This window comes from Mesobacillus sp. S13 (assembly GCF_020422885.1).
GTDB lineage: Bacteria > Bacillota > Bacilli > Bacillales > Cytobacillaceae > Mesobacillus > Mesobacillus selenatarsenatis_A.
This window is the reverse complement of the sequence record NZ_CP084622.1, coordinates 4,296,143-4,411,485: the sequence shown is the minus strand read 5'-3', so window position 1 is coordinate 4,411,485 and position 115,343 is coordinate 4,296,143. Positions and strand designations below refer to the sequence as shown.

At 42.0% G+C, this 115,343-nt stretch carries 78 protein-coding genes, 1 pseudogene and 2 riboswitches (2 of these 81 running past the window's edge); of the genes and pseudogenes, 54 read left to right on the top strand and 25 right to left on the bottom strand.

All coding sequences use genetic code 11. The features are described from left to right. Positions 1-483 carry the 5' end (the start) of a M14 family zinc carboxypeptidase gene (locus tag LGO15_RS22340; RefSeq protein WP_226086080.1) on the bottom strand. The gene continues 729 nt to the left of window position 1, outside the view, so the window shows 483 of its 1,212 coding nt (coding positions 1-483); it begins with the start codon at positions 481-483; its stop codon lies beyond the left edge, outside the window. 491 nt (positions 484-974) lie between these two features. Between LGO15_RS22340 and LGO15_RS22335 the strand changes: the two genes are divergently transcribed. The 6 genes from LGO15_RS22335 to LGO15_RS22310 all read left to right on the top strand — a co-directional run bounded on the left by LGO15_RS22335 (position 975) and on the right by LGO15_RS22310 (position 8,493). After that, positions 975-2,636: a sigma-54-dependent transcriptional regulator gene (locus tag LGO15_RS22335; RefSeq protein WP_226086079.1), complete on the top strand. Its 1,662-nt coding sequence runs from the start codon at positions 975-977 to the stop codon at positions 2,634-2,636. A 173-nt stretch (positions 2,637-2,809) separates the two neighbouring features. Then, complete coding sequence (locus LGO15_RS22330) at positions 2,810-3,802, top strand: 2-keto-3-deoxygluconate permease (RefSeq protein WP_167831262.1); 993 nt, start codon at positions 2,810-2,812, stop codon at positions 3,800-3,802. A gap of 12 nt (positions 3,803-3,814) precedes the next feature. Next, positions 3,815-5,113: a four-carbon acid sugar kinase family protein gene (locus LGO15_RS22325; protein ID WP_226086078.1), complete on the top strand. Its 1,299-nt coding sequence runs from the start codon at positions 3,815-3,817 to the stop codon at positions 5,111-5,113. Continuing rightward, positions 5,100-6,104: a 4-hydroxythreonine-4-phosphate dehydrogenase PdxA gene (pdxA, locus tag LGO15_RS22320; protein ID WP_226086077.1), complete on the top strand. Its 1,005-nt coding sequence runs from the start codon at positions 5,100-5,102 to the stop codon at positions 6,102-6,104. The genes LGO15_RS22325 and pdxA overlap by 14 nt, the downstream gene beginning before the upstream one ends. A gap of 271 nt (positions 6,105-6,375) precedes the next feature. Next, positions 6,376-7,365 carry a Gfo/Idh/MocA family protein gene (locus LGO15_RS22315; RefSeq protein ID WP_226086075.1) on the top strand — a complete coding sequence of 330 codons (990 nt, stop codon included), beginning with the start codon at positions 6,376-6,378 and terminating at the stop codon, positions 7,363-7,365. Between the two features lie 144 nt (positions 7,366-7,509). Next, entirely contained in the window at positions 7,510-8,493 is a 984-nt protein-coding gene (locus LGO15_RS22310; RefSeq protein ID WP_226086073.1) for a glycoside hydrolase family 43 protein, read from the top strand. 56 nt (positions 8,494-8,549) lie between these two features. Here the strand turns inward: LGO15_RS22310 and LGO15_RS22305 are convergent, their stop codons facing one another. Continuing rightward, positions 8,550-9,704 (bottom strand): ROK family transcriptional regulator, encoded by a 1,155-nt coding sequence (locus LGO15_RS22305; protein WP_226086071.1) that lies wholly within the window; start codon positions 9,702-9,704, stop codon positions 8,550-8,552. Positions 9,705-10,018: 314 nt separating this feature from the next. On the opposite strand from LGO15_RS22305, the gene xylA reads away from it, so the two are divergent. The 5 genes from xylA to LGO15_RS22280 all read left to right on the top strand — a co-directional run bounded on the left by xylA (position 10,019) and on the right by LGO15_RS22280 (position 16,278). Then, the gene (gene xylA / locus LGO15_RS22300) at positions 10,019-11,335 is read left to right on the top strand and encodes a xylose isomerase (RefSeq protein WP_226086069.1); all 1,317 of its coding nucleotides are present in this window, start codon (positions 10,019-10,021) and stop codon (positions 11,333-11,335) included. A gap of 120 nt (positions 11,336-11,455) precedes the next feature. Beyond that, positions 11,456-12,955, top strand: a complete 1,500-nt coding sequence (gene xylB / locus LGO15_RS22295) for a xylulokinase (RefSeq protein ID WP_226086067.1) — start codon at positions 11,456-11,458, stop codon at positions 12,953-12,955. A gap of 51 nt (positions 12,956-13,006) precedes the next feature. Beyond that, positions 13,007-14,041, top strand: coding sequence for an aldose epimerase family protein (locus LGO15_RS22290; RefSeq protein ID WP_226086065.1), 1,035 nt, complete (start codon positions 13,007-13,009; stop codon positions 14,039-14,041). Between the two features lie 12 nt (positions 14,042-14,053). Then, positions 14,054-15,037, top strand: coding sequence for an aldo/keto reductase (locus LGO15_RS22285; RefSeq protein ID WP_226086063.1), 984 nt, complete (start codon positions 14,054-14,056; stop codon positions 15,035-15,037). Positions 15,038-15,654: 617 nt separating this feature from the next. Beyond that, a complete protein-coding gene (locus LGO15_RS22280; RefSeq protein ID WP_226086061.1) occupies positions 15,655-16,278 on the top strand; it encodes a YesL family protein in 624 nt (207 codons plus the stop codon). 484 nt (positions 16,279-16,762) lie between these two features. On the opposite strand, the gene LGO15_RS22275 is transcribed toward LGO15_RS22280, so the two are convergent. The 5 genes from LGO15_RS22275 to LGO15_RS22255 all read right to left on the bottom strand — a co-directional run bounded on the left by LGO15_RS22275 (position 16,763) and on the right by LGO15_RS22255 (position 22,571). Then, the gene (locus LGO15_RS22275; RefSeq protein WP_167834332.1) at positions 16,763-17,656 is read right to left on the bottom strand and encodes a carbohydrate ABC transporter permease; all 894 of its coding nucleotides are present in this window, start codon (positions 17,654-17,656) and stop codon (positions 16,763-16,765) included. 14 nt (positions 17,657-17,670) lie between these two features. Then, positions 17,671-18,549, bottom strand: a complete 879-nt coding sequence (locus LGO15_RS22270) for a carbohydrate ABC transporter permease (protein ID WP_167834331.1) — start codon at positions 18,547-18,549, stop codon at positions 17,671-17,673. Positions 18,550-18,624: 75 nt separating this feature from the next. After that, positions 18,625-19,932: an extracellular solute-binding protein gene (locus LGO15_RS22265; protein ID WP_226087962.1), complete on the bottom strand. Its 1,308-nt coding sequence runs from the start codon at positions 19,930-19,932 to the stop codon at positions 18,625-18,627. A 109-nt stretch (positions 19,933-20,041) separates the two neighbouring features. Next, positions 20,042-20,827 (bottom strand): response regulator transcription factor, encoded by a 786-nt coding sequence (locus LGO15_RS22260; RefSeq protein WP_226086059.1) that lies wholly within the window; start codon positions 20,825-20,827, stop codon positions 20,042-20,044. Continuing rightward, positions 20,817-22,571, bottom strand: a complete 1,755-nt coding sequence (locus LGO15_RS22255; protein WP_226086057.1) for a sensor histidine kinase — start codon at positions 22,569-22,571, stop codon at positions 20,817-20,819. Before LGO15_RS22255 ends, LGO15_RS22260 begins: the two co-directional genes overlap by 11 nt. A gap of 346 nt (positions 22,572-22,917) precedes the next feature. Between LGO15_RS22255 and LGO15_RS22250 the strand changes: the two genes are divergently transcribed. Continuing rightward, positions 22,918-24,072, top strand: coding sequence for an endo-1,4-beta-xylanase (locus LGO15_RS22250; RefSeq protein WP_226086055.1), 1,155 nt, complete (start codon positions 22,918-22,920; stop codon positions 24,070-24,072). Between the two features lie 101 nt (positions 24,073-24,173). After that, positions 24,174-24,935: a polysaccharide deacetylase family protein gene (locus LGO15_RS22245; RefSeq protein WP_226086053.1), complete on the top strand. Its 762-nt coding sequence runs from the start codon at positions 24,174-24,176 to the stop codon at positions 24,933-24,935. 91 nt (positions 24,936-25,026) lie between these two features. Here LGO15_RS22245 and LGO15_RS22240 read toward each other — a convergent pair whose 3' ends face one another. Continuing rightward, positions 25,027-25,206: a hypothetical protein gene (locus LGO15_RS22240; RefSeq protein ID WP_318999806.1), complete on the bottom strand. Its 180-nt coding sequence runs from the start codon at positions 25,204-25,206 to the stop codon at positions 25,027-25,029. Between the two features lie 138 nt (positions 25,207-25,344). Between LGO15_RS22240 and LGO15_RS22235 the strand changes: the two genes are divergently transcribed. The 3 genes from LGO15_RS22235 to LGO15_RS22225 all read left to right on the top strand — a co-directional run bounded on the left by LGO15_RS22235 (position 25,345) and on the right by LGO15_RS22225 (position 27,097). Continuing rightward, positions 25,345-25,947: a hypothetical protein gene (locus tag LGO15_RS22235; protein WP_226086051.1), complete on the top strand. Its 603-nt coding sequence runs from the start codon at positions 25,345-25,347 to the stop codon at positions 25,945-25,947. A gap of 68 nt (positions 25,948-26,015) precedes the next feature. After that, positions 26,016-26,552 (top strand): DUF6241 domain-containing protein, encoded by a 537-nt coding sequence (locus tag LGO15_RS22230; RefSeq protein WP_226086049.1) that lies wholly within the window; start codon positions 26,016-26,018, stop codon positions 26,550-26,552. A gap of 83 nt (positions 26,553-26,635) precedes the next feature. Then, the gene (locus LGO15_RS22225) at positions 26,636-27,097 is read left to right on the top strand and encodes a VanZ family protein (protein ID WP_226086047.1); all 462 of its coding nucleotides are present in this window, start codon (positions 26,636-26,638) and stop codon (positions 27,095-27,097) included. A 159-nt stretch (positions 27,098-27,256) separates the two neighbouring features. On the opposite strand, the gene LGO15_RS22220 is transcribed toward LGO15_RS22225, so the two are convergent. Continuing rightward, positions 27,257-27,724 carry a hypothetical protein gene (locus LGO15_RS22220; protein ID WP_226086040.1) on the bottom strand — a complete coding sequence of 156 codons (468 nt, stop codon included), beginning with the start codon at positions 27,722-27,724 and terminating at the stop codon, positions 27,257-27,259. 452 nt (positions 27,725-28,176) lie between these two features. Between LGO15_RS22220 and LGO15_RS22215 the strand changes: the two genes are divergently transcribed. Next, positions 28,177-29,244 (top strand): acyltransferase, encoded by a 1,068-nt coding sequence (locus LGO15_RS22215; RefSeq protein ID WP_226086038.1) that lies wholly within the window; start codon positions 28,177-28,179, stop codon positions 29,242-29,244. A gap of 61 nt (positions 29,245-29,305) precedes the next feature. Here LGO15_RS22215 and LGO15_RS22210 read toward each other — a convergent pair whose 3' ends face one another. Next, positions 29,306-32,404, bottom strand: coding sequence for a cell wall-binding repeat-containing protein (locus LGO15_RS22210; protein ID WP_226086036.1), 3,099 nt, complete (start codon positions 32,402-32,404; stop codon positions 29,306-29,308). Between the two features lie 210 nt (positions 32,405-32,614). Continuing rightward, positions 32,615-34,990 (bottom strand): serine hydrolase, encoded by a 2,376-nt coding sequence (locus tag LGO15_RS22205; RefSeq protein ID WP_226086034.1) that lies wholly within the window; start codon positions 34,988-34,990, stop codon positions 32,615-32,617. A 206-nt stretch (positions 34,991-35,196) separates the two neighbouring features. Between LGO15_RS22205 and LGO15_RS22200 the strand changes: the two genes are divergently transcribed. Genes LGO15_RS22200 through LGO15_RS22190 form a run of 3 tightly spaced genes read left to right on the top strand, consistent with a single transcriptional unit; the run spans position 35,197 to position 40,883 of the window. Further along, entirely contained in the window at positions 35,197-35,865 is a 669-nt protein-coding gene (locus LGO15_RS22200; protein ID WP_226086033.1) for a hypothetical protein, read from the top strand. A 40-nt stretch (positions 35,866-35,905) separates the two neighbouring features. Beyond that, positions 35,906-40,264 (top strand): DEAD/DEAH box helicase, encoded by a 4,359-nt coding sequence (locus LGO15_RS22195; protein WP_226086032.1) that lies wholly within the window; start codon positions 35,906-35,908, stop codon positions 40,262-40,264. A gap of 34 nt (positions 40,265-40,298) precedes the next feature. Further along, positions 40,299-40,883 (top strand): ATP-dependent Clp protease proteolytic subunit, encoded by a 585-nt coding sequence (locus LGO15_RS22190; RefSeq protein ID WP_264163811.1) that lies wholly within the window; start codon positions 40,299-40,301, stop codon positions 40,881-40,883. 204 nt (positions 40,884-41,087) lie between these two features. Here the strand turns inward: LGO15_RS22190 and LGO15_RS22185 are convergent, their stop codons facing one another. After that, positions 41,088-42,077: an LCP family glycopolymer transferase gene (locus LGO15_RS22185; protein ID WP_226086030.1), complete on the bottom strand. Its 990-nt coding sequence runs from the start codon at positions 42,075-42,077 to the stop codon at positions 41,088-41,090. 595 nt (positions 42,078-42,672) lie between these two features. Here LGO15_RS22185 and LGO15_RS22180 point away from each other — a divergent pair. The 8 genes from LGO15_RS22180 to LGO15_RS22145 all read left to right on the top strand — a co-directional run bounded on the left by LGO15_RS22180 (position 42,673) and on the right by LGO15_RS22145 (position 52,096). Then, entirely contained in the window at positions 42,673-44,046 is a 1,374-nt protein-coding gene (locus tag LGO15_RS22180) for an NYN domain-containing protein (RefSeq protein WP_226086029.1), read from the top strand. 14 nt (positions 44,047-44,060) lie between these two features. Beyond that, entirely contained in the window at positions 44,061-46,007 is a 1,947-nt protein-coding gene (locus tag LGO15_RS22175; RefSeq protein ID WP_226086028.1) for a MotA/TolQ/ExbB proton channel family protein, read from the top strand. 14 nt (positions 46,008-46,021) lie between these two features. Further along, positions 46,022-46,753 (top strand): OmpA family protein, encoded by a 732-nt coding sequence (locus LGO15_RS22170; protein ID WP_226086027.1) that lies wholly within the window; start codon positions 46,022-46,024, stop codon positions 46,751-46,753. Positions 46,754-46,811: 58 nt separating this feature from the next. Beyond that, positions 46,812-48,377, top strand: coding sequence for a hypothetical protein (locus LGO15_RS22165; RefSeq protein ID WP_226086026.1), 1,566 nt, complete (start codon positions 46,812-46,814; stop codon positions 48,375-48,377). 12 nt (positions 48,378-48,389) lie between these two features. Continuing rightward, a complete protein-coding gene (locus LGO15_RS22160) occupies positions 48,390-49,676 on the top strand; it encodes a hypothetical protein (RefSeq protein WP_226086025.1) in 1,287 nt (428 codons plus the stop codon). An 81-nt stretch (positions 49,677-49,757) separates the two neighbouring features. After that, positions 49,758-50,552: a hypothetical protein gene (locus LGO15_RS22155; RefSeq protein WP_226086023.1), complete on the top strand. Its 795-nt coding sequence runs from the start codon at positions 49,758-49,760 to the stop codon at positions 50,550-50,552. Between the two features lie 195 nt (positions 50,553-50,747). Further along, entirely contained in the window at positions 50,748-51,194 is a 447-nt protein-coding gene (locus tag LGO15_RS22150; protein ID WP_226086021.1) for a VanZ family protein, read from the top strand. Between the two features lie 200 nt (positions 51,195-51,394). Continuing rightward, entirely contained in the window at positions 51,395-52,096 is a 702-nt protein-coding gene (locus LGO15_RS22145; RefSeq protein ID WP_226086019.1) for an N-acetylmuramoyl-L-alanine amidase, read from the top strand. 71 nt (positions 52,097-52,167) lie between these two features. Here the strand turns inward: LGO15_RS22145 and LGO15_RS22140 are convergent, their stop codons facing one another. Both LGO15_RS22140 and LGO15_RS22135 read right to left on the bottom strand, forming a co-directional pair. Further along, positions 52,168-53,280, bottom strand: a complete 1,113-nt coding sequence (locus LGO15_RS22140; protein ID WP_226086017.1) for a cell wall-binding repeat-containing protein — start codon at positions 53,278-53,280, stop codon at positions 52,168-52,170. 402 nt (positions 53,281-53,682) lie between these two features. Next, positions 53,683-54,351 carry a hypothetical protein gene (locus LGO15_RS22135; protein ID WP_226086015.1) on the bottom strand — a complete coding sequence of 223 codons (669 nt, stop codon included), beginning with the start codon at positions 54,349-54,351 and terminating at the stop codon, positions 53,683-53,685. A 243-nt stretch (positions 54,352-54,594) separates the two neighbouring features. Here LGO15_RS22135 and LGO15_RS22130 point away from each other — a divergent pair, with 243 nt between their 5' ends. Continuing rightward, complete coding sequence (locus LGO15_RS22130) at positions 54,595-54,759, top strand: hypothetical protein (RefSeq protein WP_226086012.1); 165 nt, start codon at positions 54,595-54,597, stop codon at positions 54,757-54,759. After that, positions 54,734-55,078, top strand: coding sequence for a hypothetical protein (locus LGO15_RS22125; protein WP_226086010.1), 345 nt, complete (start codon positions 54,734-54,736; stop codon positions 55,076-55,078). Before LGO15_RS22130 ends, LGO15_RS22125 begins: the two co-directional genes overlap by 26 nt. Positions 55,079-55,124: 46 nt before the next feature. Here LGO15_RS22125 and LGO15_RS22120 read toward each other — a convergent pair whose 3' ends face one another. Genes LGO15_RS22120 through LGO15_RS22105 form a run of 4 tightly spaced genes read right to left on the bottom strand, consistent with a single transcriptional unit; the run spans position 55,125 to position 59,603 of the window. After that, positions 55,125-56,651 (bottom strand): CehA/McbA family metallohydrolase, encoded by a 1,527-nt coding sequence (locus tag LGO15_RS22120; protein ID WP_226086008.1) that lies wholly within the window; start codon positions 56,649-56,651, stop codon positions 55,125-55,127. Next, positions 56,648-57,943: an ABC transporter substrate-binding protein gene (locus LGO15_RS22115; protein WP_167834305.1), complete on the bottom strand. Its 1,296-nt coding sequence runs from the start codon at positions 57,941-57,943 to the stop codon at positions 56,648-56,650. Before LGO15_RS22115 ends, LGO15_RS22120 begins: the two co-directional genes overlap by 4 nt. Positions 57,944-57,955: 12 nt before the next feature. Then, positions 57,956-58,789, bottom strand: a complete 834-nt coding sequence (locus LGO15_RS22110) for a carbohydrate ABC transporter permease (protein WP_226086000.1) — start codon at positions 58,787-58,789, stop codon at positions 57,956-57,958. Positions 58,790-58,811: 22 nt separating this feature from the next. Further along, positions 58,812-59,603, bottom strand: a complete 792-nt coding sequence (locus LGO15_RS22105; protein ID WP_226085999.1) for a carbohydrate ABC transporter permease — start codon at positions 59,601-59,603, stop codon at positions 58,812-58,814. 691 nt (positions 59,604-60,294) lie between these two features. On the opposite strand from LGO15_RS22105, the gene LGO15_RS22100 reads away from it, so the two are divergent. Both LGO15_RS22100 and LGO15_RS22095 read left to right on the top strand, forming a co-directional pair. After that, positions 60,295-60,852: a transposase gene (locus tag LGO15_RS22100; RefSeq protein WP_318999805.1), complete on the top strand. Its 558-nt coding sequence runs from the start codon at positions 60,295-60,297 to the stop codon at positions 60,850-60,852. A gap of 176 nt (positions 60,853-61,028) precedes the next feature. Beyond that, positions 61,029-61,298, top strand: a complete 270-nt coding sequence (locus LGO15_RS22095) for an IDEAL domain-containing protein (RefSeq protein WP_226085989.1) — start codon at positions 61,029-61,031, stop codon at positions 61,296-61,298. A gap of 76 nt (positions 61,299-61,374) precedes the next feature. Here LGO15_RS22095 and LGO15_RS22090 read toward each other — a convergent pair whose 3' ends face one another. Continuing rightward, a complete protein-coding gene (locus LGO15_RS22090) occupies positions 61,375-61,863 on the bottom strand; it encodes a sigma-70 family RNA polymerase sigma factor (RefSeq protein WP_226085984.1) in 489 nt (162 codons plus the stop codon). Positions 61,864-62,512: 649 nt separating this feature from the next. Here LGO15_RS22090 and LGO15_RS22085 point away from each other — a divergent pair. The 3 genes from LGO15_RS22085 to galE all read left to right on the top strand — a co-directional run bounded on the left by LGO15_RS22085 (position 62,513) and on the right by galE (position 65,932). After that, complete coding sequence (locus LGO15_RS22085) at positions 62,513-63,061, top strand: competence protein ComK (RefSeq protein WP_167834299.1); 549 nt, start codon at positions 62,513-62,515, stop codon at positions 63,059-63,061. Positions 63,062-63,347: 286 nt separating this feature from the next. Continuing rightward, a complete protein-coding gene (locus LGO15_RS22080) occupies positions 63,348-64,703 on the top strand; it encodes a L,D-transpeptidase family protein (RefSeq protein WP_226085978.1) in 1,356 nt (451 codons plus the stop codon). A 260-nt stretch (positions 64,704-64,963) separates the two neighbouring features. After that, positions 64,964-65,932, top strand: a complete 969-nt coding sequence (gene galE / locus LGO15_RS22075; RefSeq protein WP_226085976.1) for a UDP-glucose 4-epimerase GalE — start codon at positions 64,964-64,966, stop codon at positions 65,930-65,932. Positions 65,933-65,970: 38 nt separating this feature from the next. Here galE and LGO15_RS22070 read toward each other — a convergent pair whose 3' ends face one another. Both LGO15_RS22070 and LGO15_RS22065 read right to left on the bottom strand, forming a co-directional pair. Then, complete coding sequence (locus LGO15_RS22070) at positions 65,971-67,113, bottom strand: diguanylate cyclase (protein WP_226085975.1); 1,143 nt, start codon at positions 67,111-67,113, stop codon at positions 65,971-65,973. Between the two features lie 851 nt (positions 67,114-67,964). Next, a complete protein-coding gene (locus LGO15_RS22065) occupies positions 67,965-68,558 on the bottom strand; it encodes a DUF5317 domain-containing protein (RefSeq protein ID WP_167834296.1) in 594 nt (197 codons plus the stop codon). A gap of 375 nt (positions 68,559-68,933) precedes the next feature. Between LGO15_RS22065 and glpK the strand changes: the two genes are divergently transcribed. Then, positions 68,934-70,424: a glycerol kinase GlpK gene (gene glpK / locus LGO15_RS22060; protein ID WP_226085973.1), complete on the top strand. Its 1,491-nt coding sequence runs from the start codon at positions 68,934-68,936 to the stop codon at positions 70,422-70,424. A 246-nt stretch (positions 70,425-70,670) separates the two neighbouring features. Here the strand turns inward: glpK and LGO15_RS22055 are convergent, their stop codons facing one another. Further along, a complete protein-coding gene (locus LGO15_RS22055) occupies positions 70,671-71,510 on the bottom strand; it encodes a glycerophosphodiester phosphodiesterase (RefSeq protein WP_226085971.1) in 840 nt (279 codons plus the stop codon). A gap of 189 nt (positions 71,511-71,699) precedes the next feature. Here LGO15_RS22055 and LGO15_RS22050 point away from each other — a divergent pair, with 189 nt between their 5' ends. The 4 genes from LGO15_RS22050 to LGO15_RS22035 all read left to right on the top strand — a co-directional run bounded on the left by LGO15_RS22050 (position 71,700) and on the right by LGO15_RS22035 (position 75,976). Then, entirely contained in the window at positions 71,700-72,833 is a 1,134-nt protein-coding gene (locus tag LGO15_RS22050; RefSeq protein WP_226085970.1) for an ABC transporter ATP-binding protein, read from the top strand. Then, complete coding sequence (locus tag LGO15_RS22045) at positions 72,830-73,738, top strand: carbohydrate ABC transporter permease (RefSeq protein ID WP_226085968.1); 909 nt, start codon at positions 72,830-72,832, stop codon at positions 73,736-73,738. The genes LGO15_RS22050 and LGO15_RS22045 overlap by 4 nt, the downstream gene beginning before the upstream one ends. Before the next feature lie 2 nt (positions 73,739-73,740). After that, positions 73,741-74,553, top strand: a complete 813-nt coding sequence (locus LGO15_RS22040; RefSeq protein WP_226087961.1) for a carbohydrate ABC transporter permease — start codon at positions 73,741-73,743, stop codon at positions 74,551-74,553. A 61-nt stretch (positions 74,554-74,614) separates the two neighbouring features. Further along, the gene (locus tag LGO15_RS22035) at positions 74,615-75,976 is read left to right on the top strand and encodes an ABC transporter substrate-binding protein (RefSeq protein WP_226085967.1); all 1,362 of its coding nucleotides are present in this window, start codon (positions 74,615-74,617) and stop codon (positions 75,974-75,976) included. A gap of 668 nt (positions 75,977-76,644) precedes the next feature. Here LGO15_RS22035 and LGO15_RS22030 read toward each other — a convergent pair. Next, a complete protein-coding gene (locus tag LGO15_RS22030) occupies positions 76,645-78,561 on the bottom strand; it encodes an N-acetylmuramoyl-L-alanine amidase (RefSeq protein WP_226085965.1) in 1,917 nt (638 codons plus the stop codon). Positions 78,562-79,128: 567 nt separating this feature from the next. Between LGO15_RS22030 and galU the strand changes: the two genes are divergently transcribed. The 5 genes from galU to LGO15_RS22005 all read left to right on the top strand — a co-directional run bounded on the left by galU (position 79,129) and on the right by LGO15_RS22005 (position 85,491). After that, a complete protein-coding gene (gene galU / locus LGO15_RS22025) occupies positions 79,129-80,019 on the top strand; it encodes a UTP--glucose-1-phosphate uridylyltransferase GalU (RefSeq protein WP_167834559.1) in 891 nt (296 codons plus the stop codon). Positions 80,020-80,330: 311 nt separating this feature from the next. Then, on the top strand, positions 80,331-82,163 hold the full coding sequence (locus LGO15_RS22020) for an NTP transferase domain-containing protein (RefSeq protein WP_226085963.1): 1,833 nt from the start codon (positions 80,331-80,333) through the stop codon (positions 82,161-82,163). Then, on the top strand, positions 82,150-83,121 hold the full coding sequence (locus LGO15_RS22015; RefSeq protein ID WP_226085961.1) for a DMT family transporter: 972 nt from the start codon (positions 82,150-82,152) through the stop codon (positions 83,119-83,121). The genes LGO15_RS22020 and LGO15_RS22015 overlap by 14 nt, the downstream gene beginning before the upstream one ends. Then, the gene (locus tag LGO15_RS22010) at positions 83,121-83,813 is read left to right on the top strand and encodes a sugar phosphate nucleotidyltransferase (protein WP_226085959.1); all 693 of its coding nucleotides are present in this window, start codon (positions 83,121-83,123) and stop codon (positions 83,811-83,813) included. Before LGO15_RS22015 ends, LGO15_RS22010 begins: the two co-directional genes overlap by 1 nt. A gap of 319 nt (positions 83,814-84,132) precedes the next feature. Continuing rightward, positions 84,133-85,491, top strand: coding sequence for an IS1182 family transposase (locus LGO15_RS22005; protein WP_226085104.1), 1,359 nt, complete (start codon positions 84,133-84,135; stop codon positions 85,489-85,491). Between the two features lie 138 nt (positions 85,492-85,629). Here LGO15_RS22005 and LGO15_RS22000 read toward each other — a convergent pair whose 3' ends face one another. After that, positions 85,630-87,093 (bottom strand): SGNH/GDSL hydrolase family protein, encoded by a 1,464-nt coding sequence (locus tag LGO15_RS22000; RefSeq protein WP_167834563.1) that lies wholly within the window; start codon positions 87,091-87,093, stop codon positions 85,630-85,632. Positions 87,094-87,341: 248 nt separating this feature from the next. Between LGO15_RS22000 and LGO15_RS21995 the strand changes: the two genes are divergently transcribed. The 4 genes and pseudogenes from LGO15_RS21995 to LGO15_RS21980 all read left to right on the top strand — a co-directional run bounded on the left by LGO15_RS21995 (position 87,342) and on the right by LGO15_RS21980 (position 94,768). Then, a complete protein-coding gene (locus LGO15_RS21995; protein ID WP_226085957.1) occupies positions 87,342-91,613 on the top strand; it encodes a bifunctional 2',3'-cyclic-nucleotide 2'-phosphodiesterase/3'-nucleotidase in 4,272 nt (1,423 codons plus the stop codon). A 254-nt stretch (positions 91,614-91,867) separates the two neighbouring features. Then, a pseudogene (locus LGO15_RS21990) lies at positions 91,868-92,344 on the top strand (SMI1/KNR4 family protein); the annotation flags it as partial. A 604-nt stretch (positions 92,345-92,948) separates the two neighbouring features. Continuing rightward, on the top strand, positions 92,949-93,599 hold the full coding sequence (locus tag LGO15_RS21985) for a 5-bromo-4-chloroindolyl phosphate hydrolysis family protein (protein ID WP_226085956.1): 651 nt from the start codon (positions 92,949-92,951) through the stop codon (positions 93,597-93,599). Beyond that, positions 93,599-94,768, top strand: coding sequence for a toxic anion resistance protein (locus LGO15_RS21980; RefSeq protein ID WP_209438098.1), 1,170 nt, complete (start codon positions 93,599-93,601; stop codon positions 94,766-94,768). The genes LGO15_RS21985 and LGO15_RS21980 overlap by 1 nt, the downstream gene beginning before the upstream one ends. A gap of 189 nt (positions 94,769-94,957) precedes the next feature. Continuing rightward, positions 94,958-95,041, bottom strand: a riboswitch (cyclic di-GMP riboswitch). 128 nt (positions 95,042-95,169) lie between these two features. Here LGO15_RS21980 and LGO15_RS21975 read toward each other — a convergent pair. Next, positions 95,170-95,634 carry a hypothetical protein gene (locus LGO15_RS21975; protein ID WP_226085954.1) on the bottom strand — a complete coding sequence of 155 codons (465 nt, stop codon included), beginning with the start codon at positions 95,632-95,634 and terminating at the stop codon, positions 95,170-95,172. Positions 95,635-96,245: 611 nt separating this feature from the next. Here LGO15_RS21975 and LGO15_RS21970 point away from each other — a divergent pair. From LGO15_RS21970 to LGO15_RS21950, 5 genes are all read left to right on the top strand, one after another. Beyond that, positions 96,246-102,149 (top strand): 5'-nucleotidase C-terminal domain-containing protein, encoded by a 5,904-nt coding sequence (locus LGO15_RS21970; RefSeq protein ID WP_226087960.1) that lies wholly within the window; start codon positions 96,246-96,248, stop codon positions 102,147-102,149. A 312-nt stretch (positions 102,150-102,461) separates the two neighbouring features. Then, positions 102,462-106,793: a S8 family serine peptidase gene (locus LGO15_RS21965; protein WP_226085952.1), complete on the top strand. Its 4,332-nt coding sequence runs from the start codon at positions 102,462-102,464 to the stop codon at positions 106,791-106,793. 262 nt (positions 106,794-107,055) lie between these two features. Then, a riboswitch (cyclic di-GMP riboswitch) is annotated at positions 107,056-107,147 on the top strand. 606 nt (positions 107,148-107,753) lie between these two features. After that, positions 107,754-108,560 carry a C40 family peptidase gene (locus LGO15_RS21960; RefSeq protein WP_226085950.1) on the top strand — a complete coding sequence of 269 codons (807 nt, stop codon included), beginning with the start codon at positions 107,754-107,756 and terminating at the stop codon, positions 108,558-108,560. Positions 108,561-108,878: 318 nt separating this feature from the next. Continuing rightward, positions 108,879-113,096 carry a S8 family serine peptidase gene (locus tag LGO15_RS21955; protein WP_226085948.1) on the top strand — a complete coding sequence of 1,406 codons (4,218 nt, stop codon included), beginning with the start codon at positions 108,879-108,881 and terminating at the stop codon, positions 113,094-113,096. A 498-nt stretch (positions 113,097-113,594) separates the two neighbouring features. Beyond that, a protein-coding gene (locus tag LGO15_RS21950; protein ID WP_226085939.1) for a M14 family zinc carboxypeptidase crosses the window boundary here: on the top strand, positions 113,595-115,343 show its 5' portion. It continues 372 nt past the right edge of the window; only the first 1,749 of its 2,121 coding nucleotides appear in the window; the start codon lies at positions 113,595-113,597; its stop codon lies beyond the right edge, outside the window.

Below are 115,343 nucleotides of genomic sequence, written 5' to 3'. Positions count from 1 at the left end.
ATCCTCGACGACCTCTTCCCATGACATATCATTGCCGCGGCGGTCCAGCTCTGACGCATCAGGATTCATTTTTGGCAAAGTGACGAGAGTGATTTCCTCACGGATTTTTTGTGCTTCAGGTGAATTGCTGGATCCCAGGAATTGAAGCATGCTGAGCAGGGCTTCGGTTCCTGTGTTCTCATTTCCATGGATTTCACTTTCGATTAAGACGACTTTATCTCCAGTTCCTACTCTCGCCTGGTAAATATCCCTTCCCTGATTTGATTGACCGACAACCTCTAAAGCCACTTTTCCCTGGCTATTCGCTTCGATTTGCTGCAGTCGTTTGACCATTTCCGCATAATCGGTATATCCATTGACTGAATAAACCTGGTTTTCATTGTAGAGTTTCCCGTTTGGCGAGTTTGTTGCCAGGGTTGGCGAGGCAAGGGCAGTACATAATGCCAATACACTTAGTCCGGTGATTACTTTGTTTTTCTTCATCGACGATCACTCCTTAAACTAGTAAAAGTAATTTCCTAGCTATTTTAATAAGGTTAATAGGGAAATGTTGCTGCAATTTGTCGAATATTTCGGTTATCGAAATAAATGAGAGAAAGGGACTAGAATGCCTTGTTAGATTGGTAGTTTTGATTTAGGAATAGAAGAGAAGGAGGGTCTATCTAATTTCCTGAATTTTTGTATTGGAGCAACAAATTGAAGAGTAAAGCTTCCTTCCCTACACTGATCCCCCTGGAGCGATGATGTGGTGAGATGAGATGTTTTGCGCTATATAATTTAATTCTGCATTTTAAAAGTAGTTCTTTAATGAGAATTCTCCATGAGTGTTTCTTGATTATAGACCCTTCTGGTTAGGCTTGATGGCTTTGCTGTTGGACGACAATAAGTTTCGGATTTCGGACTACCTCTTTGTCGTTGCGCTTTTCTTACAGGTATGCTATTTATGAAGGTAAGGAAAGAACGGGTGATTATATATGATTAAGGTGTTGTTTATTGCGCCATATCCTGCGATGGCTGTATTGATAGATGAATGTAAGGCAGAGGCGGAAGATTTGGATGTTACTGTAAAGGTCGGCAACCTGGGCTCTGCAGTCCCGTTGGCTAAACGGGCGGAACAGGACGGTTTTGATGTAATCATAAGTCGCGGCGGAACGGCTAAGTCGATTGAAGAAGTGACCAATTTGCCGGTTATTGATATCCATGTTTCTGGTTATGATATGCTGCGTGTACTAACGCTCGCGAATGAGTTTCCCGGCAAGAAGGCGATCGTTGGTTTTTCGAATATCACATTGGGAGCAGAAACGATCACTGATATATTGGAATTTCCAATTGAAGTCTTTACAGTTGAGAGAGCTGAAGAAGTCGGACCGATTATAAAGGAACTCAAGGATCAAGGATACAGCGTCATTATGGGTGATGTCGTTACTGTCCATAATGCTGACCGGTACGGAATGGAAGGAATCCTGATTCAGTCAGGTCGAGAGGCGATTTTTGATGCATTCCAGCGAACCAGAACGATCTATTCCTTTTACCAGAAGAAACAGACAGAAATCGATTTGATGAAGGCCATGCTGGAAACAGAAGCAAATGACTTTGTCGTCCTTGATAATGAGGGTGAAATTGCTTACGAACAATGGAAATCAATCTCACCATCTTTAATAGATGTATCTGAACTTTCCAAAGACGGAGAGCTGAATTCCCAGGCGGTTATCAAGGTTGGCGATGAAGTATACAAGGTGAAGCCATCTGTGCTGACAAATGGGAGCAGGAAATACTATTTATATTCTTTTTCAAAGCTTGGACAACCAATTGATGAAACATTGATAAAAGTGGAGCATGTATCCCAGCTTCCTTTAATCATTCAGGAAAGCGAGCAAATGAGGAATTGTATTTCCTCGATAGGAGCAAATATTAAAAAGTCCAAATGGGCGTTGATTGGTGAAAATGGTACTGGAAAGGGTTTGATTGCAAGATACATCCATTATTTGAAGCTTGAGGGTGATGGACTTTTTGCAGTCGCGATGGCCAGGGACTTTCTAGAGAATTCAGAAGTTGATAAGGACATCAAGACGATTTACCTTCAGGGTATTGATACTTTGGACTTTTATGAACAACAGAGACTAGAGCAGGTGGCTGATTATTGCTGCAGCATCGGAATCAACATTATATATTCGGTTCTTACGGAAAATGAAGGGTTGTTTGATTCAGGTGTAGCACGAATCTATTTGCCGTCTTTGCGTAATCGGAATGGTGACATAAGGGCGCTGGCAGCTTATTTCATAGCCGATTCGAATCAGAGCTTTGGTACTTCGCCGATAAAGATTAAAGAGGAAGCTCTCGACCTTTTGGAAAAATACCATTGGCCGGGCAATGTAGCAGAGTTAAAAGCCGTCCTATATGACGCCGCTGCTGCGGAAAAGGGATATGTTTTAAGTACAGAAGTGATGGGCCCTTTGCTGGAATCTAAAGTTTCAAGTGGGTTTTCAATTAAAGATGATTTTTTACAGGGAACATTAGAAGAAATCGAGAAGAGAATCATCCTTGCTGTGATGGAACAAGAGGACGGGAATCAGACAAGAGTCGCAAATAGGCTGAATATCAATCGTTCCACATTATGGAGAAAGCTGAAGAATTAGTTCTTCAGCTTTTTATCTGTTTAAAAATGCAACAATTTGTTAGGCGTAATTATTTAATGTGAACATTTTGTGAAAAAACTATTGCAAAAATAAAACGTTTTCATTAAAATGAAACATGTAAGCGATTACTAAATCGTTTAAATTTGAAACAATATAAAAGGGGATGCTAGAATATGAGAATAAAGGCAGGTTTAGAAAGAATACCTGGTGGAATGATGGTTGTTCCGTTGCTTATTGCAGCAACATTGAACACGTTTGCACCAAACTTGCTTCGCATTGGTAACTTTACAGAGGCGCTGTTTGTAAATGGCGCAGGTACTTTGATTGCACTTTTCCTTTTGGCGACTGGTGCGCAAATAAATGTTAAATCTTTTGGTGTTTCGGTTGGTAAAGGCGCGACATTGCTTGGAATCAAATGGATTGTCGGTGCCGCAGTTGGACTTATTGCATACTTATTCGCTGGTGATAACGGATTATGGCTAGGTCTTGCGCCTATCGCGATCATCGCTGCAATGACAAATAGCAATGGCGGTTTGTTCGTTGCTCTTGTAGGTCAATACGGAAGTAAAGAAGACCGTGCTTCTTACTCATTGCTTGCTTTGAATGATGGTCCGTTCCTAACAATGGTGGCATTATCAATTTTCGGTGCAATGGGCTTTGTTGACGGAATGTTCTCCATTCAGTCATTCATCGCTGTATTGCTGCCAATCCTTGTTGGTATGGTTTTAGGTAATCTAGATGAAGACATGCGTGAATTCCTTGATAACGGAAGCTCCATGCTGATTCCATTCTTCGCTTTCGCGCTCGGTATGGGAATCGATTTCGGAGCGATCGTTGCAGGTGGATTAACAGGAATTCTATTAGGGGTAATGACAGTTCTATTCACAGGTACAGCAGGTTATTTTGTTTTCAAAGCTTTCAAATGGAATCCAATTGTCGGAGCTGCAGAAGGCTCGACAGCTGGTAATGCAGTTGCGACTCCTGCAGCGATTGCTGCGGCAAACGCTAGCTTCTCTCAATATGCTGAGCTGGCGACTGTCCAGGTAGCTGCGTCGACAGTTACAACAGCAATTCTACTGCCGTTGTTTATCGCTTTCCTTGTAAAACGACTTGAGAAAAAGGGGTACGCGTTCAAGCAAGGAAATGTCATAAAAGTGGATAGTTAAGGGTGTGTTCATATGGGTGAAAAAATCGGAATCATCGCAGACGATATAACAGGTGCCAATGATTCAGGTGTTCAATTGGCGAAAAGAGGATTTTCTTCAACCGTAGTGTTCAATCTAGAAGGTATTAAAGAAGCAGGCTCTACCCCTGATGTTCTAGTTGTCGATACTGACAGCCGGGCAGTTGCGGGGGAAAAAGCACATGAAGCAGTTGTTAAAGCTGCTTCTCTTCTTTTTCAGAATGGGTATTCACATGTTTATAAGAAAATCGATTCTACCTTACGGGGAAATGTAGCGGTCGAAATCGCGGCGGCGGTCAGTGTTTATAAGCCTTACGCAGTTGTGATCGTACCTGCGTTTCCAAAGGTGAACAGGACAACAGTCAAAGGTCTTCATTATGTAAATGGCAAACTGATTACGGAAACAGAGTTTGGGCGCGATCCGAAGACTCCAGTTACAGAAGGGTTTATCCCTGATTTGCTGAAAAAGTCTGTGGATGAAGATATTGCTTTGATTGACCTTGATCTGATTCGAGGATCCAAGGATCAGTTGAAAACATTCGTTGAGAAATCAATAGACGGCGGGCAATCCTGGTTTGTTTGTGACAGCGAGACAGAAGAGGACCTAAAGACAATCGCAGCATTTTTTGCGAAGGTTGGCAAAAAAATCGTTTGGGCAGGCTCTGGCGGTTTAATTGAGTATCTTCCCGCTGAATTGGAGATTTTTCCACAGTCAGGCCAAGATATGAAGAAAACTGCCATCGACCGGACTCTTACCGTATCCGGGAGTCTTTCTCAAGTGACGAAAAAGCAGCTTGAAAGCCTAAAAGGAATAAAAGAAGTCGAGTTTATAGAAATAAATCCAGTTCAATTGGTTGAAGATGCACTTGAGACAAGTAGCTTGGCAGTAAACAGAAAAGCCAATCATTATGTCCTTTATGTTGATTCTTCCGAAGCAAACAGAGTGGCTGCGCGTGAAGCGGGTGACAGATTAGGCTATAACAGCAACCAGGTGAGTGAGGCAATTGCTTCCGGACTGGCGAAAGCTGCAAAAGTTTTCCTTGAACAGGTCCAGGATATCGGCGGACTTGTTTTAACAGGTGGTGACACTGCAAAAGCCGTTTGCGGTGAATTAGGTGTGAATGAAATGGAACTCCACTCTGAGGTCGAATCCGGACTGCCGTTTGGCATGATCAGGAGCGGGGAAAAAAACTTCTGGGCAATTACAAAGGCCGGTGGCTTCGGAAACGAAGACTCGCTTGTAAAAGCAGTGGAATACATGACAGGAAAGGTTGGGCAATATGAAACAAACTAAACCAGTGGTCGGAATAACAATGGGTGACGCAGCAGGTGTCGGCCCAGAAATCATTTTAAAGACGCTTGGAAATGAAGAAATCTATAACATCAGCAATCCTTTTGTCATCGGTGACAGCAAGATTCTTGAACGGGCTAAAAGCTTTGTCGGCAGTGAGTTGGAGATTCAATCTGTTACTGCTGAAGGGTTAGAGGATATTGAATATAAGCTTGGCACTGTTCATTGTCTCGACTTGAATCTTCTGCCTGCTGACCTGTCAGTCGGAGAGGTTTCTCCTGATGCTGGACATGCAGCTTTTGAATACTTGCGTACAGCAATTGAGCTTGCGAATGAACAGAAGATCGATGCGATTTGTACGGCTCCTTTGAATAAAGAAGCATTGCAAAAGGGCGGACATAAATATCCTGGTCATACAGAAATTTTAGCTGATTTGACTGGCACTCAGGATTATTCCATGATGCTTTCTGCTCCTAACTTGCGCGTGATTCATGTTACGACGCATGTAGGAATCATCGATGCAGTTAAAATGATTAATCCAGAGCGCGTCTACCATGTCATCAAGCTTGCACATGATACATTGCGCAAAGCAGGAATTGAAGCTCCGAAAATCGCTGTTTGCGGCATCAATCCGCATGCTGGTGAAAACGGCTTATTCGGTTACGGTGAAGAAGATGAAAAGGTCGTTCCAGGTGTAGAAAAAGCACAGGGAGAAGGAATCGATGCAGTAGGACCACTGCCAGCTGATACACTTTTCTTCCGCGCGGTTCGCGGAGACTTTGATATTGTCGTTGCCATGTACCATGACCAGGGCCACGGTCCGGTAAAAGTATTAGGATTGGATGCAGGTGTCAACATTACAGTTGGATTGCCAATCATCCGCACAAGTGTAGATCATGGCACAGCCTTCGATATCGCTGGAAAAGGCATTGCTGATGAAAAGAGCTTGATAGAAGCAATGAGACAGGCGGTTGAGCTTGCGCCTAAAAGATAGAGTGACTTTTTGCGTATAAAGTCTATTAAAGGTATTTCCTTCAGGGGAAATGCCTTTTTTAGTAGGGTATAAAAGGAGATTTTCTGTTGGTAAGAGTGATTTAATAGAACCTTAGTCAATCGGATAGACAAACAGAAGCAACGATTGCTAAGATTAAGGTGAAATAAGGTATATCTAGAGTATTTACTTTTATACTGGTTTGGACTGGTGTTTGCCATTGAATTGGCTACACTTTGTTTATTGCAAGATTGTACTTTGGGAGGAACGCTTCATGAAAAAAATCAAATGGGGAATTTTAAGTAACGCAAACATTGCTCAGACACAAGTCATTCCTGCGATTCAAAGATCGGCTTTATCAGAGGTCGAGGCGATTGCCAGTTCTAGTGGCAAAGCTGCAGAAGTGGCGGCGAAGCTGAATATTCCAAGAGTATATGATACATACGAAGAGCTGCTGCAAGACCCGAAAATTGATGCAGTTTATATTCCTTTGCCTAACAGCCTTCACCACAAATGGGTTCTCGAAGCAGCCAAGGACGGGAAACACATTCTATGTGAAAAGCCGGCAGCATTAACCGCACAGGAAATGATTGAGATGGAAAGGTACTGCAAGGAGCAGCATGTCTTATTCATGGAAGCCTTTATGTACCAGTTTCATCCTCAGCATGTCCGTGTCAAGGAAATCATAGCGTCTGGAGAAATTGGCGAGGTAAAACTGATGCGAAGCAGTTTCTCCTATTACATGGAGGACCGTGAGACGAACATCCGCATGGATAAAAGCCTTGGCGGAGGCAGTATCTATGATGTTGGCAGCTATTGCATCCATAGCATGCGGAATATCTTAGGAGCTGAACCGGTGAAAGTCAAAGCACATGGAAAACTCGATCCAGAGACTGGTGTAGATGTTTCGGCAGTGGCCTATCTGGAATTCGAACGGGGCATTCAGGGCGTTTTTGATTGCAGCTTTGAAGCATCCTTCAGACAGGAATATGAGATAGTGGGAACTAGAGGAAGGATTCAGGTACCCAGAGCTTTCCGTCCGGACGTGAACGGCGGAAATGGACTGGTCACGGTTGAGACTAATGGCCAGCAAAGAACTGAGAAGGTGGAAGGGGATATCTATTTACTTGAAGTAGACCATCTTTCCGAAGCAATCCTCGAAAAGAAATCCCTGATTTATCCAGCAGAAGAGACCATCGCGAATATGCGTGTCATAGATGCCTGCTATTCCTCTTTAGAAAAGAAAGAGGAAGTTACAATTTAAGCAATCAAAACGTGAGCGTTACTTGAGGCAAGAGAACCGTCCCTTTGTCCCTACGTAACAAAAGTTAGTTTAATCGGTATACAAAGTAGGTGGACTTCGTTTATAATTTGAATAGATCATAATATGAACATGGAGGTTATCAGTGTGAAAAATTCTAAGCAGAATGAACCTTTGGTTACGCATATTTTTACGGCAGATCCTTCGGCGCATGTTTTTGAAGGGAAGCTTTATATTTATCCTTCGCATGACCTTGATCATGATGAGCCTTCCAATGATAATGGGGACCAGTATAAAATGGAGGATTATCATGTACTTTCGATGGAAGATGCTGATGCTCCATGTATTGACCATGGGGAAGTGCTTCATCTGAAAGATATCCCTTGGGCAAGCAAGCAGCTGTGGGCTCCAGATGCTGCTTATAAAAACAATACCTATTATTTATTTTTCCCTGCGCGGGATCATGATGGAATCTTTAGAATTGGTGTGGCGACGAGCGAAAGTCCTGCAGGGCCTTTCAAACCTGAGCCTAATTATATTCCTGGCAGCTTCAGTATTGACCCGGCGGTATTAGTGGATGAGGATGACAAAGCATATGTTTATTTTGGCGGCCTCTGGGGAGGACAGCTTGAAAAGTGGCAGACAGGCACTTTTCTTTCTGATGCTGAAGGCCCGGCAGCGACGGCACCTGCTTTAGGACCAATCGTTGCTGAACTAACCGATGATATGCTGAACTTCAAAGGGGAACCACAGGAAATCTCCATTGTCGATGAAGATGGCAATCCGATCCTAGCTGGTGATGAGGACCGCAGATATTTTGAGGGGCCATGGGTCCATAAGTACAATGGTCTTTACTACCTTTCTTATTCAACCGGCACGACTCATAAAATTGTATATGCTGTCAGTGAAAATCCACAGGGGCCATTTGTATATAAAGGCACGATCCTTACACCTGTCAGTGGCTGGACAACCCACCATTCGATTGTTGAATTCAAAGATAAGTGGTATTTGTTCTATCATGACTGCTCGATGTCTGGCGGCGTGAACCATAAGCGTTCTGTGAAGTTCACTGAGCTAAAATATAATGAAGATGGAACGATTCAAACGATCGATCCTTATGGTGATAAATAAATTTCAACAAAGTTAAACCCGATTCAAAGGCTGAATCGGGTTTTTGCTTTTTAAAATTATGCTTCTCCAGCTTTTATAAAATGGTCAACGACAAAAGCCGAAACACCTAAAGCAGTTGAATACTTCCCAAGCTTTGAAAACTCCAGCTTCATCTCCTTTTGGTGGTATACAAGTGTATGATTTTCAATCGTCGAAAGGATTGGCTCCTCGATCCATTCTCTTATCGATGCCAACCGGTTTCCGATAATCACCTGGTCAGGATTGAAGGTATTGATGATGTTATTGATCCCAAATCCTAAATATTGCCCAATCTTTTCAAAAAGCTCGATTGCTGTTTTTTCTCCGTTTTTAGCCTGCTCAATCAAGGACTCCAATGAGTCAATATTTTCTCCAGCCATCTCCAGAAGGGCGTTTTCAGAGGCATAGGCTTCCCAGCACCCTCTGCTGCCGCAGTTACAGCGTTTTCCGTTCAATTCAATAATCATATGGCCCATTTCGCCTGAAAATCCGCTTTTCCCCTGATACAGTTCTTTGTTTAAAATAATCCCTACACCAATCCCGATTCCTGCACTGACATAAAGGATATTTTCATAATCCTGGCCTGCCCCAAACTGCTGCTCGCCGACAGCGCCGGCATTTGCTTCATTTTCGATGATGATTGGCACGTTAAAAGTTTTTTCCAGGTCCTCTTTTAATTGAATGTTAGTCCAGCCTAGATTTGGAGCAAGCAGGACGGATCCCTCTTTGTTCACAATTCCAGGGACACCTACTCCAATTCCGACAATGCCATATCTGCTGTTTGGCATCTCATCCATCAATGATTGGATCATCGTTTGGACAGTACTGATAATGGAAGAATAGGAGGTCCGGTTCACATTTTGGCTTTTTTCAACGATAATCTTCCCTTTTAAATCCGTTAACACTGCCAGGACATAGTTGACACCGATATCAACACCAATCGCATAGCCAGTATTCCTGTTGAAATGAAGGATGACCGGTCGCCGGCCGCCGCTTGAGATCCCCGGGCCAGATTCGTAAATCAGTTCATCCTCTAGTAATTCTGTGACTAAAGAAGAAACGGTCGTCTTATTCAAGCCTGTTACATTGGCAATGTCTGCTCTGGAAATCGTCTCTTTTTCGATGATTAGGCTCAGGACAAGTGCTTTATTATTTTTCTTTACAACATGCTGATTCCACGTTAAGGTTCCCACTTATTTATAGCTCCTTATTCAATAGTAATTTTATTTTATCATAATCTTAGTTTGCCAAACATACAAACTTCGGAAGATAAGGTAAAAACCGTAGCTGATAAAACCGAAGTTTAAGTGCGTTATTTGGACTCCTACAGGAATAACCTCTATGATAACTTAAAGTTTTCTTAACAATATCTTAGTTTATCAGATAGACAAACTAAGTTTGTGGTGCTATAATTTGATTTGTAACAGGATAAAGATATTTTATAAAACATATTTTTGTAAGCATTTACATGAATAATACTTAAACAAAAACAGGGAGGAATTACGGCATGGCTTATTTTGAATCAGTGAACAAAATCCAATTTGAAGGTCCACGCTCCAACAATCCTTTTGCATTTAAATATTATAATCCGGAAGAAAAAATCAATGGAAAAACAATGGAGGAACTTCTTCGTTTTTCAGTAGCGTACTGGCATACATTCACAGCTGATGGCAGTGATCCATTTGGTGTTGGAACTGCGATTCGTTCATGGGATCGTTTCCAGGGCATGGATCTGGCAAAAGCACGTGTTGAGGCTGCATTTGAACTTTTTGAAAAGTTGAATGTTCCATTCTTTGCTTTTCACGATGTGGACATTGCTCCTGAAGGCAGCACTCTAAAAGAAACAAACGAAAACCAGGATGCGATTGTTTCCATGATTAAAGATTACATGAAAACAAGCAAGACGAAATTGCTTTGGAACACGGCAAATATGTTCACGAATCCAAGATATACTCATGGTGCCGCGACTTCTCCAAATGCTGATGTTTTTGCATACTCTGCTGCAAAGGTGAAAAAGGGCCTTGAAGTAGCGAAAGAACTTGGAGCAGAAAACTATGTATTCTGGGGTGGCCGTGAAGGCTATGAAACACTTCTGAATACGGACATGAAGCTTGAGCAGGACAACCTGGCGCGTTTCTTCCATATGGCAGTTGATTATGCGAAAGAAATCGGCCTGAATGTACCATTCCTGATTGAGCCAAAACCAAAAGAGCCTACTAAACACCAATACGACTTTGATGTTGCTACTGGTCTAGGATTCTTGCAGAAATACGATCTGACAGACTACTTCAAGTTCAATATTGAAGCAAACCACGCTACACTTGCCGGCCACACTTTTGAGCACGAACTTAGAACGGCACGCATTAACGGAATGCTTGGTTCAGTTGATGCGAACCAAGGCGATACACTGCTCGGCTGGGATACAGATGAATTCCCAACAGATTTGTATACTAATACTCTAGCAATGTATGAAATTCTGAAAAATGGCGGATTGGGAAGCGGCGGCTTGAACTTCGATGCTAAAGTAAGAAGAGGTTCTTTTGAGCCAGATGATCTTTTCCACGCACATATTGCGGGTATGGATGCATTTGCAATCGGCCTGAAAGTAGCAAACAAATTAATTGAAGATAAGGTTCTTGATAGCTTCGTAGAAGAACGCTACAGCAGCTATACAACTGGAATCGGCTTGAAAATCGCAGAGGGCAAGACAAACTTCCGCGAACTTGAAGAATACGCTTATCAGTTAACAGAGATTAAAAACCAGTCTGGCAGAACAGAACGCTTAAAAGGTGTAATCAATCAATACCTTTTGGAAACACTTTAATCCGTAAAAGTATAATACAAACATAAGTATTGGGGTTGTCTAAATAACGAAGTGGTAAATCCTCGCAGTGAGGACCAGCCCTGTTAGACAGCCCCATTTCTATAGAATAGGAGGATCTCGATGAAATACGTCATCGGTGTGGATCTTGGCACAAGTGCCGTTAAAATACTGCTGGTCAATCAAAATGGAGAAGTGTGTAAGGAGGTTTCTAAATCTTATCCGCTTATCATTGAGAAGTCAGGTTACAGTGAACAAAACCCTGAAGAATGGGTTGAAAAAACCACTGAGGGTCTTGCTGAACTATTAGAGCAATTTGATGGAGATGCCAATGAAATTGAAGGCATCAGTTTTTCCGGGCAAATGCACGGGCTTGTCTTATTGGACGAAAACCATCAAGTATTAAGGAATGCGATTTTATGGAATGATACAAGAACAACACAGCAATGTGAAGAGATTTACAGTGTTGTTGGCAAGGAGAGGCTATTAGAGGTAACGAAGAATCCTGCATTGGAAGGATTCACTTTGCCAAAGATCCTCTGGGTAAAAGAAAACGAACCGCAGTTATTCGAACGTGCCAGCACGTTTCTGCTGCCTAAGGATTATTTACGTTATCGAATTACCGGGGAAGTTCAAATGGAATACTCGGATGCTGCCGGGACTTTATTGTTAAATGTGGCTGAGCGCCAATGGAGCCAGGAAATTCTAGAGGCATTTGGTCTGTCTCTTGAGTTTTGTCCGCCATTGGTGGAATCCCATGAATTCGTTGGCACCATTGCGGCTGGGTTTGCTGAGGTGACTGGGCTGACGGAAGGAACAAAAGTGTTTGCTGGTGGTGCAGATAATGCATGCGGTGCGATTGGCTCCGGGATTTTAACGGAAGGAAAAAGCTTATGCAGCATCGGCACCTCTGGTGTTGTGCTATCTTATGAAGAAAGAAATGACCTCGACTTTGCAGGAAAGGTTCATTATTTTAACCATGGGGAAGAGAATGCGTACTACACGATGGGTGTGACACTGGCAGCTGGTTACAGCTTAAGCTGGTTCAAGGATACCTTTGCAAAACAGGAAGCTTTTGACCAGTTTTTAGCGGGAGTGGACGAGGTATCAGCGGGCAGCGATGGGCTGTTATTTACTCCTTATATCGTCGGAGAGAGAACGCCGCATGCAGACTCTGCGATCCGCGGAAGCTTTATTGGAATCGATGCTTCACATGAACGGAAGCACTTTGCACGAGCGGTGCTTGAGGGCATCACATTCTCCCTGAATGAGTCGATTGAGATTTTCAGAAGCAGCGGAAAGACGATTGATTCGATCATCTCCATCGGCGGCGGAGCCAAAAACGAAACATGGCTGCAAATGCAGGCAGATATCTTCAATGCAAAAATCGAAAAGCTGGCAAGTGAACAGGGACCTGGAATGGGAGCGGCAATGCTTGCTGCATATGGCTGCGGCTGGTTTTCATCACTGAAGGATTGCGCAAAGGCATTCATCCAAGTTTCTAAAACATATGAGCCTATCCCGGAAAATGTTGAACAATATAAGAAGCTCTTTTCAATCTATCAAAATGTATACACACAGACAAAGACGCTTAATGATCAGTTAAAGGAATTCAGGAAATAACATACCCCACTTTATGTGGGGCTTTCTTTTAAAAAAGAGAGGAGGATCTGCATGGAAGTATTGAAAGAGAAATTCGGCCAAATCGGCAGCCAGCCAGTGTGTTCCTTTACTTTGAGAAATGAGCAAGGCATGGAAGTGACGGCCATTAATTATGGCTGTATCATCACAAAAATAAATGTTCCCGATCGAGATGGGAAATTTGAAAATGTGGTTCTTGGCCATGACACACTTGATGAATATGTGAACGACCCGTACTTCCTCGGTGCTGTAGTGGGGAGGGTGGCAGGACGCCTCAAAGCCGGCAGTTTTGAACTGGATGGTAAGAATTTCACACTGGTTCAAAATGATAATAGCAACCATCTTCATGGCGGATTGAAGGGTTTTGACAAGGTAGTATGGGATGCGAAGGTCATTGACGACGGTGTTCTGTTTTCCTATTTGAGCAAGGATGGCGAGGAAGGCTATCCGGGAAATCTGTACATAGAGGTAACTTACAGGCTGAATAACGACAATGAACTTTCGATCCAGTATCGGTCGCAGACGGACCAAAAGACGCTGCTTACTGTTACCAATCACTCTTATTTCAATTTGAGCGGCAATTTGAAACGGGATGTTTTAGATCATTCCTTAAAGCTGAAAAGTTCGCGTTTTCTTGAGCTGGACAAGGAATTCCTGCCGACTGGCAGTATATTGGATGTCAAACATACACCATTTGATTTTACAAAAGGTGGTACTGTAAAAGCGGGAGCTGAATCGAATCACCCCCAAAATGTTCTCGTAGGAAATGGATATGACCATCCATTTCTATTAGATGAAAACCGTGACAATGAGATTGTTCTGAAGGATCCTGAAAGCGGACGTATCCTTACGGTCGAAACAGATGAACCTGCTGTTGTCGTGTACTCGGGGAATTCGCTAAAAGAGGATGGGAACTTCAGAGGCGTTCCTTCCAGAAAGCATTTGGGAATCTGTCTCGAAACACAAAACTATCCTGATAGCATTCATCACCCTCATTTTCCATCAATGGTTCTGGACAAAGGGGAGATGTACTCGTCTATCACAAAATATAAATTTGGAATGGAATAAGGAGATGATGAAATGAAGTACCGTGAATTGGGAAATACCGGAATAAAAATCAGTGAAGTGAGCTTTGGGACATGGGCAATCGGTGGATCATGGGGAAAGACCAATGATGAAGAAGCATTAAGGTCTCTCGAATACGCAATCGAACAGGGTGTCAATTTCTTCGATACAGCCGATGTGTATGGTGACGGCCATAGTGAAGAGTTGTTAGCGAAGGCGACCAAAGGCAAGGAAGACCAGGTTTATATTGCAACAAAGTTCTGCCGCCAGGGGGACATATTCGATCCGCAAAACTACAGCTATGAAACAGTCAGGTCTTATTGCGAAGATAGTCTCCGCCGTTTGAACCGGGAGGCAATTGATTTGTATCAAATTCATTGCCCGGCTACAGAGATTTTGAGGGATGGCAGTGTTTTTGAAGTGTTGGACCGCCTTCAGGAGGAAGGGAAAATCCGTCACTATGGAGTCAGCGTCGAAACGGTTGAAGAAGGGCTGATCAGTCTTGAGAATCCTAATGTCAAAAGCCTGCAGATCATCTTTAATATGTTCCGCCAAAAGCCGCTCGAAACATTAATCCCTCAAGCTTATCAAAAAGGGGTAGGGCTGCTGGTGAGACTGCCGCTTGCAAGCGGGCTGCTGACAGGAAAATTTACGGCAGGGCATGTGTTTGAAGAGGATGACCATCGCCACTTCAATGAAAATGGAGAGGCGTTTAATGTAGGAGAAACATTTGCCGGCCTTGGGTTCAAAAAGGGTGTTGAACTGGCCGATCAGCTGAAGTGGATTGCTGAAGAACGCCAATCAATGGCAAGTGCGGCATTGCGCTGGATTCTTGACCAAAAGGAGATCACTTGTATCATACCTGGCTTTAAAAACATTAATCAGGTGAAGGATAACCTCGGAACATTGGAAACAAAGCCATTCACCGAAGAAGAACTGCAGACAATCCAGCGTTTTTATCAGGAGAATGTGAAGGATTTTATCAGGGGACCTTACTGATAGAGCTAGCAAGCATAGGGGAATTTAGAGTAACCAGGCGAACGGTACCCTTATAAAGAAGAGAAGAGTCACATAAGGGTATCAAAGAGAGCGAATCGTATCCTTATGAGGAAGAGAAGAGCTGCATAAGGGTCTCTATGGGTATGAACGGCACCCTTATGAGGAGGAAAAGTGCTGCATAAGGGTCTCTATGGGTATGAACGGTACCCTTATGAGGAGAAAAAGTGCTGCATAAGGGTCTCTATGGGTATGAACGGTACCCTTATGAGGAGGAAAAGTGCTGCATAAGGGTCTCTAAGGGTTCAAACGGTACCCTTATGAAGAAAGTAATGACTACATAAGGGCATTTAGGAGCTTGATAGAATCTTTCCAAAATATATAGAAGAGTAGACGGATGCTGGTATAAGAAATCTGCAGCCCTTCTAGCAATAAATCCAAGCACAAAGGTAAAATTTGTGCTTTCTTTTTTGATTTTGTGCGGTGGACGCTTATTCAAACTGTTTTATAATAGTAGCAGGAAATTATTCCGGACAAAACAAGTAACCTGGTTTTACTTTTTCTAAATTGGTACCGTTTTGAAAAGAGATAGATGAATGGAATGTGGTTGGAGGGATTGGATGAATACATTGGCAAACCGGGCTTTTGCAGCTACGGAATGGATTACGAAATTTGCCTATATAAATCTTTTGTGGATCGGGTTCTCACTCGCTGGTCTCATTGTCTTGGGGTATTTCCCAGCGACGATTGCAATGTTCACGATCATTCGCAAATGGCTCAAAGGGGAAACGGAAATTCCGATTTTTCGTACCTTTTGGACAACCTGGAAATCGGAGTTTTTCCACAGCAATGGATTAGGATTGCTCGTAGCGGCAGTCGTCGGGCTTATTGTCTTTAACCTCGTCTTCGTAGAGAGGTCAGGAGACGGTTTTACAAGTGTCATTCAGATCCCAATCTATCTGTGTATGTTCGCTGCCATCATGACTATACTCTATCTATTCCCAGTCTATGTCCACTTTGAGTTAAAGTGGTTCCAGATGGTTAAAAACTCATTCCTGATGATGCTGATCAGCCCGATTGAAAATATAGTGATGATCGCAGGAATCGTAGCCGTGCTATTCGTCATAAAATTCATTCCCGCATTAGGCTTCTTCTTCGGCGGCAGCCTCATAGCAGCCATCATCATGTCCGCTGCCTATCTCGTTTTCGGCAAGATGGACAGGAAAAGAAGGGTAACTGAATAAAAAATAATAAAGAAAAAGGCCCAATGGGACTGTTTGCTGAATGTTTGTGAACAGTGTTATTGGGTTTAGTTATTACTTTGGCAATGAGAAGTTAGGGAACAGAATTTTTGCGTATATAAGTCTATTTATTAATGAGAATATATACTCCACCCCGAAAAGTTAAGAAGTCCTGTTGATTGGAGTGGAGGGCGCGAAGACTCCTCCGAAAATGCTTACGCATTTCCATCGTGCGTGTGCAAATTCGAGGAAGCTCAATCAAAGTCCTGCGGGCTCCAGCTGGACAGGTGAGACCCCGCAGACGCCAACGGCGGTGAGGAGGCTCACCGCCAGCCCCGCGGAAAGCGAAGCGCCTGGAACGGAAATCAACAGCCCCATTTACCCTCATACCCTCAATCCAAAATAAAGACTGTAGACAAGCTCAAGTTCATCGAGTGTGTCTACAGTCTATTTTACTTCTTATCAAGTATTCTACTGTTATCCCATATCAACCCTTAACAGATCCAGCAGCCATCCCCTCAACAATCTTGTCACTCAAGAACAAGAAAGCCAGCAGGATTGGAACAATACTGATTACTAGAGTTGCTCCGATCGCGCCCCAGTCTGTTAAATATTGTCCTACGAAGTTATTGATCCCAACCGTAAGCGTCTTCCAGTTGTCTGAACTGATGAAGGTGTTCACAAACACGAACTCATTCCAGTTGTAGATCATATTGATGATGGCGGTTGTTGATAGAACCGGGACGGTCATCGGCAGGGTGATCTGGAAGAAAATCCTGTGGACCGAGCATCCATCCATGACCGCGGCTTCTTCAATCTCCCTCGGGAAGGTTCGATAAAAACCTAATAGAATCATAATCGTTAATGGCAGGTTGAATGCCGTATACGATAAGACTATCGATACAGGGCTATCAATTAAGTTAGCGTTGTTATACATATTGAACAAAGGTATGATGGTCGAATGCAATGGAATCATATAAGCGACCAGGAATAATCCTAGAACAAGGCCGCTAAGCTTCCAGCTCATACGTGTAACAGCAAATGTCACGAAGCTCGCCAGGATGATCGTAAGGGCAACAGATAAAACGGTGATCCATACACTGTTGAAGAAATAGACTCCAATATTACCAGAAGTCCAGGCCTTGGTGTAGTTGCCCCATTGCGGATCTTGAGGCAGCGAGAAAGGTGACATCCCGAATACTTCCTGATTGGTTTTCAATGAAAAGAACAACAGCCATACCAATGGGTAAATTTGAATGACAGCAAATAACCCTAATATTAGATAAAGAAATCCAAATCCGATTTTGTTCAAGTAAGATTTCTTTGTTTTTTGGGGTGCGGAAAGGGTCGTTGCTGCTGGTTGTGTGCTAACCTCGCTCATTATGTTTCACTCCCTTAAAATTGAACATCGTCTTTAGATTTCGTCAGTTTCGAAATTAGCCAGGTCATGAATAGTGCAATCACCAATAGTCCAAAACCGATGGCACTGCCATAACCGAAATTATTCAATTTAAATGCTTCTTTATACATATAAGAAGCCATTACTTCACTGGCACCGTTAGGACCGCCGCCGGTCATGACATAAATCAAATCAAAATATTTCAGTGAACCAACTACTGCGAGCATGATTGTCACTTTAAAAATTCCAGAAATCAGAGGCAGTTTTATCTTATAGGCAATTTGGAAAGAGCTTGCTCCATCAATTTTTGCTGCTTCGATGATTTCATCTGGTACATTTTTTAATGCCGCATAATAAATCAAAATGTAAAATCCTGCAAATTGCCAAATAATCGGAATGAAAATTGCATATAATGCGATCTCTGGGTCTGCCAGCCAAATTGGTGTATTTTCCACACCGAACATTTCGAGTAATCTATTGGCCATTCCGTTCGTTGGATCGAAAATCTTCATCCAGAGCTGGGCAATGGCAACAGAGGATAATAGCATTGGAATTAAATAAATCTTCCTTAATAGATCAGAACCCTTGATTTTACTGGCTAAAATCAGGGAAATAACAAGGTACAGCAGCAAGCTCGCTGTAGAGAAAATGGCTAAAAGAAAAGAATGATAGGTACTTGTCCAGAACATTTTATCCTGTACGAGGGTGATATAGTTATCCAGCCCAATAAACGTCATCTCACCGATTCCGTCCCAGTCCATTAAACCGTAATAGCCTGATAAAGCGATGGGAATATAGATAAGGGTGAGGATGAGAAGTAGCGCTGGAAGCGTATAAAGGGCGATTACGTATTTATTCGACATAACATTTTTCATGTTGGTTAGCCGCCTTCCTTTCCTATAAAGAAGAGGGCATATTCATCAGCAATATGCCCTCTTTCTAAGCAAGTATTATTTCTCAGCAGCAAGTGCTTCTTCTTGGGTTTTTGCAAACTTTTCAGGAGTTGTTTGTCCGCCGAATAATGCTTGAATCTGGTTCAAGTGAACATCTGCTACGCCGGCAGACATCTGAACATCTGCATATAGAGTCAGGTTCGTCGCGTTTCCTAAGTCATTCAGGATGTCAATGTACATTGGGTGAAGTTCACCATTTGATGTATCAACGACTGTAGCCGGAATGACCCCAGCGTCAACAACAGAACGCTTGCCCCATTCTTCAACAAGGTAGGAGACAAATTCTTTCGCTTCGTCTTTCACCTTTGATTGTTCAGATACGAACAGTCCAACACCAGGTCCGCCTACATAGCTGTCGATATCGCCTTTTCCGCCTTCATAGGTAGGGAACTTGAAGTAACCGACTTTGTCCTTGAATTCCTGGGAAACATCAGGAGTTGTAGTATAGTTTGGAAGCTCCCATGTTGCCATCAAGTACATAGCAGCTTGTTCATTCATAAAGTAACCTTTTGCTTCATCGTTGGAAAGGCCGTTGTAGCCTTTGACGAATGCGTCCATCTTAACAAGCTTTTCAATTTCTTCAGCTGCCTGGACAAGAGCTGGATCTTCAAAGCTTCCAGAACGGTTGATTGCATTGTTTAAAGCTTCAGGTCCGCCAATGCGGTCAGCAAGGTACATATACCACATGGATCCAGTCCAGCGGTCTTTGTTTCCTAAAGTGATTGGAGTCACTCCGTTATCAGCAAGTGTTTCAACGACATTCAGGAACTCATCATATGTCTTTGGAGCTTCTAAGTTATATTTCTTGAAAATTTCTTTGTTGTAATATACCGGGGTGATGTTCAATTCAAGAGGTACAGCGTATGGCTTTTCGTCAACTGAGAAAGCATCAAGCGTACCAGCAACGAAATTGTCTTCTTTGGCAATGTCATCTAATGGAGCAAACATTTTACCATCAACGAAAGGCTTCATATACCCTGCTGCCCAGGTGATTCCAACATCAGGCAGTTCATTTGAAGCAGATAATACCTTGATCTTCTCTTTGTACTGCTCATTGCCTAGAATCTCGGTCTGGATGTCTACATCAGGATGTTCCTTTTCATATGCATTGATAATGTCATCCACAATTGTGTATTGTGCATTTGAACTTCCTTCTGGCCATAGATGCATCATTTTCACGACAGTTTTATCTCCGCTGGACGCCTTCTCATCGCCTGAAGAACCAGTAGAGGAAGAGCAGCCCCCTAAAATCAGTCCGCCTGCCAATGCTAAGGTCATCACAGAGGAAAACGCTTTCTTTTTCATCAATCCAAAACCCCCTCAATTGTTTGTTTGTCTATGCCTTACATTTAAAGTCTAACACCAGGGGGGAGACCAAAAAAGGCAACGATGATTAGGAAAAATACTACTATTTTTAGAAAGCCCTTTCATTTCCTGTTTTTCGATAAGCGCTTGGTGTCATACCCTCTATTTCTTTGAAAATCTTAATGAAGTACTTGGCGGTTTTATAGCCGACTTCCTCTGCTATTTCATTGATAGGGAGGGTAGTTGAAAGGACCAATTCCTTTGCGCGCTGGACCCTTCTTCTGGTTACGTATTCACTGAAATTCAGGTCGACTTGCTCCTTGAACAATACGCTAAAATAACTCGGGTTCAAATGGACATGGGCAGCAACATCTTTCAATGTGAATTCTTCCTTCAGATTTCGGTCTATGTAAATGATAGCCTTTCGGATAGTGTCCTTGGTTGAAGCCATCTTGTTGCTGGCAACAACTATTTTCTCGTCAACCACTTTTTCGATCAATCCTGCCCTTTCTTGTTTCTCCATGACCTTCACAGCATCTTCGACAGCTTCTATCAGCTTCTTTTTCCCAATGGGTTTTAAAAGATAATTGATGACACCGAGCTTTAAAGCCTGCTGTGCATACTCAAATTCGGAATAGGCCGATATGACAATCACTACTGGCTTCATTTTTTTTTCCTTCAGTGTCTTTAGTAACTGCAGCCCTGTCATTTCCGGCATCCGGATATCAGATAGTAAAATATGAATCTTCTTTTCCTGTGCAATGCGCAGGACATCCTCACCGCTTTCAGCAGTGAGGATGGTGTATTCACCGTTGTTCCAGCTTTCCAGTGTTCTTTGCAAGCCTTGTCTCGTTCTTGGCTCATCGTCCACAATCAAAATATTCTTAGACAACATTCTTTTCGCCTCCTTCAATCGGTAGTTCGAACGTAATTCGAGTTCCCTGGTCTAACTCACTCTCAATCAAAAGGTCTGTGTGTGAAATGCCCTGGTAATATAATTTTAAGCGCTTATAGACATTTGAAATGGCCATCCCTTTTCCGCTGGCAGAGGATGTGCCGCCATCTTCAATCGACTGGACAATCTGTGACAGCCGCTCTGGGTCCATCCCGGATCCATCATCTTTTACAGTGATACGAATCCGTTCTTTGTTTTCGTATATGACGGGTTCAACGATTACAGAAATCTGGGAGTTGCCTGTCTTATTTCCAGCTCCATGGAGGGCTGCATTTTCCACGAGAGGCTGTATGATTAGTTTAGGGATCCTGACATGCTCATATTTTTCCGGAAGTGAGACATGCCATTTCAGCCTGTTGCCAAAACGCATTTTCATGATTTCCATATAGTCGCTGATATGCTTGATTTCGTCTTTCAGGTACACCCAATCATCATCGGTTTCTTTTGTAATCGTATAACGGAATAAATCCGACATTGCTACAACTAGTTCAGCAAGCTCTTCTTCATCTTTTTCATCCAGTGACCAATGAAGCGCATCCAATGTATTGAATAGGAAATGTGGATTGATTTGCGCTTGAAGCGCTTTCAATTCACTTTGGCTTCTTAAAATCTCCTTTTGATAAACCATCTGCATCAAATGGTTCGTTTCTTTTACCAGCTGGTTATAGGTACTGTTCAATTCATTGATTTCATTGACGGAGTACACTTCCGGATTCAGTGTTAATGAACCGTCTCCGGCTCGCTGCATCGTTTTTGTCAATCTCAATATTGGGCTTGTAATTATAGTCGACAGGAAAAATGAACTGATAGAAAAAATAATGAGGCCGACCACCCCGGACAAAATGATGCCGTTCCGGATCCAGGACATGCCTTCTGTCAGTTCACTGACAGGGGTTAAAATGAAGACAGTCCATCCTGTAAGACTTGATGTTTGTTTTGATACGATATAATCCCGCTCATTGAGCTGTAATACGTTTTCATTGCTATCGATAATCCGATTGATATCACCGACATAATTTTGGATGATTGGATTTTGATCTTGATCCAAAAGAATCGAGTACTGGTCGTTCTCATACTTTTCATTCGCAAAGTGAAAATGATCCCGGTTAATGCTGATTAAAAGATAACCGCCACTTCTGAATTGTCGTTCCATTAGATTAACTCTCCGGATGGCAAGAAAGTAGTTTTTATCATTTGGGTCTTCACCGATCCAGACCATCCGTCCTTTTGCCTGATTCGCTTCCTCAATCCACTTTTTCCCGATGCGGTTTTTTAACTCATCCTCGTCGAGGGGGAGGACCCGCTGCCTCTTTTCAGAAAACAGCTGAAAGGAAAAAATGCCGTCCGTATTCCCGATGATCCTGTTGATATGTCCCATTAAGCGCTGTCTATCGTCAAAGGAAACTTGCTTACCGTCATGCACATCTGTCAAAATTCTTTGGACTTCTTCATCGGTGATGACAAGCTTTGAATTCATATTGATCTGCTCGTAAAGAGATTCCATTCGTCCATTGGCTTCAATCGCTACCTGCTGTATTTGCTTTTCTGCGTTGTTCTGTAGCAATGCCGAAACTTGTCCTAATGTTAAAAGACTGACAATCAATAACACGATGACCATGACAATCAAAAAGATAAATAGAATCTGGTTGCGTAATGTATTCCACTTTTTAAGTTGGTTCAGCACGGCGGTTCGCCTTTCTTATTCTAGTAGTATTTGTATTTATTATTATATCTCCTTTCTGACTAACTGGTGAGATGTCTATTTCAGGTAAGTTATGTGAAAAATCATTTCCATCTAGTCCTATTTTATCATTTTTAGAGAAAACTTTAAATTATTAGTTTATTAAGTGGATAAACAAAGTTTTGTGCTGATATAATCTTCTTACGTCAGGTAACAGCTGCCGATTTTTTTACACCTCTATGAAAGCCCTTTCTTTTTTTCCTGGCCAAGCAAACTGAATAAGGGGGGAGAATTCGTTAGAACTGTGTAAAGTGCAAAAAACAATTTTAGAAAGCGGGGAACTCCTAATATGTTAAAAGTATTGCGTAAACCATTTCTTACTGGATTGGCTTTGGCCCTATTTTTACCTGCCGGATTATCCAATGTTGCAGCAGCTGAACCGGTCAGTGCACTTGATGTCGAAGTGGAACTTGATGAAAGATATGCAGATTCATTCGATATTGGTGCAGCCGTCGAGCCTTATATGTTTGAAACCGAGGACGCTGAAGTACTAAAGCGCCATTTTAACAGCATTGTTGCCGAGAATGTCATGAAACCAATTAACATACAGCCAGAGGAAGGGAAATTCACCTTCGAGGAAGCAGATAAAATTGTTAAGTTTGCGAAAGAGAATGATATGGAGCTTCGTTTCCATACACTGATCTGGCACAGTCAAGTACCTGAATGGTTCTTCCTGGATAAAGAAGGAAACCCTATGGTCGATGAAACGGACCCTAAGCAGCGTGAAAAGAATAAAAAACTGTTGCTAAAGCGATTGGAGACCCATATTAAAACGATCGTCAAGCGTTATAAAAATGATGTGAGCTCATGGGATGTTGTCAATGAAGTAATCGATGAGTATGCATCTAATGATGAGGGCTTACGCGAATCCCCATGGTATCAAATTACAGGTAAAGATTATATCAAAGTTGCTTTTGAAACCGCGAATCGCTATGCCGCAAAGGACGCTAAGCTATACATCAATGACTACAATACCGAGGTAGAACCGAAGAGAACCCACCTGTACAACCTGGTGAAGGAACTGGTTGCAGAGGGAGTTCCGATCGATGGAGTTGGGCATCAGGCGCATATCCAAATTGGTTGGCCATCTCTTCAGGAAATGGAAGATTCCATCAACATGTTTGCAGATTTAGGCCTCGATAACCAAATTACCGAACTGGATGTAAGCCTCTATGGCTGGCCGCCAAGACCTGCTTATCCTTTTTATGATGAAATCCCAGCTTTCGAATTCGAGCGCCAGGCCGATCGCTATAATAAGTTATTCCAGCTATACGAAAAACTGGGAGATAAGATCAGCAGCGTGACATTCTGGGGTGTTGCCGATAACCATACTTGGCTGAATGACCGCGCAGAACAATACAATGGTGGAGTTGGAGTAGACGCGCCGTTTGTCTTCGATACTGAATACAATGCCAAGCCGGCTTATTGGGCTATTATTGACTAATTAAGTAGCTTAGTAGATTGAATTTCCTTGGATTTTCGCCAACACTTTGTTGTCCTGTTAAACAAAGTGTTGGCGGCCAATAATAGGAGGTAAATATGCTGATGAAAAAATGTAAAGGACTGTTTATGGCTTTGATCCTATTACTGATTGCCAGTACTCAATACCAGCTGCCAGCCAGCGCAAAACAAACTGAACAGGTTGAAATCCCGGTCCTGCTCTATCATGTCGTGAAACCTGATCCAGACCCGAATAATCCTTATCAATTCAGTCTTGAAGAATTTGAAAAACATATGGCATACCTTCATGAAAATGGCTACCGCACTTTGACAATGAAGCAATATTTCAACATTCTTGATAAAAAAGCAGCCATGCCAAAGAAGCCAATTCTCCTGACATTTGATGACAATTCAAATGATTTTTATCCTTATGTCTATCCAGTCTTGCAGAAATATGGAATGAAAGCCACTCAATTCACAGTGTCAGATTGGGTAGATGGCAGCTGGAATATGACTTCAACCGAACTTCTGACCGTAATGGAAAACGGAGTAGACATCCAGAACCATTCAGTCACCCACCCAGCCCTTGCCGGACTAAGCAGGGAGCAGCAATACACAGAAATCAACGAAGCAACAAAGGCCCTTAAAGACCTGACAGGCAGAACAACAACTACCTTCGCTTATCCTTATGGAAGCTATAATTCCGATACAGTCTCCGTTTTAGAGGAATTAGGGTTTAAAGGCGCATTCAAAGTAGGCGGCGGAATCAGTACAGATCAGAGTAACCGGTATGAACTGCCGAGGATTATGATTTTGCAGGAGCATACTTTATACGATTTCATTAGAATGGTAGAGACGGGGTATTAGGAGAGACACTTATTCCAGACAACCCAAAAACAACCATCCCCAAAAGGCGGATGGTTGTTTTTCGTATGTTAATCTTGTGAACCATAACTGATTAAATTCGTGAAAATCCTATACCCACAAGGCACCTGCCCTGGATCTGACGATAGAATACTAGGTTTGTATAAAGGTAGGTTCCTTTGCCGTAGTTGGCCATCAGGATGCCGCCGTCGAAGGCGTTTTCTCCTGTGTCAGCCATGCTGACGAAGGTCTGGTATTCTGGTCCCCATGCCATTGGATAGTAGAGTCCTCTAATTCGACAGGTGCCTGTCACCACCCGAAAATTGTCGGATGAAAATTTATTATACAATTAATATATAATTTAGAATAAAATGGAATTATATATTCGGATTTGTTTTTAGGGGGACTGGTATTGGGGAGAAGAGTGGTTATATTGCTGTTTTTGGTTCTGATTGTGGGTTGTATTCTGTATATAAGACATTATAAAAGTGAGCAGGATTATAATAGGAGGTATTATATAAAGATCGATGAGGCTTCCATTGAGGGGAATCTGAAGTTATGGTTGAATCGTGATGAGGGGATGGACCTGAATCCGAATATTTTTGATCTTCAAAGGCTGGGTGATTCTAGTACATATATGGTCTTGTTTACTCTTGGAAATAATGATTATGGGAATGCGCAACTGATTAAGGGCAAAAACGGTAAATTGAGAATTAAGCAGGCGAGTTATGGAGGCCTTTTAATCTATGATTATCAAGATATAAAAACGAATAAAGGCCGGTATTACCTAGTGATGGGGAAGAATCCTAATTTGATATTTGACCATATTGAAGTGAAAGTTGATTATAAAAAATCTTATAGCTTCTTTGTGGATGTATCTGGAGATGAATTTTTCTATCACTATGAGAATATACCTGAGGACCAGGAACTCGACGAACGTACTAAGATTATCTTTTATGATGAAGATAATAAACCATTTACTGATGACCAGTTACGGGTTATAGATTTTAATTGATGTATTCGGGACAAAAAGCTCACGGACTTTGGTATGATTAAGATAATTTTTAGTCAACGGAGGAACGGATGAAGAGAGTCAAGTTTCTATTAAAAAACCAAATTGTCCAAATCATTTTGGCTATTCTTTCACTTTCAATCGTTCTTAGTGCATTGGTTTACACTTTTATCGCACCGGTCTATTTTTCAGACGAGACGATTCAGCACAAAATAGTGAAGCAAGTACAAAAAGAGGAAAGGCAGAGGGCGAATCGAAAAATATCTTCACCGAATGGAGAAAAGCTGTTCAATGAAGAGATGACTGATGCCCAGGTGAAAAAAGCAATCCATCTGCTAAGCCACCAGAAAGTGAAGGCGGTTGAAAAGTGGGGCGCGGAAGAAATCACCCAGGAAAAGATCGATCTATTGCTCCAGGTAGTCGAGGGAAGTAGTTTTTATAATAGGGATTTATACCTTCGAATACTAACCGCCTGGGCCAAAGGCGATTTTTCCAGGGCCGACCTTGACCACAATGCTGTTTGGGAATTGCAAGAAGGGACAGTCGGAAGAGCAACAGGTCTATTGACCCCTGAAGAAGAAAATTTATTTATCGAAGAAAATTTTTGATGATACGTCATACATATTTATTGCGCCCTTGTCTGTATTCAGGCGAGGTTTTTTTTCACTATCGCTATGAAAAGGAGCTAAAAATGAATCGGATTTTATCTTGGAGTGCTGTGATCCTTTGGTGTGTGCTTATCTTCAGCATGTCGGCACAGCCGGCTGCGGTCTCGAATGGACTAAGCAAAGGAATGACCGAGGTCATTATCGAACATGCTGAGAAGGTTGTTCCGAACGAGGAGTTCAACTTGGGAAGTCTAAATCATATCGTCAGGAAGAACGCCCATTTCTTCCTGTATCTGATACTGGGGATTTTCGTGACCTACGCTTTGAGGCAGAGCGGCAGGGAGGGGAAAAGCGCTTACGGGCTGGCTTTGCTCATCTCGACACTCTACGCCATATCAGATGAATTTCACCAGCTCTACGTCCCAGGCCGGGGAGCGCAGATAAGTGATGTGCTGCTTGATAGTGCCGGGGCATTGGTTGGGATAGTAGCGTACATTATAATTCGACAGGTGCCTGTCACGCCCCGAAATTTGTCGAAAAAATAAACAGGGGTGGTTCGATGTTGTTCATCGGAACCGCTCCTGTTTTTGTGTTTTATAGTTTTTGAGCGTAGAATTGAAACGGCATTTCTCTAACAGGTTTATACCACCCTGCCTCCTAAGTACCCCTTCAAAATCTTATCTCATGGAAGTTGAGAATCTTCTTTACTCTTCAATTGGGACAAAAAAATCATATTCCGGTGTACCATATTTTGCAAACATTTTTTCTTTATAATCCTCAAATGATAGATGGAAGTTTTCTGGGGGATTGCCGAGTACGACGGTGAACTCGCCATCCTTGAATGTTACCAGGTAGCTTTTTTCACTATCCACATCATCATTAAAATATGCTTGCTGGAAGTTTTCCAGCTGCTCGTCAGTAAGGGGTGAGTCAAATAATGTCCTTTCCCGGCGTCCGTCCTTTTTTGCCAGAGTGAGAATTCCATGTCCCTTACTTGTAACTTCCTTATATTCTACGCTGTCTTTCGAAGAGCTTTCTATCGTTTTTTCATAATGATAGCCACAGCGTAAGCAGTAGGTGTATATTTCGCCTAATTTATAGTAGTGATCTTCAATTGCGGAACGTGCGCAATTCGGGCATTTTGTTGCATACATAATCGATGCGATTAGCAAAATTCTCCTTTGTTTAATGGATTTTAAGTTGGTTGCAGGGTGATTATTAATTGAAGTGAAAAAGGTGAAAGAGCAGATGCTTGAAGAAGGTGACGGGATTTCTTTAGAAGCAGTTTTCAAAGAGGAGTATGCACTTGATGATAGGGAGGGTGGTATAAGTCTAGTTTAAATTGTAATAGTATTTTGTCAATTGATTTTTTCAGCATTGGGACAAAGATTGTAATTTTAACTTTTTTCACAGTTTAAAATTTTTGCTGTGTTATGAGCATTAACACTTCGAACATCGGTCCGATGATTTCCACCCTTCCATTCCTATATTTGTATGATTCATCCAAAATGAGTTATTGAAGACTAATTAATAGTATTATAGAATAGCATTTGTCTGTTGTTTGTAAGTCGCATTTTAATTTACCTACTGCTGCCACCAAGTGTAAATTTAAGGAGTAAACATCATGAACTTATCTTCTAGAAATACAGGGATCGATTTAGTAAAGGCATTTGCTATTCTTTTTGTATTATCAGTACATTTCTTTTTGAAGACAGAGTATTATTCAACGCCTTTGGATGGAAAGAATATGTATATTCAAACGTTTTTACGAATGTCCTTTTTGATTTGCGTGCCACTTTTCATCATTTTGACGGGATATCTCCAGTCGAGTAAAAAACCAACTGTCGATTATTTTAAAAAGCTGATGCCTGTGCTCATCGTCTACATTTTCTATTCGATAGTGGCTATATTGGTAAGGGTTTATCATTTTGATGAACAGAAAACAGTGCTGGAATGGCTTGCTGAGGTTACTCACTTTAAGGCAAATAGTTATTCCTGGTATGTGAATATGTACATTGGATTATTTTTGATTAGCCCATTTCTAAATATTCTATATAAAGGACTAAATAGCAAGAGGCAAAAGCAGCTGTTAATCATAGTGTTGGTAGTTATGACATCACTTCCAGATATCCTGAATGGGAAGGCAAGGGGCGTTCTTTTCGTTCCGGATTTCTGGGATCAAATGTATCCATTGATGTATTATTTTATCGGTTCATATTTAAAAGAGTATCAATTTAGAATAAAGAAATGGATTGGAACCATTTTGCTGGCGACTGTTACTCTAGTGGAAGTGTGGATTGAGGTCCATTATGCAATGGGAGGTAAATTCCGTGGAATGGCAGGGTATTATAACTCAACCCTTATAGTTGTTCATTCCGTGATTTTCTTCTTACTATTTTATGATGTTCATATCAAAACAAGGATCTTATCAAAATTCATTACTTTCGTATCAATGCTATCCTTAGATATCTATTTGGCTTCAAACATCAGCGATAAAATCGTTTATCAATATGTTTTTGAAAACATCTATGTAAACCAGCAACAGATTATGTTCAAGGCTGTTCCAATAGTGCTTAGCACATTCACTATCGCCTTTATAATGGCTCTGCTGCGTTACCATATACTCCCGACCGAACGCTTGAGTACTGGAAAAATAAAAAAGAAAAACAATATGAAACTTGGTTATACGTAAAAAGAGGGTGTCTCAAAAGGTATTAACTTTTGAGCACCCTCTTTCTTTTAAAAATTAACTACTATCTAATCCATGCACCATCTGAACCAAGTTTGTATCCGCCAATAGTGGTGTTATAGGCCATAACACCGCTGCTGTAGAGATAATACCATTTGCCGCCTGTATACAGCCATCCGGTCTTCATGATGCCGCTTGTCTCCAGGTAGTACCATTTAGTGCCAGATTTCAGCCATCCGGTCTTCATCACTCCGCTTGGTTCCAGGTAATACCACTTAGATCCGGATTTGAGCCAGCCAGTTTTCATGGCGCCGCTTGATTCAAGGTAGTACCATTTCGTTCCAGATTTGAGCCAGCCAGTTTTCATGGCACCACTAGATTCAAGGAAATACCATTTTGTTCCGGACTTAACCCAGCCTGTTTTCATTACACCGCTCGATTCAAGGTAGTACCACTTTGTTCCGTCTTTCAGCCACCCGGTTTTCAGCACTCCCTTTGAATCCAGGTAGTACCATTTAGTGCCGGACTTTAGCCAGCCAGTCTGCATAATTCCTTCATCGTCAAAATAATGCCAATATCCATTGATTTTTTGCCAGCCAGTCTGCATTGCACCGTCACTATTAAAGAGGTACCAATCCCCGTCGATCTTCGTCAGCCCAGTCGCATAGTCATCAATCAGTGGATTGTAGTAATACCATTCTCCACCGTAGTAAACCCAGTTGGAAGCTGTGGTAAAATGAATGATCAAATCCTCTGCTAACGGGTTGCCGTCGTATCCTTCTATCGCCCCGCTATTGATTTTCAAAGTGTATTCTGTGTAACCTGCGAGAAGAGGCGGGATAACGTAAAGTGCATCCTCAAACTCGGCGCTCTCAACCTCTATCGTTCCATCAGGCCCAAGGATACTGATTCCTGAAGGGTCTTTCACCACAATCCCCTGATCAAAAAGAAGAGCAAAGAAACTGTTTATAGGCACATCCTCGACGCCGTCATAAAACGACGCGTAATCATAGTCTTCCTCTCCGTCATCATAATACGTAATCGAGACAGCTTCGAGATATTCTGTCGGTACTGGATCGGAAGGGGTACCAGGATCACCAGGATCACCAGGATCACCAGGATCGCCAGGGTCACCAGGATCACCAGGATCGCCAGGGTCACCAGGATTTGGATTATACTTTTCATCAGTATTCAGCTTGCTGATCTGGACATTGCCATTGCTATCAGTAAATACTGCTACTAAACCTTCTTTAAAATGAAGCTGTTCTGCTTTTACATCTTTTGCAACCGAATAAAGATATTCATTTGTATTGTAGGCATAGACGTCAATTCCGCCATCAAGTCTGGCTGCATAGGTTAATTGTTCATCTATATTGAACTCGTAATCTGTATAATTGCTGCCAAGATCAAATTTATATTTCATATCGCCAGATTGATACTTGGCAAGGCTGAAAACGATACCGCTTGTATTATACATACTTTGGCCATCAGGGGTTATTTTTGCCAAAGGGAATAAGTCGTAATTTCCATGGTATGGCGAGCCGTACTGATTTTTAACAATGCCATCCTTCACCTCAAAAGCTGTTACATCCCGAGGGTCCGTATCTGTGTCGATCGTATAGATTTTTGACATGGAAGGATTATAGTTGATATACGACCATGCCCGCATATTGATTTTTTCTTTATTGATTATCTCGCCGCCAGTGACTGAAGAATACACCTTCAGATCTTCCCACTGGTTGGAGCCAGGTGTGATATAGATATAACCTGATCCATCGATGGCAATATCATAAGGATCGGTATCTACTTCAATCAGTTTGACTGCTTCGAATGTTTCAGTATCGATCTCAGCAATTGCACCAACCAACAGATTATCAGTACTGTATTCATGATTCATTTCATGCTGCGTTACATACAATTTATTGTTATATAATTCTATTCTTTCTGCAGGGTATGGCAAAGCAAGTGCCTTGATTTCACCTGTTTCATAGTTTGCTGCATAAATTGTATAGCTTTCAGGTCTGGTCAAATAAACGACCGGTTTAACTGGATCGATCGCTGTATCTTTTGGTATGAATCCCAAGTTGTCTATTGTTCCTGCTGGGTCAGGTACTCCAGGTGTGTCGGGAAGTCCTGATGTTGGCGGTGTATCCGAACTCATCGTTTCAATAAAATACTGTCCGTTTCCATCTTTGTTGATTGTTACCAGCAACCCGTTTTGGAGATGAAGTTCCTGAACACGGAGGTCTTTTCTTAAAGCATACAAATACTTATTAGTGCCATATTCATACACATCAATCCCTCTGGTTTTGCTTGCACCAAAGGTCAATCCCAGCTCTGTGCTGAAAGCATAATCGTTATATCCTTTGCCAAAAGTAAAGTCGAATACCATGTCGCCAGATTGGTAAAGTGCCAGATTGAAGACATTGCCGCTATTGTCATACAAATTCAAGCCATCATGGGAAAATCTTGACATTCCTTGCATGTCATAATCCCCATGGTAAATAGAATCATAGTGATTCTTAATGACACCATCGACAACTTCAAAAGCTTCAATGTCTGTAGGACTTGATGCTTTATCCATGGCGTAAACCTTTGAGGTTGCAGGGTTGAAATGGATATAAGACTTGTAATATAGGCTTGTTTTATACGGATTCTGTTCTATTTCAGTTTTTTCCGTCATTGAGAATACTCTTAAATCTCCCCATTGATCTGAGCCTGGTGAAATATAGACAAAGCCATTTGAATCGACAGCTATATCATAAGGGTCTTCTTCGATATCGAGCACATTGCTAAGAGAGAAGGTTTCAGTATCCACTTCTGCTATCGCTCCAGTACGTATATCGGTACGATACTCATGGCTCATTTTATGCTGCGTGATAAAAAGCTTTCCTCCAAATAAATCCAATCTTTCAGCAGGATAGGGGAGAGTCAATGTCTCGATTTTCCCTGTTGAAAAATTGACAGCGTATAAAGTTTGGCTTCCGAGCTTTGTCATATAGAGAACTGGTTTGTTAGGGTCCATCACTGTATCATTTGGCTTAAAATCTAGATTGATCATTCCGTTGAATGATTCTGCTGCCACACTCTTTCCTTGAGTGTATGGAAGTGCTGCAGACAAAATTAAAATGAATGCAAATATTACTTTTAAAAATCTGATCAATAATCTCCCGCCTTTTTAGAAATTTTTAGCATTTCCTTTTTTTAGTATCGGTCCAAATTGTAGAAGTTTTATTAAATAAATTAAAATAGTCAAAAGGTGAGAGGTATCGTCTAGATGTGAATTGTAAGGTTGGGTGAAAGATTTAATTTGTTGAATATTAATTGAAGAAAATGGAAGCATAGGGTATGCCTGCCCTATGCTTCCATTTATTTACTTCATAACCTTCCAAAACTCCTCGGCGATTGCCTGGTAACCAAATAGATTCGGGTTGAATCTATTTTGGTTTGGAAGGTAATTAGTATAGTTTTGCTCATTGATGATTTGCGTTGTTGAAATAAATGTATCGTCATGCTGGTTGGCCTGATGTTGGATTTGGGCATTCAAGGCCAGGATTGCTTGATTGATCTGTTCTTTTTGCAGTGGATCAGTCCGGTATGGCATTGGGTTGTAATAGCCCATTACGAATACGTTCACTTCAGGGTTAAGTTCATCAATTGTTTCCAGGATGATGCTTATTTTTTCCGAAACTGACGGTATTTCTTCCAGTGCCTTGTCTGAATCGTTTTGTAATGAAAGATATATATCATTTATTCCGATATCGATTGAAATATGTGTAGCATTTTTAATTGCCTGCTGAACGTTTTCCTTTTCCAGATCGGCCAACAGATCATCCGTTTTATGACCGGAAGCGGCATAGTTGTTAAAGCTCATCAGCTCATGAGCTTTTGAAAAATTCCTGGCAATGTAGTTCGGGTAGCCCCAATCAGGATCCACGCCATTTTCCGTTGGGCGGTCCTGGCCTTCAGGAGTCATACCTGATGCAAGTGAATCTCCTAAAGCAACATAGTTTATCTGGATCCAAGCACCGTCGGGACCTAATTTAAATCCTTGGATCGTCGTATTGGCGGCCATCAGTCCCTTTGAATTGAAATAGTACCACTTGCCGTCAATTTTTTGCCAGTCAGTAACCATAGCGCCGCCAGCATCGAGGTAATATTTCTTTCCGGCCAGGTCAATCCATCCGGTCTCCATTTTACCAGTAGCTCCATTGAGGTAGTACCAATCGTTTTTATAGAAGGTCCAGCCAGTCAGCAATTCACCGCTTGTACGGAGTGAGTACCATTCCCCATTGATTTTTTGCCAGCCAGTCAGCATCTCGCCGCTATCTTTAAGGTAATATTTTTTTCCTGATAGATTGATCCAACCCGTTTCCATTTTTCCGGAAGTTGAATTCAAGTAATACCATTTATTTTTATACAGCGTCCATCCGGTGAGCATTTCACCATTTGGCTGAAGGAAAAACCATTCATTATTGACTTTTTGCCATCCAATTGCCATCTCACCGCTATTTTTAAGGAGATATTTTTTGCCGGATAGATTAATCCAGCCTGTTGCCATATCTCCCGAGTTTTTCAGGTAATACCATTTATTTTTGTAAAAGGTCCATCCAGTGAGCATTTCACCATTCGTTTTGAGATAGTACCATTTACCTTCGACCTGCTCCCAGCCAGTTGCCATTTTTCCATCAGAATCGAGGTAATACCATTTTTCCGCTGATTTAACCCAGCCAGTCTTCATAACACCTGTGTGGTCAAGGAAGTACCATGCACCGTTGTATGAGAGCCATCCTGTTTTCATAGCCCCGTCGCTGTTTAAGTAGTACCAGGAGTCACCGGATTTTAACCAGCCTGTCCGCATGGTTCCGGTGGTCTGGTCCAGGTAGTACCAGCGATTATTATAGTTTAGCCAGCCCTTGTATTTCCCGTCCTTTGTGTAAAAGAACCATTTGCCGCCTGATGATACCCAGCCAAGGCCCGGTATTTCGTTCCAGACCATTTTTGAGATGGTGTTGATTGTGTCGACCCCGTAAGAGAAGGATTTATTATTAGTAGTTAGAACGGCAATAACATAGCTTTTGCCTTGTCCATTTACAAACCCAACACTATTTACGTATTGGCCATTCGTGTACCAGCCGTTTTTCAGCGCCACACTCACTCCGGCTGGAAGCCCATATCCCGTACCCCAGCGCTGGTCTGCCTGGACGTTCCTCATCAGGTTAAGGCCATAAGCTCTCTGGGAATCCGTTAAAAACGAGTTGGGATAGGCGAATAGCTTCATCATGGTCAACTGGTCTGTCGCATTTGTGGTTGTGCGTCCCCACCATCCGCCAGTGCCAGCTTTTGTATTATTCATCCCGACCATATTAAAAAATGACTGCGCCCCTGATTCGCTGCCGGTGCGCCGCCACATCGTACTCGCAGCACTGTTATCGCTGCTGACGATCATCTTCGTAAGCAGAGAATTCTCGTAAGATGTAATCGGAATTTGCTTATAGAGCACATTGGCCAATATCGACATCTTTACAATACTAAGAGTATTGTAGGACTTGGATGAATTGTAAGTATAAGTCTCGCCGGTATTGGCATCATATACACCGACAGACACCGTATTGCTCCTTGAATTAAGAAAGTTCGTGACATCCCGCCCCAGAACCATGTTTGCTGAGGCATCTCCAGGCATTTCCAAAGCCACCATCATTAAAAGCCCAGCCAAAACCCCTGCAATAATCTTATTAATAAAACTCATCTCTTCCCCCTAAAAAATTGGTAATCTATGTATCTAGTACTATGATACTGCATCGACAGGCACCTGTCACCGCCATAATTTCATTTCGACAGGTGCCTTCGACAGGTGCCTGTCACCACCCGGAATTTGTCGAATGGTGCTTTGTGCTCATATATTTTTTGCAGGATGCATATAAAGAAAGACAAGTATTTTTTAGGAGGGTGGTTATGGATTTCATTATTGATAATAAGGTGGTTCCTGAATTGGGGACTACTTTTTGGTTGGTTGAGGATGGTGGTACTGGGGAGAGGTTTATGGGTTATACGAGTTTGTCGGAAGATATGGTCTTCCCTGTGTACCATACTTTGCTTTTGCTTGAGCAGCTTGTTTATAAGAAGGTCCGGATTATTGGGCGTTACCCAGGAATATCTGGTGTTATAAGGGATCCGCTTATTGCCAGTAAGGTGGCTGAGCTGCAAAATGAAGGTTTCGAAATTGATATAGTTCCGATGGGGAAGCAATCAGTGCCGAAATTGGCTAAACTTTATCATGAACTCAGAAATGAAAGATTAGCAGGAATGAAGGTGCACTTTTCTTCATCGAACAGCAAGTTGCATTTTTCATCACTTGATTTGAATGAAGCAGAAAATAGAAGAGTAATAGAGGCGAAGAGGGTCAGAAACATTAATAACCTCAAAGAAGATAGGGAGCATCATTTTAAAAAAATTAAGAGTCAGATAGCGGATATAAGGGAGCGGAACATAGGCAGTGTGATGGTTAAGGAAAAAAGGTATCGGCAACTGCGTGACTACGTAGAAAGATTCATAGAGTGTGATAACGCCTTGGAAGAAATGATGATTAAGGATAAGTTTTCAAGTGAACAGATGAAGTTTTAATTTGACCAGATCTGCATTTTTACAAAGGAGTTATCCTAGTATGAAATATATTTTTGGGAAGGCAATGCTATCCGAATTAGCTGGTGATGGCTGTACGAAGAAAGTCATTCACCAGCTTCATGAAAAATGGCCAGTGATGGAAGATGAAGAGACGACCGATTCCTACATAGAAAAACAACTTAAGACTGCTATTCCAGTAAAAGATAAGCCGCCACTAGAACAAATCATGGAGCTGGGCGATCTGGCAGAACTCTTAAAAGTAGAGGAGTTATCCAACAGCACTATAGTGAAAACTGAAATTGTAGAGGACTTTAGGGATTCGTCTTTTTTCCTTGAGAAAGACGGCAAGGGGATTCTTTTTAACAGTGATAATCGGGGTTTGTTGAAAAAGCTTATTGAGGATGGCGATATAGAGGGGAAGCATTTTAAAATCGCCCTGTCTGAATACGAAGACCATACAAGAGACGAATTCAAGCGGATTTTTGACCCGAATATCTCTGAATATGTATACCAGGTTGAGCTCCCGGCGAATATAGCCTTCGTCAGGCACTTTCTTGATGACGAAGAGAAATATAGGGAGTTTATTTCTAAAAACATCACATTCACATCGATGCGTCCTGACTTGATTCGTCTCATCAAGCCTGGAGGTCCTGGTGTGAGTGAGGTTTTAAGCAAGAAAAATCAGGTAGTCCCAACATCGGGCGATAAAATAATTCTGCAAATTTGCGATGTGAAAATGTCAGATTTCCGAAGTGGCTATTTCATTGAATTAGCGCTTTACATGTCCGTGCTGAATGAGTATATCCATTCGAACGGTCTGGAAAATGAATATGAAGTGGCTGCTACAGGACAGATTTTTCAGCAGAAGTTTTACGAGACTCCTGGGGAAAGGGAAGCAAGAATCAACGAGGGAGAGTCACAAGAAATATGGGAATGCGATTATAAAACATTGCGCACTAGATTGAAGGCATTGTTCAATGAGAAAGTTTTTTCAATAATTGACATAATTGAAAAGGGCGAGAGGTTCCTTTATGAAGAAGTTGTTGTCACTCCAATGTGCCAGACCTGTGATTACTATGGTGGCCAATTCTCCGACAGCCTAAGGAATCATTTGAAGAAAATCAACAAGCGGGACGATATTGACAATTCGGAACTGACTTCCTACCAGAAAGAAAACAACTATTGCCGTTACCAATTGATAAATAAGAATAGCATCAATACGATTCCTATTTTAAAAAGAGGCGAAAGACGGCTGCTCATCTCGGAAAATGTCCAAAGCCTAGAGCAGCTTGGAGAGGAATTAAAAACAAATGCAAAAGGTATTTTTGATAGAAGTTTAAGTCTAAAGGCTGGTAAAGAGGAACTTCAGCAGTTTCTGGATCTGCAAGAGTCGGATGAAGCGTTTAGAAAAGTAAAAGACCAAACCTTGTTTCTGCCTGATTTTACGAATTTATTGATTTTCATCGACATCCAGCATGACCCGCAGGATCGGACTTTTTCATATGCAATGGAATACTTTTACCGTAATGGAGGGGAATCGGAGGACAGCGGGGAAGACCCATACCTTCAAATTGTTGAGACAAGCAGTGTAATCGAAGAGCGGCGGGAATTCCTCGATTTTCTCCTTGCGATCAACAGTCTTTTGAAAAGGTTCGAAGACAGCAGGAACGAAGAAGGAGACCCTGTAACATTTGCCATTGTTTACTGGGGAGCAAATGTCATCAAATTTATGGAAAGACAATTTTTAAGACTAGTAGAGCGATATCCTGCAAGCTCAGACCGGTTGGATGATTTTTTAAGTGATATTTATCCGGGCTTGTCCGAAAAGGAACTACTGCAAAAGAAGCAGGACATACAGGAGTTGTTCAATCGATTCGGTACCTTTTTTAAAAATGAGAGAGAATTAGAGCATTATAAAGTAATCAAACACACCCCCTTTTACAACCTCAAACAGGCAATAGAGGATGTTTACAGGTTGAATGTAAACTATGAAGTTACCTTGATAAAGGCGGCAAATCTTTTACTCGGCAAAGATGCTGATGAGAATCTGTACAAACCTGACTCGGACCAGATGAATATTAACGTCATGATTTCAGCCAGAAAAAACCTCCATTTTCCTTTAAAGGTAAAAACCATTAAGGATGAACTTATTGGACGCATCCATTCAATTAAGAAGCTGCTTTTCCAGGCCCCGCGAGGACTAACACAGCCTCCAGAGATTCCCCATTCAGATGGGGGAAAAGAATTTCCTAATCTGGCTTTTGGAGCTGACCTGCTTTGGATGCACTTGTTAAATTGGTCATATGATGTCATTGAGAGAGAGTCGGTTCATCATGAACGTCCATATAAAAAAATGATTCTTGGCAGGGCAGTTCATTTGGAAGAAGAGATTACTGGTGAGGATAAAAAGCGGATCATCCATAGGCTGTTAAATATCAATGTTAGAAAAGATGAAAAATACAAAGTATATAAAATTTCTGATGACTCTATCAATGCGGATAAAGAAGGGATAGAAAACACACTTTATCCGGCTGATGAAAATGAAAGCTTGTTTAAACTGTTTACTCCTAAAACTTCTAGAAGTTCCTTGTCAATTACTGGAGATTTAGCGGATTTCATTTTCATGAGTTACCGCGAGGCGATGCTTGTGGCGGTGAAGATTGTTGATAAGGAAAATCAAATTCTTATTATTGATGTGCCCAAGCCTTTGCGAAAATTAATCAGTCATTTGGAGGGAACGCACAAATTTGACTTCAGTCAGAATGTCCTTTTGGAAACTGTCAAATTGACTGATTTTTGGATTGACCATTTATCGGGATCTCTTGAAAAATTGAATGATAATCCAGATTTGATAAAACGCCTTGAACAATATGATCCAGTCGAAAAAGTGAGTCCGTTACTTGCTGTCACAGAATTGACTAGCAGACTCGAGAACCATTATCGTACGGACCCAATTTTAAAAAGTAAAGGTCATGTAGACCTTCCATTGGATGAGTCACAGAAAAACGCGATCATCTCTACGATGAAAAAGGGTTTATCTCTTTTATGGGGGCCTCCTGGGACAGGAAAAAGCCATACGATTGCTCACTTGCTCCTATATGATTATTTGTTGACGAAGCCAGATGAGATTAAGCGGGTCCTATTACTCGGGAATTATGATGCAACGGATAACCTGATATCCAATATCATCGATGTGATGGACCAAAATGATGTGACGATAAATCGAATCCGGTCGGGTTATGGTGAGGATAAACATTATCAGACCCACAATATAGTTTTTAGGAATTTGGAGATGAAAAAGCAGGATATTGAAGGCATTGCAGATTGGCAAGACAGATATCAAATTTTCTCTAGTACACAGTTTCAAATCAGTAAGCTACATGCAGCTGCACCCGATTTGAAGTTTGATTTCATCATTGTTGATGAAGCATCTCAGATGGAAGTGGGGGCTTTTTTGACAGGATTGTTATTCGTCAAGCCGGAAACCAAAATTTTGCTTGCTGGTGACCATAAGCAGCTTCCGCCCGTTACGAAGGTCAAGGTGAAAAGCGATTCAAAACATTATTTTGGATCGGTGTTCAGCTACTACCATGATACGTTCCAGCCTTCCTATCCTAATATTCTTTCAGTACTGGAAAAGAACCGCAGATCCAACAAGGTGATAGTTGAGTACTCCAGGAATGCCTTTGATTATCCTGTTGGGTACCAATCTGTTTTCCAAAATGATCTGATTTCGTTCGAGAAGGAAATGGATTCTTCATTTTATGACTTGGTATTGGATCCTGTAAAGGTAATGGTTTGTCTAAGTTACGAGGATGGTTTTTCGCAGAAAAGGAACATCTTTGAAGCCGAAGAGGTAGTTGCGCTTGTAAAAAGAATTTTTGAAAGGCGCTTGATGGACCGAAAAACGGGGAAGCCTTATGAATCAATTCCGTTTTTTGAAAAAGGAGTAGGTATCGCGGTACCTCATAATCAACAAAAGTATTACATCCAAAACGAGTTAATGAATTATTTTACTAGGATTGGTTCCGCATCGGGCGATGAACTCACGCGTCTGAAAAAGGCAATCGAAAACTCGGTAGACACCGTAGAAAAATATCAGGGCCAACAAAGGGATATTATCATTTGCAGCTTTACCGTAGGGGATATAGACTTTATCCAAAAAGAGGAAGAATTTATCTACAGTCCACATCGACTTAACGTGATCATTTCAAGAGCTAAACATAAAGCTATTATTCTCGCATCAAATCAGCTGATGCATAATACCAGCAACGACTATGACAAGCTCATCTTGAAGTTGCCATTTGATTATCTATCTGAATACTGCGACCAGCAACTTTATTTAACACAAATGAAATGGCAGGAACGGAAAGGAATAATGAAATTCAGGGAAGCATGAGTGGGTAATGCACTTATGCGGGAAGGGGTATTTGATGAGTAAAGCTGTGGTTAAGTTTACAGGGAGTATTCATGAACATTCAGTTTGGAAGCTGATAACTAATCTGGATATACTCGTTCATATGGGTGTGGAGCAGATTGATCTTATTATCAGTTCCACCGGAGGGAATACCAGGGCGGCTTTAAATGTTTTCAACCAGCTCCAAGCGCTACAACGCATGGTCAATATTACGGCCTACAATTCTAGTATATGTCATTCAGCGGCGTTTACCTTATTTTTAGGAGTGGATGACAGGAAATCAGCGAAAAACACTAGCTTTATGTTTCATCAGCTAATAACGACCTTTAATAATGCGGTAACAGAAAGTGAAATATTTGCCGAAGCCGAGAGCGCAAGACTTACGAACCAAAAGTATATAGAAATAATCACAGAGCGCACCGATATAAAAGATGTCGAGCAACACTATAAACAAACCTATTTCTTCGATGAAAATGAAGCAATAAAAAATAAAGTCATCAATGAAATAGTCGAACACCTGCCAGTTGACCATGAATACTCAATCACCATCCATGGATTCGAAAACGGCAATATTAATTACCATCAGATAGGGTTGGATTAAACGACTCAAGAAGTGCCTTCGTCGACAGGTGCCCCACAACGACAGGTGCCCCACAACGACAGGTGCCTCACAACGACAGGTGCCTGTCACCACCCGAATTTCATTTCGACAGGTGCCTGTCACCACCCGGAATTTGTCGAATAGAGTGTAAATAAAAGGAGGCGCCTTCCATCAAAGAGGAGGGCGCCTTTATGTTATATAATACTAGTTTGGGGTTGAAGCTGGAGTGCTTTCTGAGTGTTCTAAATGGGTTTTAAGCTTGTTTTGGACTGCTAGAATTTCTTCTTCTGAAAAAACTTGATAATAGATTTTATCGATGGTTGTTCCGGCTCCTTGGAGTTGTATTTGTTGAAGGTCTTTGCTGGCACTTCTATAATTCTTTTGGAAATCAGCCATTTCTCGTAAGGTCATATTCGTTTTAACGTTGTTGCTCAGGGCATCGAGTATTTCATCTAATTTGGTGATGGAGCTGAGGCTTCTTCCTTCGTTAATAACGCCCTGGATCACTTGTCTTTGTCTTTGCTGCCTGCCAAAGTCCCCATTTGGATCTTCTTTTCTCATCCTTACATATGCCAGGGCTTCTTCTCCATTCAGGTCGATTTTACCTTGGTTAAAATCATGGCCGCCTTCTGTAAATGTTAAGTCATTGGTAACCGTCACTCCACCTACTGCGTTGACGATATCTTTGAAGCCTTCCATGTTTACCTGAACATAGTAATCTATTGGGATATCCAGAAAATTCTCGACGGTTTCTACCGCCATTGTAGGTCCGCCAAATGCGTAAGCGTGATTAATCTTGTCTTCAAAGCCTTTACCAACAATCTGGGTTCTAGTATCCCGAGGGATGCTGACCATTTTAGTCGAGTTCAGTTCAGGGTTCACGGTCATGACGATCATCGTATCCGACCGCCCCTTATCACCTGGCCGCGCATCTACACCCAACAAGAGCACAGAAAATGGTTCTCGGGATTTATTTTGGGTCTCAACGCTTTCTTCGGCAGAAACTAATTCTGGCTTCTGCTTATCAGAATTCTTGCGGTCAATCGGCTCATGCATCGTTTCTACTGCTCTCGAAACATCGGTATAAATAGAAAATAAATATGCACAAGCACCGATTAGGAATACAAGTGCCAACACACCAGTCACACGTAGCCAGGTCCTCTTTTTCTTCCTGTTTCTATTCACCTTTGACATATCATGCCTCCTAGTTTTAAAACCTTAAAGAATTCGCAGTGTTCTTTTTAGGGAACGAACATATGGATGCTAATAACCCAAAAGAACTACCTTAGATGATTCCGCCCGCTATTAAAGATACTAATAGTCATCCGTCCAACCACCACTTCAAATTCTATATATTCTATAAATTCCTCAATCATACCTCATATAATCATTATTATTGGACAGGGCCTTTTTTACAGGTGCCTGTCACCACCCGAAATTTGTCGAAATTTGGAGTTAAGGGTTTTTGGTATGATTCTTATACCGTACTAGACTCTGTTTATGAGGATTTTGTTACAGTAAATGTAAAAATTTATCAAAACGATTAGGTTCCTTGGTTTGTGTATGTGGCAAGTGGTGATATTGGATATGAGCACTGTCAAAGAGAGAGGGAGTTCTTGTTTCGACGGGTGCCTGTAATTCGACGGGTGCCTGTCACCGCCCGAAATTTGTCGAATGAGTTTTTTAAATTTTTGGGGCTTTTTGTCGATATATTTGGTGAGGCTAAAGTTTCTGTAGTCGTAATGTCCTGGTTCATTAGGGAAATTCATCATAGAAAGGAGCTGGTTTTATGTCTTCATCGGATGGTTTGTTGTATGTTCTTCCTTTTTTAACGGATTTGGAGGAGGATAGGGTGTTCCCGGAATTTTTTAAGATGGTTGGGAATCACTATTTTATGTATAGGATTGCTGAGAGTGTTGGCGGCCATCCTTTTATTCCGTTTCCTTCTTATGCTGCGGCAGAGTTGGAAGAATTATCGTTAATCGATGAGGGATCTGTCTTTCCAAAGGAATCGAATGAATTCCTTCAGGTTTTTTCAGAAGCAATTTCACCCCTTGATTCCATTAAAAGAAAGGCACAATTAGTTTCTAGAGGGGAGAGCTCCTTCTCGAATAAACAGAATATTCATAGAACAATTGAGCAAATAAATCGATTTCTAATCAATGCAAATCGTTCAAAGATTGATAGAATTCCGGTTTTGTCGATTCCATTCAAGAAGGAATATTCTCTCACTCGGCTTCACGTCAGTAAAATGCTTAATAATCAAAAGTGGATCCGGCAGCTAATTAGTTTTTTCCAATACATCACCGAAAATAAGGTGAAGGGCTGTCCAGGTTTGAAAATAGATTCCTTCTTATTCAACGAAGAAGGAGAGATAGAGAAGTTTCTAATGTACAACATGCTTGAACGGTCAAAATCAAATGTATCGGAAATGGAAGTACTACAGCACAATCTAGGGGTATTTGCAGCTTTGATTGAAGACTTTTCGGGTGAGTTATACGGATCTGGCTACAGGGAAGACCAGCATAATTCGGACTTCAATCTATTGATGATCGCACTGAATAATAATGAATATGCATTTGATGATTTTATTGAGATTGAAGCTTTTTTGGAGAGTCAGGGAAAAAGAGGGAAATCACAGGAAAAGATTGCTGTATTTCTTGATACGGCCAATATTTTTACAGGTTTGCATACATATGATATTCATTTTAGCAGCCTATTGTCGAAGATTTTTGGGGAAAAGAAAAATATAACCGAGCAATATGCCGCCCTTTTTTACCCTGTATACGAAAGTGCTTCAAAAACTAGATATGAAAAGGCAAGAAGAGATGAATTCAAGGCTAGTCTTGAAGCACAGGGATTTCAAGTCCTAGTGGCTGCAAATGGCAGGGATAAGGCAAAAGTCATCGAAGGCGGTCGGGAGATAGATGTGGATGACCTTATGTTAATTGCCAAAATGAAGGAGCGGATGGATAAGTTCAAAAAGGTTCTTGTCCTGACAGGTGATAAGCACTTCCTTCCAATCATGAAGGTGTATGAAGAAAATGGTATTGAGGTTAATGTCGTCTCGATTCATGAGGATGACACTGCACAGGAAGTAAAAACTCATTTTAAGGATAGGCATCATCTCATTACTGATTATTGGGAAAGCATTTTGATATAACAGGGGGAAACATCGTGAGAAGCAAAGCTCAAGTACTGCCAAAATGGCAATATATTATTTTTCTGCCGCCAATTATTTATGTAGCAGCGGTTTATTTCGGATTAGTAAAAAGTCAGTCATTTATTGGAAATACAATTATTTTAGCTACGATTGGTTTGTTGGCATTTATCACTCATTACTCTATTAAGCAAAATAAACGTTTCTATATTTACTTGGAGAATTTGTTGGCAGCAATCAAACGAAATCCAGATTCATCGGCACTAGTTGAAAACATATTGGAAAAGTACCAGGCTGAAAGAAAAAATAGTGATCTGCAAATCAATATTCCGTCCTTCCTGGAATCTTATTTTGCTGATTTTGAACTGGAAAATAAGAATATAGTAAAATCCTTAAAGTTAATCCAAACATTTGCCTCCATTACAATTTTGATAGGCGTTTTGGGTACATTCATCGGTCTCGTTGTCTCTCTGGCCGGAATTGATGCTGGTTTGGCTGATAACTCAATTATGACAATCCTATCCGGAGTGAATACGGCATTTTACACTAGCATTGCAGGTATTGTTTATTCAATTACAATCAATTTGCATTCAAGAATTGTAAATTCAGAACAACTTCTTATCCAGTTAATGCTTAAAATTGAAAACATTATCCACCAGAGTGACCTTGAAAGTTCTGATATGAAGGTAATCCATGCAATGGTTGAAGTGAAACATGCGATCGAACGCATGGGTCAGTCATTCATTGATGTCGCTGACTTTTCGAAGAATTTCGAAAAGGCCACCCAGAATATGTATCAATTCAATGCTGACTTTAGCAAAAATACAACGGAATTAAGCCATCTATTTGGAGATATGCGTGAAGTAAGTATGTTGTTCAATGAGAGGTCGAAACAAATACATGATGATTTTGGGAAATTATTTGATTACTTCAACCAGCAGGAGGCAATCCAAACAGCGCTTGTTAATCAGGTACAACATTCGTCTGAAAAAGTGTCTGCTGTCTGGGAAACACAAGTACAGCAACAGAAAGAAATGAGTTTTGTCCTTAATAATATCGTCCAGGATTACCATGTCACAAAAGAGCAATTCGCAAATGTATTCAATTCAGCTGTTGAACGGGTCCACGATGCTTACGAGGAGATGGGCAAATTTTTTGATGGAAGCCTTGCACAGCAGCAGCTTCTTGTCGAAAGCCAGCAGCGAATTGAGGATAAGAATGCCGCTTACATTAAAGAGGTTGGATCGGCGACTAGCGTAATGAAACATATTCTTGAGAACAGTTCATTTGAAAATCTGGCAAGTGTTTCGGCGTCTTTCACTGAGAATACTGAGAAACTGCAGAAGTTTTTCCAAAAGCTTGGCTTTGAGATTGCCCAGCTTAAGGTCCAGAATGACTCGCAGACATCTATGTTCCAAAACCTTGCCACGCTTATGGATGAACAGTTATCGTCTCACCGTACCACTCAAGCAGAATTCAATGATTACTTAAAGGAAAGTTTTGCGCAAAATGTCCTGATTCAGCAATCATTCCATGAAGCGATAGCAAACTTTGAGAATTATAAGACAAATAATGAGCGTCTTACAGAGCTGGCTGCGCAGATGGAATATACATTTAAGAACAACTATGTTCAGCAGCAACAGCAGTCTGAATCATTGAAGGCTGCTCTGAATGATTATGTCATCAAGTCTTCGGATAGCATGAACAAGCTGTTCACGCTGCTTGAGGAGAGTCTTGACCATAGTTTCAAAGATACGTTGAAGCACTTCCAGCGTTATATTGGTACGACGAATGACATTATTGAAAGAAAGTTCAATGCGATGGATGCATCAAGATCAACGATGGAAGAAGTGGGTTATTTTACATTAAGCCAGCTTCAGGACTCAATCGCTTCACTTGATACGAATGTACAAAAATTGGCTTCAGATGTGAAAGACAAAAATCCAGAATTGATTGGGCAATAAGAAGGTGAAGATGGATGAATAACAAATATCGGCGCCTTCTGGATGGAACCAACTCTGACAATGACTTTTGGCCAACTTTTACCGATCTGCTCGCTACTATTTTGCTCGTGGTCATCCTTATTATGGTTACCACAACGATTCACAACGAGAATGTGACGAAGGCGATGCAGGATGAAATTGCTAAGGGAAAAACGGAACTAGAGGATCGGGTGAAAAAGATCGAGGAGCAAGAAGAGCAAATTGCGATGCTTACTGGAATCCGAAAGGATATTGTCAGTAAGTTTGAAGAAGAATTCAAGAAAACGAATCTGGACATCGAAATCGACAAGGAAACAGCTGCAATAAAATTTAATGCTGACCTTCTTTTCGAGACAGGTAAAGCTGAAGTCAGACCTGAATTCAAGGAGCAGTTAAAAACCTTTATCCCTATTTACTTCAATGTCCTTTATAAAGAAAATGAGGAGCATATTGCGGAGATAATTGTTGAAGGGCATACAGATGATGTCGGTTCCTATATGGATAACCTTGACTTATCGCAAAAGCGTGCGTACAACGTCGTCAGGTATATTTTAAGTGATGAATTCGGCGACTTTCCGTTCAAAGCTGAGGTAGTAAAGGATATTACCGCGAATGGACGATCAGAAAGTCAGCTCAAAAAGAAAGATGGAAATGTAGACAGGCAAAAATCCCGCCGAGTTGAATTCAAATTCAGACTCAGGAACTTTGCCACAGATGAAAGCATTTAATCGGGTGGTGACAGGCACCACCCGAATTTTGTCGAATACCAGGAGAGGAGGAAACTCTATGGATGGAGTTATTTTGGCTAATAGTCTTGTTTCTTTGAGGGGTACTGATCTGAGGATGGTTTATGCTTTATTGTGCAGGACTAATATTGTTGATCTTTTGTCGTCTAAGACGAGGGATGTTTTTTCAAAGGACAATGGGGATCATTTCACGAAGCATCTGGAAGCGGAAGTTAAGAAGCTGGAAAACATCGATGACCGGGTGATCCAGGTTGAGTTGTTTTTGGAGATTACAAGCTTGTTGAAGTTAAGAGGTATGAAATATACGCTGGAAAAGGAAATCGTCGATCAGTGCACGAATGTCGTTCGGGACGTTTATCAGCATTATAAAAAACAGGATAAACAGTTTCGTGCATTTTCGGAGAAACAAACTAACTCCACTATGCTTCAGCAGATGATCCAGTTTCAGATGAGCAAGGTGTTTAATGAGCTGGATGAAAGTTTCAATGATTTTTCCATTGAGGATCAAACAAAGTTCGCCGAGCAGGTGAATGACTATATTCATAGTTTGCCTGAAGAAAAGCAGCAGAAGATCAAGGAGAAGCTTGGTCTTAATGATTTGTCCGATGAAATGGTGCGGAAAACGATTGCGGCAAGCGGGACCAGCGTAGTTTTTGCAATCATTGTCGAGGTCAGCGGGTTTGCGTTTTATACTACAGCGACAACATTAGTGGCAAGCTTTGCGGGTTTGTTTGGCCTTACTTTGCCATTTGGCTTTTATACAGGACTTACTTCTACGGTTGCGGTACTGGCTAATCCATTGTTTATCATTCCTATGTTGTTAGGCGGGGGATACCTGCTGTACAACCATCAAAATAAATCCCTGAAAAGCAAACTTTTGCCGATCATCATCATGCAAATCTCCTTGCCATATATGAGCAATGGAGGGGAAAGTGTTTCTTTTCATCCATTTTTACAGGAGTGGGAAGGCCGATATGAGAATGATGTGGAGTTACGTGAGGAGTTAGAGAAAATCGCTCGAGAACAGGACTTTGTGAGAAAGCAAATCTCCGATTGCGAGAAACAGATTAAGGACTTGAATGCCAGGGTTATGTCCGAAGAGGGTGTGCTTGAGAGCGAGAAGCAAAGAATCAAGTCGGCCCTTAAATTTGCTGATTTAAGACAGTTAAAGGTGAGTGAGCCATTTTCGAAGCGGAGGCAGCTATACCTGAAAACGCTAGAGGACATATCCTATATCATGCGCAGCAAAAAAATAAGTAATTCTTCAACAGGATTCTTCCAGAGAATCGGGAATAGCTTATCCAATTTTTCATCTTCACTGGATATCAAGGGAAAGGAGAAGATTGCTGACTCTTATTTGGATTTAATGGTTGAGGATGTCCTGGATTCACAGAGTTCTTTTAAAGAGAATGAAAGAAATGCAGTGCTTTCAAGCCGGAGGATCCTTCAGGAGCTGCTCAGGAAAAAGGCTGATGAGGATATGCAAAAGGCAGAATTACAAGAAGAGTTAAGTCGATTGAACAGTGAGAACTCCCGTTTTTCAAAAAAGATCAAAACGCTTGAGAAAGAGAACTATGGCTTGGCTGATTTGTTCACTAAAATTTAGGAGAGTTTGAAAATGGCAATTTCAAATAAAGCTTTCTGGAGTTATTGGAATAACGGCCAGTATGAGGAAGCAATGAAATGTTCGATTGAAGAAGAAAAACCATCAGGGAACAGGCTGCAGACGATGCTCTTCGGACCGCCTGAACAATTGAAGCAGACGGGGGCAGTTACTGCGATCAGTGCTGGTGAATTCATCTATGATTATGTCATGATCAATCCTGCGGTTGTCCAGGGTCTTGATTTTGCCCGGACAGAGGACCTTTCTAGCCTATTTACCTTAAGCCAATTTGCTGGCACGATTAATACTGGTACTTTAACTGGGGATATGGCCCAGCTGCAGGGTTATGTCGCGGAACAAATGATTGCAGCGGAGCTCCAGGCAAAAGGCCATGATGTTGAATTTCCTGAAACCTCAAATAATCCTGGGTGGGACATCCTGGTTGATGGACAGCCATTCCAGGTCAAGAATCTGGCCGACCCCGCTGGAGTGAGGGAGCACCTTGAAAAATATCCGGACATCCCGGTTTATGTGAATGAAGATCTTGCCCCTTATTTTGAAGGGAACCCTTTAGTGTATGTGTCGAGCATATCGAGGGAGGAAGTGCTGGAGGCCACATCGGCAACGATTAGTCATGCGGACGGTCTGCTGGATTTTGAAATTCCCTGGATTGCAGCTGGGGTTAGTTCTATTTACAACATTAAGCGGGTTTGGAGTGATGATGTTTCAATCAACCAGGCAGTTTTTAACGTGGTAAGCGACACGACCTCCAGAGTGGTACTTGGAGCGCTTGGTCAGAAGGCGACTGTTGTTGTTGGTACGATGCTTTTTGGTCCGGCTGGGGGAGTCGTCGGTGCAATGGTAGGAGCATATGCGGGTGTGAGCCAGGCAGGCAGGTTATCAGCAGGTATAAAGCGGGCTTTTTCAAAAAAACAAGAAGTTGAGTTGAATGACGCAATGGTTGGGTTGATCAGCAGAGTCATTGAGCAGATTGATGAGAAGCTGATGATTAAAGAAAAGAAATTGGGAGACTTAATGAGGAATTTGCTAGGATCAGAGGCCAATAATGTCCTGGCTAATGAGTCACAGAACCGCTCTAAAGAAGAAAAGAAATACCTAATTAATAGAAAAGAAGAATTACGGGCAATATCCCATTCTATTGCCAAAGGGTCCGTGTTTGTGATTGAGGTATTGCCCAAAACGATGGCAATCATCGCAAAAACGGGCGTGCATCCAGTACATTACCAGGCGGAGATGAAGCTTGTGCAGCAGAAATCACGGGAGTTTGCCAGGAAGCTGTGAAGCTGTCTGTACTAAAATGCTATTGGGACAACTAGAAAAGGACTGAACTAAATGGTTAATATGGGGAAATTCAGGAGTTTAATGAGGAAGCCGAAAATCAAGCGGGCTATTCATCAATTATATTGTCACCAGACCTATCGGAAGCAAGACATTCTTCGTAAGGTCCATGGAGAACGGAATAAGGTTCCATCCTTCCCGAGTAGATATTCTTCAATCATCTTAACAGGACATGCTTTTAAAAGATGGAATGAGAGAGTAGGACCGAAAGTTGGTTTTGCAGAATTGGAGCGAATGTTAAATCATCTGCTTTTCATCCCGGAGAGGATTACGAGGAACTCTCCTAAACGAGGGATGATTGATTCCGATATTCTATTTGTTTACGAGCTTGTAGGAAACGAGATTCATATTGTCACATTTTTGGGAAGAGCGAGTGAGCAGCCTGGATTGCGGAACCTGCGTTCATTCCGCGAGTTGAAGTTCGAATATAATGAACGATTGAAGCTTGAATTACCTGAGGCAGCGTTAATAAGACAAAAGCTTCCATGCATTCCCGTTGAGTATATTCATTTTGAGGGAAGGACCACATCCTATTTCCTTGAAAGATATAAAGTGCAGATTGGAAATGAATCAAGCTCTCTCATTTATGTAAAAGAAGTGAAGAACTCGAGATTGATAGACATCATTGAAATTGATCCTGATAATCCTTATTCTAAGCTTCTGAACCGAAGTATTATGCATGTGCTTTATATAATGGGCTATGCTTCATTTGTTCAGCTTCACCTTGAATACCATAAACCTGAAGAAGTAAAGAACGTGGCAGAGAAATATGAAGAAAGGATGAGGGAAAGAGCTTTAAGGTTTTTGCAGGAAGTTTGAATAAATTGGAACGCCCAGCTGCCAGATAGTAGGTGCTGGTCTCTATTTTAAGAGAGAAATTCGACAGGTGCCCAATCCGACAGGTGCCTGTCACCACCCGAATTTTGTCGATGGATCCTTCGTAATGCTTTACTTCTTCATGATTATCCTCTCGCAGCAATGGATAGGCTGGTGGGTGAGAGGGTGATGTGGCTGATGTTTAACTATAAGCTGGTGTTCGGAGTGGACAAACTGATGCATTTTGCTGGTTTTGCAGGGGTTTCGGCTTGTATAGGTTTATTCATATTACTTATCGTGGACCATCAACGAGCCAGGCAGCATTTAAGTGTGGTGTGGATTACCCTGGTGACAATTGGAATCATTGAAGAGTATCGCCAGTATTTTGATCCTGGCAGAAGCACCGAGTTCCTTGATGCCATTGCAAATATAATAGGTGTGACAACAGGGATTGCCATCTCATTATGTTTATCATATATAATTGAACGCAGAAAAAAGGTTCTATCGATGGTATTCAGTCTTTATACTCTCGTCCTGATTCCATTGCTATTTGGCTTGCTATACCTGAATGAACGCCCTTTTTTGACAGTTGATGAACCTATCCTGGAGAAAATCCGGAACCTAGGAGCCCTGATCGGTTTTTAGCTGGTAGAAGCATCGGGACGCTGATGGGCCCTATGCTTCTTTTCATTTGAACAGAACACAATTAAATAGGATTACTATATCAACTTAAATTGGGGAATCCCTCCTTGATTTTCTTGCCAAAGAGGGTTTTTCAAAGAGAAACAGAATTATTAATATATTCATATTTTATTAGAGAGATCATTACAATCGGGGGATATTGGATGAAAAGAAGGTTGATGCTGGTGTTGTGGGTTCTGCCTTTAGTTCTGCTGATGGCTGGGGGATGCTCTGCTGAGATTGAGGAACAGGTTGTCGCGAGTGCTGAGGAAAAGAACCCTAAGCAAGTCCAAAATGAGGTGCGGATTCCGGTGATTAAGGATTTTATGCCACGGCTCAATTTCGTGCCAAGCAGTGATGTGAAAACTCATGTTGTGCTTCACTTTTCAAGCAATGCGGTCGCGAACCCAGAGAATCCGTACGTGTATGAAGAAATAAGGCAAACTTTCATAGATTACGAGGTTTCTCCGCATTACATGATTGATCGAAATGGGGAAATTTACTATTTGCTGCCGGAATCAAGGGCAGCGCGCCATGCAGGAAAAGGGGATTTGCTAGCATTTCCTGAGTATAAAGACCATTTGAACAGATACTCAATTGGTATTGAACTGATGGCAATTGGTACGCAAGAAGAGATGGCACCAATGATGTCAGCTCAGCACTATAAGAGCATTCCTCAGGAATATATTGGCTACACAGAAGCGCAGTATGATGCACTTAACCGATTGCTAAATGACATCACAGCCAGGAACAAAAATATTAATAAGGACAGGAAACACATCATAGGCCACGACGAATATTCACCAGAACGAAAAACAGACCCAGGAAGTTTATTTGACTGGTCGAAGATTGTATCTGTCAATTGATTGGTGCCTGTCACCACCCGAATTTTGTCGAAAAAAACACCGACTGAATCTGATTCAGTCGGTGTCGTATTTTAATAGTTTTCAATATCCCAGTAGAATTCAAGGGTGATTCCGTCGTTGTATACGGAAACCAATTCGTTATGTGCTTGCCCGTGGTCAGATGCTTCGATCAGAAGTGCTTCCATTTCCTCTTCATTTACTGGTATGCCAAGGGCATATGCAAGGTCAACGAGGAATTCCGGGAAAAATACATCACCCATTACCACTCCAGCTTCTGCGTATGCGAGAGGCTCGGTATTCCTGAAGAAGTACGCAATATCGTTTGTATCTTCGTATTCTACTTTAAAATCCTTTTTAATACTATCATTGTAATACTTGATGATTTGTCCGATTGTACTTTTTAAATCCGTATTGAAAAAACCTGTTTCTTCGATTGCTGCTCCGTCTGCGCCAAGAGTAATTCCGTTGATTGTTGTGCTGGCTGCCATTACCCCATTGTCATATAAGTAATACAGCTTGCCATTATCATCAATCCAACCTGTCCACATGAAACCATCAACTTCGTCAAGATAGTACCATTTTCCGCCAGATGAAACCCAGCCGGTTTTCATTGTGCCATTGGTATTCATATAATACCAGTCTGATCCTGACTGTACCCATCCAGTTTTCATCGTTCCATTCGTGTCGAAGAAATACCATTTACCGGAAACTTTGGCCCAGGATGTCTGCATGGCGCCGTTTGGCTTTAAATAGTACCAATTACTGCCTGACTGGAGCCATCCAGTTCTCATTGCACCAGAAGACTCGAGATAGTACCATGTGTTTGAAACCTTTTTCCAGCCGGTAGCCATCGCGCCGTCTGTGTTCAGGTAATACCATTTGCTGCCTGACTGAAGCCATCCAGTTTTCATTGCACCGTTAGAGTCAAGAAAATACCATTTCGAGCCTTCCTTCACCCATCCGGTTTTCATGACACCATAAGAGTTAAAATAGTACCATTTACCTCCGATAGACTTCCAACCAGTTACCTTGACGCCACTTGAAGTGTAGTAGTACCAGTTCCCATTTACCTGCTTCCATCCATATGAAGCCGCATGAGTTGTAGTTGATAATTCAGCTAGCGGAAGTTGCAAAAATAGACTCAAGCCCATCACTAACGACAATGAAATTAAAAACTTCTTCAACAATTTATCCCCCTAGTAATTTGGTTGAATTGGAAATTAAATTCCTAGAAAAATATAACACTATTTTTATTGTTAATAAATGATTCTTTAGTCATATAATGTCAGTCATCAAAGTCAGTATTGGGTGCCTGTCGACAGGTGCCTGTCACCACCCGAATTTTGTCGAACATAATAATTGCCGGCCAGGTTGTTGTCTGGTCGGCATGCGTTAGTCATCTGCTTGTTATATAGGCTCTCCGTTCGGCGTATTTTGAACAGTGGATACATATCTTTATTGTGTTTCCATGATCATTCTTGTATTTTCGGAGAGTGCTAGTTTTTCTCTTGCATATTTCACATTTCTTTGTAAAGAGGGAAAAAAAAGACACGATGTCATCTCCTTATTGTAAACATTACTAGAGCTTATTGTTTGTATTTTGAGTTTTCAGGATAGTAGGTTTTTATGTGGTACATTAGGGTTCCATCGGGCTGGAGTGTATAGCCGATATCCTCTGCCTTGAAGATGCTAATTAGTCTGTCTTGCTCTAATTGCCTGCTAACGTTCAGATCATTAATATGCTGATCAAGCTCTCCGTTGTAACCACTATTTGTCTTAGCTAGTATTTCTAGATATGTGATAATAAAAAGCTTTTTCTCCATGGTCTCTAAAAATGCCTGCTGATGTGTGTTAAATGCTGAGGGTGCTTTCAGTTTTTCAGACTCGATCAGAAGCATATTCAGTGCGGCCTTATCTTTTTGTAAAGAGACTAAGCCCCAGGGGGAATTCTGTGATAACTGAGTCAAATAGCCATTTAAGATATAATCACTTTTTTCAGTGTAATCCTTATGTGCTTGCAGGTAATTGAACATTCTATCATGCTTGTTAACTATGTAATCGTTATACAATTTATTAGGAATGGTGGAGAACATCAATAAAAAAAGGAGGATTCCGGCAACACTATAAGTCCACCATGGTCTCTTATTCCTCTGTTTTTTTCCTGAGTGATAAATACTGTCTGCACCAAAATCATAACCAGTACGATTCCACTCTTGCATTTCCTTCCTAAAATGCTTCTGCACAGGAGTAACCATGTCAAACCTCCTACTATTCTGGATATATTTTCAAATTATTACTTCCATATTAATCCAAAATTAGAAGTTGTTCAACAAAAATCTTTCGGGCGGTGACAGGCACCGCCCGAAATTTGTCGAATTATATCTCTTAGTATTTTCTGAGGTTAGTCCGAAATTATTTATAATTTATAGGTATTAAGTACTAGTTTGGTAGTATTGTGTGATGGTGTCTAATTTGTTTTTAGGGGGATAATAAATAGTATGATTCCAGCAACGATGAGTGAGTTAGAGCGAGTGAAGGAAGAGTGTAAGTCAATGGTGAATAAACGGGCGACTGCTTCTGCGGCTGCTGCAGTTGTTCCGGTACCAGGTCTTGATGTTGGTGCGGGATGTGACCATCATGATGGAGCTTCTCCCTGCGATTAACAGAAAGTTTGGGTTATCTCCCGAGCAGATTGATCAATTGGATGCTGCTAGCAAGGCGCAAATACTTGTTATTATTTCCTCTTTAGGCAGTAAGTTAGTAGGAAAACTCATAACGAAAGAAGTAGTTGCTATTTTGTTAAAAAAGATTAGCACGAGGGTGGCAGTAAAGTCAGTTACAAAGTTCATCCCTTTCGTGGGACAAGCTGTATCGGCGGGAATTAGCTTTGGAGCTATGAAGTATCTTGGTAACTCCCACATTGATGAATGCTACGAAGTTTGCAAACGCGTCATTCAGAAGCAGCAAACCGAATCCGCATAAACTATATATTGAACGAATAGGCTCCTTCATTCGAAGGAGCCTTATCTTATGTGGAAATTCGGGTGGTGACAGGCACCGCCCGAATTTTGTCGATTAGTTCGCCCCAGGTTTGGAGGGTTGTTTTCTTTTCTCCGCAGTAAACTGGGTTTGTGATGGCGAGTAGTTGTCCGTTATTTCCACGGATTTCGAGCCGGAGCCAGTTTGGTTCTGTTTTTTTCCACTGGAATGTTTCGGTGGTTGTGCCGCGGCTCGGATTTAATAAGACTTTTTTGTATTCATTGCCGTTTAGGATCCAGTGTAGGGAAGCTCCTGTCTCGATGTTTTCGTAGTTTACTTGATAATCAAATTCCACGGTATCTCCGCTGACATTTGCTCCGATCTCGCTGCCCGGCTTGTATGATGAGCTGTCCATGTACACCTGACAATCCAACACTGGTCCCCTTGTAACATAAACATTGCCATTCTTCACTCCATCTAAAATGGTCAGAGCGGACAGCCCGTCTGCAAATACATATGTCGCCGGATCGCCTATCACAGAAGGAGGACCATTCTTTTCATAGCTTTCATCCGGTCTCAAGTGCGAATCAGAGCCCCCGATTCCATAAATCCGATGGCCGTCATTCCAGAGGATGTCCCAAAGCTGCAATGCCTCCTCAGTCGCGGCAGGGTTATCTTTATAAGTCGGGTCATTCCAGATTTCAATTACATCAACGAGGGAGAGGGGAGTGGTTCTGAACTGCCATTCCCAAGGCTGGAGCATAGGGTGGTTAATACTGACAAGTGCTCCGGCGGACCTTACCTCGCCAATGACCCGGTTCATGCCTTCCTCAGTTTCCATGCCGCCATCCGTGCACGTTGGCCGCCAGTCAACCCATTGCTTTAGGCCGAGCGCATTGAAATGCCCTTTGGAAGAAGTGATTTCAATTCCGGGAATGGTGAGCATGTCATCGTTTATCCATTTTGTCGGGATGATGTTATGGTCGGTTACCGCGAAGTAATCAAGCCCCATCTTTTTTGCCTGATCCATGCCTTCCCTCGGACTCATTTTTCCATCTGATTCATTTGTATGGGTGTGGAAATCGCCTTTATACCATCGGCTGGAAGTTTTGAGGACCTTTGCATCGTTGAAGGTGTTCAACTCTAGCGCAATAGAGCTCTTAGCAGCCAAAGTCTTTACGTTACCAGTCCATGATTCAAACTTGTCCGCCTCACCATCACCCGCCGCAGCATCCAGCCCGCACTCAAAAGTGAATTTGTATTCTGGATTTGCTTTGTATGTAGCTGCCAATATCTCCAGCTTCCATTCTCCTTGTAAAATCAGCCCGGGTACTGACGAATAGCTCGTCTCATCATGGTTCACGGATAGGATGATTTCCTTCGGTTCATTGATATAAAGGGATTGAATCCTAAGCTTGTCGGCTGGGTCCCAGACGAAAATGGAATACCAGCCTTTTTTTGAAAAAGAAACCTTCAGCTTCAGCCATTTGAATTCACCGTCTAAATAGAAAGAGGTAGAAGAAAACGGCGCATCAACTACGCCGCTTCCCACTCCTATAAAGGAAGTTTTCATCATTTACCTCTTGTAACCTTATCCAGTTCTCGCTGTGCTTCTTTTTTCGCTTCTTTCAATGCTTCTGCTGCAGATTTTCCTTCAATTTCAACTTTATCCGCTGCTTTTTCCAGAGCATCGTAGATTTTTCCGCCCGTAGGATCTACGAAAGGAGGGGTGGCAATTTCAGCTTGCTGAAGCGGCACGCTGATTTGTGGATTTGTTTCAGCAAATTCCTTGTATGCTGCCACTTCCTTAGCTGATTTTCGAACCGGGATGTAGCCTGTGTTAATAGACCATTCTGCCGTTTTTTCAGCGCTCGAGAAGAACTTCAGCCATTTGAAGGCTGCTTCCTGCTCAGCTTCTGTTGCCATAGCAGGGATTGATGCGACCATCGCGCCTGCATGCGGGGCTGCATCGTGGCTTTCCCAGCCTGGTTGTGGATGTGCAGCAACAAGACTGAAGTCAAGGTCACCCTGGTCACCGCTTGAACCTGTGTAACCTGCGGCATTGCCTTGCATAACGTCATCAATTGTTTTGTACCAGTATTCCCAACCTTGGCCGCCATGGTGGATTGCCATGGTCTTGTCTTCATGGATTGCTTTTCGGAAAAATTCCCATGTTTCAATCCATTCAGGGGAATCGATCATTACTTCTTTTCCGTCTTCGCTTAGATATTTAGCGCCTTTGCTTAACGCAGCATCAATCAGGTTATCTGGGCCATACATCGGTTCCCAGCCGTAAATATTTTCTTTTTCCTTGATTGTCTTCGCGATCTCGGCAACAGATTCCCAAGTTTTTAAAGAGTCAGGAGAAATGCCATGTTTTTCAAATATGTCTTTGCGATAATACATCACTTGTGTAGTGCCATACATAGGGATTGCATATTGCTTACCGTCAATAGTTCCCTGTCCGAAGAATGCGTCAACAAAATCATCTTTGTTAAAATCAGAATCCTTATCAATGAAGGAATCCATCGGTGCCAATACCCCTTTTTGGGCAAAAGCATGCATAGGATCATTTTGTAAAAGCACCGCACCTGGTACTTTTTTTGCAGCTACGGCAGCCTGGAATTTTTGGACTGTTTCATCATACTCGCCCTGAGCAACTCCAATGACTTTAATTTCATCCTGGCTTTCGTTGAACTCTTTGATTGCTTGTTCAACACCCTCTCCAAGTTTACCGCCGAGCCCGTACCAAAATTCTATTTCAACTTTCCCGTCTGCTGATGTTGACGCCGTATCGCTGGAGCAGCCTGCGAGCAGGGAAAACGCCATTGCAAAAATCGTTAAGATGATCAATAAATTTTTCTTCATATATATTCTCCTTTATCCTTTTAATCCTTGATCGCTAATACCTGATATGAACCATTTTTGCGCGAAGGCAAATAAAATCAATAGTGGAATGACCGCGAAAGAACTCGCCGCCATGATGAGTGGCCATTGTATTCCATAAGCGCCTTCCTGTATGAAAAATTGCCTTAGTCCAGTCGTGACAAGTTGCTTTTCTTCGCTGTTTAAAATTAGGGTAGGCCATAGGTAGCTATTGTAGTTTTGTACAAAACTAATCAAGGTGAATGTTAAAAAAGTCGGCTTCGAAAGCGGATAAACCACTTTCCATAAAATTCGCCAATGATTTGCGCCATCCATTGTTGCCGCCTCGACAAGTTCTCTTGGAATCTGCATGAAAGCCTGCCTGAACAGGAAGATTCCGAGAACGCTGGCTGCATTCGATAAGATCAAACCTGTATGCGTATCAAGCAGGTTGAAATTTGCCAGGATCACGTAGCTCGGGACATATGTTGCTGCAGCGGGGAGCATGTATGTCAGCAGAACGATTCCAAATAGCAGATTTTTACCACGGAATTTGAAATGTGTGAACGCATAGGCAATAAGTGCGGAGTTCACAACCTGAATGGCAACGATAGCAACAGCGGTGAATGTGCTATTGAATATGTATTGTCCAAACGGTGCCAGCTGCCAGGCCTCAGTAAAATGGTGCCACATTGGAGAGTCCGGCCACATCGTCGGCGGGAAATGGAATATCTCATCCTTTGTTTTCAGTGCACTGACAACCATCCAGAGGAATGGAAAAACCATTACAAAGCTGAATAGCAACAAGAATAGGTGTTTAATAGTTTTTTTTAAAAAAAGCTTCGCCATCACTTGTGATCCATTCCTTTCCTCATTGATAGTGAACCCATTTGCGCGACAGAATGAACTGGAGCAGAGATAATGATGCAGTCAAAATGACCAGAACGGTAGCGACTGCTGTAGCCTGTCCCATGTTGAACTGTTCGAAGGCTGACTGATAGTACATATACAGAATGGTTCTTGTGCTTCCCGCTGGTCCGCCCTGGGTCAGTACCTGGATCTGGTCATACGCTTGAAGAGCATCAACAGCGGTGATGATGACCAGGAATAGGGTAGTGGGGGAGATTAACGGCAAAGTGATATACAGGAATCTCTGCATGGAGGATGCACCATCAAGTGATGCAGCTTCATACAAGGATTGTGGAACTTTTTTTAAAGCGTTCAGGTAAAAAATCATGCACCAGCCGAGTCCCTTCCAAATGGTGACGATGATGACAGCAGGCATCGCCCAAGTAGTGCTGCTTGTCCACTCCAAAGCTGGCAGGTTGAAGGATGTCAGCAGCCAGTTTGCCAATCCCACTTGAGGCTCGTAAATCCACGACCAGACGATCGACACGGCAACAGCAGGAGTCACCCAAGGCGAGAAAATCAACGTCCGGTAAAAACCCATGCCCTTTTGCTTCCTCACCAGCAAAAGAGCCAGCAGAAGCCCGCCAAACACAGAAGGAACCACCACACCAACACTAAAATACAACGTATTCCAGAGCACCCCATAAAATAGCGGATCCCCAAACAAATCAAAATAATTCCCCAACCCAACAAAACTATAATCAGAACTCATATAATCCCAATCCGTAAAACTTATGTACAACGAATAAAACATCGGATAAACCCAGAAAACCCCCAGCGGGATTAGAGCAGGCAAGAGAAAAATCAAGGTGCCTGTCACCGCCCGAAATTTGTCGAATCCTATTTTGAATGAGTTTTCAGTTGTTGAGGTACGATTTTGGGTGCCTGTCACCACCCGAAATTTGTCGAATAATTCCATGTGAGTTTTTCACCGCCTTTGTTGGGTGGGGTTGGATCCACCCTTAATTTATCTATGATTCTTTTCATTCACTAATTGAACGTTCAAAAATTGAACGCAAAACAATGGTACCAACTTTCGCTATTTTTGTAAACTATAAACCTAGAAAATTTAGAAAATATTGTTGGATGCTGAAATTTGAGAAAAATGATTGGAAGAAAAATGAGACCTCACCACTTTAAGTGAGTCCTTATCTTTAAAGGATTCAGTTTTAAAAGGCTTCAATCCGAGCGGATTAATATTTTGTGGCGGCATTTTGGGTGGTGAAGGGCACCGCCCGAAATTTGTCGGTTGATTGGGGAGGAGTGGATTAATTTGTGGCGAATATTATGGGGGCGGGGGTTTTTTCTTCCCTGGGTTTTTCAGGTGCTATTTTTGCACTTATAATAAAATTTGAATGGAGTGATTATGTTGTTGTCAGTTTTTTTAATGGAGCTTGATTGTATTATGTGTTCTGCTCGGGGAGGTGACTGAGGTGGGCCGAAAATTGAAAACATGGTCTCCGGAGTATTTTTATCACGTTGTCAGCCGTGGCAATCGGCGTGAACCTCTATTTCTATCCTCAGATGACTTCGAAGCATTTCTCTACATTCTCCTGCAAACTTACGAAAAATTCCCTTTCGAAATAACTTCCTATTGCTTGATGACAAACCATTACCATATTCAAATTCGGACAGAGGCATTCTCTATTTCGAAGGTGATGTCGATCGTGAATAAGCGGTATGCAAACTACTTTAATAACAAGTACAAACAATCTGGGCATGTTTTTGAAAAGAGGTACTTTGACCAGGTAATTTTAGGTCCAATTGGCATGTATGAAGTCAGCCGTTATATCCATATGAATCCGGTAAGGGCGCATATTGTAGAGCGGCCAGAGGATTATCCTTGGAGCAGCTATAGGTTTTATTTAAATCCAAAGCTAGATGCCCCGGTATATTTAAAGGTAGAGGTCCTGATAAATTCGGTAATTGATAGTTTTAAAGGAAGTTACAAAAAAGTATCGGCAGCTGACTTCCCACTTTCCGGAATCATACAGAAGAGTTGAGGTGCCTGTCACCACCCGAAATCTGTCGAATTTTCTAGAGGAGTGAACTGGCTTTTGTGCTGGTTTGCTCTTTTTATGTTGGTGGGTAATTTAGTGAAATAGGTGATGACGTGTTAGTTTTTATGGATTTTGGGTAAATAGTAACTAACAATTAAACCCACAGAAAGTAGGGATTGATGATGAATAACGATAAGAATTCCAACCATTTTAAGCAAGAGCTGGACTTGAATGTGTATATGGATGCTATGACGGATACGGATAATACTCAGTTAATTTTAAAGCGGGAAAAAACGCGCTATACGGACGGTGCCAATAAGGTTATTCAAAAAGTTCAAAACGAATTCCTTGAGAAAAAGAGGGTTGAAGAAATTGATATGGCCCTTGCCAACAAAGACAAGGAAAGATTCATGAAGTTAACCTCAGCCAATTGGAAGGATGCATTGTAAAGTGGTAAAATGGACGCAATCAAAAACATGAAAGCCTGAAGCCCAAGAATATGGTTTCAGGCTTTTTTGTTCTTTGCTAGTCTATGATTTCAATATTGTGTTGAAGTTTTTGCTTTGCTCCTTTTCGCCATTGTTTGACTGCAGATAAGGAGACGTTTTCCTTTTCAGATATTTCCCTGATTGATAGAAAATCGATGCAGGTGTAAAGCACCCATTTTGTCTCTTTTTCGGTCAGCCCCTTGCAGTAACTGAGAAGGAACTCTTCCTCTAATGGAGTTTCAGAATTGTAGTCCTCCACAGTTTCCCAATATTCGTCCCTGGGGTAGATGCTTCTCTCCTCATATCTGTTGTTCCTATTCATTTCCTGCAAAATTCTGCCCCTAATATATGAATAGGCGTAATTTTTGAATTCCCCTTTTGTTAAGTCATAGGATAAACTAGCTTCCCATAGGCTGATCAAACCAATGTGTACGAAATCTTCTCTCCTTTTAAAAATATGAAGGGAGTGGATGATTTTATGGATCATCGGTTCGTATTGTCTTGCTAACTGGTCGAAGTTTTCCATTGCGAATCCTTTCGGGACGCGCGCGTTCAATGTATTCCCGGGTAGCTTAAACATACTGTTAGCAGATAGATTGAGCGAATCTTAAAAATTGAATTTTGGAAGGTGAAAATGCCATTTTTATATGGTTTTAGGCTCGAAAATTGAATTTTGAGGCAGTGAATTTGTTATTCATCTGCAAAGATATAAAGATTGGAATGTAATTGTGAAAGTTTTAAGGCGAATGTCGAAAAAATTTTTTAGCTGGTTTTCATGTGGTGTAGGTCATAATAATTAGTTTAATAATATATGAAAAGGATGTTTCTTTTATAAAAACGCCCACAATTGGAAAAAGAAGTTATACATTATAGTAGAAAAGTGAATTTAATTCAATATTGTGTTGTTATTAGCGATTGAGCAGAAATAATATTATCAGAAAATACAGATTTACTTTTATTTATAGACCAGACATAATATACCTTAAGGGGTTATTTGGGATTCAAGGATAATTCCGGTAGGCAAAGTCAAGAGGAGGTGAAAAATTGAGTGGAAAAAAGAAAAGCCCCGGGAATTAACAGTCTGCCCGACCATTCCCGAGGACTTGCCGTTGGGTATACCAACTATGTTAGTATACTCTAATTGTTGAATAAATCAATATAGAGAAGGTGCTAATTTGATTAACTTGCAGGAATACTTAGTGAATGAAAATACAGTTCTCATAACGGGTGAATATGATCGCTTCGGCAGACTGTGCACAAGAGTTATCGAAGGGGAAAAAACCTTCCTTGTGAACCAGAGACCAATGCAGGTGATTAATAATTCTCTTCAGTTGCTCGGATCGAATTTTCAGAGTGTGAGGGAAACCTCGAAACAAATCCTTGGTGACATACATATGTGCCCTATCAAGGTGAATTGTCATCTGGGGATTTGGCTCTTCCCTACAAAGTCGTACAATAATGATTTTTGTGTCTGGTTTTCACTCATGCACGTCAAAAAGACAAAACCGCTTGGAGTCAGAAGGACAGAAGTATATCTAAGCTATAATCATACTTTTATCATAGAAATGAAGGAATCCTCTTTTAATCAAAAACGCCAGAAAGCCGAGGATTTAAGGGAAGCAATGTTAAAAAATAGCCAAAGTCCGTTGACTTTTTACCTTGAACCTAAAAAGGGGCTTTGCATTTTGGAAGATGAAGGCTTGAATCCATATAAAATCAGATAGAATTTAAGCAAAGCCTGTTCCTATGCATGCCATGATGGAACAGGCTTTTTATTTTGGACTAGGCAGTTGTCAGATGTACTGATTTCTGGTCCAGCGTCTGGCTAATTTCATCCCTCTTCCTCGAGGATTTTGTGATAAGCATAAGCCCGGAAAAGCGAGTCGGTAGGATGCTCTTTGACGGGATTATTGTCGAATCGCTTGCCATTTTGGTGACTACTTACTCATTCTTTTTAAGCTAGATTTATTTACAATGGACTCAAGGACATTTTTTGAAGGGGGAAAAGGATTGTTTAAAAGAATAAGCGGATGGATGTTTGGAGCAGTTTTACTTTTTGGTTTCAGTTTTTTATTGCCGGAACCTGCTGCAGCAGAAGAAGGTTGGGTACGAGAAGGGGGCCAATACTTTTACTATGAAAATGATGAATCTGTAAAAGGATGGAAAGTAATTGATGGGAAATGGTATTATTTTTCAAATGAAACGGGAGCCATGAGAACGGGATGGCTAAAAGAAGGTGATTCCTGGTACTTTTTGAAAAGTACAGGAGCTATGCACGCTGGATGGCTGTCATACGGCGGCAAATGGTATTTCATGCAAAAGAATGGTGAGATGAAAACGGGCTGGCTCTATGATTCTTACAAATGGTATTATCTTGATGGCAAAAGCGGTGTCATGAAGACTGGTTGGATCAATGACGGAGGAACCTGGTACTTTTTGAGTGATACAGGAGTGATGAAGACAGGGTGGTACAAGCATTCAGGCACCTGGTATAATCTCGGGAAAAATGGCGCCATGAAAACGGGATGGCTGTATGATTCTTATAAGTGGTATTATCTTGATAAAAAAAGCGGCGCCATGAAGACGGGCTGGCTTAAAGAAGGTGGCAAGTGGTATTACCTTGAGGCTGGTGGGGCGATGAAGACCGGATGGCTGCAGGAAAATGGCCGCTGGTACTTCCTTAATCGGAGCGGCATCATGCAGACGGGGTGGATCTGGTTCGGCCATGAGTGGAATTACTTTAAGGACGATGGAGTCTGGGTTAAAAATACAATTGTCGATGAAATGGAAAGTGTTTGGGAGCATGATCAAATAATTTTGGTCACGTCTAATGGATATAGCAGCTATAATGCAAAAATCAGGACCTACGAAAAAGTTGACGGTAAGTGGTATGAACGCATGAATATATCAGGGTTTCTTGGGAAATATGGATTCGCTGACGTAATGAAGGAAGGAGGGAAAGAATCTCCTCGGGGGAAATATTCAATTGGTACTGCCTTTGGGAGGTACGAAAATCCGGGAACAAAGCTTCCTTACCAGAGAATTACTAGTGACGATGTCTGGGTAGACGATCCATCATCCAACTTGTACAACACCTGGCAAAAGGCATCTGCCAATAATGACCAGTGGAACAGCGCAGAAAAAATGGACATACCATTGTATAACTACGGATTCGTGATTAACTACAACACAGAAAAACGAGTGCCTGGCGCCGGCTCAGCCATCTTCTTCCACGTAGGAACTAACTACACCCTTGGTTGCACAGCCACATCACAAAACCAGGTCATCTCCATTCTGAAATGGCTAGACCCGGCTAAGAACCCAGCCATCATCCAAACCCCAGAAAGCGAGTTGAGGAATTACTAGATTAATTTCGCGGTGGTGTCTTTTTCGGATGGTACCTTTTTCGGATGGTACCTTTTTCGGGTGGTGCCTGTCACCACCCGAAATTTGTCGAATGGCTATACAGCGTGTATTTGGTCTGTATTCTTCGCTTCGACAGGTGCCTGTCACCGCCCGTGTCACCGCCCGAATGTCACCGCCTGAATTTTGTGTTGTAAGTTATTGTAAATCTGTTGATATCGGGCTATCATTAATGGGAGTTTATTGTAGGGGAGTTTTTTTAGATGATTCTTGTTGTTGGTGGTGCTGGCTATATTGGCAGTCATCTTGTTGAGGAGCTTGTGAGAACGCATGAGGTTGTGGTGCTTGATAATTTGTCGACTGGGCACAGGGGAGCGGTGGACGCTCAGGCTGTTTTCGTTGAAGGGGATTTGGGCAGTGAAAGTGACCTGGAGTCCGTTTTCAGCAAATATCCGATTAATGCAGTAATGCACTTTGCGGCTAATAGTCTTGTTGGGGAGTCGGTGACGGATCCTCTGAAATACTATGAAAATAATGTCGCTGCCACGCTTACACTATTAAAAATCATGCTTAAATACAATGTGAAGAACTTCATCTTCTCATCAACGGCCGCGACATACGGTATTCCGGATGTGAACATCATCCGTGAAGACAGCCGAACACAGCCAATCAATCCATATGGCCAGTCAAAGCTCATGGTCGAGAATATATTGGCTGATTTCGCAACGGCGTATGATCTGCACTACGTTGTTTTGCGCTATTTCAACGCTGCGGGAGCGAGCGAATCTGGCAGGATCGGCGAGCAGCATGATCCAGAGACGCACTTGATTCCAATCATCCTTCAGCATCTGCTGGGCCAGCGCGAGCAAATATCCGTATTTGGCGACGATTATGACACGCCGGATGGCACATGCATCCGTGATTACATCCATGTCACTGATCTCGCTCAAGCCCATATAGCAGCGCTTGACTCTTTGCTAGCTGAAAAAAGCAAAACCGCCACATATAATCTTGGCAACGGACAAGGGTATTCTGTCAAAGAGGTTATCGATACTTGTGAGAGTGTGACTGGCAGGAAAGCTAATGTCATTATCGCAGAGCGTCGTGCAGGTGACCCGGCTAGACTGGTCGCTTCCTCGGAAAAAATCCGTCAGGCACTTGGGTGGAAGGCTGAACGGGATTTGGAGCAAATCATCAGCAGTGCCTGGAACTGGCACCAGAGTATCCAATGAAAACAGGAAAAGGACATCCGTATTATGGATGTCCTTTTTTAATGCTGTAATGAAAGCTTTTTTTCCTGGTTTAAAAAATGTCGTTCTTCAATCATCTCGATAAAAGGTTCAACATAGCGCGCATCGAATTGGTTCCCGGCACAAACCTGAAGTTCCTGTATCGCTTCCTCGAAAGATTTTGTTCTTTGGTATGGCCGTTCTGTCGTCATCGCGTCAAAGGAGTCAACAATACATAATAAACGAGCAAGCTTAGGGATGTTCTCACCTTGTAGCCCATATGGATATCCTTTTCCATCATATCGCTCATGATGCAGTTCGACCAGAGGAATAAGCTCCTCAAGTTCTTTGTTGGTTGAAATGATTTCCTTACCCCATGTGACATGCTTCTTGACCATTTCCCACTCATGCGGCTCAAGTTTCCCTTTTTTATTGATGACATCGCGAGGGATTTCAAGCTTGCCAATGTCGTGAATCAATGCTCCGAGAGTAAATAATTTTTGCTCATGATCTGGGAGTTCAAGCTTCCTGCCAAAATCAACTGCGTACTGGAATACACGCTTACTGTGTCTATATGTATACACATCCTTCGAAAGGAAAATTTTCAACTGCTGCTCTGCCTCTTCCAGCTGCTTTTCAAATGACTGGGAATCATCAAGACTCTTTAGCAGCGGTTGATAGACTTGCACCAAATTTTTCCCCTGAGCCTTGGCAAAATACATTGCTTCATCTGCTTTGTTCATCAACTCTGATATGCTGTAGGTTTCTTTTTCCCATTGAGCCAATCCAGCGGAAAAGGATAAACAACCGTATGGCAGCGCTTCTACTCCTTTGAAGAGGGTGTCATTCACCTTTTTACGCACATCGTTTAAAAACAAATAAGCTTCAGATGAGGTTGTATCAGGTAAAAGGATCGAGAATTCTTCGCCACCATAACGGGCAACAGTATAACCTCTTGCTTTCGATTCTTTTAAAAGAATGGAGCCAAATTCCTTAAGGAGCTGATCTCCCTGAATATGGCCGTAAATATCATTATATTTTTTAAAATCATCCAAATCCAAAAGCCCGACACTCAGAGGCTGCTCGGATTCCCTGGCGATTGAAATCTCTTTTTCAAAAAGCTCTTTAAAATAACCATGGTTATTCAAACCGGTAAGATAGTCTTTATTGGCCTTTTCAGACATTTCTTTGTAAAGCTCAAAATGTTGTTTGAAAGCCTGTGATAATAAGAAAGATATGGTAATGAATAAGAATAAGCCGAAAGTTTTTTGAGAGCTAATCAAAATAACTAGAACTAAGGACAACAATAGCGTACTGACATATGTTGCGATGGTTTCTTTTACAATGCCACGCAAGACGGTAGTAAGACTTTCAGCAGCCATTAATAGAAAGTATATGCCTATTAATATAACATTAGCGAAAAAGTACATGCTTAAAGCTGAAATATAAGGTACTAAATTGGTGAGATGGATGTTTCCTATAGTGCCTCCTGTAAAAACAAAAATATAATAAGCACTAATGAGCATTAGAGAATAGATTGAAAAATTGAATAGATGCTTCCACCAGACAACTTTTCTTTGGGTAAGAGCAAAAATTGACGCTGACAATACCAATATAAATAGTGTAAAGTCTAGGCCAAATAAAAAAAGGCTAGCTAGATAAATAGAGGAATCCATAGAAAGAGAATTCCCCTTTGGGGGTAAAAGTATATGGTAGTGACTCAGTAATAATATTGACCCTGTTAATGATAATATTGTTACCCACTCACTGGGTGAGTAAGTGAGTTGATCCATAAAATTAATAGTGGTGAGAACACCGATGAAAGATAGAATCGATATGTACACGTTAAAAGGCGTTTTAAAAAGCTTCATAATCATCACTCTCAATAAAAAGGTAAGGAGAAGTTAATTGCTAACTTCTCCCTTAAAACTTTAGACTACTTTAAATCCAGATGTTAGTGCGACAATAACTGAGGCAAGAATAATTGCATTATATAGTACTGCAGTAACCTTGATTCCTTTTTTCTCTTTTTTCATCACAATCCACCTCCCTCTGCTGACATATTGATATCTTGAACCTCTTTATTTTTAGGCATCTCTACCATCAAACACTGAATAAAGAGGAAGATTCCGATATTCATGATAACATCACCAATCGAGATGACTTGGGTGCGAGGGTATGGGTCTGTTAATGGGATGATATCTCCCAGCATCCCTAGCTTTGTGGATGAATCAAGTAGGGCATGTTTTGCATATAAGCCATCCTTAAGTGCCTGGATAAAATTAGGGTCAAGAACGGCGGCTGCTTCTGCCGATACGGGCATTCTTCCACCATTCAAGGCCATCACCAGAAAGTTCAGAAATACTCCTATTAATATAATATTAAAGCCCTTATATTGTCGGTTGAAAAACAGGAATAGCATGCCTAGTATGTATACCGCCATAAATATTGTTCCACTAAATTGGCCTAAAATCCGGTAGTCATTTTGGAAATAGTAGACTACAAACTGAATTAGTAATAAAAGCGGAAAAATCCAGCCAGCCTTTAATTTAAGATCTGACAGCCCCCGTAAATTCCCCTTACGGAACAAAGCAATGATAAAAGAAATGATAATGCCGTCAAAAACCATAACAAACTTCCTATCTAAATAAGTATAGTAGAAAAACATAATGGCAAATCTATTTAATCACATTTAATATGATAGACTTACATATATAGAAAATTCAACCATTTTTTCGTCAATTTTCATTCTATTAGGAAAAATTAGTACTAAAGAACCGGGGTGGTGACAGGCACCACCCGAAATTTGTCGAAATGTAGTTAATCAAATGTTTGATTAAGGTGGGGTTTTTGGGTTTAACAAGTGGGGCTGCGGGGGAAGTTTGTTAAGGTTTGGTTTTTTGAAAAGATAGGGCTGAATAGGTATATTTAAGTTAAGTATTTTGTGTTTTTACATATATGTTTTAGAAATGAGTGGATCATCTTAAAGGGGGTACAGGGCATTATGGAAAAGTTCATTCTTTCCTTGGACCAGGGTACAACGAGTTCAAGGGCAATTCTCTTCAACAAAAAGGGTGAGATTGTTCACGTTGCGCAAAAAGAATTTACCCAGCTTTTTCCGAAGCCAGGCTGGGTAGAGCATAACGCGAATGAAATCTGGGGATCGATCTTGGCGGTCATTGCGAGTGTCCTTACGGAATCAAATGTTAAACCAGAACAAATAGCCGGAATCGGGATCACGAACCAGAGGGAAACGACGGTTGTCTGGGATAAAGAAACAGGAGTGCCTGTTTATAACGCTATTGTCTGGCAGTCCCGGCAGACGAGCCAGATTTGTGACGAGTTGAAGGCTGCCGGGCACAATGATCTTTTCCGTGAAAAAACAGGCCTCCTGATTGATGCTTATTTTTCGGGGACAAAAGTGAAATGGATACTTGATAACGTAGATGGTGCGAGGGAGAAAGCGGAAGCTGGGAAGCTGATGTTCGGAACAATAGATACTTGGCTGATTTGGAAGCTATCTGGAGGCCAAGTGCATGTGACAGACTACAGCAATGCTTCACGCACGCTGATGTTCAATATCCATGACCTGAAGTGGGATGAGGAGCTCCTTAATATCCTCGGAGTTCCAGCGACGATGCTGCCGGAGGTTCGGCCATCATCTGAGGTCTATGCCAAAACGGTACCTTATCACTTCTTCGGGCAAGAAATTCCGATTGCTGGGGCTGCTGGTGACCAGCAAGCTGCGCTGTTCGGTCAGGCGTGCTTTGAGGAAGGCATGGGAAAAAATACGTACGGAACAGGCTGCTTCATGCTGATGAATACTGGCGAAAAAGCAGTGAAGTCAGAACACGGTTTGTTAACGACGATTGCCTGGGGCTTGAATGGCAAGGTGGAATACGCGCTCGAAGGGAGTATTTTCGTTGCCGGATCGGCACTCCAGTGGCTGCGGGATGGCTTGAGGATGTTGAAGGATGCAAGTGATAGCGAGACATATGCTGAAAAGGTGGAATCCACGGATGGCGTTTATGTGGTGCCAGCCTTCGTTGGGCTTGGAACGCCTTATTGGGACAGCGACGTCAGAGGGGCGGTGTTCGGACTTACCCGCGGAACGAGCAAGGAACACTTCGTCCGTGCCACCCTGGAATCACTTGCCTACCAGACGAAAGATGTACTGGCTGCGATGGAAGCAGATTCAGGCATCGAGCTGAAAACGCTGCGTGTCGATGGCGGTGCTGTGAAAAATAACTTCCTGATGAACTTCCAGAGCGACATCCTAAATGTCCCTGTCGAGAGGCCTGTCGTGAATGAAACAACTGGGCTTGGTGCTGCATATCTAGCCGGACTCGCGGTTGGCTATTGGGCAGACCAGCAGGAAATAGCCTCACAATGGGCAATTGATAAGAAGTTTGAACCAAAAATGCCTGAAGAGGACCGGAATCAGCTCTACAGCGGCTGGAAAAAAGCGGTCAACGCTGTGATGGCGTTTAAATAAATTTTTCACGAGAAATGCCGGATACCTAATAGTTGCTGACCTTAGACAGTAGACCAAATTAATTTTTTTAGATCAGCAGTTAATATCAATTAAAAGTTTCCCTTAGTAGGAAAGAAAACTCCGTCATATGGATATGATTGATAGCTAAATGTGCCCTTATGAGAAGGTGAAGGGCGCAATAAGGGTACGATTTAAGTCTAAATTTATATGCAGTTATCATTTTCTCGGCAAACTGTGGCCGGACACCTAATAGGTGTCTGGCCTTTTTTCAGGATAATCGGTAAACACCCCGTTCGCTCCAATCTCGTAAGCCTGCTGAATATCCTCGTCTCTATTGACGGTAAAAAGGTGGACCGCTAAGCCATGTTGATGGGCTTTTTTTATATAATCTTCATCCACCATCCCAAAGTTGGCTCCAATTCCTGATGCATACTTTTTCAGCGATCTTAGCTCCCGGTCTGTGATTCTCGCTTTATCGGTATAACTATAAAGCTGGACAAGTGGAATTCTCGGTTCCATCTTGTGGATTTTCCTCAGGCTTTTGCTGTAGAAAGATTGAATGATGACTTTCGATTCCGAATGAATCAGAGAATGCTTCCTCAGCAGGTTGATTAATTCCTCTTCCATCCCTGGTGATTTGGTTTCGATGTAGTAATTCGCGCTTTTTCCATAACGCTGAAAGATTTCTTCAAGGGTAGGGATCTCCACCTTTTCATAGGCAGGATTGGCAAGCTGCGGATACTGCTCATTGAACCACGAACCGGCCTCCAAAGTCTTGATTTCATCAAGAGTTTGCGTGGCTGCAAGCCCCGAGCCATTCGTCGTCCGGTCCAACTGCGCATCATGAAGTGCGATCAATTCACCGTCTTTTGTCATCTGCAAATCGATTTCGATATAATCGGCACTTGCATTCACAGCCAACTCATATGCAGGCAAGGTATGTTCAGGCACATAAGCCGATGCCCCTCTATGAGCGATGATGATAAAATCCTCCGTCAAAACAAAAGCTGGCGCAGCTCCGCGACTCCCACAACCGGCACCTACCAGCAAAATCAAACAGAGGAACAATAGCAATATATTTCTCATGATTCCCTCACTTTTAATGAAATGTAATTTTCTAACATACTAGCAAAATATTTAACATATACTCCCAATATATATGCAAACTTTACAAGTTAATACTTTGTGACGGAGACCAGGAGACCACATCTACTGCCTGAATGGATAGGCATTATTTGTGGTCTCTTTTTTCAGGAAAGAGAAAGGGTGGCGAGCATGAAAAAAGTAGAATTGGTTGGTGTTTCGAAATCATACGATAAAAAAACAGAAGTCATTTCAGATATTACAGTCACGATTGAGCCTGGAGAGTTCTTCGTACTCGTCGGTCCTTCCGGCTGCGGGAAAAGTACGATGCTGCGGATGATCGCCGGCCTGGAGGAAATCACGGGCGGAATCTTGAAAATCGGCGATGTGGAGGCGAACTGGCTGCCGCCAAGCAAAAGGGATATCTCGATGGTTTTCCAGAACTATGCTCTATATCCTCATTTAACGGTTGAAGAGAATATCATCTTCGGGCTTCATGTAAAAAAAGTCCCGAAGACTGAGCGGAAAAAACGTTGTGAGGATGTCGCAGAATTGCTGGGCTTGACACCATATCTGAAAAGGAAGCCCCGTGAGCTGTCCGGCGGCCAGAGACAGCGGGTTGCGCTGGCACGTGCGATTGTCAACCAGGCTCCAATTTGCCTGATGGATGAGCCGTTATCTAATCTCGACGCGAAGCTGCGTGCGCATATGCGGTCGGAAATCCGGCAAATCCAGAGACGGCTTGGCATCACGATGATTTATGTCACGCATGACCAGGTCGAGGCGATGACGATGGGCGACAGGATCATGATTCTCCATGACGGCAAAATCCAGCAGATTGGCAAACCAATCGATATCTACAATAATCCGGCCAATCCCTTTGTTGCAACATTCATTGGCTCACCGCCGATGAATATTGGCGAGGGGGAGGTCAATCAAGAAAAGGATGAAATTGTGTTCAGTGAGGACGCAAAACTCGCCATCCCAGTAGAGGACCGTCATCTATTAAAAACAGACAAAATTATTGTGGGCATCCGTCCTGAGCATCTGAAGGCAGCGACAAAGGAGACGAAGGCCGAGGATAAGATCTATGTAAAGACGGCCAATGTCGAAGTGCTCGGCAATGAAACGATTTTCTCCTTCGATATGGGCGGCAGGGAATGGATGGCGAAATGGACTGGCCAGTGGAGGATTGATGTCGGGGATTTGGTCCCGATAGTCATCAGCTATGATTCAGTCTGCCTGTTTGACAGCGAGACGGAAAAAATCATTAAGACCCCAACTGACATTGAGAACCATGTGTTTGATAAAGAGGTGTTTATATGAAAGCAGACGCTCCTCCAAAACTGAGTTTTTGGAGAAAATCGCTCAATGCCCGCAGCGCCCTTTTGTATTTGTTTCCGTCCATCCTTCTGTTTGCGGTGTTCATTTTTTACCCGATGTTCCGGACAATTTACCTGAGCTTCTTCCTGACTGACCAGCAGGGTGCCGCTGCATTGTTTGTTGGCTTTGAAAATTACGCCTATCTTTTCGAGTCAAAGGAATTCCGCAACAGTATCAAGGCGACGGTGCTGTTTGTCCTGTATACGGTTCCAACAGGTGTGATCATCGCGCTGTTCCTTGCGCTGATCGCGAATGAGAAGCTGAAAGGAATTGGCTTCTTCCGGACAGTCTATTCCTCGACGATGGGCATTTCGGTCGCGGCTTCCTCTGTTGTCTGGCTGTTCCTGTTCCATCCAAGCATCGGCATGTTCAACCGGCTGCTGAATGTCATGAATTTGCCAGGAATACAATGGCTTCTTGACCCAGAGTGGGCGCTTGTGTCGATTTCCATCTCGACCATCTGGATGAATATCGGGTTTTCGTTTCTCATCCTGCTCGGCGGGCTGCAGAACATTGATGAATACTTATATGAAAGCGCCAGGATTGACGGCGCCGGCTACTGGTATCAGCTGCGCAGGATCACGATTCCGATGCTGTCGCCAACATTGTTTTTCATCATCACGATTTCCTTGATCAATGCATTCCAGACATTCGGTCAGGTGGACATTTTAACGAAGGGCGGCCCTTCCCAGGCAACCAATCTGATCGTGTATTCCATTTACCGTGAAGCGTTCGTCAACTATCAGTTCGGTACCGCAAGCGCGCAGGCAGTCTTTTTGTTCGTTTGCATCCTGATCGTTACAATCCTGCAATTCAAGCTCGGAGAAAAGAAGGTGCACTATCAATGATGATGTCGACACCGAAAAAAATCCTGTTTTACATTTTGCTTGTGGTCTCGGCTTTCCTGGTCTTTTTCCCGGTCCTATATGCCTTCATGATCAGCTTTATGTCGGGCGGGGAGATCCTCCAGGGCAAGTTCTTTCCTGAATCGATCCATTTTGATAACTATGTAAAAGTGTTCGACCGGCTGCCGCTGATGAATTACCTGATCAACAGCTTCGTCGTGTCGTTCGGTGTCATGCTGGGCCAGCTGGTTGTCTGTAGTCTCGCGGCATACGCCTTTGTTTTCATTCCTTTTAAGGGAAGGGATTTCATCTTCTTCCTGTTTATTTCGACGATGATGATTCCATGGGAAGCCACGATGATTCCTAACTTTTTTACTATCCAAAAGCTTGATTGGATGAACACATATCAAGGATTGACCGTGCCATTTTTCGCATTGGCCTTCGGAACCTTCCTGCTGCGACAGCACTTCAAGACGATTCCAAAGGAACTGCATGAGGCAGCCGAAGTGGCAGGACTCGGTAAGTTCGCATTCTTTTGGAGAGTGATTCTTCCTGTGTCAAAAACAAGCCTTGTCACGCTGGGAGCCTACGGGTTCCTGACGACATGGAATATGTATTTATGGCCTTTGCTCGTCACAAGCACGGATCAGGTAAGGACGGTCCAAATTGGCTTGAAGCAGCTGCAATCCCAGGAAGTCGCGACCGAATGGGGTGTCGTAATGGCGGGAGTGATCGTGGTCATCATTCCGACGCTGCTCTTGCTTTTTGCAGGGCAGAAGCAGCTCCAAAAAGGCCTGACCCAGGGTGCGCTCAAGTAAATCATTTCGGGTTCAACTTCTGGTATCCAGAAGCATTTTAATAAAAGGGGTGTTCAGCAAGATGGTGAAAAAGTTCAGATGGTTTCTCGTGATCAGTGCGATTTTCAGCTTATTGGTCATGTCGGCATGTTCGAATGATGCAAGCAAGGGAGATGACAAAGACAAGGAGAAGGACGGCGGCACGAAGCCTGGTGAGAAAACAGAAATCTCGTTCTGGCATGCAATGTCCGGACCAGGACAGGAAGCACTTGATGGCATTGTTGCGGATTTTAACAATTCCCAGGATAAAGTTGTGGTCAATGCAGAATTCCAGGGTTCGTATGAAGAAGCTTTGACAAAGCTGCGCAGTGTTGGCGGCACTGATAATGCGCCGGCCATCATGCAGGTATTTGAAGTAGGAACGAAATACATGATTGAAAGCGGATTCATTGAGCCGATGCAGACATTCATTGACAAGGACAAATATGACCTGTCCCAACTTGAGGAAAATATTCTTAACTACTATAAAGTTGATGGCAAGCTGTATTCGATGCCGTTCAACTCCTCGACACCGGTAATGATTTATAACAAGGACGCTTTTAAAGAAGCGGGACTTGATCCGGAAAGTCCGCCGCAAACGTTTAGCGAAGTGAAAGCGGCAGCGGAAAAACTGACGAAGAAAAACGAACGTTTCGGATTCTCGATGCTGACATATGGCTGGTTCTTTGAACAGCTAGTCGCCACACAGGGTGGTCTATATGTCGACAATGATAACGGCCGTTCCGATGATGCGACAAAAGCGGTGTTTAATGGAGAAGAAGGTCTTCGCGTCTTCAAGTTCCTCGATGACATGAACAAAGCAGGAACCTTCGGCAATTACGGAACGAACTGGGATGATATCCGCGCTGCTTTCCAGACAGGAAAAGTCGCGATGTACATGGACTCATCAGCAGGTGTTGCCGGCGCGATCAATAACTCTTCATTTGATGTAGGTGTTGCCTATATCCCTTATCCGGATGAAGTAGAGAGACAGGGAGTCGCGATTGGCGGTGCTTCATTATGGATGAGCAAAGGCATCGGCGACGATAAGCAGCAGGCAGCATGGGAATTTATGAAGTTCCTAGCTTCACCTGAAAGCCAGGCGAAATGGCATATCGGCACAGGCTACTTTGCGATCAACCCGGCAGCATATGAAGAAGACGTCGTGAAGAAAGAGTGGGAGAAATACCCGCAATTCAAGGTAACCGTAGATCAGCTGCAGGATACTAAACCATCCTTCGCGACACAGGGTGCATTGATTTCTGTCTTCCCAGAATCACGCCAGCAAGTCGTGACGGCACTTGAAAACATGTACCAGGGAACACCGCCTCAGGAAGCATTGGATCAGGCGGCTGAAGGAACGGATAGGGCAATTGAGATTGCTAATAAGACGAAGAAAAAGTAAGGTTCACAACGGGGAGGTTGCCGGTTTTCCGCTGCATGTATAGCGAAGACTGGCGCTTGCCCTTTTTAATTTTCAATTCCTTTCCCATAAGGAAGCTTTAGGGAATATAAGGGAGCAATTGAATGCTGTTACAGCATTGAGCTATAGGGGATAAGGGACTTTCCAAGCCTGTTGCAGTAAGGGGAGTTACTGGCCAGAAGGTCCCTGAGCCTGAGGCTAGAATGCACCTCTGTGGATCGATGAACGGAGCTTTTAAAAATACATAAGCCTGTCTCCCCAATTTTTGTTGCGTAAGTTTCATGATCGGAGAGTCAGGCAGCTTGTCCCGCATTATTCATTCTTTGCCCCTTTCTTATTTTGTTTACTGATGACCGTTAGTAATAATAATTTTTCTTCCGGGCTTAGCATACTCCAGCTTCCAGCTTTCACTTTCATTAAAAACACTCCTTATTAATTGTATTTTTTTTACTGTTGTTATCTTTAATCCCTATATACCGCCTTTTTTAAAAATTGAAACAACAAAAGTTTCTACAAATTACCAGTGAGTACTACAAAGAATTTGCCGGATTTGTCGAATGAGCAGTAAATACCTTGGAATGTGCCTAAATAAGCGGGAAACCCTAAACAAAAAACACTGGCCTAATTAGACCAGTGCTTTAGGTTATTCGTTAGTTAGCTAAGAATCCGCTTAATCCTTTATACATACCATTTACGACGCTTGTCTGGTAGCTTGATGTAATCAGTTTGTCGCGCTCAGATGGATTTGAGATAAAGCCCATCTCAACCAGGACAGCAGGTGCTTTATTGCCGCGCAAGACAGCGAACTCTGCTGTTTTTACGCCCCTGTTGGCAGCGCCGGTTGCTTTGACCATCTCGGTTTGGATGGATGATGCAAGTGTCTTGCTTGCTGTAGGATAATAACCGCTTGGATTGTAGTAGGTTTCCATGCCAGCTGGCTGTGAGTAAACAGAAGCGTTAACATGTATGCTGACAAACGCATCAGGCATAATTGTATTTGAATAGACGACGCGTTCACCAAGAGTAAGATAGACATCGGTGCTGCGGGTCATATGGACCTTTGCGCCATGTTTCCTTAATTCATCCCTAAGCTTCAGGCCGGTGCTTAGAACAATATTCTTTTCGTAAATGATTCCTGATACCGCTCCGCTGTCATGTCCCCCGTGACCAGGATCGAGTACAATTGTCTTGCCTTCAAGCTCCCGTGATACCGGGATCCAGACACCGCTTGTCTCCAAATACCATTCCTTACCAGATGTATCGGTAATCCAGCCTGTCTGCATAACGCCACTTGGATTAGAATAATACCATTTGCTATTATCCTGGTACCAACCAGTAAGCATCACACCTGATTTGTTAAGGTAATACCATTTTCCGCTTAATTTGATCCAGCCGGTTTTCATTACGCCATTAACATCAAGATAATACCAATTCCCGCCGTCGAGAAGCCAGCCTGTGTCCATTTTTCCTTGTGAGTCAAAATAATACCAGCTGTATCCTATGTAGTTCCAGCCTGTATCCATGGCAAAATCAGCACCAAAGTAGTATTTAGATCCATCAAGAGTCATCCATCCGGATTTCAATGCACCCTGGTCATTTGCATAATATTTTTTTGCATTCACGGTGAAAAAGCCATTTTTATAAAGGACACCCTCACCATTTAAATAGTAGGATTGTGTGCCAACCTTAATGATTCCAGTTGCCATGGCTCCATTACTGCCAAAATAATAAGTTTTTCCTGATTCAGTAAACCAGCCAGTCTGCATGGTGCCATTGCTATTAAAATAGTATTTTACAGCGTCAATCGTCTTCCAGCCAGTCTGGATAATAGCATCCTGATTGGCATAATAGGTACTGCCGTTCACCTTCACAAACCCGGTTGAGAGTACTCCCTCAGCGCTGAAAAGATATTTTTTTCCGTCTATGCTGTAAGGGCCGACAGCAGCTTTTCCTGTATCCGTAAGGTAATATTGCTTTGTTCCCAGCGTCAGCCACTGGTTCTTTTGGAGGACTCCATCATTGCTAAAATCATAGAGGCCATTGTCAATCAGAGTCAGCCCTGTGCTTCTCGCCCCGCTGTTTTTGAAAAAATAAGTATCTGCTCCGAGCTGAAGCCAACCAGTTTTCATGGCGCCGCTTGATTGCAGATAGTAGTAGGTTCCATTTTCATTCAGCCAGCCGGTTTTCATGACTCCGCCAGAATCAAGGAAGTACCATTTGCTGCTAGATTTGATCCAGCCGGTTTCCATTGCTCCCCCGGAGTCGAGGTAATACCATTTGTTTTTCCAGTATAGCCATCCGGTTTCCATGGCACCGTCACTATTAAGGAAATACCAGTCATTCTTCCATAGTATCCATCCGGTTTCCATAGCACCGGACCCATCCATGTAATACCAGTGGCCATTATCATACAGCCAGCCTTTTGCAGGGGCATCATTTTGATAGTAGTACCAGTTGCCTCCTGTATATTTCCATCCAGAAGTCGCTGCCTCTGCCGTATCAGTATACTGCCCAAGGCCCACCATAAAAAAAGCTATCAAAGATAGCAGGACAATCTTTGCCTTCAATCCTCGTTCCCTTCTTTCAGTATGTGCAATTTCCTAAGCTGTATAAAATTATGATTGCGTAAGAATGAATGGTTGATAGAGTGCTAGTTTAACTCAAAGTCCCTCCTTATACCATATATTCTCCATTCTGTAAAATGAAACGACTTAGGTTACTATCATGATATTACTTTTTTTGACAAAATAGAAGAGGAAAAAAGAACTAAAGTGAAAAAAACGTAAAAAAATGTAAAAAAATATTCTGGTTAGTAGTTCAATTAAGCCCATATCCATAATGATTGAAAGAATTCTCTCAATAATTCCGTAATAGTGAGAATGGAGTAGAAGAATGCGGCTGTAAGTATAAAGAGGAGGCATGCTAAATTCACTCTTTTTTTCACCTTAAGCGCTCCTTTCTGTTTTTTCTCATTATCCCTCTTAATGTTTAATTCTTTATGAATCTAATGTTAAGTTGTTTTAAGTTGAATCAAAAAAATGTAATTTCATTAACCGAACTATGAATTTATTTTTGCGGCATTATTTAATAGTAATAAAGCGTATATATATTGTAAAAACTCACGGAGGGATTGGATGAGTCGTATAAGGAAAGCCATAATTCCAGCGGCAGGACTAGGAACAAGGTTTCTGCCTGCAACAAAAGCTATGCCGAAGGAAATGCTGCCAATAGTTGATAAGCCAACAATCCAATTTATAGTGGAAGAAGCGATCGAGTCGGGGATCGAGGATATTATTATCGTGACGGGGAAAGGCAAGCGGGCGATAGAGGATCATTTTGATCATTCGCTTGAACTGGAGAAGAATTTAATGGAAAAAGAAAAATACGAATTGCTTGAAACAATCCAGAGCATATCCAAGATGATTGATATTCATTATATTAGGCAAAAAGAGCCGCTAGGTTTGGGGCATGCAGTCTGGTGTGCCCGAAACTTCATCGGCAATGAACCATTTGCTGTCCTGCTAGGAGATGATATTGTCCAGTCTGAGGTCCCGTGTTTAATGCAATTGAAAGAGGTTTATAATAAACGCCTGGCCTCGGTCATAGGGGTAAAAAGGGTGCCGATGGACCAAACACACCGATATGGTATTATCGATCCTATAGGTAGTGATGAAAGGACTTATCAAGTAGAAAACTTCATTGAAAAACCTTCACCCGGAACTGCTCCGTCCGATTTAGCAATTATCGGACGGTATATATTGACGCCGGAAATCTTCATTTATCTGGAAGATCAACAAAAAGGTTCGGGAAATGAAATCCAGCTGACTGATGCAATACAGCGGCTGAATGAAAACCAAAGAGTGTTTGCTTATGAGTTTGAAGGAAAAAGATATGATGTAGGAGAGAAAATAGGATTCATAGAAACTACGATCGAATTCGCATTACAAAAACCTGAATTGCGGGAACAATTGCTTGATTTCATGAGGGAAAAGATTCAAATTGCCGATACTCGAAGAAAAATATAATGTTGGACTTAAGGAGGCTCCCCAAAATAGGGAACTCCTTTTTTCTTTATCTCACAATAATAACTTAAATTTATATTGAATGAGTTTTTAAAATTCCCTTCAATATTTATTCGCTATTTGATATGATGGATTCCGATATTCGAGTCTTTTTGTTTGACATTCGACAAAAAACCAGTACAAGACAGAGTACTCTTCCTTTTTTTTACTTATATGGAATTAAAACGCACTTTCTCTTACGAGAGAGGGCGAATATGCTGGTTTTGGAGTAAGGGGTTTCAATTTTTAAGAATAAAGGGGCGATTTATTTTAAAATGATAAAAATTCGTGTATTAAAACTCATTGCAGAGGGTCAGGACGGCAACTGGCAGGAGGCAGGATTATCCATCAGCCAAGTTGCGAATGCAATACCAGCATTGATTTCCGAAGGCTTGCTTACTGTAAATGATTCAGAATATACCATTACTGAAAAAGGTTATGAATATATGCTTTCCAGCTCAAAAAAAGAGAATGCTGGAGAAGTGAAACAAATCAGGCAGGCTGTCATTTTAGCAGCCGGAGAAAGAAAGGAATTCGACAAGCCGGCAGCATTATTGACGATTGAGGATATTGCCTTGCTCGAGAGGAATATCACTATCCTTGAAGAACAGGGAATCGAAAAAATCATTATCTGTACTGGATTTGCAAGTGAGTCATTCAAAGAACAGTCTTTCTTGACTGAAAGGACAAATGTTTCTTTTGTTGAGAATCCAAGATATTTATGGACAGGAAGCATGGCAACGCTGGCAGCGGCAGCCGGAGAGGTATCAGAGGATTTTATTCTTATTGAAGATGATATTCTGATCGAAGAAAAAGCTATACAAGAGCTGTTGAAAAGCAAAGAAAATGACTGCCTGCTTGTTACTCAGGAAAGCGGTTCAGGAGACGAGGCTTTTATTGAAACAGAAGGCGGATACATCACAAAGATCTCTAAGGATATCCATCAGTTAAATCATATTGATGGCGAGCTGATTGGCATCAGCAAAATTTCCTATGAATCTTATATGCAAATGGTCAAGGTGTTTGAGCAGAACAAGAATCGATTCCTAAACTATGAATATATGTTTTTGGCGGTTTCTGGAACAATCAGCTTTTTGAAGCTCACCGACATTATTTGGGCTGAAATTGATAACCAGCAGGATTATTTCAAGGTTCTGGATAAAATTTACCCACTGCTTAAGAAAAAGGAAGCAGATTTCAAGGAGGCTGAGCTTAAGCAGTTAATCGCAGGTGCAATGAGGATTTCTGCGGAATCAGTTTCTGCGATTGAACCACTGGGCGGGCTAACCAATCAAAATTTCAAGGTGACCATAGATGGCAATGATTATGCCGTCCGGGTTCCTGGAAAAGGGACGGAGCATTACATTAACCGTGGAGCTGAAAAGATCAATTCTGGAATCACAAGCCGAATTGGCATCAATCCAAATGTAGTCCATTTCAATGAACATACTGGATTGAAGATTGTCGAGTATATCCCTGAAGCGGAAACTCTTAATCCGAAAACCGGAAAGAGAGAAGATAATCTTGCGAAGGTAGCGAATGTATTCAGTGCATTGCATAATTCAGGTGAGGTTTTTACCGATCGGTTCGATGTCTTCGAAAAGATCACCGAATATGAGGAAGTTTTGGACAAGCTCAAAGGAAAATTGTTCAATGGCCACGATGAGGTCAAGAAGCAAGTTCTTGAACTGGAAGACTTTTATAAGTCATTGAATGTAAAGCTGGCGCCATGCCATAATGACCCTCTTGCCGAAAATTTCATTAAGAGCGGTGAAGAGAAAATGTACCTGATTGACTGGGAATTTTCAGGTATGAATGATCCGTATTGGGATATTGCTGCGTATATCATTGAAGCGGAACTTTCCCAAGCGGAAGAGTCATTATTTTTACTAGAGTACTTCAAGGGAAATGTTACGGAGGAAAATCTCCAGCGTGTACTGATCAATAAAATCTTCCTGGACTTCCTATGGACGATTTGGGCGTTGATGAAAGAAGCGGGCGGAGAAGACTTTGGCTCCTATGCTTTTACAAGATTCACAAGGGCACAAGAAAATCTTGCTTTATACAAAAAACAATATAAGGGGTCTGAATCCATTGCAAAGAATTAATATAAAGGGAACCACGATTGGCTTGGCGGCAGGTTTGACATGGGCAATTGACACGATTTTGATTGGATGGGTTTTAGCTTCAACGACTTTTATGGAGTTCAGTGAAATTGCCATGGCGGCGCCGCTGCTAAGCACATTCCTTCACGATACATTCTCTGCAATTTGGATGATGATCCTGATGGGAGTAAGGGGAGAGCTCAAAGAAACATTCAGTAAATTATGGACTAGGAGCGGACGCTTCGTTGTCCTTGCTGCACTATTGGGCGGTCCGGTCGGAATGACTTTTTATGTTTTATCAGTAGATAGTATTGGAGCGTCCTTTACTGCTTCGATATCTTCCATTTTCCCGGCAGTTGGAGCTTTCTTTGCTTTCTTGCTTTTAAAAGACAGACTGGGTTTGAAAAACTGGATGGGTTTGCTTATCAGTATTACGGCTACAATCTTGTTAAGCTACTCTGGTGACTTGATCTCCGGTTCAACCGTTTCAATCGGATTGATTTTTATTCTGTTCTGTATTTTTGGCTGGGGAATGGAATCTGTTATAATTGCTTATGGTATGAAGGATGATGAAGTAAGTCCATTCCAGGCGTTACTGATTAGACAAACGACTTCAGCAATCGTGTTCGGAGCGTTGATCATCCCGATTTTACTTGATCACTCTTACACCGTGCAGGTGGCTTCATCCAATACATTCTGGTTCATCGGGTTGATCGCCCTTGCCGGTACATTGTCATATGTATTCTACTACCAGGCTATCAAGTTGATCGGACCTGTTAGATCAATGGCACTAAACATTTCTTATGTAGCATTTGCGATTTTCCTGGATGTTTTATTCTTTGGCGGAGAGTTCTCACTCAAGAATTTCATCATCGCGCTATTCATCATGGGAGGAGCAGTGCTGACCGTTATGGAGGATAAAAAAGCTCCTGCAGTGAAGGAAGGTGTGACAGCAGCGTAATGAAGGCAATTATTTTAGCAGCTGGCATGGGAACCCGTTTGCGTCCGCTGACAAGTGACACTCCAAAGGCACTTGTCAAAGTGAATGGGAAACCGATGGCAGAAAGACAGATTGAATTTTTAATCGAAAAAGGCATTGAAGATATCACTATTTTGACAGGATATCTTCATGAAAAGTTTGATTACCTGAAAGAAAAATACGGAGTCAAGCTGATCCATAATGACAAATACGCAGAGTATAATAATATATACACGATGTATCTTGTAAAAGATTTACTTCCTGGGTCGTACGTCATAGAGGGGGACGTCTTCATGAACAACAATGTTCTAGAGATGAACCTTGACACTTCAATGTATTTCAGCAATTTGAGGGAAGAGTTCCAGAATGAATGGGTACTGGTGATGGACGAGTCTGGCAAGGTTGTGGATATTGAAGTCAGGAATGGCGAGAATGATTATATCATGTCAGGGATTTCTTATTGGAGCGACTCCGATGGCAAGTTCATTGCCAGCAAACTGGACGAAATCATCAAATCAGGGGACTTCAAGGACCTTTATTGGGATGATGTCGTGAAATTGAATATTAAAGAGATGAATATTCATGTAAGGAAAATGCTTCCTACTGACAGCTTTGAGATCGACAGCGTCGAAGACTTGAAGAAGGTAGAAGGAATTCTTGTTAATGAAGAATAATGAAAAATGCTGCTCAACTTATGCTGAGCAGCATTTCAGACTGTAGACAAACTCGATGGAAATCGAGCTTGTCTACAGTCTTTTTTTTGGTTGGTGCTGAAATGGGGGCTGTTGATTTCCGTTCCAGGCGCTTCGCTTTCCGCGGGGCTGGCGGTGAGCCTCCTCACCGCCGTTGGCGTCTGCGGGGTCTCACCTGTCCAGCTGAGCCCGCAGGAGTCTACGCGCCTTCCACTCCAATCAACAGGACTTACAAACTTAACGTGGAACTAAACATAAGTCTATTTTAAAATAGATACATATAACGCTTGAGGTGATGAAGATGCTTTCAAAGAACAATCCAATCCAACGAGATCAATTAGAAATGGTTGCTTTAGACCAACTGGTTCCTATGGAACATTTAGTCCGTAAAATGGAAGCAGCCATAGATTTTTCTTTCATTTATGACTTGGTGAAAGATGTGTATTCGGAAGTAGGGCGCCCAAGCATTGACCCTGTGATTTTAATTAAACTCACTTTTATTCAATATACCTTTGGCATTCGTTCCATGCGCCAGACCATTGCCGAAGTAGAAACGAATATGGCTTACCGCTGGTTTTTGGGTTATGGATTCCATGATAAAGTGCCCCACTTCTCCACCTTCGGGAAGAATTACGAACGCCGTTTTAAAGACACTGATTTGTTTGAACAGATTTTCTATCGAATTCTTAAGACCGCAGCTGATAAGAAACTTATTAGTGCAGAACACGTCTTCATTGATTCAACCCACGTTAAAGCAAGTGCGAATAAGCATAAATTCGAGAAGAAAGTAGTGCGGAAGGAAACACGGGCGTATCAAGAGAAACTCCAGGAAGAAATCAATCAAGATCGGGAAGAACATGGGAAGAAGCCTTTTCCTCCTGATAAATTCGACAAGGAAGAATCGAAGGAAATAAAGGAAAGCACGACCGATCCGGAGAGTGGATACTACGTCAAGGATGAACGGACAAAGCAGTTTGCCTACTCCTTTCATGCGGCATCAGACCGAAATGGATTTGTCCTAGGAACAATTGTGACACCTGGTAACACCCATGACAGCCTGATCCTTGAACCACTGGTAGAACAAGTAATAGAGAAAGTTGGAAAGCCCAAAGCCGTTGCGGCCGACGCAGCCTATAAAACTCCAGCCATTACGAAGTTTCTGTTTGAAAATGAAATAACTCCGGCTTTGCCTTATACCCGACCACGAACGAAGGACGGATTCTTCCGTAAATATGACTATGTATATGACGAATTTTATGACTGTTACTTGTGTCCTGCCGGTGAGATCCTAAGGTATTCCACCACTACAAAAGAGGGATATCGTGAGTACAAATCTCCCAAACATATCTGCGCCACCTGCCCATTTTTAGCGCAATGTACAGAAAGCAAAGACCACCAAAAGGTGGTAACGCGCCACATCTGGCATGAGTATTTGGAAGAGGCAGACCATTTAAGGCACCAATCAGAAGTAAAACAAATCTATGCGAAGCGCAAAGAAACCATTGAGCGCGTATTCGCAGATGCAAAAGAAAAGCATGGCATGCGTTGGACAACCCTAAGGGGACTTAAAAAATTGTCGATGCAGGCGATGCTTACTTTCGCTGCATTGAACTTGAAGAAGATGGCCAACTGGACATGGAGAAGTCCAGTAATGGCCTAAAAGTATAGCAAAGAGAGTCTATTTCCTTTGAAAAATTCGATGAAATCCAAAAAGGGGTTCGGAATGAGAGCATTCCGAACCCCTTTTGTCTACAAACTAAAATGCTGCTCAACTTATGCTGAGCAGCATTTTTTTAGTCTATTTTATCCAAGCACCGTCTCTGCCAACTTTGTATCCATCAATCTTCGTATTCGATGCCATGCTTCCAGAACCATAGAAGTAGTACCATTTTGCATATACCTTATGCCAGCCAGTCTTCATGGAACCGCTCCTGAAGTCGAGGAAATACCATTTGTTGTTATCGAGCAGCCAGCCGGTTTTCATCGCGCCGCTTTTCAGGTCGAGGTAATACCACTTATTTTTATCCTTGACCCAACCTGTTTCCATAGCACCTGTCCGTTGGTTGAGAAGATACCATTTGCCGTATCTATCCTGTATCCATCCGGTTTCCATAGCGCCGCTCTTCAATTCAAGGTAATACCATTTGTTTTTGTCCTGGACCCAGCCGTTCTTTTTGGCTCCGCTCTTAGGGTCAAGATAATACCACTTCCCATTTTCAAGCAGCCATCCAGTTTCCATGGAACCATCCATTTTATTGAGATAGTACCATTTATTCTTGTATTGCTTCCATCCGGTAACCATGACGCCACTCTTATTATCAAAGAAATACCATTGCCCTCTGTCATATACCCAGCTCGTCTGCATCGCACCTGTTTTGTCAAAATAATATGTCAGGCCATCAGGCATCTGGTAAAAACCTTTTACTTTATTTCCTTTTTCGATGTAGTACCAGTTTCCGCCATTGAATAACCAACCTGATTCTGGCTGAGGGTCAGGCTGGAGGCTTGCAAGTATCTCGCTGGCAATTCCAGCAAGCACTATATGCCCAGTTTCGTTTGGATGAATATCACCTGGAATGATGTATTGATTTTGCTGCCCGCTGAAGGCGGAGTTTGCATCAGCAACCAAAGCTCCACTATGGTAGGCAATTGGATTGATTACCTGTTCATTCACATTTTTTGTGATTTGTTCACCAAGCAGGTGAAGGGAAGCAGGGAAAGGCTCAGCACTAGGGCCGAAAGGATTGTAAACATTGTATAAAATGATTGGGACATCTGTTTGGCTCTTAATCATGGTGAGGATTTCTTGTAGGTTGACAGCAAGCTGCGCAGAAGCAGCCGCTATTTTTTGCTCCATCTCTGGAGTAGGTGCAACAGGCACTCCGCCTGCCAGGATTTTCTGGATACCGGCGGCCTGGAGAAGATCATTGCTGCCAATATTCAATGTCACAACATCCGCTTCCTGGAGAGAGGGGATGACATGCGGCAGAGTTTTCATGTGATCCAGAAGCTGGGTGGATGTCCAGCCGGGATAACTGATATTCGTGACTGCAGCATTTTCCGAAATCAAATAAGGAAAGGCTTTTACCGATGGTTTCGATCGATCCTGTTCGAGATTCCAGCCATAGGTGATTGAATCTCCAAGGGCTACGACATTCAGAGCACCCTCTTCGTTCTCCATTGAGAACGATTTGCTGGTGAAAATGGAGCCGGCCATCAAGAAGATGGTCAACAATAAAAAGATCTGACTAAGTTTACGCAAAAATTTTCCCCCTTTTATGTAATAAAGTAGAATACGATCCTATTTTATACTAAATTTTACCTATTATAAATGAATAGTTATCGACGAAAATTGCAACGAAACTATTGAAAACGATTACTGTCTAAAAATAGAAAACATTACTAATACACAAAAGAACAAAAATTTACAAAAAAAACTATTAATCTTCATAATTACCTAGTAAAATATTCTTGCAGTACACATATAGATTTTCGAAGGGTGGAAAATTTGTGAGAAGAAAGATTAGGCGAGAAATGAAGAGAAGGCTGTTAAATGGTACGATTGCAGCTACTTTGGTTGCTAGTACTCTTCCAGTTACCTTTGCTCCAGCAGTAGCGAAAGCTGAAGAAACAGCTGCTGTCGAAAATGTTCTTAAAGTGCGTTTATTAGAAACGACAGATGTCCATGGAAATATGATGGATTATGACTACTATAAAGACGCGCCGACCATTGAGTTTGGTCTTGCTAGAACAGCTGAGCTGATTAAAGAAGCGAAGGCAGAAGTTAAAAACTCACTTTTATTTGACAATGGTGACCTTCTTCAAGGTAATCCATTAACTGACTATGTCGCTAAAGTCAAAGGACTGGAAGCTGACGAAGTCCATCCGATTTACAAAGCAATGAATCTATTAGACTATGATGCTGCAACTTTAGGTAACCATGAATTCAACTACGGACTTCCATTCCTTGAGAATGCGTTGGAAGAAGCTGAATTTCCGTATGTAAACGCTAACATCTATGTTGATGACAAAGATGAAGACGATACAAATGATCAAAATGCATATAAGCCATACGAAATCCTTACAAGAACTTTTGAGGATGAAGCAGGCAATAAACATGAAGTAAAGATTGGGGTACTAGGCCTTGTTACTCCTCAGATCATGCAATGGGACAAGGGTAACCTTGAAGGACATGTTAAGACAAAGGATATCGTAGCTACAGCAGAGAAATTCGTTCCTGAAATGCAGGCTGCCGGTGCTGATATCATTGTCACGCTTGCACACACTGGCTTCGACGCTAGTGCAGAAGCTTACACTGAAGCAGAAAATGCTGTTATGCCTTTAAGTGAAGTTGAAGGTATCGATGCAATCCTATTCGGACATAAGCACGTTGTATTCCCAGGCACTGGTTCAGAATTCAAGGTGGACGGTGTAGATGCAACAAAAGGCACAATCAACGGTGTCGCAGCTGTTGAAGCTGGAAACTGGGGCAATAACCTGGGTGTAATCGACCTGACTCTTAAACAAGTAGACGGGAAATGGCAGATAGACGACACTCAAACTCAAGCTGCTGCAAGACCTATTTTTATTACTGATGCTAATAAGAAAAAGGTTCCTCAGGTAGACGGTGCTGATCCTGAAATCGTTGATGCAGTGAAAGAAGCGCATGATGGAACACTTAATTACGTCCGTGGAAAAATCGGTACGACTACCGCGCCAATGTACAGCTTCTTTGCACGTGTACAGGACGATCCAACGATTCAAATCGTGAACAATGCACAAAAATGGTATGTAGAGAAGTATATTAATGAAAAGCTTCCTGAATACAAAGATGTGCCTGTATTATCCGCTGGCGCCCCATTCAAGGCTGGCCGCCAGGGTCCAAGCGATTACACGAGTATCGCGAAAGGTGATCTTTCAATCAAGAGTGCAAACGACCTTTATTTGTACCCTAACACATTGAAGGCTGTTGAATTGACTGGTGCACAGGTAAAAGAATGGCTAGAAATGTCTGCAGGACAATTCAACCAGATCAACCCTGCCAGCACGGACGAGCAAGAACTGATCAACTACTCATTCGAGCCGTTCAACTATGATGTTATTGACGGACTGAAATATGAAATCGACGTTACTCAACCGGCAAAGTACAAGCCAGACGGAACAATCAACGATGCTTCTGCAAGCAGGATCAAGAATCTGACAATGCCAGACGGCACTCCAGTCGACCTTGACCAGAAATTCGTCGTGGTAACGAACAACTACCGTGCGAGCGGCGGCGGAAACTTCCCTGGACTAGCTGGATCGAAGCTTGTCGTTGATTCAGCTGATGAAAACCGTCAAGTATTGATGGATTACATCTCTGAACAGGGCGAAATCAATCCTTCTGCAGACCAAAACTGGAAGATCGCTTCTCCTGGGGAAAATTTGAAGTTGACTTTTAAATCTACACCAGACGCACAAGCAGTTGCTGATGGCAATGTGAAGTTCCTGGATACTTTTACAGATGAAAAAGGCACTTGGGGCAAGTACGAATTAGACTTGACAACTGTTGATGTCCAACTGCTTGGAATCAATGACTTCCATGGCCAAATCAATATTACGAAAAAAGTAAGTAACCGAAACGCGGGACGTGCTGACTATCTGGCAGCTTACCTGAAAGAACGCGAAGCGGCTAACCCTGAGAATACATTCATGCTGCATGCGGGTGACGCAGTAGGCGCAAGTGCTCCAGCATCTGCATTATTGCAGGATGAGCCTACAATCGAGTTGCTGAATGAAATTGGGTTCGACCTAGGAACACTTGGTAACCACGAATTTGATGAAGGCGTAGATGAAATGATGCGTCTGATCAATGGTGGCATTCATGAGAAAACAGGTGATTTTGAGGGCGCTAATTTCCCTTATGTAGCTGCAAACGTAGTCAAAGAGGGAACGGATGAGCTAATTCTGGATCCATACCATATCCAGGAATTTGGCGGTGTGCCAGTAGGATTCATTGGAGTGGTGTACTCTGATACTCCTAGCATCGTAACTCCTAGCGGGACAGCTGGTATCGAGTTCACGGACGAAGTAACAGCAATCAATAAGTACACTCAAGAATTAAAAGATAAAGGTGTCAAAGCAATCGTAGTTGTATCGCATAACCCTGGACAATCGAAGTTTGACGGGTCAGAAGCGACTGGTGAAGTCGTTGATTTCGCGAACAACGTGGACGATGAAGTTGACGTTATCTTTGCTGGACACAGCCACCAATACCTGAACTCTGTTGTTGACGGAAAGCTTCTTGTTCAAGCTTACTCTTCAGGAACTGCGTTCGCGGATGTTGACCTGACACTTGACGTGGAAACAAAAGACATCGTATCCAAGAAAGGTGAAATCGTCACTACTTTCCAGGATGCAATCGAGCCTGACGCTAAAATCAAGGAAATGGTTGATAAGTATGAAGCGGATGTAGCACCAATCATCGGTGAAGTAATCGGTAATGCAGAAGTGGCAATGACACGTGATCAAAACGAGCACGGGGAATCCGTTCTTGGAAACTTGATTGCTGACGCTATGCGCGCTGAGATGGGTACAGACTTCGCATTCATGAACCCAGGCGGAATCCGTGCTGACCTTGATGCGGGTGAAATCACTTGGGGTGAATTGTTCACGATCCAGCCATTCGGCAATGATCTTGTCAGCATGACTCTTAAAGGATCTGAAATCAGAGAATTGCTGAACCAGCAATTCAATCCGGACAAGGTCCGTATGCTTCAACTCTCTGGCTTATCTTACGAATGGTCTGATGAGCTTGAGTATGGCGAAAAGGTATTAGATATCTACCTGCCAAACGGTGAACTAATCGATGAAGATGCTGATTACACTGTCACAGTCAACAACTTCATGGCTGGCGGCGGAGACAACTATACAGCTCTTCTAAAAGGAAGAGATCAATTAATTGGACCGACTGATTTGGAAGGGCTTGTTAATTACGTAAAGGCAAATGAATCAGTAAGTGCTCAAATTGAAGACCGCGTCCTTAAGGTTACTTTAGATGAAGAAGAAGTATTGAATGGCTGGTATGAAGATGAGGATGGATTTACTTATTACTTCATCGATGGTGAAATGGTTACTGATTGGAAAGAAATCGAAGGTGACTGGTACTTCTTTAATGAAGAAGGCATCATGCAAACTGGCTGGGTTAAATCGAAAGGCAAATGGTACTTCCTGAATGAAGAAACCGGCGCAATGGAATCTGGCTGGTTCAAGCACGGGAACCGCATGTACTATCTTGACGAAGATGGCTCTGCTGTCCTTGGCTGGTTCAAGATCGGCAACAAGTGGTACTATTTTGATGAGGTAAAAGAAAGCGGCCAGATGAAAAAAGGCTGGGTTAAGTGGGAGAACAAATGGTACTTCCTCGATGACACAGGCGTTATGAAGACAGGCTGGGTTAAGAACAGCAATAAGTGGTATTTCCTTGATACAAATGGCGCAATGAAAACAGGCTGGGTCAAGGACAAAAACAAATGGTATCTACTTGGACAAGATGGTGACATGCGCACTGGATGGGTTAAAGACAAGAACAAGTGGTACTACCTCGAAAAGTCTGGCGCAATGAAAACAGGCTGGTTCAAGGAAAAAGGCAAGTGGTATTTCCTTGAAACAAGCGGTGCTATGAAGACAGGCTGGGTAAAATCATCCGGCAAATGGTATTTCCTATATAATGACGGAAGCATGGCAGTCAATACCAAGATTGGCAAATACAAAATTGGTAAAGATGGAGCATGGATCCAATAATAAGAAGGACTTTTAACGGACTATAGATACATTTCAGCTGTTGAGAACCTTACTGAATAGCATTCTATTTTTAACAGACCAAATCAATCATGATTTGGTCTGTTTTTTTACAGGGTCATTCCGATCTGTAAAAAATTTTATCAACTAGTGGTAGCGCGCTTATGATTATGGCGGGGGAAAACCTTCCTAGAAGAAACAGCGAAGTGAGATATTTATCTTCAGTTAGTAATCCATGTAAAATATATCTAATTAAAATGGTTAATTTTAAAGGGGATTTTACTGTGAATAATATTTGGCAAGAAGGTAATGATTACGGCAAATTAGAGCCCTTAACAGATGAAATCGTGAAACAGGCAGAAGGAAAGTTGGAAATTAAACTGCCAACCTCCTACATAAGTATTTTGAAACAACAAAATGGCGGTTATATCAAATTCAATACATATCCTTTGAATGCACCTGTATCTATGGTTGGGAACTATGTTAATGTTGACCATATTTTTGGTATAGGAATGGGCAAGGAAAAAGGAATATTAGAAAGTAAGTATTTAATACAGGAATGGGAATTGCCGGATAATATTGTTCTTATATCTGGAGATGGGCACTCTTGGATTGCGCTTGATTATCGGACGAGTAAAATAGAGCCTCCAGTAATTTTGATAGATGCTGAAAGCAATGAAGAAATACAATTAGCGAAAGACTTTGAAGAATTTATCAATGGTCTTATGAATTACACTGAAGAATCTGGAATGGACGAAATGAATTCAATCCAACCAGATATGGAGAACAGAGGCTATTACACTGAAATAGATGAAGTAATTAGCAAGGGAACACCGAAAGAAATAGACCGGGTATTTACTAAGATTCTATCAACAAATAATGAATTGATCCGGTATATGGTCGAAAAACTGAGGAAACACGAAAAGCCTAAAGTCCATTTTAACCTGCTTCTTTTTCTATCCTGCTGTGCAGAAGGGGATAATAAAGGAATCTTAGAAGATAACTACCTAAATGAAGTTTTGCTAGACCTCTCCAAGAGTAAAAATAAAGACGTAAAAGACTTCGCCCAATACTCCCTGACACAATTGCATAGTAGACTAAAATAATTCGGGTGGTGCCTGTCACCACCCGAATTTTGTCGAATCTACGTCTCTAGACCTAGACTGGGTTACAGTCCAGGTCTGTAGAATTTCATTGTGATTTCAGGTATTGTATATTCATAGGAAACTTATTTCCAAATGATAATTTTAATGAAACATTTTGTTTACTTTGTTCGTATGTATTAGAAGGTCCAACTGCCTTTTATGAAAGGAACTTAAAGTCAGGAGTCGATATTAAATGAACCCATTTTTCTCGTTTATAATCCGAACTGCCGTATCGTTGCCGTCTTCGATTTTAATTTGGCTGGTCAGCTTTTTTGGTTTCGACCAGACTTTTTCAATGGCCTCAATTGTTGCAATTGTGGGAGGAGGCATTGTTTATTGGCTGACTGGATCCGTTTTGAAGAATAGATTTCTTAAAAAGCACGGCCTTTCACGTAAGGAATACCAATATATTAAGAAAAACCTTGATGAAGCAAAGCTGAAAATCAACCGTTTGCAAAAAGCGCTTTTTTCCATTAAACATATCCGGTCCTTGAAAGACAGGATTGAACTTTTAAGGATGACAAAAAACATCTATAAATTGACGAATAAGGAACCGAGCAGGTTTTACCAGGCTGAAAAGTTCTACTTCTCACACCTTGATTCGGTTCTTGAACTGACTGAGAAGTACGCATTTCTTTCTTCTCAATCAAAGACAAATCGCGAACTAGAGTATTCTCTCAGGGACAGCCAGGAAACATTAGAGGATTTGACTAAGCTTGTGGAGAAGGATTTATATGTACTGCTGTCGAATGATATTGACCATCTAAACTTTGAAATCGACGTCGCGAAAAACTCGATCAAGAAGTATAAAGAGCTCCCAGATGAGAGCAGGAGGTTAAAATAATGGCTGAAAAAGACTTTCTAAAAGAATCCAATAATATCATGGATGATCTACTTGCCAATCCGTTCAGTGATACACCCGAAATGGCTATGCAGCCACAGGTGAAAGAAGGGGCAAAACCTGTTAAGTTGATTGATGTAATCCCTCCGGAAAACAGGGAGAGGGCATATCAGCTTGCTGCCCAGATTGATCCGAAAAATCAGCAGGCGATGATTACGTATGGTTCCCAGGCTCAGGGAAAACTCCTGACGTTCTCGCATGCCATGCTGGAGCATGTCCAGAAAAAGGATGTTGGTGAGGTCGGTGACATCATCAATGATTTGATGAAACGCCTGAATGATATGAATCCAGAGGAACTGAGTCCGGAAAAACAATCTTTCTTTTCGCGCATTTTCGGAAAAATTTCTGGATCTGTTCAGGAAATCCTCTCAAAATACCAGAAGACAAGCGCGCAGATAGATCGAATCAGCGTAAAGCTTGATCGCAGCAAGAATGTACTTTTATCTGATATTGGCATGCTTGAAAAATTGTATGAAACGAACAAAGAGTATTTCAATGCGTTGAATATTTATATTGCAGCAGGTGAATTGAAGCTTGAGGAGCTGCACCAAAAAACGATCCCAGAGCTAAAAAGGGCTGCAGAAGAGTCGCAGGATCAGATGAAATTCCAGGAAGTAAATGATATGCTCCAATTTGCAGACCGTCTTGATAAAAGGCTGTACGATCTGAAACTAAGCAGGGAAATCACCATCCAGAGCGCTCCGCAGATCCGATTGATTCAAAACACGAACCAGGCTCTCGTCGAGAAAATACAATCCTCGATTGTAACGGCCATTCCTTTATGGAAAAATCAGGTCGCAATTGCTTTGACCTTGATCAGGCAGCGGCATGCTGTTGAAGCCCAAAAGCAAGTTTCGAAGACGACAAATGAATTATTGCTTAAAAATGCCGAGATGTTAAAAACGAATACGATTGAAACAGCAAAAGAAAATGAGCGGGGGCTGGTTGAAATCGAAACATTGAAGAAGACCCAGGAGAACCTGATCACAACACTTGAGGAAACTATGAGAATCCAACAGGAAGGACGTTCAAAACGAAGGCAGGCAGAACAGGACCTGGCAGCCATGGAGAACGAGTTGAAGCTCAAGCTTCTGGAGATAAAAGGAGATTAAAAGAAAGGTGCTGACCAATTGGTCAGCACCTTTTACATTTCGTTAACTAAAATAGTGACTAGCGTACTCAAGACAACAGAGGTAAACAACAAGGTAGTGTAGAGAATATATTTATTTCTTTTTTTCTTTCTCAACTTTGCTTCAGGTGTAAGTGAATAATAGTTAGACATCAACAATTCTCCTTTAATTGATGGTAGCTGGCTGGCATTGTCATTGACAGAAGCCCCTATAGCTTTGCGTCATTACCTTTCAGTAACTTTGCCCGCTAACCAATATATCGACAGGAAAGAAAAAACTTTAACCCATTCGACAAAAATCGGGTGGTGACAGGCACCGCTCGAATATTATTTTACTGAGTTTGTCGTTTTCTGTCGATATGCCTGAGGGTATTAATAAGGATATTAATTATTATAATCCCAAATTATCGCCCATTCTTTCTGGTGTTTGACGACATAAACCTCCTGGACGAAGCTGAATTTTCCGTATTTACCATTGTATGATTGGGTCACCAGGTATTTATAAGCTGTCTTGAATGGCTTTTCTCCTTTGGCAGGTCGCCAATTTTGAATTTCTTCCCCTTCGCTAACCAAAAACTCGAAAGATTCCGCTCCAAAGTGGCCAATGAAAACATGGGATCGGTCCTGTATGAACGAAGCCTTTGGAAATTTCTCTTTCATATAAGGATGGAACAAATCCCATGAGTCTGAATAGTTATTTTTTTGTTCCAACGAGTAGAATTTCTCGACCGTGGCAGCTGAGCTATTCCCTAGCGAAAAAAATACCAGTCTTACAATGACAATAATAAGTCCGGCAACCGTTAATAAGATTAATATCCTGGGAGAAAAGAAAGGTTTGTTCCTTCGCATAAATAATCTCCTTTTAAGCCGTCTTGGTTAAATAAGTATGAACTCAAATAAAGGAATATACGGAATAATGAGACTGCACTGATTTTGAGAATTCGTGCGCATTTGGCAGATATAAACATTATTCTCCTGCGTAATGATATGTAAATTTTGGAAGGTAAAGGGTCAGTCGTCAAAACTAGCTAGATTACCCAAGGGTTTGAATTATAATTATATAATTATCATGAGGGAATATATTGATTTTACGCTTATTATCTTTAAAATAATGATATTTTCATAAAATATTGTAAGCAGAGAAACATATTTATAAGATTTTTGACAAAATTTTAAAAATAGGATAAAAGTCTGTAAAGTTTGTTAAAATGTGTAGAAATTTAATAGTTATCTATAATACAATGAAAAGGAAGTAGCTTTAGAAAAAAAGAAAAGGAGGATGTGAGCAGAATCTACTCTATGGCTGAGAGTTACAAATCTTACAGAACACCTTTAAAATTTTTCACGATATATGAAAACGTTTTCAAAAATTAAGGTGAATAAGGTTACTTTCAGCACATAGGAAGTCGGACGTCAAGCCACAACCAAATTGTTCCATAAGGAGGAAAATTAGATTGAACATGTTTAAGAAACAATGGTTCGCTCTATTGACAATCTTTACATTGTTAGTAGGGTACGCTGTTCCAATCGCTCAAGTTGTAAGTGCTGAGGAGAGCTTTATAACTGTTGAAGAGGCAATTGCAACCTATAATGCAGATCCAGCAGCAAAACCAGCACCTACAGTAAAAGGTTATATTGTAGGTCATGTTGCATCAACTGGAACGGGAGACTTTGAAGCTCCGTTCAAGGATGATTATAATTTGCTGATTGCTGATACTCCTGACCAAAGGGATACAACCAAACTATTATCTGTGCAATTAACTTCTGGTTACCGTTCACAGTTTGGGTTGGCAACAAATCCAAGCATTATCGGGAAAGAAGTGGTAATAACTGGTACTCTTGAATATTACTACGGATTTCCAGGGCTAAAGTCACCTTCAGCTATACACTTCTATGGAGAGGCTCCACCACCACCACCGCCTTTTGAAGGGGTTAAAGGATTAAAGATAGCGGATATTCAGGGTGAAACCCATACTTCTCCTTATAAGGATCAAAAGGTAGAAGCAGTAGAAGGAATTGTTACTCATGTAGTTGATAATTCGAATTTCTTTATGCAATCTGCTACTCCAGATGAAAACTCAAAGACTGCAGAAGGTATCCTTGTATATAAAACGAGCCATGGTGCTGCAGTAGGCGACCATGTAAAAGTCAATGGACTCGTAAAAGAATGGGTCCTTGATGGATATGCTGAAAAGTTAGAAACTGATCTTGCGATGACGGAAATTAATGCTATAGAAGGTTCTGTTGACAAAGTATCAAGTGGCAACGAACTTCCTGCAGCTGTCGTAATGGGTAAGGATGTACAACCTCCAACTCAAGTCATTGATAATGATGCTTTTGCTGAATTCGATCCACAGCAAGATGGAATCGATTTTTACGAAAGTCTTGAAGGTATGCGCATTGCACTTGAGAACCCAACTGCTGTTGGACCTCAAAAATATGGCGAAATTCCGGTAATCATCGAAAAGGTTGAAGGAAAGACTTACACGGATGCTGGCGGTACAATCCTTTCAGAGGATAACAGCAATCCGGAAAGATTCCACCTGTTGACTAATGACCGTGATTTCGTTGTCAAAACTGGTGACTCTTTCAATGGTACAGTAACTGGCGTAGTCAGCTACGGTTTTGGCAACTATAAAGTATTAGTTTCAGAGTTGCCGCAAAAAGTTGAAGGATCAAACGAACGTGAAGTAGCTACCATTGTTAAAGCTGACGATGAATTGACTGTCGCTTCATACAATATCGAAAACTTCACGGGAAATGACCAGGAAAAAGTAGATAAAATTGCTGAATCAATTGTAAATAATTTAAAAACTCCTGATATTATCGGACTTGTAGAAGTTCAGGATAATAATGGTCCAACAGATGATGGTACAGTTGACGCTGACAAAAACTATGAAGCTTTAATTGCGGCTATCGCAGCACATAACGGTCCGACATACGAATGGACTGACATCGCTCCAGAAAATAAGGTTGACGGTGGACAGCCAGGCGGAAACATCCGTGTTGGTTTCATCTACAACCCAGAACGCGTAACATTAAATGAAGGTACAAAAGGTAGTGCAACACAAGCAGTAGGTTACGAGAATGGTTCATTGACTCTTAACCCAGGAAGAATCGATCCTACAAACGCTGCCTTTGAAAGCAGCCGTAAGCCATTGGCAGCTGAATTCACTTTTAACGGTGAAGAAGTGATTGTGATTGCGAACCACTTCAACTCAAAAGGCGGAGACCAGGGTCTTTTCGGAAAGCACCAGCCTCCTGTACTTGGAAGTGAAACACAACGTATCGAAATCGCGAACGTTGTTAGAGGTTTCATTGAAGATGTTTTAAGCAAAAACGCAGACGCTAACGTAGTTGTGCTTGGTGACTTAAACGACTTTGAATTCTCTAACCCAATTCAAACGCTAAAAGGCAATATCTTAACAAATCTTGTTGAAATGGTGCCAAAAGCAGAACGTTATACGTATAACTATCAAGGTAATGCTCAAGTTCTTGACCATATCCTTGCAACAAACGAATTGGCTGCAGGTGCGGAAGCTGATATCGTACACCTTAACTCTCAATTCATGGAGGCACACGGACGTGTGAGTGACCATGATGCAGTATTAGCACAGTTCAGCTTTGCTCCAGCTGTAGAAGAGCCATTCAAGCTGTCTGTCATGCACACAAATGACAGCCACGCGAATGTTGAGAAATACCCAAGACTTACAACAGCTGTAAACACAGTAAGAGAAACTAAGCCAAATGCCCTTCTTTTAGACGCTGGGGACGTATTCTCTGGAACGCTTTACTTCAATAAGTATCTTGGCCTTGCAGACATGGAATTCATGAATGCTCTTGGCTATGATGCTATGACTCTTGGAAACCATGAGTTTGACAAGGATTCGACTGTTCTATCAAACTTCATTAAAGCGATGGAGTTCCCGATTGTAAGTGCGAACGTAAATGTAAAGAATGATGAAATCCTTTCTCCGTTTTTCGCTGATGAGATCAGTGCATCTCCAGTTGGAGGAAAAATCTACCCAGCGATCATCAAAGAAGTAGAAGGTGAAAAGGTTGGTATTTTCGGTTTGACAACTGAAGACACAGTTTTTCTTTCATCTCCTTCTGAAGATATCGTGTTTGAAAAAGCGGTAGATAAAGCAAATGCAACAGTAGCTGCCCTTGAAGCTCAAGGCGTGAATAAGATTGTCCTGATCTCTCACTCTGGCTTCAATGTGGAAAAAGCTTTAGCTGAAGCAGTAGACGGCATCGACCTTCTAGTCGGCGGCCACTCTCATACAAAGCTAGAAAAGCCTGTCCTCGTTGAAAAGGACGAGCCTACGGTAATCGTACAAGCGAATGAATACCTGAACTACCTTGGAGTCGTTGATGTAACCTTCAACGAAGACGGTGTAGTAACAGATTTCGCTGGTGAGCTATTGGATACCAAGACTTTCGAAGAAGATGCAACAGCTGCAGCTCGTGTGAAAGAATTGGCTGCTCCAATCGAGGAACTGAAAAAGACGGTCATCGGCCAGTCTGAAGTAGTCCTTGATGGTGCCCGTGCAAATGTACGTACAAAAGAAACAAACCTTGGTAACATGATTGCAGATGGCATGCTTGCAAAAGCGAATGAATTCGAACCAACTGATATTGCCATCCAAAACGGCGGCGGTATCCGCGCATCAATCGACCAGGGAGAAGTTACACTTGGAGAAGTCCACACAGTATTGCCATTCCAGAACCTGCTTGTAACTATGCAGTTAACAGGAGAAGAAATCTGGCAAGCTCTTGAGCATGGTGTAAGTGGAGTTGAAACAGGTGAAGGAAGATTCCTTCAGGTAGCAGGACTTCAGTTTAAATACGACGCATACAAGCAAGTTGGCCAGCGCGTTTGGGAAGTGAACGTAAAGACTGAAGATGGATTTGCTCCGATTGAATTGGACAAAACCTATAACGTAGCAACAAATGCATTCACAGCTAACGGTGGAGATGGCTTCACAATGCTTAAAAAGGCAAAGGATGAAGGTCGTATCCACGACTTGTTTGTGGTAGATTACGAAATCCTTTCTGAATACATTGAGAAGAATAGCCCGGTTGCCCCTGCTGTTGAAGGCAGAATCGTCGCAGAATTGAATCCGGTATTCAATTTGTCTGTCATGCATACAAATGACAGCCATGCGAATGTAGAGAAGTACCCAAGACTTACAACAGCTGTTAAGACAGTAAGAGAGACTAAGCCAAATGCTCTTCTTTTAGATGCTGGTGACGTATTCTCTGGAACACTTTACTTCAATAAGTATCTTGGTCTTGCAGACATGGAATTCATGAATGCTCTTGGCTATGATGCTATGACTCTTGGAAACCATGAGTTTGATAAGGATTCGCAAGTTCTAGCAAACTTCATTAACGCAATGGAGTTCCCAATCGTAAGTGCGAACGTAAATGTAACAAAGGATGAAATCCTTTCTCCATTCTTCGCGGATGAGATCAGCGCATCTCCAGAAGGCGGCAAGATCTATCCAGCGATCATCAAAGAGGTAGAAGGTAACAAGGTTGGTATTTTTGGTTTGACTACTGAAGATACTGTATTCCTTTCTTCTCCATCTGAAGATATTGAGTTTGAGAAAGCGGTAGACAAAGCAAATGAAACTATAGCTGCCCTTGAAGCTCAAGGCGTGAACAAGATTGTACTTGTTTCACACTCAGGCTTCAATGTTGAAAAGGCTCTTGCTGAAGCAGTAGACGGCATCGACCTTCTAGTCGGCGGTCACTCTCATACGAAGCTTGAAAAGCCTGTCCTAGTTGATAAGGACGAACCTACAGTTATCGTACAAGCAAACGAATACCTGAACTACCTTGGAGTTGTTGATGTAACGTTCAACGCAGAAGGCGTAGTAACAGGATTCGAAGGCGAACTATTGGATACAAAGACTTTCGAAGAAGATGCAACAGCTGCAGCTCGTGTGAAAGAATTGGCTGCTCCAATTGAAGAATTAAAGAAAACAGTCATCGGTTCATCTGAGGTTGTTCTTGATGGCGAGCGTGCTAACGTCCGTACAAAAGAAACAAACCTTGGAAACCTGATTGCAGATGGAATGCTTGCAAAGGCAAATGAATTGGAGAAAGAGCCAGTCCACATTGCCATCCAGAACGGCGGCGGCATCCGAGCTTCAATCGACCAAGGTGATGTAACGCTTGGAGAAGTCCACACTGTGTTGCCATTCCAGAATCTGCTTGTCACTATGCAGTTGACAGGTGAAGAAATCTTACTGGCACTTGAACATAGTGTAGGTGATGTAGAAAATGCTGCTGGAAGATTCCTTCAGGTAGCAGGACTTCAGTTTAAATACGACCCTTCCAAGCCTGCTGGCGAGAGAGTCTGGGAAGTGAATGTCAAGACTGAAAACGGCTACCAGCCATTAGATTTAGAAGCAACTTACAGTGTAGCTACAAACGCTTTTACAGCTAACGGCGGAGACGGCTTCACAATGCTTAAGAATGCAAAGGATGAAGGTCGCATCCACGACTTGTTCGTAGTAGACTACGAGATTCTTTCTGAGTACATTACAGAACACAGCCCGGTAGCTCCAACAGTTGAGGGCAGAATCATCGCTGAAGAAATGCCAGTTGATGAAGTAATGGATGGCTGGTATGAAGATGAAGAAGGAAACTACTACTTCTACATTGACGGAGAAATGGTAACTGGCTGGGAAGAAATCGATGGTGACTGGTACTTCTTCAATGAAGACGGCATCATGCAGACTGGCTGGGAAAAAGTGAACGGCAAATGGTACTACCTGAATGAAGATGGTGCTATGGAATCCGGCTGGCTGCAGCTTGGAAATCGCTGGTATTTCCTTGATGAGGAAAACGGCGATGCTAAACTTGGCTGGTTCAAGGTCGGAAACAAGTGGTACTACTTCGACGAAGTGAAAGAAAGCGGCCAAATGAAAACTGGCTGGCTGAAGTGGAACAACAAATGGTACTTCCTATCTGCTGATGGAGATATGCAGACTGGCTGGGAAAAAGTCAATGGTAAGTGGTACTTCCTTGCTGCAAATGGCGATATGCAAACTGGCTGGAAGAAAATCAGCGGCAAGTGGTACTTCCTGAACCATAAAGATGGCTATATGCATACTGGCTGGTTCAAATGGAACAACAAGTGGTATTACCTTGATACAGTTAATGGTGACATGGAAACTGGCTGGGAGAAAGTAAACGGCAAGTGGTACTTCCTAGCTGACAGCGGCGTCATGATGACTGGCTGGGTAAAATCAGGCACAAAATGGTACTATCTGTACAAAGATGGAAGCATGGCTGTCAATACAGTGATCGACGGATACAAGATCGGTAAAGACGGAGCGTGGATTAAGTAAGGAAGAAAGGGCTGTCCAGAAATGGACAGTCCTTTTTTGTATTGAAATTTAATTTATCCGGCTGCTTATATTCGTAATTGATAGAAAGACTATTTTGCTTCTAATTGTTGCCTCGCGAAAAAACTGCTAATAATCTGGGATGGAAACTCTTTGTCGAAAAATATAATACTATATTCCTAAAATTTAAATTGCTAGTTTAAGTTAAATCTATTAAAATCTTCCTGTACCAATTACATTTTTTTACATAGGGGGAGTGGGCAAAAAGAATTTCGCTATTTTGCAGGGCCAATTTTTTAAAATTCTAGGGGGAAAATGAATAAAATGAAGCAAAAGAAAAATTTAGGTAAGAAAATTGCTGTCTGTGCAATGACAACGGCAATGCTTCTTTCGAATCTTGGCCTGGCTTCCCAGTCATATGCTGCACCAAAAACTAATAGTCTTGAAGCGAAAATCAGCCAATATAAACAACATCTACAAATGGATGATCACAAGAAATTATCGGATCACAAAAAGGTAAAAGGTGCTAAAGCTCAGTTGAAAGCATCAGATAAGGTTCGTGTAATCATCGAGATAGATGGCGAAACTCCAGTTGAACACGCAACCTCGAAGGGACTGCTCTATAAAGAATTATCAGAAGATACTAAAACTTCAATCGCTAACAAGATAGAAAAGAAGCAAAAGAGCGTCCAAGAAAAGATCAAGGAAAAAGGCGTCAAGGTTCAATACAAAAATAAGTTTTCTACAGCGTTCAATGGCTTCAGTGGTGAGGTTGTATACGGTGACCTTGCAAAAATAGAAGGCATCGAAGGTGTGAAGAGTGTCTATCTGGCAAATGAGTATAAGCGTCCCGAAGTGAAGCCGGATATGAAAACAAGCCACCAGTTCATTCAGTCAAGCGAGACTTGGGCGGATGCTGGCCTGAAGGGGGAAGGGATGATTGTTTCTGTCATCGATTCCGGAGTTGATCCATCCCACCAGGATTTCATTCTGACCGATGCTTCGACAGCAGAACTCGATCAGGCTGAAGTAAATAAGCTCGTAGCAGATAAAAATTTAAAAGGAAAATATTTTACTGAGAAAGTACCTTATGGATACAATTATTTTGACCAGGATGATGTCATTCTAGATTCAGTTCCAGGTGCATCAATGCATGGGATGCATGTTGCAGGAACAGTAGCGGCGAATGGGAATGAAGCAGAAGGCGGTATCAAAGGAGTCGCACCTGAAGCGCAAGTACTTGCGATGAAGGTTTTCAGCAATGACCCATTATTCCCATCGACTTGGTCTGATGTGTACCTGGCTGCCATTGACGAATCGATTAAATTGGGTGCGGATGTACTGAACATGAGCCTTGGTGACGTTGCAGCATTCTACCAGGAGCAAAGTGCAGAGGATCTTGCCATTTCGAGAGCGGTAGACAATGGAATCGTTGCATCGGTATCAGCAGGGAACTCCGGCCATATTGGCTATGGGTGGGGTAATCCCTTCCATAAAAACCCTGATATTGGGGTAGTTGGCGCTCCTGGGCTTAATCCTGACTCAATTCAGGTAGCTGCTTCAGGGAATGCAGCTTTCCTTTTTGAACATGGGATTACAATTGAAGGTGCTGAAGATTTTACCGGTGTTGGTTATGGCCTGGATGACTGGAGTCAGCTTCTTGAAGTGTATGACTCACTTGAATTAGTCAGCCTTGAAGGTGGCTATGGCTATCCGGAAGAGTATGAAGGGAAAGATGTGGAAGGAAAGGTTGTCGTTGTACAACGGGGTGACCTCTCATTCTATGAGAAGACGCAGATAGCTGCTGATTACGGTGCAGTAGGCATCATAGTGTATGACCATGGAATGGATACTTTTTATGGGAATCAGGGAGGATGGTCCATTCCGTTCATGCAAATCCATCATGAAGAAGGATTGGCGCTTGAGGAATTGATTGCTGCTGGCCACACAACGCTTCGTGTTGCGCAGCAAGGAACATCGCCTGACCCGGAAATGGGCAAGATGACCGATTTTACATCATGGGGAACAACACCAAGCCTTGAACTGAAGCCGGAGATTACAGCTCCAGGCGGAAAAATCATCTCTACCCTTAATGATAATCAATACGGGGAAATGAGTGGAACATCGATGGCAGCTCCACATGTTGCCGGAGGATCCGCGCTTGTTCAGCAATACCTTCAGAATGATGAGCGTTTTGAAGATTTGACTGCCGGTGAGAGAACCCGACTGGCTAAAGTCCTGTTAATGAACACTGCTGAAATGATCACGGACTTGGAAGGTCAGCCATTCTCGCCGCGACGCCAGGGAGCAGGTATGATGCAGACATATGCTGCAGTTGACACACCAGTATATGTTGTTAACAGTGAGACGAATGAATCAAAGGTAGAATTGAAGGATTTCAGTGATACTCAATTTGAAATGACCTTCACTGCGGTCAATATTTCTGATGAAGATGCGACTTATCAGGTGAACACGAGCGTCCTGACTGACACTATTGAAGAAAGTGAAGGATATGAGAACTATAATGCGCTTGTAGCGGGTGATATGGAAGGTGTCGAAATCGATGCTCCTGAAACAATTACCGTGCCAGCGGGGGAAACAGTAGATTTTACGGTAAGTGTAGATTTTACTGAAGCTGAACTTCCTTATAAAACCCTTGATGGTGAATTAACCACAACAGAGTTGATGGAAGATATATTCGTAGAAGGCTTTGTAACTTTAGAAGATGTTGAAGAAGTTGATGTGCTGCCAACTTTGAATGTCCCGTATGTAGGCTTCTACGGAGAGTGGGACCGTCCGGAAATCCTTGATGGTTTTAGTGATTTTGGTGAATCGAAATACTATGACCTGACAGGCATGTTCGATTATGAAGATGAAGAAGGAAATGTGTATGAAGAGCCTGTTCATGATGTCCTGATTGATGATTGGTTTGCAGCTCCTGCTGAACAAGGATATTATGCGATTTCTCCAAATGGAGACTATATGCGTGAGAATATCAATCCGTTCCCGGCATTCCTGCGCAATGCGGCAGAAGTTCAATTCAATATTTTAGATGAGAACGAGAAATTCCTGCGTCGTGTGAAATTAGAGAAAGATGTCGTAAAATCATACTTCGATGGCGGTTGGGGAATGCCGTTCTCTTATAATGAAAATCGCAGCTGGAATGGTAAAGTGAATTCTAAAAGTGTTAAAGACGGGCTTTACTATTATGAAATTAAATCAGTGATCGACTATGAGGGTGCTGACTATCAATCTAAATTAATACCAGTCTATGTTGATACAGTAGCTCCTGAAGTTGCTGCATCATTTGATTTGGAATCGCAAACAGTCAGCTGGGAAACAGTTGAAGAGGGCTCTGGAATCTTGTCATATGTGATTTTCGTAAACGGCGAATTTTACGATGAGGTATATGGTGAGGAATCCTCCTACCAGTTCGAAGAGCTTCCAGAAAGCGCGATTGTTGAAGTAATGGCTGTAGACAATGCTTATAACTTTGGTGCTGATACAGCTGAAGTTGGCGATGTCGTATCTGCTGATCCGTTTGTTATAGCATATAGCCCTGAACCTTATGGTGCGTACAATACGAAGACAATCCCGGTTGAAGGAGAAGTGATCGACGATAACGGACTTGCATCCATAACAGTCAATGGAAAGGAAACAAGTTTCACCCATGATGCTGGAGCGGGTTTATATCGTTTTAATACGAATGTTTCATTTGCTAAAGATGGATTTTACGATGTAATCATCAAAGCTGTTGATAAAAAGGGCCAAACGCATTCATTGTCCCGCAAGGTGTTCATCGATACGACAGCTGCACAGCTATCCGTCTCGGCACCATCAAGGGTCGACCTTGATGTAGAAGAAACTGTCATCAAGGTTACGATGAAGGATAACTTTAATTACTTGTCGCTGTTTGTCAATGACAGTCATGAATATGAAAAGTCGATCGTGAGTCCTGTAGATGTGCAGAAGGCAGCGAACGATACTATTGACATTACGGTTCCGCTGGCGTTAGGCGATAACAAAATTTCCTTAAGACTCATAGACCTCAGTGGTAATGAAACAGTGAAGAACCTGATCATCAAGCGAGCAGAGGAAATTAAGAATGGCTGGGTGAAAGAAAACGGGAAGTGGTATCATTATAAAAACAATAAGCCTACATCAGGCTGGCTTCTTGATAAAAATAAGTGGTACTATCTTCAAAAGAACTACGAAATGGCAACTGGCTGGCTGAAGATTGATAAGAAGTGGTATCTGTTTGACGAAGTTTCCGGTGCCATGAAAACGGGCTGGGTAAAAGACGATAATAAGTGGTACTACCTCACTGCCAAGGGATATATGAAAACTGGATGGCTAAATGATGGAGGCAAATGGTATTACCTCGATTCAATCAGCGGAGTCATGAAAACGGGTTGGATTAAGGTAGAAAATAAATGGTACTACCTTGCAGCTAATGGCCAGATGAAAACAGGCTGGCTAAAGGATGGAAGCAAGTGGTACTTCCTTGATCAGAATTCTGGGGTCATGAAAACGGGCTGGATTCAATCAGGCGGCAAATGGTATTACTTGTACAAAAATGGTTCTATGGCCGTTAACACAGTTATTGATGGATACAAACTAGGAAAAGACGGAGCATGGAAAAAATAAAATATGAATGGGAAGGGACAATCCTGATCAGGATTGTCCTTTTTTTATAGTCACATTAGTCCCTTGGAATCATTTTAGTGGGATTGGGTTTATTACACTCATAGCTAGGGGAAATAAACCGAAAGATATAATGGTAGGGTTTATTACCAAACGTTTTTGTCAATGTCAATAAGATATTTTTTCCAAAAAAGGTGATTTATAGGTCTAAAGACCCTTACAAAACTCGGGACAATTCGATATTTTGGAAGCATGACACATAGATCGTACGAAACGGCAAAGCCTTTGAAAAAGGGTGACGCAAAACTAGAGGGACTAAAGTTAATGAAGCATTAACTATGTCAGCCAGCTTCCGAATACGAATCTTCCTGCGGTTTATGTGCTAAAAGGAGGAATGAATGTGTTGTTGAAAATTAAGTATCACCTACATTTATTTTTGAAAAAGCACAATGAAGCTTTAATGCAAGATGCGTTATGCGAGAAACTCAGAGCCAAATTATATGAAAGAGCGAGATATCATAGTAACAGAGCAATGATCCTGACTGCGAAAACTGAATAGCATTTAAAAAAACTGCCATCTGGCAGTTTTTTTGGTTTCAAAAGCTGCTTCTTCTCATGAAAAAAGATTGTTTCAAGGAATTAGCAATCCCAGAGGATTCGACAGTTACACTACAAGATACCTTCCCAATGACACCTATTTCAGTCTCCTTATCCCTATAAAACCTCCATATATTTTACAGAAATATAATCCATATTCATCCTTTTTAAAAGAATATTTTGCAGAAACTGGGGATTTTTAGTAAGTAAAGTCGGATTTTGAAATATTCTTGTAACATACTTAAAAAGGAACTGTAACCTAAAACTAGTAACTTTTATGCCATACTATGTTTAGAAAATGAATTTTTGGATAAATTAGTAGGTTTACCTTTTTTATAGAAATTTTACATTTATTTGGGGGTCAGCATGAAAAAGTTATTAATGGCAGGTATGCTTTCTTGTTCTTTGTTGGTTAGCGGGTTAGTCGGTGGCGATAAGGCAGAAGCTTCAACTAGTGGATTGATTACGGACACTGCCCTTGATTATGTTGGTGTACCTTATGTATGGGGAGGTACAACTCCGAGTGGATTCGATTGTTCAGGTTTTATAACATATACTTTCAATAAGGCTGGAATTACTCTGCCACGGTCATCAGCAGATATGTACCAGGTTGGCAGCTCTGTATCCAAAAGTGAGTTACAGCCAGGAGATTTAGTTTTCTTTACAACTTATAAAGCAGGTCCTTCACATGTAGGGATTTATTTAGAAGGAGATCAGTTCGTTCACGCGGGAGGATCAGCGGTACAAGTTTCAAGTCTATCAAATTCTTATTGGAAAGAACGTTACATTGGCTCTAAAAGAGTAGTAGCTTCTACATCAGGCTGGAGCAAAGAAGATGGCAAATGGTTTTACTACCTTTCTGATGGCAGCAAGAAGACAGGCTGGCTGAAGTGGAATAGCGAATGGTATTTCCACGATATTAATGGTGTCATGAAGACAGGCTGGGTAAAATGGAGTGGAGACTGGTATTACCTGAATGGCAGCGGCTCCATGAAGACAGGCTGGCTAAAATGGAATAATAACTGGTACTACCTGAATTCTGGCGGAGACATGAAGACAGGATGGGTACTTTCCGGCGGCAAGTGGTACTACCTGTATCCAGGTGGAGAAATGGCATATAATACTACAATCGACGGATATAAACTTAATAGTGATGGTGCGTGGATCAAATAATTTAGACAGGCTTACAAAGCCTGTTTTTTTATTGTCATAAGATAATGATGACACTGAAAAAACATGGAGTAAATATACCTATACACGCATGAGAGATAAGTATATTAAACTTACAATAATATTGAAAAACTAACATTTTTAGCCTTAAACCTAGTAAATTTTAGAATTTTATAGTTAAATTCTACTAAAAACCAATTGACCATTATAACAAGAAAATATATAATTATAGCAATACTCTGACTTTTCGGAATAGGAACAGGAGGGATGGATCTTTACATAATCTAGCAATATCAATAATAGATTTGGGGGAATTAAGGAATGAAAAGAAAAAACACAGGGCGCAAAATTGCCTCTAGTGTACTTGCATCAGCATTGGTTCTTTCTAGCTTTAGCTTTCCATTGACAAGCGCATCTGCAGCAGAGAATGCATATTCTTCAAAAATCAAGCAGATTGAGCAATATAAAGCAAAGCAGCTGAAACAGCTTGATGGAAAGTACAAGAAGACAAAAGCTTCATTGAAAGCAGAAGATAAAGTTCGTGTAATCGTAGAAGTTGAAGGAGAAACACCGGTTGAGTATGCAACTAAACAGGGCAAACTTTACAAAGAATTATCAGAAGATACTAAATCTTCCATTGACTCAAAACTAAAAAGTGCGCAGAAGAGCGTAAAGGATAAGATCAAGTCTAAAAACATCCGTATGGATCATAAGAAGAGCTTCTCTACTGCTTTCAATGGTTTCAGCGGTGAAGTAACATACAAGGATATCGCGAAAATCGAAGGTATTGCTGGGGTAAAGAATGTTTACCTGGCTAATGAATATAACCGTCCTGAAGAAGCTCCGGATATGAAGACAAGCCATAATTATATTCAATCCCAAGCTACATGGGCAGATGCAGGTCTTAAAGGTGAAGGTATGATCGTTTCTGTCATCGATACAGGAGTGGATCCTTCCCACAAGGATTTCGTTTTGACAGACAAAGCTCAAGCGGAATTGTCTAAGGAAGAAACAGAGACTTTGGTAACTGAAGAGGGGCTGAAAGGAAAGTATTTTTCTGACAAGGTTCCTTATGGTTATAACTATTATGATGAGAATCAGACTATCCTTGACCTTGGTCCGGAAGCTTCCATGCATGGTATGCACGTTGCAGGAACGGTAGCAGCAAATGGTGATGAGGCAACAGGCGGAATCAAGGGGGTTGCTCCAGAAGCACAGGTACTTGGAATGAAGGTTTTCAGTAATGACCCTAATTATCCATCTACATGGTCTGATGTATATCTGGCTGCAATTGATGACTCTATTAAACTAGGTGCAGATGTTCTGAACATGAGCTTGGGATCCACAGCCTCTTTCTATGAAGAAAAGAGTGCTGAAAACCTTGCGATTACTCGTGCGGTAGATAATGGGATTGTCGCTGCTGTATCAGCAGGTAACTCCGGCCACATCGGCTATGGATGGGACAACCCTTATGCACAAAACCCTGATATCGGTTTGGTAGGTGCGCCAGGATTGAACACAAACACAATCCAGGTTGCTGCATCTGGTAATGATGCATACCTTTACCAGCACACTTTTACAGTTCAAGGAAATGAGTCCTTCTCTGCTGTAGGTTATGGAATCGATGATTGGGTCAAGCTTTCTGAGGAAAATGGCCCGCTAGAGATGGTTGCTGTTCCAGGAGTCGGAGCTGATGCTGATTATGCTGGCGTAGACGTAAAAGGAAAGGTAGCAGTCGTATCACGTGGTTCATTATCATTCTACGATAAGACTGTTAATGCTGCAGAAGCAGGCGCAATCGGAATCATTGTCTATAACAATGGGGGATCCACTTTCTTCAACAACCAGGGTGGCTGGGATGTACCATTCATGCTGATTCAGACTGGTGAAGGTGAAGCCCTTAAGCAGGCAATTGCTGCTGGCAATAATGTATTAAATGTAAGTCAGACTAAGAAGCAAGAAGATGTTGAAATGGGCCGCATGACTGAATTCACTTCATGGGGAACAACTCCAAGCCTTGACTTCAAGCCTGAAATCACGGCACCAGGCGGAAAGATTTACTCTACATTACAAGATGATAAGTACGGCGTAAAGAGTGGTACATCCATGGCCGCGCCGCACGTGGCTGGTGGATCGGCGCTTGTACAGCAATACCTGCAATCGGATGAGCGGTTCAGCGAGCTGACTGCTGGAGAAAGAACAAAATTGGCAAAAGTTCTGCTTATGAACACAGCGGATGCAATCGATGATCTATATGGACAGCCGTTCTCACCACGCCGTCAGGGGGCTGGAATGATGCAGACATTTGCAGCGGTCAACACTCCTGCGGTAGTTGTCGATAGCGCGACGGGTGAAGCGAAAGTTGGATTGAAAGATTTCACTTCCAAGCAGTTTGAAATGACCTTGACTGCAAGCAATCTGACTGATGAGGAAGTTACGTACAGTGTGGACACTAGCGTTCTGACGGACTACTTCTATCAAGTCAATGGCGATGAAGATTACAATGCTTTGATTGCTGCGGATATGCCAGGTGCTGTAGTGGATGCTCCTGAAACAGTGACTGTTCCAGCAGGTGAGTCTGTGGAATTTACTGTAAGCGTCGATTTGACAGATGCAAAGATCCCTGGTGAAGATAAAGATGGCAATGAAATGACTTATGATTTGAAGGAAGATATCTTTGTTGAAGGCTTCGTGACATTAACAGATGTTAATGGTGCAGAAGATGGACAGCTACTTCCGCAATTGAATGTACCTTACATGGGCTTCTATGGTGAGTGGGATCGTCCGGAAATCCTTGACGGCTTTACTAGTTTAGGAGAGTCAAGATACTATGATCTTAAGTATCTATTTAAGTCTCCAAGTGAAATGTTGTTTGGTGCTGATGGAAACTTCAGTTACCAGGTACCAGAGAAAGACTTCTTTGCAGTATCTCCAAATGGTGATGGGTATTTTGATGATGTCTATCCGCTTCCAGCATTCATGAGAAATGCGGCAGAAGTACAGTACAATGTACTGGATGAAAACGGCAAATTCCTTCGCCGAGTTCTTATGGAAAAGGATGTAAGGAAAAACTTCTATAACGGTGGAACTGGAAGTCCTTTCTCATTCAACCCAGCTCGTGCATGGAATGGAAAAGTTAAATCCGATATTGTTAAAGATGGATTATATTATTATGAAATCAAATCAGTGATCGATTATGAAGGTGCTGAGTGGCAGAGCAAGAAAATTCCTGTCTATATTGATACAACTGCACCTGAAGTAAAAGCTGCGTATGATGCTGAAACATCAACAGTCAGCTGGGAAGCAAAAGAAGATGGAACAGGCGTAGAGTTTTACGCAATCTTTGTTGATGGCAAGCTAGTAGATCAGGTTGCCGGAAATGTTACAAACTATCAGCTTACCGATGTACCTGAAAAGGCGCTTGTTGAAGTGGCTGCAGTAGACTATGGATTCAATATCGGATTCGATATAGCTGCTGTTGGAGATACTGATATGCCGCTTATCTACCTGGACGATGCTAGCCCAGAACCATATGGTGCATACAATACCTTAGAAGTTCCGGTAAAAGGTTATGTAGAGGATGACTATGTAATCGAGAAGATTACTGTGAATGGTAAAGATGTTGAATTCACATTTAATGAAGAAAAATCACGTTATGATTTCTCGACTACGACTTCCTTCGAAAAAGATGGAAAGTACGACGTCATTGTTACGGCATTAGACTATTCTGGTAAAGAGTTCTCAATCAACCGTAGAGTTTTTGTGGATACGACTGCACCTGAAATCATAGTAGATGCACCTGCGAAGGTTGGAAAAGCAACAGAAGAAGTTACCTTGAAGCTTAACCTAAAAGACAACTTCAACTATCTATCTCTATATGTAGACAATAATCATGAGTTTGTTAAAGAGTTCGACAGCCCTGTAGAGATTGTAAATGCTGCAGATGAGATGGTTGAAGTCACAGTTCCAGTTGCGATGGGCGAAAACACAATCGAGCTTAAGCTGACTGACCTAGGCGGAAACGAAACGGTCAAGGAAGTTAAAGTTGAACGTGCTGAACTCAAAAAAGGCTGGAAAAAAGAAGATAATAAGTGGTTCTACTACAATGAAGATGTTAAGCAAACTGGCTGGCTGAAAGATGGAACTAAGTGGTACTACCTGAACAAGGATGGCGTCATGCAGACTGGCTGGGTACAGGATGCTGGCAAATGGTACTTCCTAGAGAAATCTGGTGTCATGAAGACTGGCTGGGTAAAAGATGGCAGCAAGTGGTACTTCCTTGCTAAGAGCGGAGCTATGCAAACTGGCTGGGTTCAAGATGGAGGCCAATGGTACTTCCTTGAGAAGTCAGGCGCAATGAAGACAGGCTGGCTATTGGATGGCGGCGAATGGTACTACCTGAATACAAGTGGATCAATGCAAACTGGTTGGAAACTTGTTGGTTCTAAATGGTACTACTTCTACAAGAGTGGAAAGATGGCCAAGGATACTAAAATTGGCGCTTACAAGCTTGGAAAAGACGGAGCTTGGATCAAGTAATTAGCAGTAAAATGGCAAGCCAGGAACCATTGGTTCCTGGCCTTTTTTTTATGTTTTATTATGAGGCAAAACAAAAAACCGAAAATCATTTTCGGTCTTGAAATCCTTTCATATGTTTTAGTTTGCTAGCTTATAATCTTCCTTCTAGGCTTATTCCAGACTTTTATGTAGGTGAAACCCTCTTTGCATTTGAAGACTTTAATTCCCAGTAATAATAGAGGAGTCTTTATCTCTTTCATTTGGACCAAGGGCACAGAGAACCCTCCTTTTGTAAAGTTTTTGGATAATTCAATTATATCTTTAAATCGAACATAATAGAATAAATTGTTCTCGATAAGAAACGACAAAATATGCACAAGTCCTGATGTATCCCCATTTATTGTCTCATAACAGGAAATCTATCATTCCATTTACTTATTTTCCTATTTAAGGTAGAAAACCGCTTTGATAGATTGCTATAATTAAGGAGGCAAAAACAACATAAGGAGACAACGCAGAATGAAGAAATTGGCAGTATCGGTATTGTTATGCAATTCCTTGCTGTATCCTTTGAATGCTTTTGCGGAAACAAACTCTAGCAATCTTCAAGATTCGCAGGAGCTTTTTTTGCATCAGCAAGAGGACAAGCAGGAACAATCATCAAATGAAATGAATGCAGAAGAAGGAACGGAGAATCAGATTTCTGATGAAGAGTCAGAAGTCAGTCAGGAAACAACAGAGGATCCTTCGCAACCTGTGGAGGGTGACGATACTTCGGAACAACCTTCAGACCAGGAGCAAACTATAGAAGGTTGGGTCCAGGAAGGCGAAAATTGGTTTTACTATATCAATGGTGAAAAAGTGACAGGCTGGCAAGAAATTGAAGGGTTCCAGTTATATTTTGATCTAGAAACCGGAGCGCGTCAGCATGGCTGGATCGAAGTCGATGAGGAATTCTTTTATCTAGACAACGAGACAGGAGCAATGCAAACTGGCTGGCATGAGGAAGATGGCAATTGGTATTATCTGGACCCGGAAACTGGCGCAAAACAATTTGGCCATATTCAGTCCGAAGAGAAATGGTACTATTTAGACCCTGCTACCGGAGCGATGGAGCATGGCTGGCTGTTGCTTGAGAACAACTGGTATTACTTCCATTATAAGACTGGAGAAAGACATAGTGGCTGGCTTCAGGATGGAACGAAATGGTATTATCTTTTACCCGAAACTGGCGTAATGCAAACCAAATGGTTCAAAGTTGATGAAACTTGGTTTTATGCAGACGGTAAAACTGGTGAGAGGAAGACTGGCTGGCTAAAAGACGGAACGAAATGGTATTACCTCAATGATGATGGCTCGATGAGAATCGGCTGGGTTTATTATAAGTATAGATGGTATTACCTAAAGGATTCTGGTGCCATGGCGCTTGGATGGGCCAAGGATGAAGGGAAATGGTATTATCTAGACCCAGGTGCGGATGGGGCAATGGATACAGGATGGCTTAAGTGGAATAACAAGTGGTACTTCCTGAATAAAGATGGTTCAATGAAAATCGGCTGGCTAAAGTGGAATAGCAAGTGGTATTACTTGTATGATTCAGGAGCTATGGCCACCGGCTGGTATAAAGATGGAGATAAGTGGTACTATTCTTACAGCAGTGGTGTCATGGCAGCTGATACATATGTAGAAGGATATTACTTAGCGAAAAATGGTGCGTGGATTCCTGATATTGTCAATCCTCGTAAGGTATATACATATGATGAGATGGTCTCTGATATCATGGAATTCAAGAAGTATTATCCAGAATTAGTAACTGTACAGTCAATCGGCAAGTCTGTTGACGGTAGAGATCTATATGCATTCAAACTAGGTAATGGGCCGAAAGAGATTCTGCTGAATGGATCCCACCATGCCCGTGAGCACATGACTACGAACTTATTGATGGAAATGGCAGATCAGTACCTTCAGTCATATGAAAAGGGAACTACTTTTGCGGATTATAGTGTCAGGAATATCCTGAACAAAACTTCCATGTGGTTTGTACCAATGGTAAATCCTGATGGTGTAACCTTAGTTCAAAAAGGTGCTTACAGTACCAAGAACCCATCTTATGTCTTGATGTTGAACAACGGAAGCTATAATTTCTCCGAATGGAAGGCGAATGTACGGGGGGTTGATTTAAACCGTCAATATCCTGCTGATTGGGAGAATATCAGAGCAAATACCGGGAAGCCTGCACCATCCCATTTTAAGGGGTACAAGCCTTTG

What these genes read in the sequence shown, in the direction of transcription:
- LGO15_RS22335 (WP_226086079.1), top strand. Translation starts at nt 975, where the DNA reads ATGATTAAGGTGTTGTTTATTGCGCCATATCCTGCGATGGCTGTATTG.
- pdxA (WP_226086077.1), top strand. Translation starts at nt 5,100, where the DNA reads ATGAAACAAACTAAACCAGTGGTCGGAATAACAATGGGTGACGCAGCA.
- LGO15_RS22160 (WP_226086025.1), top strand. Translation starts at nt 48,390, where the DNA reads ATGGCAATTTCAAATAAAGCTTTCTGGAGTTATTGGAATAACGGCCAG.
- LGO15_RS22005 (WP_226085104.1), top strand. Translation starts at nt 84,133, where the DNA reads ATGCTTTCAAAGAACAATCCAATCCAACGAGATCAATTAGAAATGGTT.
- LGO15_RS22330 (WP_167831262.1), top strand. Translation starts at nt 2,810, where the DNA reads ATGAGAATAAAGGCAGGTTTAGAAAGAATACCTGGTGGAATGATGGTT.
- LGO15_RS22225 (WP_226086047.1), top strand. Translation starts at nt 26,636, where the DNA reads ATGAATCGGATTTTATCTTGGAGTGCTGTGATCCTTTGGTGTGTGCTT.
- LGO15_RS22230 (WP_226086049.1), top strand. Translation starts at nt 26,016, where the DNA reads ATGAAGAGAGTCAAGTTTCTATTAAAAAACCAAATTGTCCAAATCATT.
- LGO15_RS22145 (WP_226086019.1), top strand. Translation starts at nt 51,395, where the DNA reads ATGAAAAGAAGGTTGATGCTGGTGTTGTGGGTTCTGCCTTTAGTTCTG.
- LGO15_RS22240 (WP_318999806.1), bottom strand. Translation starts at nt 25,206, where the DNA reads ATGGCATGGGGACCAGAATACCAGACCTTCGTCAGCATGGCTGACACA.
- LGO15_RS22195 (WP_226086032.1), top strand. Translation starts at nt 35,906, where the DNA reads ATGAAATATATTTTTGGGAAGGCAATGCTATCCGAATTAGCTGGTGAT.
- LGO15_RS22135 (WP_226086015.1), bottom strand. Translation starts at nt 54,351, where the DNA reads ATGGTTACTCCTGTGCAGAAGCATTTTAGGAAGGAAATGCAAGAGTGG.
- LGO15_RS22020 (WP_226085963.1), top strand. Translation starts at nt 80,331, where the DNA reads ATGATAAAAATTCGTGTATTAAAACTCATTGCAGAGGGTCAGGACGGC.
- LGO15_RS21960 (WP_226085950.1), top strand. Translation starts at nt 107,754, where the DNA reads ATGAAAAAGTTATTAATGGCAGGTATGCTTTCTTGTTCTTTGTTGGTT.
- LGO15_RS22050 (WP_226085970.1), top strand. Translation starts at nt 71,700, where the DNA reads ATGAAAAAAGTAGAATTGGTTGGTGTTTCGAAATCATACGATAAAAAA.
- LGO15_RS22285 (WP_226086063.1), top strand. Translation starts at nt 14,054, where the DNA reads ATGAAGTACCGTGAATTGGGAAATACCGGAATAAAAATCAGTGAAGTG.
- LGO15_RS22125 (WP_226086010.1), top strand. Translation starts at nt 54,734, where the DNA reads ATGATGGAGCTTCTCCCTGCGATTAACAGAAAGTTTGGGTTATCTCCC.
- LGO15_RS22095 (WP_226085989.1), top strand. Translation starts at nt 61,029, where the DNA reads ATGATGAATAACGATAAGAATTCCAACCATTTTAAGCAAGAGCTGGAC.
- LGO15_RS22265 (WP_226087962.1), bottom strand. Translation starts at nt 19,932, where the DNA reads ATGAAAAAGAAAGCGTTTTCCTCTGTGATGACCTTAGCATTGGCAGGC.
- LGO15_RS22065 (WP_167834296.1), bottom strand. Translation starts at nt 68,558, where the DNA reads ATGGTTTTTGACGGCATTATCATTTCTTTTATCATTGCTTTGTTCCGT.
- LGO15_RS22180 (WP_226086029.1), top strand. Translation starts at nt 42,673, where the DNA reads ATGTCTTCATCGGATGGTTTGTTGTATGTTCTTCCTTTTTTAACGGAT.
- galU (WP_167834559.1), top strand. Translation starts at nt 79,129, where the DNA reads ATGAGTCGTATAAGGAAAGCCATAATTCCAGCGGCAGGACTAGGAACA.
- LGO15_RS22120 (WP_226086008.1), bottom strand. Translation starts at nt 56,651, where the DNA reads ATGATGAAAACTTCCTTTATAGGAGTGGGAAGCGGCGTAGTTGATGCG.
- LGO15_RS22115 (WP_167834305.1), bottom strand. Translation starts at nt 57,943, where the DNA reads ATGAAGAAAAATTTATTGATCATCTTAACGATTTTTGCAATGGCGTTT.
- LGO15_RS22185 (WP_226086030.1), bottom strand. Translation starts at nt 42,077, where the DNA reads ATGTCAAAGGTGAATAGAAACAGGAAGAAAAAGAGGACCTGGCTACGT.
- LGO15_RS22010 (WP_226085959.1), top strand. Translation starts at nt 83,121, where the DNA reads ATGAAGGCAATTATTTTAGCAGCTGGCATGGGAACCCGTTTGCGTCCG.
- LGO15_RS22105 (WP_226085999.1), bottom strand. Translation starts at nt 59,603, where the DNA reads ATGTTTTATTCGTTGTACATAAGTTTTACGGATTGGGATTATATGAGT.
- xylB (WP_226086067.1), top strand. Translation starts at nt 11,456, where the DNA reads ATGAAATACGTCATCGGTGTGGATCTTGGCACAAGTGCCGTTAAAATA.
- LGO15_RS22290 (WP_226086065.1), top strand. Translation starts at nt 13,007, where the DNA reads ATGGAAGTATTGAAAGAGAAATTCGGCCAAATCGGCAGCCAGCCAGTG.
- LGO15_RS22040 (WP_226087961.1), top strand. Translation starts at nt 73,741, where the DNA reads ATGTCGACACCGAAAAAAATCCTGTTTTACATTTTGCTTGTGGTCTCG.
- LGO15_RS22035 (WP_226085967.1), top strand. Translation starts at nt 74,615, where the DNA reads ATGGTGAAAAAGTTCAGATGGTTTCTCGTGATCAGTGCGATTTTCAGC.
- glpK (WP_226085973.1), top strand. Translation starts at nt 68,934, where the DNA reads ATGGAAAAGTTCATTCTTTCCTTGGACCAGGGTACAACGAGTTCAAGG.
- LGO15_RS22250 (WP_226086055.1), top strand. Translation starts at nt 22,918, where the DNA reads ATGTTAAAAGTATTGCGTAAACCATTTCTTACTGGATTGGCTTTGGCC.
- LGO15_RS22155 (WP_226086023.1), top strand. Translation starts at nt 49,758, where the DNA reads ATGAGGAAGCCGAAAATCAAGCGGGCTATTCATCAATTATATTGTCAC.
- LGO15_RS22090 (WP_226085984.1), bottom strand. Translation starts at nt 61,863, where the DNA reads ATGGAAAACTTCGACCAGTTAGCAAGACAATACGAACCGATGATCCAT.
- LGO15_RS22165 (WP_226086026.1), top strand. Translation starts at nt 46,812, where the DNA reads ATGGATGGAGTTATTTTGGCTAATAGTCTTGTTTCTTTGAGGGGTACT.
- LGO15_RS22280 (WP_226086061.1), top strand. Translation starts at nt 15,655, where the DNA reads ATGAATACATTGGCAAACCGGGCTTTTGCAGCTACGGAATGGATTACG.
- LGO15_RS22190 (WP_264163811.1), top strand. Translation starts at nt 40,299, where the DNA reads ATGAGTAAAGCTGTGGTTAAGTTTACAGGGAGTATTCATGAACATTCA.
- LGO15_RS22130 (WP_226086012.1), top strand. Translation starts at nt 54,595, where the DNA reads ATGATTCCAGCAACGATGAGTGAGTTAGAGCGAGTGAAGGAAGAGTGT.
- LGO15_RS21980 (WP_209438098.1), top strand. Translation starts at nt 93,599, where the DNA reads ATGGCTGAAAAAGACTTTCTAAAAGAATCCAATAATATCATGGATGAT.
- LGO15_RS22150 (WP_226086021.1), top strand. Translation starts at nt 50,748, where the DNA reads ATGTTTAACTATAAGCTGGTGTTCGGAGTGGACAAACTGATGCATTTT.
- LGO15_RS22325 (WP_226086078.1), top strand. Translation starts at nt 3,815, where the DNA reads ATGGGTGAAAAAATCGGAATCATCGCAGACGATATAACAGGTGCCAAT.
- LGO15_RS22215 (WP_226086038.1), top strand. Translation starts at nt 28,177, where the DNA reads ATGAACTTATCTTCTAGAAATACAGGGATCGATTTAGTAAAGGCATTT.
- LGO15_RS21985 (WP_226085956.1), top strand. Translation starts at nt 92,949, where the DNA reads ATGAACCCATTTTTCTCGTTTATAATCCGAACTGCCGTATCGTTGCCG.
- LGO15_RS22170 (WP_226086027.1), top strand. Translation starts at nt 46,022, where the DNA reads ATGAATAACAAATATCGGCGCCTTCTGGATGGAACCAACTCTGACAAT.
- LGO15_RS22070 (WP_226085975.1), bottom strand. Translation starts at nt 67,113, where the DNA reads ATGTCTGAAAAGGCCAATAAAGACTATCTTACCGGTTTGAATAACCAT.
- LGO15_RS22205 (WP_226086034.1), bottom strand. Translation starts at nt 34,990, where the DNA reads ATGAGTTTTATTAATAAGATTATTGCAGGGGTTTTGGCTGGGCTTTTA.
- xylA (WP_226086069.1), top strand. Translation starts at nt 10,019, where the DNA reads ATGGCTTATTTTGAATCAGTGAACAAAATCCAATTTGAAGGTCCACGC.
- LGO15_RS22200 (WP_226086033.1), top strand. Translation starts at nt 35,197, where the DNA reads ATGGATTTCATTATTGATAATAAGGTGGTTCCTGAATTGGGGACTACT.
- LGO15_RS21970 (WP_226087960.1), top strand. Translation starts at nt 96,246, where the DNA reads ATGTTTAAGAAACAATGGTTCGCTCTATTGACAATCTTTACATTGTTA.
- LGO15_RS21975 (WP_226085954.1), bottom strand. Translation starts at nt 95,634, where the DNA reads ATGCGAAGGAACAAACCTTTCTTTTCTCCCAGGATATTAATCTTATTA.
- LGO15_RS22270 (WP_167834331.1), bottom strand. Translation starts at nt 18,549, where the DNA reads ATGAAAAATGTTATGTCGAATAAATACGTAATCGCCCTTTATACGCTT.
- LGO15_RS21965 (WP_226085952.1), top strand. Translation starts at nt 102,462, where the DNA reads ATGAATAAAATGAAGCAAAAGAAAAATTTAGGTAAGAAAATTGCTGTC.
- LGO15_RS21955 (WP_226085948.1), top strand. Translation starts at nt 108,879, where the DNA reads ATGAAAAGAAAAAACACAGGGCGCAAAATTGCCTCTAGTGTACTTGCA.
- LGO15_RS22055 (WP_226085971.1), bottom strand. Translation starts at nt 71,510, where the DNA reads ATGAGAAATATATTGCTATTGTTCCTCTGTTTGATTTTGCTGGTAGGT.
- LGO15_RS22045 (WP_226085968.1), top strand. Translation starts at nt 72,830, where the DNA reads ATGAAAGCAGACGCTCCTCCAAAACTGAGTTTTTGGAGAAAATCGCTC.
- LGO15_RS22275 (WP_167834332.1), bottom strand. Translation starts at nt 17,656, where the DNA reads ATGAGCGAGGTTAGCACACAACCAGCAGCAACGACCCTTTCCGCACCC.
- galE (WP_226085976.1), top strand. Translation starts at nt 64,964, where the DNA reads ATGATTCTTGTTGTTGGTGGTGCTGGCTATATTGGCAGTCATCTTGTT.
- LGO15_RS22260 (WP_226086059.1), bottom strand. Translation starts at nt 20,827, where the DNA reads ATGTTGTCTAAGAATATTTTGATTGTGGACGATGAGCCAAGAACGAGA.
- LGO15_RS22110 (WP_226086000.1), bottom strand. Translation starts at nt 58,789, where the DNA reads ATGGCGAAGCTTTTTTTAAAAAAAACTATTAAACACCTATTCTTGTTG.
- LGO15_RS22315 (WP_226086075.1), top strand. Translation starts at nt 6,376, where the DNA reads ATGAAAAAAATCAAATGGGGAATTTTAAGTAACGCAAACATTGCTCAG.
- LGO15_RS22245 (WP_226086053.1), top strand. Translation starts at nt 24,174, where the DNA reads ATGAAAAAATGTAAAGGACTGTTTATGGCTTTGATCCTATTACTGATT.